The organism is Burkholderia sp. Bp8998, from assembly GCF_003854235.1.
Lineage (GTDB): Bacteria > Pseudomonadota > Gammaproteobacteria > Burkholderiales > Burkholderiaceae > Burkholderia.
This window is the reverse complement of the sequence record NZ_QTQF01000021.1, coordinates 1-111,499: the sequence shown is the minus strand read 5'-3', so window position 1 is coordinate 111,499 and position 111,499 is coordinate 1. Positions and strand designations below refer to the sequence as shown.

Below are 111,499 nucleotides of genomic sequence, written 5' to 3'. Positions count from 1 at the left end.
GACGCGAACCTGAAGGTCGTGCTGTCGCGGGTCGGCCGCGCGCTGCTCGTGTTCGCGGCGATCCTGATCGGGCTGTCGCTCGTCGGCATCGACGTGACGGTGCTCGGCGTGTTCGGCGGCGCGGTCGGTGTCGGCCTCGGCTTCGGGCTGCAGAAGATCGCCAGCAACTACGTATCGGGCTTCATCATCCTGCTCGATCGCTCGCTGCGGCTCGGCGACGCGATCAGCGTCGGCGGGCTGCAGGGCGTCGTCACCCAGATCCGCACGCGCTATACCGTCGTGCGCGGCCTCGACGGCAACGAGACGCTGATCCCGAACGAGAAGCTGATCACCGATGTCGTGCAGAACCAGTCGTCGTACCTGACGCGCGGCTACGCGAAGGTCGCCGTGCAGGTCGCCTACACGAGCGACGTCGAGCAGGCGCTCGCGGTGCTCGCGGAAGCCGCGAAAGGCGTGCCGCGCGTGCTCGCGGAGCCGGCGCCGACGTCGTACCTGGTCAGCTTCGGTGCGGACGGGATCGATCTGGAGCTCGGCTTCTGGATCGAGGACTCGGCGAAAGGCACGTCGGGTGTGCGTTCGGCCGTGAACCGCAACATCTGGCGGCTGTTCGGCGAGCACGGCATCTCGATCCCGTTCCCGCAGCGCGAAGTGCGCGTGGTCGGCCTGCCGGGCGGGTTTGCCGCGACCGGCGTGGTGGCCGAGGGCGTGTCCGTGGCCGGCGGCGGCTCGGCGGACGGGCGCGCGTCGGCAGCCTAGGCACGCTGCGCCGGCGCGGATCGGGTGTGAATCGGGCGCGTCCGGCGGCCAGAACCGGATCGCCGAGCGTTCCCGGTCCGTCGGTGGACTGTCCGCGTTGCGTCAAGACAAGAAAATATTCATTTTTTACAAAGACTTGGAACGGTTGAAGTAAAATTCCGGTCTACACGCGGTATGCTTTCATTTTTATGACGTCGGCCCGCGCCGGCATCGCTCTCACCACAGGTAACTGCCTTGTTGAATTCCCTGCTCGATTTTCTTTCCCACGGGCTCCTGCGCTTTTCGTGGTGGCAGGTCGCGCTGTTCGCGCTGGCCGTCACGCACGTCACGATCATCGGCGTGACGGTCTACCTGCACCGCTGCCAGGCGCACCGCGCGCTGGAGTTGCACCCGATCGCGAGTCACTTCTTCCGCGTCTGGCTGTGGATGACGACGGGCATGCTGACGGGCCAGTGGGCCGCGATCCATCGCAAGCACCACGCGAAGTGCGAAACCGAGGAAGATCCGCACAGCCCGCAGACGCGTGGCATCTGGAAGGTGTTCCTCGAAGGCGCCGAGCTGTATCGCGCGGAAGCGAAGAACGAGGAAACGATGCGCAAGTTCAGCCACGGCACGCCGAATGACTGGATCGAGCGCAATCTGTACTCGAAGTACCCGATCCTCGGCGTGAGCCTGATGATGGTGATCGACGTCGCGCTGTTCGGTGTGCTCGGCCTGACCGTGTGGGCCGTGCAGATGGTCTGGATCCCGTTCTGGGCCGCCGGTGTCGTGAACGGTTTCGGCCACTTCTGGGGCTACCGCAACTTCAACTCGGCCGATGCGAGCACGAACCTGTTCCCGTGGGGCATCGTGATCGGCGGCGAAGAACTGCACAACAACCACCACACGTTCGCGACGTCGGCCAAGCTGTCGAACAAGTGGTACGAGTTCGACATCGGCTGGATGTACATCCGCATCATGTCGGCATTCGGTCTCGCGAAGGTGAAGAAGGTCGCGCCGACGCCGCGCCTGAACAAGCCGAAGACGGTGCTCGATCAGGAAACGCTGCAGGCCGTGCTGTCGAACCGCTACGAAGTGATGGCGCGCTACGGCAAGGCCGTGAAGCGTGCGTATCGCCAGGAGCTCGCGCACCTGAAGGAAATCGGCGGCGAGAAGTACCAGCTGATGCGCGGCGCGCGCAAGTGGTTCCACAAGGACGCCGACGGCCTCGACGAGCCGCAGAAGAAGCTGCTGCCGGAGATCTTCGCGAACAGCCAGAAGCTGCATACGTACTTCCAGCTGCGCCAGGATCTGGCCGCGATCTGGGATCGCTCGACCGCCTCGCGCGAACAGCTGCTCGCGCAATTGCAGGATTGGTGCCATCGCGCGGAACAAAGCGGCATCAAGTCGCTGCAGGAATTCGCGACGCGCCTGCGTCGCTACGCCTGATTCGAAATCGATTAGAATCTCAGGACGTCACAAACCCCGCGTTGGCGGGGTTTTTTCATTTGGGTGGCCGGTTTTCGAAGGGCGGCCGGAAGCGGCGGAATTCGTTTGAGGCTTGGGGCGCGGCGACGTGGTGCCCCGGGTGATAGCGTAGAGGATGGGGCTGGAGTGCGCGCTAAAGCGCTAACTCGGGTCGACCGCGAAGCATGGGACCCGAGTAAGTGCTAAAGCACTAACTCGGGTCGACAGGAGATATGGAGATGCAATCGACGATCAAATCCGTCGAGTACGACCGGCCGGTCTCGGCAGGATCCGTCTGTGGCGTCGGGCAAGCGTGGGCCAAGGTGCCCGATGCACCGTCCGCCGAAGAACGCGCCGCCCTGAAGGCGCGCATCAAGGCGCTGCTCGCACGTGAAAAGGCCGTGCTCGTCGCTCACTACTACGTGGATGCCGAGCTGCAGGAACTGGCTGACGAAACCGGCGGCTGCGTCGCCGATTCACTTGAAATGGCCCGCTTCGGCCGCGACCACGACGCACAGACGCTCGTCGTCGCCGGCGTGCGCTTCATGGGCGAAACCGCCAAGATCCTGAGCCCCGGCAAACGCGTACTGATGCCCGATCTCGACGCGACCTGCTCGCTCGATCTCGGTTGCCCGGTCGACGAATTCTCCGCATTCTGCGACGCGCATCCCGATCGCACCGTTGTCGTCTACGCGAACACCAGCGCCGCCGTGAAGGCCCGCGCGGACTGGATGGTCACGTCGTCGATCGGCCTCGAGATCGTCGCCGACCTGCACGCGCGGGGCGAGAAGATCATCTGGGCACCCGATCGCCATCTCGGCAGCTACATCCAGAAGAAGACCGGCGCGGACATGTTGCTGTGGCAGGGCTCGTGCCTTGTCCACGACGAATTCAAGGGCATCGAGCTCGACCTGCTGCGCGCCGAATATCCGGACGCGAAGGTGCTCGTGCATCCCGAGTCGCCGGAAAACGTCGTCGCGCAGGCGGACGTCGTCGGCTCGACGACGCAGCTGATCGATGCAGCCGTGAAGTTCGACGCGACGCACTTCATCGTCGCAACCGACCTCGGGATCCTGCACAAGATGCAGCTCGCGGCCCCCGGCAAGACCTTCATCGCCGCGCCGACAGCCGGCAACAGCGCGACCTGCAAGAGCTGCGCGCATTGCCCGTGGATGGCGATGAACGGCCTCGCGAACCTCGCCAACGTGCTCGAACGCGGTCACAACGAGATTTTCGTCGATCCCGCGATCGGCGCCCGCGCGCGTCTGCCGATCGACCGGATGCTCGATTTCGCGGCGGCGCACAAGAAGCGCGTGCAGGCGAGCGGCGATCTGCAGCGCGACCAGCAACTGTTTGCAAACGTGGGGGCTGCATGACGACTGCAGTGTCTCCGCTGTTCGACGCGGTCCGCGCACAATACGGCGCGGCATTCGACGCGGCGATCGCGCGTAACGTCGCCGATGCGATCGCCGAGGATGTTGGTACCGGCGACCAGACCGGGCGGCTCGTGCCGGCCGGCGAGTGGCGCCGTGCGCGCATCATCGTGCGCGAGGAAGCGGTGTTGTGCGGCGTGCCGTGGTTCGAGGCCGTCATCGCGCGGATCGATCCGTCGATCGTCGTGCAGTGGCGCTATCGCGAAGGCGACCGGATGACGCCGGACTCGACGGTCTGCGAACTCGAAGGGCCGGCGCGCGCGCTGTTGACGGCCGAGCGCAACGGGCTGAACTTCCTGCAGCTGCTGTCGGGGGTCGCGAGCGCGACGCGTCGTTACGTCGATCGCGTCGAAGGCACGCGCGCGAAGATCCTCGATACGCGCAAGACGCTGCCGGGCCTGCGGCTCGCGCAGAAGTACGCGGTGCGGGTCGGCGGCGGCGAGAACCAGCGCCTCGCGCTGTACGACGGCATCCTGATCAAGGAAAACCATATCGCGGCAGCCGGCGGCGTCGGCGAAGCGCTCGACGCGGCGTTCGCGCTCGATTCGGGCGTGCCGGTGCAGGTCGAAGTCGAGACGCTCGCGCAACTCGACACGGCGCTCGCGCATGGCGCGCAATCGGTGCTGCTCGACAACTTCACGCTCGACATGATGCGCGAAGCGGTGCGCGTCGCGACCGGCAAGGCCGTGCTCGAAGTGTCGGGCGGTGTCAATTTCGATACGGTGCGCACGTTCGCGGAGACGGGCGTCGACCGCATCTCGATCGGCGCGCTGACGAAGGACGTGCGCGCGACCGACTATTCGATGCGGATCGTCGACTGACCGCGCGTCATACCGTCTGACGAAAAAAAGCCGCTGGCGTGCAGAACGCCAGCGGCTTTTTTTTTGTGCGGCGGCAGCCGGGAAGCGTGTACCGGTCAGCGGCGCGAGCGGGGCGTGAGCACGCTCGGCAGCGCTTTGGGCAGCGTGTGCGGCCAGTCGCGGCTGTAGTGCAGCCCGCGGCTTTCGCGGCGCGAGTACGCGCTCTTCACGATCAGCGTCGCGACGTCGACGAGATTGCGCAGTTCGAGCAGGTCGCGCGTCACGCGGAAGTTCGCGTAGTACTCGTGGATCTCGTCGCGCAGCAGCGACAACCGGTGCTTCGCGCGTTCGAGACGCTTGTCGGTGCGCACGATGCCGACGTAGTTCCACATCAGCCGGCGCAGCTCGTCCCAGTTGTGCGCGACGACGACTTCCTCGTCCGCATCCGACACGCGGCTTTCGTCCCATGCGGGCAGCGTGGCCGGTGTTTCGGCGTCGAAGCCGGCCGCCTCGATCGCCTCGGCCGCCGCGCGGCCGATCACGAGACATTCGAGCAGCGAATTGCTCGCGAGCCGGTTCGCGCCGTGCAGCCCCGTGTACGACGTCTCGCCGACCGCATACAGGCCCGCGAGATCGGTGCGCCCCGCGAGGTCGGTGACGACGCCGCCGCACGTATAGTGCGCGGCCGGCACGACCGGAATCGGCTGCTTCGCGATGTCGATGCCGAATTCGAGGCAGCGCGCGTGGATCGTCGGGAAGTGTTCGCGCAGGAAGGCTTCCGGCTGATGGCTGATGTCGAGATACACGCAGTCGATCCCGCGCTTCTTGATCTCGAAGTCGATCGCGCGCGCGACGATGTCGCGCGGCGCGAGTTCCGCGCGCGGATCGTGCGCAGGCATGAAGCGCGTGCCGTCCGGCAGCTTCAGCAGGCCCCCTTCGCCGCGCACGGCTTCCGAAATCAGGAACGACTTCGCATACGGATGGAACAGGCAGGTCGGGTGGAACTGGATGAATTCCATGTTCGACACGCGGCAGCCCGCGCGCCACGCCATCGCGATGCCGTCGCCGGTCGCGGTATCGGGGTTCGTCGTGTACAGGTAGACCTTGCCGGCGCCGCCGGTCGCGAGCACCGTGTGCGGCGCCTCGATCGTGATCGTGCGGTCGTTGTCGACGTCGAGCGCATACAGCCCGTGACAGCGGCGGCCGGGCAGCCCAAGCCGGTCCGACGTGATCAGGTCGATCGCATGGTGATTTTCGAAGAACGTGATGTTCGGGTGCTGGCGCGCGCGGTCGGACAGCGTCGCGAGTACTGCGTGGCCGGTCGCGTCGGCCGCATGGATGATCCGGCGGTGACTGTGGCCGCCTTCGCGCGTCAGGTGGAAACCGAGTTCGGCCGCATCGTCCTTCGTGAACGGCACGCCCTGCGAGATCAGCCATTCGATCGCCTCGCGGCCATGCTCGACGATGTAGCGCGTCGCACCTTCGTCGCACAGCCCGCCGCCGGCGACCAGCGTGTCGTCGACGTGGTTCTCGATGCTGTCCGCCGAATCGAGGACGGCCGCGATGCCGCCTTGCGCGTTATCGCTTGCCCCCTCCATCATCGAACGTTTCGCGATCAGCGCGACACGTCGCGTGCTGGCCAGGTTGAGTGCGACCGACAGCCCTGCCAGGCCGGTGCCGACGATCGCCACGTCGAATTTCATGCTGCATCTCCATCGTTACGCTTTAGATCTTGTGCGTTCCGTCGGCCGTGACCGCGGAAAGGGGAGAGCATACCGCGTCGGGCCCGCGCGTGCGCGCAAAACAAAAAGCCCCGCATGTGCGGGGCTTTTCGGTCGCCGTCAGGCTGGCAGAAACCGGAGATTACTTGATCTTGGTTTCTTTGTATTCTACATGCTTGCGGACGACGGGATCGAACTTCTTGATCGCCATCTTTTCCGGCATGTTGCGCTTGTTCTTCGTGGTCGTGTAGAAGTGACCCGTACCAGCGGTGGACTCGAGCTTGATCTTGTCGCGTGCGCCTTTTGCCATGATTGTGCTCCTTGGGCTTAGGCTTCGCCGCGTGCGCGCAGGTCAGCGAGCACGGAATCGATGCCGTTCTTGTCGATCAGGCGCAGGCCGGCGTTCGAGACGCGCAGGCGCACCCAGCGGTTTTCGCTCTCCACCCAGAACCGGCGGTTTTGCAGGTTCGGCAGGAAGCGGCGCTTCGTCTTGTTGTTTGCGTGGGAAACGTTGTTGCCGCTCATCGGCGCTTTCCCAGTTACTTGGCATACGCGTGCCATGAGAGCACTCCTAATACGCTAAATTCGGGGTTCGATCGCCGATGAAGGTTCCATCGCACCGCCACGTGATCCATGGCTGCACTCAGAACGCCGAAGCCTGTACAGACAAGGCCCTTCGATGGCTAGAACTGGTTGGAAAAAAGACAGACGACGATTCTAGCAGAAAAAGTTCAGAAAAATCAAACTCAATTTCGCTTCGTCGTTGCGGCGGCCCTGGGGCGGGTCGCCGGGCCACAGTCTACAGCCAACCGGCGCGCGCGAACGAAAATGTATCGGCGGTGCCGACGACGACGTGATCGAGCAGCTTCGCGTCGACGAGCGCGAGCGCTTCGCGCAGCACCCGCGTGAGCCTGCGGTCTTCCGCGCTCGGCTGCACGGCGCCCGACGGGTGATTGTGCGCGACGATCACCGATGCGGCATTGAGCATGAGCGCGCGCCGCACGATCTCGCGCGGATAGACCGCCATCCGCGTGAGCGAGCCGCGCGCGCTTTCCTCCACGTCGATGAGGCCGTGGCGGGCGTCCAGGTACAGCGTGACGAACACTTCGTACGGACGCGTGCCGATCCTGAGCCGCAGATAGTCCTCCACCGCGCCCGGCGAGTCGATCTGCATCCGTTCGCGCGCTTTCTCGACCAGCGCGCGCCGCGCGATCTCGGTCACGGCGATCAGCACCGCCGAGCGCGCGGTGCCGATGCCGGGGTGCGTGGCGAATACGCCGGGCTCCGCGTCGAGCATGTCGCGCAGCGAGTCGCCGAACCGCGCGAGCAGCGCGCGGGCGCTCTCGAACACATCGCGGCCGCCGCCGCCGGTGCCGAGCAGCAGCGCGATCAGCTCCGCGTCGGTCAGGGCGCCCGGCCCGCGTTCCAGCAGCCGCTCGCGTGGCAGATGCGGCTTCCAGTTTCTCGGGCGCCGCTTGTGCGGCCGGCCGGTGGCGCGCCGGCGTGCGTGGGCGGCCGGGTTGTCCGCGGTATCGCGACATTCGGTCGCCGGGGCGGCGGGGCAGGATGACAGCATGATCGAAACTCCATTGGGGGCGGGCGTGGGCGCGACGTCGTCGCACTTTCAGCCTTGCGCGCTCAGGTGACTTACAATATTGGCTTTGCGCCGGGCCTTTCGGCCAGTTCGGGCGCCGACGAACACGAGTCATTCATGAGCATCATCGATCTATCCGAAGTGAAGCCCGGTTCCCATGTCACGCTGCATTACCGGCTTGCACTGGCCGACGGCGCCGACATCGTCAACACCTTCTCCGACAAGCCCGCCACGCTGCTGCTCGGCGCGGGGCAACTGGCACCCTCGCTGGAACAGATTCTGATCGGGCTCAGGGTCGGCGACCATTCGACTTTTCAGCTAACGCCCGAGCAGGGGTTCGGTCCCCGCAATCCCGACATGCTCCAGCGCGTGACGCTGTCGACGCTGCGCGAGAACGGGATGGTCGGCGACGATTTCACGCCGGGCGACCTGATCGAGTTCAACGCGCCGGACGGCGGCCGCTATGCAGGGGTGCTGAAGGAAGTCAGCGAAACCTCGGCGCTGTTCGACTTCAATCATCCGCTCGCGGGCCAAGCGCTCACGTTCGAAGTGAAAATCATCGGAATCCTGTAATCATGAGCACCACCGATACGCTGTCCGGGCAGACCGTCGCCGCCGATGCCGAAATCCTGCTGGCCCAGCCGCGCGGTTTCTGCGCGGGGGTCGATCGCGCAATCGAGATCGTCGAGCGCGCGATCGCGATGCACGGTGCGCCGATCTACGTCCGTCACGAGATCGTCCACAACAAGTACGTGGTCGAGGATCTGAGGAAGAAAGGCGCGATCTTCATCGAGGAACTCGAGGAAGTGCCGGCCGGCAACACCGTGATCTTCAGCGCGCACGGCGTGTCGAAGGCCGTGCGCGACGAGGCGGACGTGCGCGGGTTGCGCATTTACGACGCAACCTGCCCGCTCGTCACGAAGGTGCACGTCGAAGTGGCGAAGATGCGCCAGGACGGCGTCGACATCGTGATGATCGGCCACAAGGGCCATCCGGAAGTCGAGGGCACGATGGGGCAGGTCGAGCGCGGCATGCATCTCGTCGAAAGCGTCGAGGACGTGCAGAAGCTCGAGCTTGCCGATCCGGAGCGCATCGCGCTCGTCACGCAGACGACGCTGTCCGTCGACGACGCGGCCGAGATCATCGGCGCGCTGAAGGCGAAGTATCCGAAGATCCGCGAGCCGAAGAAGCAGGACATCTGCTACGCAACGCAGAACCGCCAGGATGCGGTGAAGTTCATGGCGCCGCAGTGCGACGTCGTGATCGTCGTCGGCAGCCCGAACAGTTCGAATTCGAGCCGCCTGCGCGAAGTGGCCGAGAAGCGCGGCGTGGCCGCGTACATGGTCGACGCCCCCGAACAGATCGATCCGGCCTGGGTCGCAGGCAAGCGCCGCATTGGCGTGACGGCCGGCGCATCGGCGCCGGAAGTGCTCGCCCAGGCCGTGATCGCGCGGTTGCGCGAACTCGGCGTGCGCAACGTCCGCGCACTCGACGGCATCGAGGAAAACGTGTCGTTTCCGCTGCCGCGCGGCCTGAACCTGCCGCCCGCCGCCTGATTGCCGCATCGCACCCGCGGTACCCCGAAGCGCGCCTCCCGGCGCGCTTTTTTTCGCGCCGCGAAAACGAGATCGCAACCATTGTTCACATTAATGGTGCAACCGGGTTGCTATCGCGGTGCTTAACCGTCTCTCAAAATTGGTTGCAATGCAGGAAAACCCCATCGAATCAGGATTATTGGCGTCCTATAAATGGAGTTACAATGCGCCCGTTTTCAGGCCGGAATGGCTTTGAAATCGGGTTTTGGCAAGGCGCGGGAGACCACTCGATGCATGTGAAGTTGGCTTACGCCATGTCCGTCGCCGCACCGGTTGCAATGCTTGCCGGCTGCAGCAAAAAGAGCGACGACGGGGCGGGCAGGGAGACTGCGGCGAGCGCAGTACCGGCGGCCAGCGACGTGCGCGCTGCCGGAACCGGTCATGCGGCGGCGTCGGTGTGCCGCATCGCGCAATCGGACAGACACAAGGACCACGGGGCACGTTTGGCGATCGAGGAATTCAACGCGCAGGGCCCGAAGATCGGCATGCATGCGGCACGGCGGGCAGCACGCGCCGGCGGCGCTGCCATCGACCGGGCGACGGGCAGGCTGGTTGCCCGGCAACGAGCCGCCGGCGGTGATCCGGCAGCAGGGCGCGTCGAACGACGGGCGCCCGGGTTTCGGGGCAACGCAGGCGACGTGCAGATGTCACTGATCCCCTTTCATTTCGATTCGACCAAACGGCGTGTCGCCGCGACCCATCGCGTCGCGGCACGCTGCCCTACGACTTCAAGGAGGCCAAGTACACCGTCCTCGATGTCGTGACGATTTAGCGACGGGACTCATGATGGCACCGGAACAGTGCGGTGCCGTTTCTGTATCCGCTCCGGCGGCAGGTCCGGCCGTACAGGCCGGGCGGCGCGCGCCGGGACGATCCACCCTTACCGGTATCGACTAGTACCCGCAGTGTCGCCGAGAAGGCGCGATTCCTCGCTTACCCGCGGGGCGCAACGTCCTCCGGCAGCATGGGCCAAGGAGCTTTAAATGGATATTTTCGTCCAGCAGATCCTCAACGGGCTGGTGCTCGGCAGTGTGTACGCCATCATCGCGTTGGGCTACACGATGGTGTACGGCATTCTCGGCATCATCAACTTCGCGCACGGCGACGTGCTGATGATCGGCGCGATGGTCGCCCTGTCGGCGATCACCGTGCTGCAGAACCACTTTCCTGGACTCGGCAACGTCGCGACGCTGACGATCGGCCTTGGCATCGCTGCGATCGTCTGCGCGTGCGTGGGCTATACGATCGAGCGGGTCGCGTACCGGCCGCTGCGCCGCGCACCGCGTCTCGCCCCGCTGATCACCGCGATCGGCGTGTCGATCCTGCTGCAGACGGCCGCGATGATCATCTGGTCGCGCAACCCGCTGCCGTTCCCGCAATTGCTGCCGACCGACCCGATCAACGTGATCAAGGCGACCGACACGACGCCCGGCGCCGTGATCTCGGTGACCGAAATCGTGATCATCGCGGTGGCGTTCATCGTGATGGGCGGCCTGCTGCTGCTGGTGCACAAGACCAAGCTCGGCCGCGCGATGCGTGCGATCGCCGAAAGCCCGAACACCGCGAGCCTGATGGGCGTGAACCCGAACTTCGTGATCTCGGCGACGTTCATGATCGGCTCCGCGCTTGCCGCGCTGGCCGGCGTGATGATCGCGTCCGAATACGGCAACGTGCACTTCTACATGGGCTTCATCCCCGGCATGAAGGCGTTCACGGCGGCGGTGCTCGGCGGGATCGGCAACCTCGGCGGTGCGATGGTCGGCGGCGTCGTGCTCGGACTGATCGAGCAGCTCGGCGCGGGCTACATCGGCAACCTCACGGGCGGCGTATTCGGCAGTAACTACCAGGACGTGTTCGCATTCATCGTGCTGATCATCGTGCTGGTGTTCCGTCCGTCGGGCCTGCTGGGCGAACGTGTCGCGGACCGCGCGTAACGGAAGGGGAGCAAACAACATGACATCCATTCAACCGATCGAATCCTCGACGTCGCTCGTCGAAGAGCGCAACACCGCCAAGACCGTCACCATCGGCCTCCTGACCGCGGCCTTCGTGATCGCGGCGCCGATCATCATCGGCTCGGCCGGCGGCAACTACTGGGTCCGCGTGCTCGACTTCGCGATGCTGTACGTGATGCTCGCGCTGGGCCTGAACGTGGTGGTCGGCTTCGCCGGCCTGCTCGACCTCGGCTACATCGCGTTCTACGCGGTGGGCGCGTACACGGCGGCACTGCTGAGCTCGCCGCACCTGGCCTCGCAGTTCGAGTGGATCGCGGCGCTCGCGCCGAACGGGCTGCACGTGCCGTTCCTGCTCATCGTGCCGATCGCGATGGCGCTCGCGGCGACCTTCGGGATCCTGCTCGGCGCGCCGACGCTGCGCCTGCGCGGCGACTACCTGGCGATCGTCACGCTCGGCTTCGGTGAAATCGTCCGGATCTTCATGAACAACCTCGACCGTCCGGTGAACATCACCAACGGCCCGAAGGGGATCACGGGCATCGATCCGGTGCACGTCGGCGGCTTCAACCTGTCGCAGACGCACTCGATCTTCGGCTTCCAGCTGCCGTCGGTCTACATGTACTACTACCTGTTCGTGCTCTGCGCGCTGCTGGTGATCTGGACGTGTACGCGCCTGCAGCACTCGCGTATCGGCCGCGCATGGGCGGCGATCCGCGAGGACGAGATCGCGGCGAAGGCGATGGGCATCAACACCCGTAACGTGAAGCTGCTCGCGTTCGCGATGGGCGCATCGTTCGGCGGCCTGTCGGGCGCGATGTTCGGTTCGTTCCAGGGCTTCGTGTCGCCGGAATCGTTCACGTTCTGGGAATCGATCGTGGTGCTGGCCTGCGTGGTGCTCGGCGGCATGGGCCACATCCCGGGCGTGATCCTGGGTGCGGTGCTGCTCGCGATCTTCCCGGAATTCCTGCGCTCGACGATGAGCCCGCTGCAGCACGCGATCTTCGGCCACGACATCGTCGATACCGAAGTGATCCGTCAGGCGCTGTACGGCCTCGCGATGGTGATCATCATGCTGTATCGCTCGGAAGGCCTGTGGCCCGCGCCGAAGCATGAGGACAAGATCGCGAAACTGGCGAAGCGCAGCGCCAAGTCGGTGCGCGCCTAACCGACGGACAAGGGGATATCACACATGAGCGACAAACAAATCCGACTGTCCGTCAAGGGCGTGAACAAGCGCTTCGGCGGGCTGCAGGCGCTGTCCGACGTCGGCCTCGAGATCAAGGAAGGCGAGATCTACGGGCTGATCGGCCCGAACGGCGCCGGCAAGACGACGTTCTTCAACGTGATCACGGGCCTCTACACGCCGGACTCCGGCGAGTTCAAGCTCGACGGCACGGAATACAAGCCGACCGCGGTGCACCAGGTTGCGAAGACGGGCATCGCGCGCACGTTCCAGAACATTCGCCTGTTCGGCGGGATGACCGCACTGGAGAACGTGATGGTGGGCCGCCACGTGCGCACCAAGCACGGGCTGCTGGGCGCGGTGTTCCAGACGCCGGCCGAGCGCCAGGAAGAGCGCGAGATCAAGGAACGCGCGATCGAGCTGCTCGAATACGTCGGCGTGCTGCAGTACGCGGACTACACGTCGCGCAACCTGTCGTACGGCCACCAGCGCCGTCTCGAGATTGCGCGTGCGCTGGCGACCGACCCGAAGCTGCTCGCGCTCGACGAGCCGGCGGCCGGGATGAACGCGACCGAGAAGGTCGAACTCACGCGCCTGCTCGACAAGATCCGTTCGGACGGCCGCACGATCCTGCTGATCGAGCACGACGTGAAGCTCGTGATGGGACTGTGCAACCGGATGACGGTGCTCGATTACGGCAAGGTGATCGCCGAGGGTCTGCCGCAGGACGTGCAGAAGAATCCGAAGGTGATTGAGGCATATCTCGGCGCAGGGGTGCACTGATGGCAGCGGCAATGTTGAAAATCAAGGGCTTGCAGGTCAACTACGGCGGTATCCAGGCCGTCAAGGGCGTTGACATGGAGGTCCGCCAGGGCGAGCTCGTGACGCTGATCGGCGCGAACGGCGCAGGCAAGACCACGACGATGAAGGCGATCACGGGTCTCAAGCCGTATTCGGCGGGCGACATCGAGTACGACGGCAAGTCGATCAAGGGCGTGCCGTCGCACGAGCTGCTCAAGCGCGGCCTCGCGATGGTGCCGGAAGGCCGCGGGATCTTCGCGCGGATGTCGATCATCGAGAACATGCAGATGGGCGCGTACCTGCGCAACGACAACGAGCAGATCAAGAAGGACGTCGACCGGATGTTCGGCTTCTTCCCGCGCCTGAAGGAACGTGCGACGCAGCTCGCGGGCACGCTGTCGGGCGGCGAGCAGCAGATGCTGGCGATGTCGCGCGCGATTCTCTCCAAGCCGAAGCTGCTGCTGCTCGACGAGCCGTCGATGGGGCTGTCGCCGATCATGGTCGAGAAGATCTTCGAAGTGGTGCGCGAGATCTCGAAGGAGGGCATCACGGTGCTGCTGGTCGAGCAGAACGCGCGTCTCGCGCTGCAGGCGGCCGACCGCGGTTACGTGATGGACTCGGGTACGGTCACGATGGAAGGCGACGCGAAGCAGATGCTCGACGATCCGAAGGTTCGGGCCGCGTATCTGGGCGAATGAACGAGCGGGCCCGGTGCGACGCGGCGGCGGATGCCGGCGTGCCGCGCAAGGGCTTTCGAAAGGCTGTCACGGGATACCGTGGCAGCTTTTTTTTTGCGCGCGGCGCGCCCGGCGACGAACTGTGCGTGCGGATGCGACTCCATTCATTCGACAGTGACACCGACCATACGGCGCGGGACAGGGTAGCGCGAAGGCCGTCCGATACCGGCCGTCCGATACCGGCCCTCCGCAACCGGCCCTCCGCAACCGGCCCTCCGCAAACCGACACGCGGACTGCGTAGCATGGTCGTTCCATCGGGACACGGAGAGCACGCATGAGTCTGGACTACGGTTTCGTGAAGGCGAAGGTGACGTCGGTGGCGCGGCTGAAGGGCTCGCCGCACGGCAGCGAGATTCAGTATCACATCCACCTGACGCTCGCGTTGCCGACGGGCGACTGGGACGTCGCGATCAACGTCGGCACCAACGACGCGGACGACCTGCTGAACTACAAGCTCGTCTACGATTTCCATCATCCGGTCACGGCGACGCTCGCGGACGCGGCCGAAGGCTACACCGATCTCACCGGGCAAGCCGCGCTGCCGGCGCTCGACTATCTGCGCAGCGACATCCTGAATGAAACGGGTGCATGGCGTGCCAGCGCGGTGATGGACGGCACCGAGAACGCGGAGCCGATCCCGTCGCTGCTGCGGCTCGTCAACGCGGCGCAGTCGCAGGGGCTCGACGTGGTCGTGTTCGGCCGCACGTATTCGGAAGGCAACGGCATTCACGACACGCACATGAACCAGGGTTCGACGGGCTCGAACTACCTGCACCGCGCGGGCGACGACCACAACGATCACAACGACGTGTGGCAGGACGGCGCGCTGCTCGTGCGCGTGAGCGAGTCGCAGTGGGCCGCGTATTTCGCGGCGTTCGAGCAGCAGGCCGTGCCGACCGACGCGCTCGGCAATCCGCTGCCGGGCGCGGGGCCGATCACGCGCTGAAAGTGGCGAATGCCGGCCGCGTCAGGCGGCCGGCAGCGTCTTGCCGAACGAGATGCGTTCCTCGACGCGATAGCCGAGCGCCGCATAGAAGCGGCACGCGTCGTCGTTGCCGGGCAGCACCTGCAGGTTGATCTTCAGGCAGCCGCGTGCGGCGAGCGCGCGTTCCGCATGCGCGATCAGCGCGCGGCCGATGCCGAGCCGCCGCGCGTCGTTCGACACGCCGAACGAATAGAGCCAGCCGCGATGTCCGTCGAAACCCGCCATCAGCGTGCCGACGACCCGCGCGCCGCTGGTCGCGACGAAGAACAGTTCCGGCTGCGTCGCGAGCTTCAGCTCGATCGATCGCAGCGGATCGCGGTGCGGCGGCGCGCCGGCTTCGTCATACTGCGGGAACGCGTCGCGCCATACCGCGAGCACGGCATCGGTGTCGGCGCGTTCGAACGGGCGGATAGCGACAGCGTCGGCGGCGGCGTCCATCGCGGCGGTCTCCTTACAGCGAGTCGAGGATCGACCGCAGCATCGCCATCATCTGGTCGATTTCCTCGGTCGTGACGTTCAGCGCGGGCATGAAGCGCAGCAGGTTCGGGCGCGCCGCGTTCAGCAGCAGGCCGTCGGGTTGCATGTCGCGCGCCTTCTCGACGATCTGCGGACCGATGTCCTTGCCGAGCAACAGCGCACGCAGCAGGCCTTCGCCGCGTTCACCCTCGAAGCCGCGCTCCGCCGACAGCTCGAGCAGCTTGCGCTTCAGGTATTCGCTGCGCGCGCGCACGCCTTCGAGGAAGCCCGGCGCGACGAGCTGCGAGATCACCGAATAGCCGGCCGCCGTCATCAGCGGGTTGCCGTTGTACGTGCCGCCCTGGTCGCCGGCCTCGAACACCGCGACGTCGGCCTTCGACAGCAGCGCGCCGAGCGGCACGCCGCCACCGATGCCTTTCGCGAGCGTCATGATGTCCGGCTCGATGCCGGACAGCTCGTAGGCGAACAGCGTGCCGGCGCGCCCGCATCCGCTCTGCACCTCATCGACGATCAGCAGCAGGTCGTGCTGCTTCGTCAGCGCGCGCAGCGCCTGCATGAATTCACGCGTCGCCGGAATCACGCCGCCTTCGCCCTGGATCGGCTCGAGCATCACCGCGACGGTCTTGTCGGTGATCAGCTTCTCGACCGAGTTGATGTCGTTCAGCTCGGCCTTCGGGAAGCCCGGCACCTGCGGTGCGTAGATCGTGTCCCAGCCCGGCTTGCCGCTGGCCGACATCGTCGCGAGCGTGCGGCCGTGGAAGCTGTGGTCGAACGTGATGATCTCGTATGCGCCGTTCTTGAACTTGCGGCCCCACTTGCGCGCGAGCTTGATCGCGCCTTCGTTCGCTTCCGCGCCGCTGTTCGTGAAGAACACCTTGTCGAACACGCTGTGCTGCGTGAGCAGCCCCGCGAGCTTCGCCATCGGTTCGTTGTAGAACGCGGGCGACGGGTTCAACAGCTTCTCGGCCTGCGTCTTCAGTGCCTCGACGATGCCGTCGTTGCAGTGGCCGAGACTGTTGACGGCCCAGCCCTGAATGAAGTCCAGATAGCGCTTGCCCGTGTGATCGTAGAGCCACGAACCCTTGCCGTGCGTAAACACGATGTCGGGGCGGTTCGTGATGTACATCAGCGAGTCGATCGGGTAGTCGTTCAGGGGCATGACAGCAGACTCCAGCGGGCGTTGAAAGGTAAACGGGCAATAAAAAAGCCACGGAAGGCCGTGGCTGGTGGGTCGAACAGCTTGTGCGTAACCGGTGAAGCGGAGGGGGTTACGCGCGAGTCCGTGACGAGCCGGCGGCATCCGGGCGGAGCGGCGAGCGGCGACGTCGGAGAGCGGACAGGAAGCGGTTCATGTGCGCAAGCATAAGGCATCCCGCGCCCCACTGTAAACCGCCGCGATGCCACGGATGTGACACGGCGGCGCGCAGCGGGAACGCGGGCGCGCCCGGTGCTCAGACCGGATGCGCGAGATCGGCGGCGCTCGTGAACGAGTCCGCGTAGAACTCGTCGGCCGGCAGCGCGTGGTGCTGCGTGAAATCGCGCTGCGCGGATTCGACCATTACCGGCGCGCCGCAGGCGTATACCTGGTGGCCCGACAGATCGGGCAGGTCCTCGATCACCGCGCGGTGGACGAAGCCGGTGCGGCCGGTCCACTGGTCGGCGTCGTCCGGCTCGGACAGCACCGGCACGTACTTGAAGTTCGGGATCTCGCGCGCCCATTGCTCGGCGAGTTCGCCGAGGTAGATGTCCTTCTTGCGGCGCGCGCCCCAGTAGAGCGTCATCGGGCGCGTGATGCCCGAATGCTTGATGTGCTCGATGATCGCCTTGATCGGCGCGAAGCCGGTGCCCGATGCGAGCAGCACGATCGGCTTGTCGGAATCCTCGCGCAGGAAGAACGTGCCGAGCGGGCCTTCGAAGCGCAGGATGTCGCGCTCCTTCATCGCGCCGAACACGTGGTCGGTGAACTTGCCGCCCGGCATGTGGCGGATGTGCAGCTCGATCGGGCCTTCCTCGTGCGGCGCATTCGCCATCGAGTAGCTGCGGCGCGAGCCGTCCTTCAGGATGAATTCAACGTACTGGCCCGCGAGGTATTGCAGGCGCTCGTTGGCCGGCAACTGCAGCTTCACGATCATCACGTCGTCGGCGCGGCGCTCGAGCGCGGCGATCCGGCACGGCAGCTTCTTCACCTGCACGCCGTCGACGCCGGCGATTTCACGCACGTCGATCTCGAGGTCGCATTGCGCCTTCGAGCAGCACAGCAGCGCGAGGCCGCGCGTGCGTTCGTCGTTGGACAGTGCCGACGCGGCGTGCGGGCCCTGTTCGATCTGGCCCGACACGATCTGGCCCTTGCAGGAGCCGCACGCGCCGTTCTTGCACCCGTACGGCAGATGGACGTTCTGGCGCAGCGCCGCCGCCAGCACGGTTTCGTCCGACTCGACCTGGAACTGCCGGCCGCTTTGCTTGAGAGTAACGTTGAATGCCATAGAACCAAATAGAACAAAATGTGGGGACCGTGCGTGTCGCGCACGGCAGCTACAATGCAAACCCGTTGCGCGCCGCGCAACGGTGGCTACTAGACTTCGCAACCAACATGATCGCGACTCGAATCCTGCGCCGGCCGCGCGCATTGATCGTCGGCTGCGGCGACGTCGGCCTGCGCTGCGTCGCGCAATGGCTCGCCGCGCGCCGCAACCTGCGCATCGTCGCGCTGACGAGCCATCCGGGCCGCTGCGACGAACTGCGCGCGGCAGGCGCGACGCCGATTGTCGGCGACCTCGATCGCCGGGCGACGCTCGCCCGTATCGCGGGGCTCGCCCGCACGATCCTGCATCTCGCGCCGCCGCAATCCGACGGCCTCGACGATCGCCGCACCCGTGCGCTGATCGCCGCATTGTCCGTGCCCGCACGGCGGCCGTCCGCGCCGCCGGTGTCGTCGGTCGGCCGGCTCCGCACGCAGCGTGCCGCGACCCGACAGGCCGGCGTGCCGGGGCGGGCAGCGCGTATTGTACCCGACGCCCTTCGCGCCCCGACGCTCGTCTATGCCAGCACGACAGGTGTTTACGGCGATTGCGACGGGGCGCGAATCGACGAAACGCAGCCGCTGCGCCCCGCGAATCCGCGCGCGTTCCGGCGCGTGTCGGCCGAGCGTCAGCTGCGGGCGGCGACGGTGCGCGGCGTGCTGTCCGCGCGCATCGTGCGCATTCCCGGCATCTACGCGGCGAACCGGCTGCCGCTCGCGCGGCTCGAGCGCGGCACGCCGGCGCTCGACGCGGCCGACGACGTCTACACGAACCACATCCATGCGGACGATCTCGCGGCGATCCTGCGCCGCGCGGCCGTGCGCGGCAAGCCGGCGCGCGCCGTGCACGCGTCGGACGACAGCGAACTGCGGATGGGAGAGTATTTCGACCGGGTCGCGCAGGTGTTCGGCCTGCCGCCGCCCCCGCGGATCAGCCGCGCGGACGCCGAGCATCAGCTCGAGCCGACGCTCCTGTCGTTCATGCGCGAGTCGCGACGCCTGTCCAATGCCAGGCTGAAGGCCGAATTGTGCGTGACGTTGCGCTATCCGACCGTAGACGAATTCCTTCAAACGCTCGCGCCGCGCGGCGCGTCAGGTCAGCGCCGGTAGCGCCTCGATCAGCAGGAAGCACAGCAACGCGCCGATCAGCGCGCCGATCAGGTTCGGATGATATTTGTGCTTCATGTGCATCGTGGCCAGCAGGCCGCCGATCACGATGGCGCCCACGACCGCGAACGCGATCGTCACGTACGACAGCTCGAAAGAATGGTTGATGTTCATGATGTCTCCCCTGCATCGCTGCTCGTACAGCTTGTGATTTCAGTATAGCGGGGGATCGTGCGGCCGCGACGCGGCCGGACACCGAACGGTCGTGCGGATTTTCCCTTACAGGGTTTTGACGGTATTGCGCAGGGCTGAAAGGTCGCTTTCCCCGAGCCAGCGCCACGCGCCCGGCGCCAGGTCGGCCGGCAGCGTGAAACCGCCGATGCTTTCGCGGTGCAGCGCCTCGACGCGGTTGCTTGCAGCGGCGACCATGCGTTTCACCTGATGATATTTGCCTTCGAGGACGGTCAGCGCGAGCGCGTGCGTGTCGCGCGCGTCGGCGGCGACCGCCGCGATCGGCTTCGGCTCGCCGTGGAGCTGCACGCCGGCGCGCAGCGCGTCCAGCTGGGCGTCGTCGAGCGGGTGGCGCACGGTCGCGACGTAGGTCTTCGGCACCTTGCGCTTCGGCGACGTGTATGCGTGGACGAACTGGCCGTCGTCGGACAGCAGCAGCAGGCCCGTCGTGTCCTGGTCGAGGCGGCCGACGCATTGCACGCCGCGTGCCACGAGCGGCGCGGGTAGCAGGCTGAACACGCTCGCGTGGTGTTGCGGCTCGCGCGAACACTCGTAGCCGGCCGGCTTGTTGAGCGCGAGATACGCGCGGGCGTGGAACGGCCAGGCGGTGTCGTCGACCGTGAACACGAGGCCTTCGGTGTCGAACGACGCGTCGGGGTCGGTCGCGCTCGTGCCCGAGACGGTGACGCGGCCCGTTTCGATCAGGCCGCGGCACTGCCGGCGCGAGCCGAAGCCCTGCGTGTAGAGAATGCTTTCGAGATCCATAGCGCGCGCATTCTATCAAGCGGCGCGCCGGCACCGGCACGAATCCGCCTGCACTGGTAAGCTGCCGCAGCGCCGTGCATGTTCATCCTTCGCGACCGACGGACATCGCACGCAACGCACGTACGGCTTCAGCGTGAAGTCGTGCCACGGCGACGGCCGGCCCGTGCCAGGGCGGCCACCGTCTTCACCCGACACGGAGTTTGCCGCATGAATCCGACGACGCTCGATGCACTCGCCGATTTCCCCCGCCAGCTCGAAGCCCATTTCGCCGCCGTGCCGGACGGCTATGCACGCTGGGTTCCCGACGACTGGAGCGGCATCCCGAGCGAGCATTTTTCGCCGCTCGGGCAGCTCTGCCACGTGCGCGACATCGAGATCGACGGCTACCACGTGCGGCTGCGGCGGATGCTCGATGAGGATCATCCGCTGCTCGTGTCGGTCGACGGCGACGCGCTCGCGATCGAGCGCCGCTACGACGCCGCGTACGCGTCCGACGTGCTCGCCGCGATTCGCGACGCGCGGCGCGACACGCTCGACCTCCTGTCGCGCCTCACGCCCGAGCAGTATGCTCGCACCGGCGAGTTCGAAGGCTACGGCGCGCTGACCGTGCGCGGCCTCGTTCATTACCTGTGCAGCCACGATCAGCAGCATCTGGCCGGGATGGAGTGGCTGCTCGGCAAGATCGACGCAGCGCTATACGCACGCTGACTCGCGCCCCCGGCGGCCCGTGCATCGTGTCGCATCGAGCGGATTTTGCGGCCGTTGCCGGTGGGGCAGCCGACCCTTCCCGATGCTTGATTGGATCGCTTTTCTGGATAATCCATCCAGCCATGCCCGGCTGACCGGCGCGTCGTGCGTGCCTACACTCCTAGCTTCATTCAACGCAAAAAGGAGTCAACCGTGGCTACTCACACGCTCGCAGACAAGGTCGTCCTGATTGCAGGCGGCGCCAAGAATCTCGGTGGCCTGATCGCCCGGGACCTGGCCGGCCACGGCGCGAAGGCGGTGGCGATTCACTACAACAGCGCGGCATCGCAGGCGCAGGCCGAAGAGACGGCCGCCGCCGTGCGCGCGGCCGGCGCGCAAGCCGCGACGTTCCAGGCCGACCTGACGACGGCCGCCGCGGTCGAGAAGCTGTTCGACGACGCGAAGCAGCGCTTCGGCAAGATCGACATCGCGATCAACACCGTCGGCAAGGTGCTGAAGAAGCCGATCACCGATATCTCCGAGGCCGAGTACGACGAGATGTTCGCGGTGAACAGCAAGTCGGCGTTCTTCTTCATCAAGGAAGCTGGCCGGCACCTCGAGGATCACGGCAAGCTCGTCACGCTCGTGACGTCGCTGCTCGGCGCGTTCACGCCGTTCTATGCGGCCTACGAAGGGTCGAAGGCGCCGGTCGAGCACTTCACGCGCGCGGCGTCGAAGGAATACGGCGCGCGCGGCATCTCGGTGACGGCGGTCGGGCCGGGCCCGATGGACACGCCGTTCTTCTATCCGGCCGAAGGCGCCGACGCGGTCGCGTATCACAAGACGGCGGCCGCGCTGTCGCCGTTCAGCAAGACGGGTCTCACCGACATCGAGGACGTCGTGCCGTTCATCCGTCATCTCGTGACCGACGGCTGGTGGATCACTGGCCAGACGATCCTGATCAACGGCGGCTATACGACCAAGTAACGGGCCGCGCCGGCGGTCGCCGCATGCGCGCGGCGACCCGCAATGGACCGTTTGCATGGACAATGGACGGGCGCGCGGGCACAGGGCCGCGCGCCCGTTTCATCGGTGCCGCCGGGATCGGCGGCGGCGCGCGGCGCTTGCCGGTGACGGTCGTCCGACCCCACGTTTTCCGCCCGCAGATGGACAAGCTGGACCAGGTCAGAATCTTTCTTCAGGTTGCCGAGATGGGCAGCTTCATCAAGGCAGCGCATGCGCTCGACGTGCCGCGTGCGACGGTGTCGGCTGCCGTCCAGCAGCTCGAGACCGGGCTCGGCACGCGCCTGTTGCACCGCACGACGCGGCAGGTCCAGGTGACTGCCGACGGCGCGTTGCTGCTCGAGCGCGGCCGGCGCCTGCTCGCGGAAGCCGACGAGCTCGACCGGCTGTTCCGGCGCCGCGATCGCGACGTGATCGGGCGGCTGAATGTCGATGCGCCGAGCCGGATCGCGCGCCGCGTGATCGCGCCCGCGCTGCCGTCGCTGTTTCGCCGCTACCCGAAGCTGCAACTGTCGCTCGGCTCGACGGACCGCTCGATCGATCTCGTGCAGGAGGGTGTCGACTGCGCGATCCGGGTCGGGCGGCTCGCGGAGAGCAGCCTCGTCGTGCGGCCGCTCGGGCAGTTCGCGCTGATCAACTGCGCGAGCCCCGACTACCTGCGCGAATGCGGCGTGCCCGAGCATCCCGATGCGCTCGCGCACGGGCACTGGGCGATCGGCTATGCGTCGCCGACGACCGGCCGCGAGCTCGGCTGGGAATACTGCGTGGACGGTGGCCGGCACACACTGGCGCTACCGAGCCGCGTGATCGTCAACAACGCCGAAACCTATATCGCGAGTTGCATCGCCGGAATGGGGCTGATCCAGATTCCGCGCTTCGACGTCGTGCATCTGCTCGACAGCGGCGCGCTGGTCGAGGTGATGCCCGGCCATCGGGCCGCGCCGCTGGACGTATCGGCCGTCTATCCGCATCGCCGGCACCGGTCGAGGCGGCTCAACGCGTTCATCGAATGGTTCGGCGAGTTGATGGCGGATGCGCTGAACGACACGGGTGCGAGCGCGAGCGGCGACTGAAAAGGGGGCTGCTCCCGAACGCGCCGACCGCGATCGGCGGGTGCCTGCGGCACGCGATCGGTATGGCGATCGGCGCGCGTGTTCAGCCCGCGTGTGCCGAGAACTGCCGCGTACGCCCGGTGGCCCGCACCGCGTCGATCAGCACGGCGCAGGCGCTGTCGCGCTTCGACACGAGCGCGTAAAAGCGCGCGGCTGGCAGCGCCGGCAGGCACGGCCCGCGGACGGGGCTCAATGGCCGACGCCGGGCGCGAGCAGGTCGGCGAGTCCGATGTTGCGGAACATCTCGCGGCGGATGCGATCGCCGACACGGAACACTTCCTCGGCGCCGTCCTGCGACGGATCGACGAACACGCGGTACGGCCGCTTGCCGGCCGGTGCGGCGACGAGCTCGGCAATCGCCGTCGCGACCGCGCCGGCATCGGCGTCCGCCGGTTCAAGCGCGGCGAGGCCCCGCAACGCCTGATCGGCGACGCCCGCGTACGGCCCGCTGTCGTAGGCCGCCTGCACGGCGGTATCGGCCGGCTTGCCCGCATGGAGGAAGTGATTCGTGCCTCGGGTGAATGCGCCCGGCACGACGATCGACGTTTCGATGCCCCAGCGAGCGAGTTCGGCCGCATAGGACACCGCGAGCGAATCCATCGCGGCTTTCGCGGCGAAGTAGGGGGCGAGGAACGGCGGGGTGCCGCCGCGTGCCGACGAGGACGATACCCACACGAGCAGACCGCGGCCCTGGCGGCGCAGGTGCGGCAGCGCCGCCCGGTTCACGCGCTGGGTCGACACGACGTTGACGTCGTAGAGTTGCGCGATTTGCTCGGGCGTGAACGCTTCGGCCGGACCGAACACCATATGGCCGGCGTTGTGGACCACGACGTCGAGGCGAGCGTTGTCCGCGATCACGCGGTCGATCGCGGTGTCGACGGACGCGTCGTCGCCGACGTCGAGTTCGACGGTGCGCAGGTCGACGCGGTGTTCCTGCGCATAGGCCCCGATTTCGGCGACGCGCGGTGCATTGCGGCCGGCGCTTTCGCGCATCGATGCGTAGACCGTGTGGCCGGCGCGGGCGAGGGCCTGGGCCGTCAGCAGGCCGAAGCCGCTGGACGCGCCCGTGACGAGAATGACTTCCTTCATGATCGATCTCCGGTAAGAGGGCGCCGGCGCGGTGCGCGGGCCGTCAGCACATGCCGCCGTTGGCGCGCAGGACCTGGCCGTTGACCCACGTGCCGTCCGGCCCGGCGAGGAAGGCGACGACACCGGCGATGTCGTCGGGCTGGCCGAGCCGTTCCAGCGGGTTCAGCTTCGCCATCCGGTCGACGCTTTCGGAACTCTTGCCCTGCAGGAACAGCTCGGTCGCGACCGGCCCGGGCGCGACGGCGTTCACGCGGACGCCGCGGCCGCGCATCTCTTGCGCGAGCACCTGCGTCAGGCCCTCGACGGCCGCCTTGGTCGCGATGTACACGCCGTAGGTCGGCAGCCGCATGCCGATCACGCTCGACGACAGATTGACGATGCGGCCGCCGTTGCGCACGCGCTTCGCCGCCTCGCGGCTCACGTTGAACGCGCCCTTAAGGTTGATCGCGACGGTCTGGTCGAACGCCGCGTCGTCGAAGTCGGTCACGGCGGCCAGCTTCATCACGCCCGCGCTGTTGACGACCACGTCGATGCGGCCGAACGCGTGCTCGGCCGCGTCGAACAGCGCGGTCACCGCTGCGGGGTCGGCGACGTCAGCCTGCACCGCGACGGCTTCACCGCCGCCGGCGACGATCGCGTCGACCACTTCCCGCGCGGGGCCGGCGCCGCCGGCGTAGTTCACGACGACCCGGAAGCCGTCCCGGGCGAGACGGCGGGCGATTTCCGCGCCGATGCCGCGCGATGAACCCGTGACGAGGGCGACCTTTTCCGATGTGCTCATGTCCTGCTCCTTGGTTGGCGAGTACCGGTCGAGCCGGCGACAGGACTAATGTAGGCTTCCTCGATAAATAAAAATAATGAATAATGATCAGATCAAGAATGACCGAAAGTATGTCTAATGGCATTTGACAGCAGGCTCCTGAGCGGTATCGGCGTGCTTTCGGCGGTGATCGAGGCAGGCACCTTCGCGCGCGCGGGCGAGGCGATGGGGCTGACGCAGCCGGCCGTGAGCCGCGCCGTTGCTCGGCTGGAGGAGCGCGTCGGCATCCGGATCTTCAACCGGACGGCGCGCGCGATCACGTTGACCGACGAAGGGCGGCGCTTCTACGAGGCGGTCGCGCCGCTGCTGGCCGGCATCGAGGAGGCGGCGGTCGACGCCGGCCGGTCGACGGCGCGCGTCAGGGGGCGGCTGCGGGTGAATGTGGATGGCACGTTCGGCCACTACGTGCTGGCGCCCCGGATGGCGGAATTCCTCGACCGCTTCCCCGAACTCGCTGTCGAAATCAGCGTGCGCGACCGGATGGGCGATCTCGTCGCCGACGGGTTCGACGTGGCCGTGCGCTTCGGCATTCCGGAGCCGTCGTCGTACCGTGCGCGGCTGCTGCTCGAGACGCGCGTGCTGACCTGCGCGTCGGCGGCCTATGTCGCGCGTCATGGCGAACCGCGGCACCCTCGGGATCTCGCGGACGGTCACTGTTGCGTGCTGATCCGCGATCCCGTGACCGGACGGCCGTACGAATGGGAATTTCACCGCGGCAACGAGGTCGTGCCGGTCGACGCCGCCGGCAGGCTGACGGTCAACGACACGGGCGGCCTGCTCGGCGCCTGCCTCGGCGGCGTCGGCATTGCGCAACTGCTGGAACTCTATGCGCGGGATATCCTCGCCGACGGGCGGCTGGTCCTGCTGCTGCCGGAATGGACGGACGAGACTTTCCCGCTTTATGCGTATCACCACGCGTCGAACCTCGTCGCCGCGAAGGTGAGGGTGTTTCTCGACTTCGTCCGCGAGTTGATGGCCTGAGCCGTGACGAGCGGCACGCCGCGGCCGGATCACTCGGTGCGGTGCGGAATGTTGTCCGGGAACGGGTAGGGCGCGTGCGGCCCCGGCCACTCGGGCACGGGCGGCTCGCGCAGCAGGTCGCATCCGCCCAGCGTGATCGACAGCAGCGCGGCAAGCACGCCGCGACAAATCCGGCTTGAAATGACGCGCGTGGACATGGGCCGCCTCCGTGCTTGCGTGTCCTGATGCTTGGACCACCCGGGGGAGGTGCGCGTTGCGGTGTGCCCGGCGCGCTGCAAAAACAAAAAAACCGCGAAGCGGCGAGCTTGCGCGGGTTTCGACAGGCGCAGCGCATGACGCTGCGAAATACTGGTGCCCAGGGCCGGAATCGAACCGGCACGCCTTGCGGCGGGGGATTTTGAGTCCCCTGCGTCTACCAATTTCACCACCTGGGCTTTGATCGTGGCCGCGCATGCGATTGTGCGCGGCGAAACGCGAATTATGGCGGAAAACGGGGCACCGGGCAAGCTGTCCGGCGACCGCTCGTGCTTTATTGGCTCAGGTAGACGAACTGGCCGTGCTTCACGATCCCCATCACGCTCGCGCGCTGATCGAGCCCCACGTGATCCTTGTCGCTGGTGTTGACGACGCCGTTCGGCACGACGAGCTCGTGCGCGCGTTCGAGTTCGCGCCGCAGCGCCGCGCGGAAGGCCGGCGTACCGGGCTGCGCGGCCTTGAGCGCGCGGCCGACCGCGTCGGCGAGGCGCGGGTACACGCCCGCCGCGTCGCCCGCGAACTGCGTGACGGTGCCGGCGCCGTATCGCGCTTCATACGCATTGCCGAACGCGAGCGCGGCCTTGCGGGCCGGATGGTCGGCGGGCAGCGTGCGCGCGACGACGACCGGCTGGGTCGGGAACAGCGTTCCGTCGACGTCCTTGCCGCCGAGCTTGATGAATTCCGGCGTTGCGATCCCGTGCGTCTGGTAGATCGCGCCCTTGTAGCCGCGCTCGATCAGCGTGCGCTGCGGCAGCACGGCCGGCGTGCCCGAGCCCGCGATCAGGATCGCGTCGGGTTTCGCCGCGATCAGCTTCAGCGCCTGGCCGGTGACGCTCGCGTCGGTGCGGTTGAAGCGCTCCGTCGCGATCACGCGGATCTTGCGGACGTCCGCGAAGCGCGTGAATTCATTCAGCCAGCTGTCGCCATAGCTGTCCGCGAAGCCGATGAAGCCGACCGTCTTCACGCCGTGGTTCGCCATGTAGCGCGTCATCACGTCGGCCATCGCGCTGTCGCTCTGCGCCATCTTGAATGCCCAGGTCCGCGCGCCTTCCTGCGGCTCGACGATCGCGCCGGAGCCGACCAGCGTGATCATCGGCGTCTGGGCGGCCGCCACCGCGTCGAGCGCCGCGAGCGCGGCCGGCGTGATGTTCGGCCCGACCACGACGTCGACGTGGTCCTCGTCGACCAGCTTGCGGATGTTGCGCACGGCGGCGCCCGGGTCGGACGCGTCGTCGAGGATCGTCACCTGCACCGGCTGCCCGGCGATCGTCTTCGGCCACATCAGGATCGCGTTCTTGCTGGTGATGCCGATCACGGCGGCCGGGCCGGTCGACGACAGGTCGACGCCGACCTTCAGGTCGGCATGCGCGGCCGCGCAGGCGAGCACGAGGGCGGCGCCGGCGGCGCGGCGCAACAGGGCGGGAAGCGTCATGCGGGAATCTCCGTCGGGCAACAAAAAGGGGCGCGATATGCGCCCCTGTATTTATACCGGTCCGTCAAAGCTCGTACGATTCGGATTCGCCCTTGAGCGCCTGCTCGATCAGCTTGCGGTTCAGTGTCGGCGACAGCAACTCGACGAGCGTATACACATAGCTGCGCAGGTAGGCGCCCTGCTTGAGCGCGACGCGCGTCACGTTGCTGCCGAACAGGTGGCCGACCGGAATCAGCCGCAGGTTGCGGTCGCGCTCCGGGTTGAATGCGATGTCCGCCATGATCCCGACGCCAAGCCCGAGCTCGACGTAGGTCTTGATCACGTCTGCATCGATCGCCTCGAGCACGATGTCCGGCGACAGCCCGCGCAGCGCGAACGCATGGTTGATCTTCTTGCGGCCCGCGAACGCGTCGTCGTACGTGATCAGCGGGTACTGCGCGAGATCGTCCAGCGTGACCGGCTTGCGTTCGAGCAGCGGATGGTCGGCGGGCACCACGGCCGCGTGATGCCACTGGAAGCAGGGCAGCGACACGAGTTCCTTGTAGTCGGCGATCGCCTCGGTCGCGATCGCGAGATCGGCCTGGTCGTGGATCACCATCTCGGCGACCTGCGTCGGGCTGCCCTGCAGGATCGACAGGTGCACCTTCGGGAAGCGCTTCTTGAACTCGGCGATCGCGGCCGGCAGCGAGTAGCGGGCCTGCGTGTGGGTGGCGGCGATCGTCAGGTTGCCCTGATCCTGCGCCGCATAATCTTTTCCGACCCTTTTAAGGCTTTCAACTTCCTGGAGGATCCGCTCGACCGATGCGAGGATGATCCTGCCCGGCTCGGTGAGCGAGCGTACGCGCTTGCCGTGCCGCGTGAAGATCTCCACGCCGAGCTCGTCCTCGAGCTCGATGATCGCCTTCGATACCCCCGGTTGCGACGTGTAGAGCGCCTTCGCGGCCTCGGTGAGGTTGAAATTCTGCCGGACGGCCTCGCGCACGAAGCGAAATTGGTGCAGGTTCATTTATAACCCTTCCGCATATCAACAGAATTTTTTAGTCGTTTGAAATATAAGGCGAGTTTATTACGATTCACCGGAGTTTTTCAAATATGGATATCTGTTTTCGTCATTAGCAATCCAGCCGGGCAGCGGAAGGCCGGCGGTGGCGGCGGAACGGAGATTCGGGCGCGACGTGGCTAGGACGTCGCGCGGTCACCACGAAAACCCTGGGGTCCCCGAATGTATCAGTACGACCAATACGACCAGACGATCGTCGACGAGCGTGTCGCGCAGTACCGCGATCAGGTGCGCCGCCGGCTGTCGGGCGAGTTGAGCGAAGAGGAGTTCCGTCCGCTGCGCCTGCAGAACGGCCTCTACATGCAGCGCCACGCGTACATGCACCGCATCGCGATTCCGTACGGCAACCTGCGCAGCGACCAGCTCCGGATGCTGGCGCGCATCGCCCGCGAGCACGACCGCGGCTACGGCCACTTCTCGACCCGCTCGAACATCCAGTTCAACTGGATCGAGCTGGAAGACACGCCCGAGATCCTCGCGAAGCTCGCGTCGGTGCAGATGCACGGCATCCAGACGTCGGGCAACTGCATCCGCAACATCACGGCCGACCAGTTCGCGGGCGTCGCCCAGGACGAAGAGATCGATCCGCGTCCGTGGTCGGAAATCCTGCGTCAGTGGTCGACGTTCCATCCCGAATTCGCGTGGCTGCCGCGCAAGTTCAAGATCGCGGTGTCGGGCTCGAAGGACGACCGCGCGGCCGTGCAGATCCACGACCTCGGCGTGTACCTGAAGAAGAACGCGCAGGGCGAAGTGGTCGCGAGCATCCTCGCGGGCGGCGGCCTCGGCCGTACGCCGATCATCGGTGCGGTGATCAAGGAAGACCTGCCGTGGCAGCACCTGCTCACCTACTGCGAAGCCGTGCTGCGCGTGTACAACCGCTACGGCCGCCGCGACAACCTGTACAAGGCGCGTATCAAGATCCTCGTGAAGGCGCTGTCGCCCGCGAAGTTCGCGCAGCAGGTCGAGGAAGAGTGGCAGCACCTGAAGGACGGCCCGTCGACGCTCACGCAGGCGGAAGTCGATCGCGTGTCGCAGTACTTCCAGCCGCCCGTCTACGAGAAGCTGGCCGACACCGACGCATCGTTCGAACAGAACCTGCTCGAGAACAAGGCGTTCGCGCGCTGGGTCGAGCGTAACGTCGCGCCGCACAAGGTGGCAGGCTATGCAGCCGTCACGCTGTCGCTGAAGGATCACCGCGTTGCGCCGGGCGATGCGACCGACCAGCAGATGGAGCTGGTGGCCGACTGGGCCGACGCGTACTCGTTCGGCGAGCTGCGCGTGTCGCACGAGCAGAACCTGATTCTCGCGAACGTGAAGAAGCGCGACCTGTTCGCGGTGTGGGAAAAGGCGAAGGCAGCCGGTTTCGCGACGCCGAACATCGGCCTCCTGACCGACATCATCGCGTGCCCGGGCGGCGACTTCTGCTCGCTCGCGAACGCGAAGTCGATCCCGATCGCGCTGGCGATCCAGCAGCGTTTCGACGATCTCGACTACGTGTACGACCTCGGCGACCTGTCGCTGAACATTTCCGGTTGCATGAACTCGTGCGGTCACCACCACGTCGGCAACATCGGCATCCTCGGCGTCGACAAGGACGGCGCGGAGTGGTACCAGGTGTCGCTCGGCGGCGAGCAGGGCACGGGCCACAACGGTGCGCGCCTCGGCCGCGTGATCGGGCCGTCGTTCTCGGCGGAAGAAGTGCCCGACGTGATCGCGAAGCTGATCGACACGTTCGTCGAATCGCGCGTGGACGGCGAGCGCTTCGTCGACACGTACGACCGCATCGGCATCGCGCCGTTCAAGGAGCGCGTGTATGCGTCGCGCCAGGCAGTGAACGCGTAACCAACCGGGTAGAGGGAATTAGCAGATGGCTTCGATTATCAAGAACCGCGCAGTGATCGACGATGCATGGCAGGTCGTGCGCGCGGCGGAAGACGGCGCACTGCCCGCGGTCGACGCGTTGCCGGCCGGCAAGGTGCTGGTGCCGTTCGTGTTGTGGCAGGCCGAGCGCGCCGCGCTCGTCGCCGCGAAGACGAAGGACGAGCTCGGCGTGTGGCTCGCACCGGACAGCGAGCCGGCCGATCTCGTGGCCGACTTCGGTGCGATCTCGCTGATCGCCGTCGATTTCCCGCGCTTCGCGGACGGCCGCGGCTACAGCATCGCGCGCCTGCTGCGCGAGCGCCACGGCTGGACCGGCGAGCTGCGCGCGATCGGCGACGTGCTGCGCGACCAGCTGCTGTACATGTCGCGTTGCGGCTTCGACGCGTTCGCGGTGCGTGCCGACAAGGACATCCACGACGCGCTGAACGCGTTCGGCGAATTCACGCAGCGTTACCAGGGCGCGTTCGACGAGCCGGCGCCGCTGTTCCGCCGCCGCGACGCCGCGGCCGACGCCAAGGTGAGCGCATGAGCACCGCGACCGCACTGACGCCGGAACTGGCCGCGAAGGTCGAGCGCCTCGACGCGCTGCTCGCGCAGATCGGCGCGCGCCACGAGAAGGTGAAGTTCGCGAGCAGTCTCGCCGCGGAAGACATGCTGCTCACGCATGCGATCCTGTCGAAGGGCGTGTCGATCGGCATCTTCTCGCTGAACACCGGCCGCCTGCACGCGGAAACGCTGGGCATGATCGATCGCGTGCGCGAGCGCTACGGCTACGAGATCGAGCAGTTTCACCCGCGGCAGGACGCGGTCGACCAGTACGTCGCCGAGCACGGCCTTAATGCGTTCTACGAAAGCGTCGAGCTGCGCAAGTCGTGCTGCCACATCCGCAAGGTCGAGCCGCTGAACCGCGCGCTGGCCGACGTCGGCGCGTGGGTCACGGGCCAGCGCCGCGAGCAGTCGGTCACGCGTGCGGAGCTGCACGAGGCAGAACAGGACGAAGCGCGCGGGATCGCGAAGTACAACCCGCTCGCCGACTGGACGGAAGCCGACGTGTGGGCGTACCTTAAGGCGTTCGACGTGCCGGTCAACCCGCTGCACGCGCGCGGCTACCCGAGCATCGGCTGCGAGCCCTGCACGCGCGCGATCCGCCCCGGCGAGGACAGCCGGGCGGGCCGTTGGTGGTGGGAGTCGCGCGACACGAAGGAATGCGGGCTGCACATCACGATCACGCCGATTCCCGCAGCTGCCGACGCCGGCGCCGCGCACTGAAAGCCGACAAGAAACCGAATCTTGCGCCGCCTGCGACAGCGGGCGGCACGAACCCAGAAGAGAAGGACTGAAATCATGAGCACGACGCTCGAGCAATCCGCCTTTGCCCCGCCCACCGGTGCCGACGACCGCATGGGCCACCTCGACTGGCTTGAAGCCGAGTCGATCCACATCCTGCGCGAACTCGTTGCCGAGTGCAGCAAGCCGGCGCTGTTGTTCTCGGGCGGCAAGGACTCGGTCGTCGTGCTGCACCTCGCGCTGAAGGCGTTCGGCCTCGGCGCGAACCGCAAGACGACGCTGCCGTTCCCGCTCGTGCACATCGACACGGGCCACAACTACGAGGAAGTGATCGACTTCCGCGACCGCCGTGCGCAAGAGCTCGGCGCCGAGCTGGTGGTCGGCCACGTCGAGGATTCGATCAAGCGCGGCACGGTCGTGCTGCGCCGCGAGACCGATTCGCGCAACGCCGCGCAGGCCGTCACGCTGCTCGAGACGATCGAGCAGCACGGCTACACGGCGCTGATCGGCGGCGCGCGCCGCGACGAAGAGAAGGCGCGTGCGAAGGAACGCATCTTCTCGTTCCGCGACGAATTCGGCCAGTGGGATCCGAAGGCGCAGCGCCCGGAACTGTGGAGCCTGTACAACGCACGCCTGCACAAGGGCGAGCACCTGCGCGTGTTCCCGATCTCGAACTGGACCGAACTCGACGTATGGCAGTACATCGCGCGCGAGAACCTCGAACTGCCGTCGATCTACTACGCGCACCAGCGCGAGATCGTGCGCCGCAACGGGCTGCTCGTGCCGGTCACGCCGCTCACGCCGATGCGTGACGGCGAGACGAGCGAACTCGCGCAGGTGCGCTTCCGCACGGTCGGCGACATCAGCTGCACGTGCCCGGTCGCGAGCGATGCGGACGACGTCGAGAAGATCATCGCCGAGACGGCGGTGACCGAGATCACCGAACGCGGCGCGACCCGGATGGACGACCAGGCATCCGAAGCCGCGATGGAACAGCGCAAGAAGCAAGGTTATTTCTGAAGCACACGAGGACATTCACATCATGAGCATCATCGAGAACAACGAAGACCTCGGCGTGTTGCGCTTCATCACCGCGGGCAGCGTCGACGACGGCAAGAGCACGCTGATCGGCCGCCTGCTGTACGACAGCAAGGCCGTGCTGTCCGACCAGCTGTCCGCGCTGTCGCGCGCGAAGAACAAGCGCACGGTCGGCGACGAGATCGACCTCGCGCTGCTGACGGACGGGCTCGAGGCCGAGCGCGAGCAGGGCATCACGATCGACGTCGCCTACCGCTATTTCGCGACCGCGAAGCGCAAGTTCATCATCGCCGACACGCCGGGGCACGAACAGTACACGCGCAACATGGTGACGGGCGCATCGACCGCGCATGCGGCGATCATCCTGGTCGACGCGACGCGCGTGACGATCGAGAACGGCGTCGCGGAACTGCTGCCGCAAACGAAGCGCCACAGCGCGATCGTGAAGCTGCTCGCGCTGCAGCACGTGATCGTCGCGATCAACAAGATGGACCTCGTCGACTACAGCGAAGCACGCTTCAACGAGATCCGCGACGCGTACGTCGCGCTCGCGAAGCAGCTCGGCCTGAAAGACGTGCGTTTCGTGCCGGTGTCGGCGCTGAAGGGCGACAACATCGTCGGCGCGAGCGAGCGCATGCCGTGGTACGCGGGCGAGCCGCTGCTCGACGTGCTCGAATCGCTGCCGGTCGAGACGCAGGCGCATGACGCGCTGCGCTTCCCGGTGCAATGGGTCGCACGTCAGGACGGCAGCTCGGCGGACGATTTCCGCGGCTACATGGGCCGGATCGAATCGGGCGAGGTGAAGGTCGGCGACGCAATCGTCGTGCTGCCGTCGAACCGCACCGCGACGATCGCCGAGATCGTCGCACCGGTGCCGGGCGGCACCGCGTCCGTCGCGCACGCGTTCGCGGGCCAGACGGTGACGATTCGTCTCGAGGAGGATGTCGACGTGTCGCGCGGCGACATGTTCGTCACGACCGCCGAGCCGGTCGAGCCGGCGAAGAAGCTCGAGGCCGACCTGTGCTGGTTCGACGAGACACCGCTGTCGCCGCAGCGCAAGTACCTGCTGAAGCAGACCACGAGCACGGTGTTCGCGAAGATCGGCGCGGTCAAGGAAGTGCTCGACGTGCATACGCTGTCGCACGCGACCGACCGCCAGGAACTGAAGATGAACGACATCGGCCGCGTCGCGCTGACGCTGCAGAAGCCGATCGTCTGCGACACCTACGACGCGCACCCGGGTACCGGCGCGTTCGTGCTGATCGACGAGGCGACGCACCACACGGTCGCCGCCGGCATGATTCGGGCGTTCTCGGCGTAACCGGCATTCAGCGCCGCCCTCGTGGCGGCGCGAGGCCGGCCGCCGTCCGCACGAGCAGGACAAGCGAAGCGACAAACATGGGCAAGGTGTATCTGATCGGAGCAGGGCCGGGCGCCGCGGACCTCATCACGGTGCGTGGCGCGCGGCTGCTCGAGCAAGCCGACGTCGTGCTGCACGACGCGCTCGTCGAGCCGGCGATGCTCGACTACGCGCCGAACGCGCGGAAGATCGCGGTCGGCAAGCGCTGCGGGCAGCGTTCGACCGCGCAGCACTTCATCAACAAGCAGATCGTCGACGCGGCGCGCGAGCATGCGTGCGTCGTGCGCCTGAAGGGCGGCGACCCGATGCTGTTCGGTCGCGCCGAAGAGGAAATGCGCGCGCTCGAGGCGGCCGGCATCGACTACGAGGTCGTGCCGGGCATCACCGCGGCGCTGGCCGGCGCGGCGACGCTGAAGCGCTCGCTGACGTTGCGTGGCGTAGCGCGCAGCGTCGCGTTCGCGACGCACAGCCGCGCACCGGGCAGCGACGAGATTCGCGAGGCCGCGCGTGCCGATTCGATCGTCTACTACATGGGCCGCGACAGCGCGCCGGGCATCGCGCAGGAACTGATCGACGCGGGCCGTGCGCCCGCGACGCCGGTGGCGATCGTCGAGGCCTGCAGCACGGCGCGCGAGCGCACGCTGACGCTGACGCTCGCGCAGATGGCGGCGGGTGGTGCGCAGGCGTGGCTCGATCCGGTGGAGCCGAGCCTGTTGATGATCGGCGATGCGTTCGCCGAACGCGCGCAGCTCGTGAAAGAGGGCGATACGTTGCGCAGTGCCGCTTGAGTCTCGGTAGCGGTTCTGGCGGCAAGAGAGGCGTCGATTGCCGTCGGTCCGCGGGCCAAATGAAAAGCGCCGGCTTCTTCCGAAGCCGGCGCTTTTTTGTTCGGGGCTGCGGATTCGCTTACGCGTCGCGGCTGACCTGATCGATGCAGTAGCGCGCGATTGCATCGAGCACGCCGTCGTCTTCCCCGACGGCCGTCGCACAACGGATCTCGATACCCGGATGCGCGGCGCGGCACGCGTCGACGAGTTGCGGCAGGTCGCGACGGACATGGCCGCCCTGGCCGAAGAACACGGGCACCACGGTGATGCGCGTGCAGCCGGCCGCGACCTGTGCGGCGACGGCCGTATCGAGCGACGGCGTCATCAGTTCGAGAAACGCGAGCGACACGTGCGGGGCAGGGGAGCCGACCCCGCGCAGCCGCGCGGCGAGCCGCTCGAACGGCTCGGCCCAGCGCGGATCGCGTGCGCCGTGGCCGAACAGGACAATGCCGTGCGAACTCATGTCGAAGCCTCCGTCGTGACGGCGCTCAGTGTCGGTCGACCCATTTGAGCGCGAACAGGCCGAGCGCGAGATAGATGAGGCCCGGCGTCGCCGCGGTCAGCGGCGCGGGCCACGTGTTCAGCGTGCCGATGTGCGAGAACAGCGTGTTGAGCAGCTGGAAGCTCATGCCGAGCATGATGCCGCCGAACACCTTCACGCCGACCACGCCGGCACGCGTGTGCAGGTACGCGAACGGCAGCGACAGCACGAGCATCACGAACACCGCGAACGGGTAGAGCAGCTTGCGCCACAGCGCGATGTCGTAGCGCTGCGTGTCCTGCTGGTTCTCGCGCAAGTGCTGGATGTAGCGGAACAGGTTGATGAGCGACATCCGTTCCGGCGACACGAGCAGCACCGACAGGATCTGCGGCGTCAGGTCCGAGCGCAGCCGGTATTCGGGCAGCGTCACCTGCTGCGACCGGTACACGGGGTTCAGCGCGTCGGCCGGTGCGCCGCTGATCGGCTTGATCGGCGTCAGTTCGGTTTCCGTGACACCCGTGAGCAGCCAGTGGCCGGGCGGCTCGTAGCGGCCCGTCTGTGCAATCCGCACATTCTGCAGCTGGAATGTCGAGTCGAACTCGTAGATGCGCACGTTGCTGATCGTCGAGTCGGGCGACAGGCTGCCGACGTTGACGAAGCGCGTGACCTGATCGCCGTTCTCGCGGGCCGCGAGCGTGTCCTTCACCCACACGCCCGACTGGAAGTTCGACGACACCGACGCGCCGAGCGCCTGCAGCCGCACGCGTTCGGACAGCTGGTCGGCGTACGGGCCGACGAACTCGCCGATCAGGTAGGTGAGGATCACGAGCGGAATGCCGATCTTCAGCAGCGAGCGCAGCGCCTGGTTGGTCGCGAGGCCCGACACGCGGAAGATCGTGAATTCCGAGTTCGCGGCCATCTGCGCGAACACGTAGATCGCACTGATCAGCGCGGCGACCGGGATGATCTCGTAGAAGCGCGACGGCGCTTGCAGCGCGACGCGCAGCACCGCGTAGCCGAACTTGTAGTTGCCATGCCCGACCGAGTTCAGTTCGCTGATCAGGTCGAAGAAGAAGAACAGGCCCGAGAACGCGAACAGGATGAAGACGAACGTGACGTAGATCTGCCGCGCGAAGTATTTTTCATAGAGCCGCATCGATCATGCTCCCGAGCGGCCGAACAGCGCGCGTGTAAACAGCGGACGATTGCGCACGCGCAACCAGAAGATGAATGCGACGATCACCGCGACGACCAGGTGCAGGCCGACGAGGCCGACGCCGAACGACATCTTGCCCTGCTCGATCTGCGCCTGCACGACGTTCAGCAGGTTCGAGTACGTCAGGTAGATCAGCACGGCCATCACGAGGTTGATCGTGCGGCTGCGGCGCGGGTTCTGGTACGACAGCGGAATGCCGAGCACCATCAGGTTGATCGCGATCAGCGGCAGCCCCGCGCGCCACGCGAATTCCGCGAGGTTGTCGCGCGTCGGGTTGCGCAGCAGCTCCGGTGTCGGCGTGCTGTTGGTGGTCGGCACGTTGGTGACCGGGGTGCTCGTGATCTTCACGCCGTAGCGCTGGAACTCCATGATCTTGAAGTTCGGCTGGCCGGGCGTGCCGTCGTAGCGGCGGCCGTCTTCCAGTACGACGAAGCGATCGCCGTCCCGGGTTTCGGTATGGCCCGTGTGCGACACGACGACGTTGACCTTGCCGTTCTCGGTCGACGTGACGAACACGTTCTGCACCTTGCTCTGGTCCGGCGACATCTTCTCGATGAAGAACACGCGATGGTTCGACGCCGATTCGCGGAACTGGCCCGGCGCGAGCAGCGAGATCTCGTCGCGCTGCTGGAAGCGCGCCTTGATCATCTTGCTCTGCTGGTTCGACCACGGCCAGCCGACGAACGCGAAGAACGCGATCAGCAGGACGATCGGCGTGGCGAACACGCCGATCGGCTTGATCAGGCGCGTGAGGCTCACGCCGGATGCCAGCCAGACCACCATTTCGGAGTCCCGGTACCACCGGGTCAGCACGAACAGGATCGACACGAACAGCGTGACGACGAGCATCACGGCGAGATAGCCGATCACGGTCAGGCCGATCAGCACGAGCACGTCTCGCGGATCGATTTCACCGGACGCGGCATAGCCGACGATGCGGATCATCATCGTCGTGAGCATGATCGTGAGCAGCACCATGAACACGGCGCCAGCCGTATACGCAAGCTCGCGCTGGAGGGAGCGTTCGAAGATCATTCTTGATGAGAAGAGGGCGGGAGGCTGCGCACGCGTGGTGGAGCGCTCGCGCCGCCACGGGAAAAATAGCGGATAATTGCGGCTTTCATCCTTAGCCCAGATTTTATCCGAGGACAAGCGCGATGGACTTTAGCATAAAAGGCTGTGATTGGAGCAAAGGCGAGGCCAAGGGGTTCCTGACCGGGAAGTCCGACTGCATCGTGCTCGGCATCTTCGAGGCGCAGACCCTCTCGGGTGCGGCGCTCGACATCGACACGGCCACCAAGGGACTGATCTCGCGCGTGGTGAAGGCTGGCGACATGGACGGCAAGCGCGGCAAGACGCTGTTCCTGCACGAAGTATCGGGCATCGGCGCGTCGCGCGTGCTGCTCGTCGGCCTCGGCAAGCAGGATGCTTTCAATCAGAAAGCCTACAGCGACGCCGTGACCGCCGCGTGGCGCGCGCTGCTGGCGACCAAGGTCGTCCAGGTCACGTTCTCGCTCGCGCAGCTGCCGGTCGACGAGCGCGGCTCCGACTGGGGCGTGCGTGCGGCAATTCTCGCGCTGCGCAACGAGACCTACCGCTTCACGCAGATGAAGAGCAAGCCGGAGCCGGCGTCGCACACGCTCAAGCGCGTCGTGTTCAGCGTCGATCCGGCCGATGAAAAGGCGGCGAGGCTGGCGATCAAGCAGGCCGTCGCGCTGGCGAACGGGATGGACCTCACGCGTGACCTGGGCAACCTGCCCGGCAACGTGTGCACGCCGACCTATCTCGGCAACACCGCGAAGAAGATCGCGAAGGATTGGGGTCTGAAGGCCGAGGTGCTCGGCCTGAAGCAGATCCAGGCGCTCAAGATGGGTTCGTTCCTGTCGGTCGCGCGCGCGTCCGTCGAGCCGCCGCAGTTCATCGTGCTGCACTACCAGGGCGCCGCCGCGAAGGCCGCGCCGGTCGTGCTGGTCGGCAAGGGCATCACGTTCGACACGGGCGGCATCTCGCTGAAGCCGGGCGAGGGCATGGACGAGATGAAGTACGACATGTGCGGTGCGGGTTCGGTGCTCGGCACGATGCGTGCGGTCGCCGAAATGGGCCTGAAGATCAACGTCGTCGCGATCGTGCCGACCTGCGAGAACATGCCGGGCGGCAACGCGACGAAGCCGGGCGACATCGTCACCAGCATGAAGGGGCTGACGATCGAGGTGCTCAACACCGACGCCGAGGGGCGCCTGATCCTGTGCGATGCGCTCACTTATGCGGAGCGCTTCAAGCCGGCCGCCGTGATCGATGTGGCGACGCTGACGGGCGCGTGCGTGATCGCGCTCGGCGCCCACAACAGCGGCCTGTTCTCGAAGGACGACGCACTCGCGGGCGAACTGCTCGACGCATCGCGCGAAGCGAACGATCCGGCGTGGCGCATGCCGCTCGACGACGAGTACCAGGATCAGCTGAAGTCGAATTTCGCGGACATCGCGAACATCGGCGGGCGTCCGGCCGGTGCGGTGACGGCGGCCTGCTTCCTGTCGCGCTTCACGGAAAGCTATCCGTGGGCGCACCTGGACATCGCCGGCACCGCGTGGAAGGGCGGCTCGGCGAAGGGCGCGACCGGCCGTCCGGTGCCGCTGCTCGCGCAGTTCCTGATCGACCGCGCCGGCCAGTGATGGCAGGTCTCCCGACGATGCGGGTACGCGGGCAATGACGCGAATCGATTTCCATTCGAACGTCGGCGATTCGCTCGCGTACGCATGCCGGCTGCTGCGCAAGGCCTACCAGGCCGGGCAGCCGGTCGTCGTGCTCGCGGAACCCGCGCGCCTGCGCGCACTCGACGAGCAGCTGTGGACGTTCTCGCCGCTCGATTTCATCCCGCACTGCGGCGTCGACAGCGCGCACGCGGCCGGCACGCCGATCGTGCTGACCGCCGATCTCGACCAGGCGCCGCATCACCATGTGCTGCTGAACCTGGGCGCGGCCGTGCCCGCGCAGTTCGCCCGCTTCGAGCGCCTGCTCGAGGTGGTCGGCAATGCGCCGGACGAACTGGCCGCGGGCCGCGACCGCTACCGCTTCTACCGCGATCGCGGATACGCGCTGAACAACTACAAGCAGGGCAGCTAGCCGAAACCGTCGACGGAGCATTCCCGTGACACAAGCCGAATCCTCTTCGATCCCGACGCTGACCGACGTGCTGGTGCCGGGCAAGCCGGTGCCGGCGCGTTCGTCCGCGGCCGATGCGCCGCCGCATGACGATGCCGCCGTGCCGGTGCTGACCGACGTGGTCGCGCCGGGCCATCCGGCCATGGCATCAGCCCCATCGGAACCCACGGGAACCGACCCCGAATCCGTGGTGGTCGAGCCGGTGCCGACGCCGGAGGTTCCGAGCGTCGAACTGCCGGCCGACAGCGATGCGCCGGCCGAACCCGGTGCCGCCGGGCACGTCGTCGCCGAAGAGTCGGTTGCGACGCAGGCGCCGCTGCGCTCCGCGCTGGCCGCGGACGACGCGCGGCAGGCCGGCGTTGCCGCGACGCCGCGCGACGCCGGCGCAGCGATGCTGTCTCCCGTTGTTGCACCGGCTGCCGGTGGGCTGGCTACCGATCATCTCGCCGGCGCATCGCATCCGGACGTGCATGCGGCCGCCGGACTGACGGCGGAGGACACGCAGCATATCGCCGAGCGTTTGCGCAATCGGCTGACGAATTATCTGATCGGGGAAGGGCGCGAGGCCATCGAGGCACGCTGTCGCGACGCGCTGCACGACCATACTGCCTGGTTCGTCGGCCAGATCACGCGCGAAGTGGCGCTGGCGCTCGAAACGGAAATGATGGAGTGGGTTCGCGACGCGGTCGACGCAGAGATCGCCCGCCGCCGGACCGGTCATTCAGGCTGAGCGCGCGGTCGTTGCGTCCGCAGGAACCGCGGGCGCGGCTCCGGTCATCATCGCTGACGAACGCCGCCCGGTTGCAACGACGACAAGCGTGGAACGGTGCCCGACGCAATGCGCAGCGCGCGTGCACGCGTGCCGTCATCCGCTTCAGTGCAGCGACAGCACCCACTGCGCGAGCGTGTGCGCTTCGACGCTCGTCAGTTGCGTATTGGCGGGCATCGGCACGCTGCCCCACACCCCGACGCTGCCCTTCACGATCGATTGCGCGAGGTAGTCGGCCGCGTCGGCGCGCGCCGCATACTTGCCGGCGATGTCGTGGAACGACGGGCCCATCAGCGGCTTGCTGACCGCATGGCAGGCCACGCAGTTCTTGCGCTGCGCGAGCACGAGCCCGTCGCCGGCCTGGTCGGCGTGTGCCGCCGCCGTGCTGCCGGTCAGCAGCGCCACGAGCAGTGCGCGCAATATCGTCTGTTTCATGCGGTTCTCCGCCGGCGGGACGGCCAGCTTCACGGTCCGCGCATTATAAGAGCAAAGGGGAAGCGCGTTTTGCGCGTTTCCCCGGCGGCCGCCGGCAATGGGGTCGCATGCCCCGCGCGGCGCGTCAGCCGGTGACGGCACCCTGGTTCGCCGGGCGGGCGAGGGCCGCATACTTGGCGAGCACGCCGCGCGTGTAGCGCGGCGCCGGCTGCTTCCATGCGGCGCGGCGGCGCGCGAGCTCCGCATCGTCGACGTTCAACTGCAGCACCAGCCGGTGCGCATCGATCGTGATCGAGTCGCCTTCCTGCACGAGCGCGATCGTGCCGCCGACGAATGCCTCGGGTGCGACGTGGCCGACCACCATTCCCCAGGTGCCGCCCGAGAAGCGGCCGTCCGTGATGAAGCCGACCGATTCGCCGAGCCCCTTGCCGATGATCGCCGACGTCGGCGCGAGCATCTCCGGCATGCCGGGGCCGCCCTGCGGGCCGAGATAGCGCAGCACCAGCACGTCGCCGGCGCGGATCCGGTCGCCGAGGATCGCATCCATCGCGCTTTGCTCGTCGTCGAACACGCGCGCCGGGCCCGTGATCACCGGGTTCTTCAGGCCGGTGATCTTCGCGACCGCGCCGTCTTCCGCGAGGTTGCCCTTCAGGATCGCGAGATGGCCTGCCTTGTACAGCGCGCGATCGATCGGGAAGATCACCTTCTGGTCCGCGCGCGGCACGCCCGGCACGTCCTTCAGCTCCTCGGCAATCGTGCGGCCGGTGATCGTCATGCAGTCGCCGTGCAGCAGCCCCGCATCGAGCAGGATCCGCAGCACCTGCGGGATGCCGCCGGCCTGGTGCAGGTCGGTCGCGACATACTGGCCCGACGGTTTCAGGTCGCAGATCACCGGCACGCGCTTGCGGATGCGCTCGAAGTCGTCGATCGTCCAGTCGACCTCGGCCGCGTGCGCAATCGCGAGATAGTGCAGCACCGCGTTGGTCGAGCCGCCGGTCGCCATGATCAGCGACACCGCATTCTCGATCGATGCCTTGGTGATGATGTCGCGCGGCTTCAGGTCGCGCTTCACGGCCTCGACCAGCACGCGCGCCGATTCGGCGGCCGAATCGACCTTCTCCTGATCGGGGTTCGCCATCGTCGACGAGTACATCAGCGACATGCCGAGCGCCTCGAACGACGAGCTCATCGTGTTCGCCGTGTACATCCCGCCACACGACCCCGACGTCGGGCACGCGTTCTGCTCGACGCCCTCGAAATCCTCCTGTGACATCCGGCCCGCGGTGAACTCGCCGACCGCCTCGAACGACGACACGATCGTCAGGTCGCGGCCCTTCCAGTGGCCGGGGCGGATCGTGCCGCCGTACACGTAGATGCCCGGCACGTTCAGGCGCGCGAGCGCGATCATCCCGCCCGGCATGTTCTTGTCGCAGCCGCCGACCACTACCACGCCGTCCATCCACTGGCCCTGTACGCAGGTCTCGATGCAGTCGGCGATCACCTCGCGCGACACCAGCGAGTACTTCATCCCCTCGGTGCCCATCGACATGCCGTCCGAGATCGTCGGCGTGCCGAAGATCTGCGGGTTCGCATCCGCCGCCTTCACCGCCGCGACGGCCGCGTCCGACAGCCGCTGCAGGCCGGAGTTGCAGGGTGTGATCGTCGAATGACCGTTCGCGATGCCGATCATCGGCTTGTCGAAATCGTCCTTCTGGTAGCCGAGGGCGTAATACATCGAGCGGTTCGGCGAACGGGCCACGCCTTGCGTGATGTGCTTCGAGCGACGGTTGTACGGCATGGGGGACTCCATCGTTGTATTGGCGACGCCCGCGAACGGCGTGCCGGTTCGGATCCATCAAGAATGGCGTTTCCGATTTGGGATGTCCAATATATTATTTGTCGCTTATTAAGTCGTTTTGCGAATGAGTAAGGGATGGCCGACCCGACACCCGACCTGCGCCAGTGGCGCTATTTCGTGACCGTTGCCGACGAGCGCCATTTCGGCCGCGCGGCCGAGCGCCTGTCGATGACGCAGCCGCCGCTGTCGCAGGCGATCCGGGCGCTCGAGGACGCGCTCGGTGTCGCGCTGTTCGCGCGGACCAAGCGCTCGGTCGCGCTGACGGCGGTGGGCGCGGCGCTGCTGCCCGACGTACGCCGGCTGCTCGCGTCGGCCGATGCGCTAGCGCCGCTCGCGCGGCGCCTCGCGCGCGGCGAAGCCGGTTCGCTGTCGCTCGCGTTCGTGTCGACCGCCGATTACGGGCTGCTGCCGTCGTTGCTGCGCGCGTTCGGCGCGCGCTATCCGCAGGTGCGGCTGCAACTCACGGAGGCGACGAGCGACGTGCAGATCGACGAACTCGTCGCGGGCCGCATCGATGCGGGGCTCGTGATTCCGCCGGTGCCGCCGCGCCACGCGGCCGGGTTGTCGTACCTGCCGGTCGTGCGCGAGCCGCTGGTGGTCGCGATGCCGGCGGACGCGGCGCCTGGCGTGCCCGAAGGCGAACCCGTGCATCTGGCCGATCTGGCTGCGCTGCCGCTCGTGATCTTCCCGCGTCGTTTGGCGCCCGGCTTTTATGACATCATTACGGGCTGCTACGGCGCGGCGGGGGAAACCCCGCGCATCGGCCAGGAGGCGATCCAGATGCAGACGATCGTCAGCCTCGTGTCGGCCGGCATGGGCGTCGCACTGGTGCCGCAGTCGTTGCGTAACCTGCGGCGCACCGGTGTGGTCTACCGGCCGCTCGCCGGCGACGCGCCGGTCGTCGAGACGGGCCTCGTGTGGCGCACGGGCGATGTCAGCCCCGTGCTCGCCGGCTTCATCGATGTCGTGCGCGCGCAGGGGTTCGCCACGTGATGCGAACGATGGCGCGCCGGCGCCGTCCAATGCGCGGTGCGACGCCGGTGCGAGCGCCGTACCGCATTCGAAAACTTCTTCGCTAACCCATGATCATTCACCCGAATTTCGACCCCGTTGCGATCCATCTCGGGCCGCTGGCCGTGCGCTGGTACGGCCTCATGTATCTCGTCGGCTTCATCGCGGCGATCGTCGTCGGCCGGATCCGCCTGAAGCTGCCGCACGTCGCGGCGCAGGGCTGGACCGCGAAGGACATCGACGACATGATGTTCTACGGCGTGCTCGGCACCGTGCTCGGCGGCCGGCTCGGCTACGTGCTGTTCTACAAGGCCGACTTCTACTTCTCGCATCCGCTCGACGTGTTCAAGGTGTGGGAAGGCGGGATGTCGTTCCACGGCGGCTTCCTCGGCGTGACCCTCGCGATGGCGCTGTTCGCGTGGCAGCGCAAGCGTCACTGGCTGCAGGTCACCGATTTCGTCGCGCCGATGGTGCCGACGGGGCTCGCGGCCGGGCGACTCGGCAACTTCATCAACGGCGAGCTGTGGGGCCGCGTGACCGATCCGGGTGCGCCGTGGGCGATGCTGTTCCCGGGCGCGATGCGCGACGACGCGGCGTGGCTGCCGAAGCATCCGGCGCTCGTCGAGAAATGGCATCTGGCCGACGTGTTCATGCAGTACCAGATGCTGCCGCGCCATCCTTCGCAGCTGTATGAAATCGCGCTCGAAGGCATTGCGCTGTTCTTCGTGCTGTTCTTCTTTTCGCGCAAGCCGCGGCCGATGGGCGCGATATCCGCACTGTTCCTGATCGGCTACGGGCTCGCACGCTTCACGGTCGAATTCGCGCGCGAACCGGACGACTTCCTCGGCCTGCTCGCGCTCGGCCTGTCGATGGGGCAGTGGCTGTCGCTGCCGATGATTCTCGCGGGCATCGCGCTGCTGGTGTGGGCGTATCGCCGCCGCACGGCGAATGCGGCTGCGTGATGTTGCTGCGTCATGCGGTTGCGTGATGCACGCGCCGTGTGACGCATGATGCGATGCGGGCGCGCACGATCGGCGTGCGCATCGATCGCTGGATCTCAAACGAGAAACGCCGGCCCGAGGGCCGGCGTTTTCGCATCTGCCGCGCGTTGCGCGATGCGCGTTACTTCATCTGCACCGAGCCGTTGACTGTGACCGACACGGTCGCCTTGCCGCCTTCGACCGAGATCGGCGCGCTCATCTTCGCGCTGTCCATCGGTGCGGCGGCCATCGCCATCATGCGCGGATACGGCTGCACGTTGCGGCTGCCGCCGACGTTCACGTCGCGGATCGAGTAGCTGCTGTAGCCGAAGGCCTTCGCGGCTTCATCCGCACGGGCACGGAACGACTTGATTGCATCGGTCGTGAGCTTCTGCTCGGCCTCGCGCTGCGCTTCGGGCGACAGCGAGAACTCGACGTTCGCGACCTGCATCTGGTTCGACAGCTGGCCCGCGAGCTTCGACGCCGCCGCGAAATCGCGCGATTCGAGCACGACTTCGGTACGGCCGCGCCATGCGGAGATCCTGCCGTCGCGATCGGTGCTCGGATACACGGAGAAGGCACCGGTGTGCGCGGTGACGCCCGACACGCCCTTCGCCTGCGCGAGCGCCGCGTCGGCGCGCTGGTTCAGCGCGGACGTCAGGCTGCCCGGATCCTTCGCCTGCTGTTCGTAGAACAGCGTGATATGGATGATGTCCTGCGGCACGTCGGCGCTGGCCTGCGACGACAGCGACAGCACGCCCGCCGGCTCCGGAAAATGCGGGTTTGCGACCTGCGCGTGCGCGGCCGGCGACGCGAGCGTCAGCGCGACGGGCACGGCGGCGGCGAGCGCGAGGGCGGATTTCTTGGTCATTGTTGGACTCCTTGTGCGAGGGCGCGCATGCGGATCACGCGTGCGCGACGCGGGCGTACCGCGCGACGAAAAAACGGCCGTCGGCCCGATCGGGCGACAGCGGTTGCTTAGGCTGCACGAACGCGCCGCGAGTTCCGTTGCGGTGGCGCGTGTTGACCGGATTTGACCTTTGGCGTGTGCTTGCCGTGCGCCTGCTGCGCGCGCCTACTTCATCAGCTTTTCGGTGATGAAGCGCCACTCGGCACGCGTGACGGGCGTGATCGACAACCGATTGCCGCGTGCGAGCACGCGCATGTCGGCGAGTTCGTCGTGTTCGCGCAGCGCGGCGAGCGGCACGAGTGCCGACTTCTTCACGAAGCGCACGTCGACGAGCAGCCAGCGCGGTGCTTCCTGCGTCGACTTCGGATCGTAATACGGGCTTTTCGGATCGAACTGGGTGGGGTCGGGGTAGGGCGTGGACGAGACTTCGGCGAGGCCCGCGATGCCCGGCTCGGGGCAGCTCGAGTGATAGAACAGCACGCCGTCGCCGATCTTCATCGTGTCGCGCATGAAATTGCGCGCCTGATAGTTGCGCACACCGGTCCAGGGCAGCGAGTGCTGCGGCGCGTGCGCGAGATCGTCGATGCTTGCTTCGTCCGGTTCGGACTTCATCAGCCAGTATTGCATGGATCGTGATCGACGCAGAAAGGGCATGAGGATCTGTTTGCATGCGCGTTCCGCATGCAAACAGACCCTGGAAAAGGAAACGGCATCGGGACTTCCCGATGCCGTTGAATAGGCCCCCGCCTTGGCCGCTAGGCCGGCATCCTGAACCTGGGGTTCAGAATTGGTCGCAGTTAGCAGCACTTCGGGTACATCAGACAGAGTGACGCGCGCGCCCGTGCTACAAATTTCCGCAACCGTGCACATGGCATTGGTTCAAGGAATATATGACCTTGGCGAACCAGGCAGGGAAGCTGACTGAACTGTGTTTCGTTGCGCCAATTTGACCACCGTTGATCGCCGAGATCAAGGGGAATCGACGCATCGATCAAACGTTACTGCGTCTCGTGCTGTGCGAGCACCGCGCCGAGCTGTTCGTTCATCTGGTGCATTGTACGACGGATTTCCTCCGCCGGAAATGCTTCACCGTGCCGCACGCTCGTTTGCAGCCGCAGCAATTCGGATGCGAGCGACAGCGCCGCCATTACCGCGATGCGATCGGTGCCGCGCACCGAGCTGTTCGCGCGGATCTTCGACATTTCGGCGTCGACGCGCGCGACGGCCTCGAGCAGCGCCGCTTCGGTTTCGGCCGAACAGGCGAGCCGATAGGGCTGACCGAGAATCGAGACTTCGATCTGCTTGGTGCTCATGCATGTTCTCCGTGGCTGGCCGCATCGTCGCTATCCGTGCGCGCCTGCGCATCCAGCAGGTCGAGCTGGTTGTCGGCTTGCTCCGCACTCTTCGTGCGCGGCAGCTTTTCGAGAATCGCGTTCAGTTTGACCTGGGCGTCGTCGATCTTTGCCGACAGCGTGTCGCGCTCGGCCGCGAGCGCATTGCGTTCGTCGCGCAGTTGCGCGAGTTCCGCACGGACCGTGTCCGCTTCCGCGCGCATTTGCGCGACCTGCTCCTCGAGCGCGAGCCGTTCCGAGTGATAGCGCTTGTTCAGCGAGATCAGACGGCCAATATTTTGAGATAAAGTTTCGAGTTCGTTGAGCATTTGCTGCGTCCTCTAAAGACCCAGCATTTTAGCGCGGAATAACGCGCATTCCGACATCTGTAACGTTTCCAGTCGTAACACCCCGGCTTCTTGCCGTGAATACGCGGGTCCAGTCGCTTTCTTGACGCTCGCGTGGCCCGCTCCTAAACTGGCGCCGCCTCGGTGCTCGCGCGTGTGTCGCGCGGTTAAACGGGAAGCAGGGCGCGCGCTCCGCCCGGAGATCGCCAACCTGCGCTGCCCCCGCAACGGTAAGCGGCCGCGTCGCATGACGCAGGCCGGCTCGGGCGCGTTTCGCGTACAGGTCGCACGCGGGCGCGGGCCACTGCGCACGACATGCGCGGGAAGGCGAGCCGGTACGCCGCCAGCCCGGATACCGGCCGAGGCGAGGAGCCTGTACGGCTTCATGACGCGTGGCCTGCGGGGAAGCGGGGCGCGCAGTGCTTCACGGGACTTGTTCGATGCTGACCCCAATCGTCCGCGCGGTGTTCGGCACACGCCGTGGCGTACCGCTTGCCGTCCTCGCGCAGACTGCGGCGGACGCCGATTCGTCCGGATCGGCGCCCACGCTCGCCGTCACGATGCCGATCGACCCGATGCGGCGCCTTCCACTATATTGCGCAGAACGCCGGCCGCACGGAGGGTGTGGCGCGATGGATCGCGGCCGCCACATGCCGGTATGGCCGGCGTACGGCGCAACGACACGTTCGACAAGGATAACGAGCTTGCATATGCCCATAACACGCCGGAGCGCGACACCTGTGCCGCGCTCGGCCGGCAACGACGGTCAGCGGAAGCGTCGCGCGTCATGCGCGATGCCGTGCGTCGCATGAGCGCCGCGCGTGCCATCGCGATCTGGACCGTGCTCGCGGCCGTGGTCGCGTTGCTGTTCGTCGCGTCGCTGTCGATCGGCAGCGTGCCGATGTCGCCGTGGCAGGCGCTCGCGTCGCTCGTGCCGCACGGCGGCGACGCGCTGTTCGCCGACATCGTGCGCACGCTGCGGCTGCCGCGTGCACTCGCGGGCTTCGCGTGCGGCGCGCTGCTCGCGCTGGCCGGTGCGCTGCTGCAGGTGCTGTTGCGCAATCCGCTCGCGGAGCCGTACGTGCTCGGCGTGTCCGGCGGCGCGGCCGGCATCGCGCTCGTCGCGATGATCGCGGGCGCCGCATGGTGGCTCGTCGATGCGGCCGCGTTCGCCGGCGCGCTCGTGTCGGTCGCGCTCGTGCTCGGGCTGGCTCGCCGCGAGCTGTGGCGCGGCGACTCACGCGATGCATCGCCGCGGCTGCTGCTCACGGGCGTCGTGATCGCGGCCGGGTGGGGCGCGCTCGTCACGCTGCTGCTGTCGCTCGCGCCCGATGCACGGCTGCGCGGCATCATCTTCTGGCTGACGGGCGACCTGAACGGCGTGACGGCGCCGTGGTTCGCATGGGGCGCGCTGCTGCTGGCCGCATGCGTCGCGCTGCCGGCCGCGCCGCAGCTCAACGTGCTGCTGCGTGGCGACGCGACCGCGCTCGCGCTCGGCGTGCCGGTCGCGCGGCTGCGCATGCGGATCTATCTCGTCGCGTCGCTGGCCGCCGCGGCCGCGGTGACGACGGCCGGCACGATCGGTTTCGTCGGCCTCGTCGTGCCGCACGCGCTGCGGCTCGCATTCGGCAACGACCAGCGCATGCTGCTGCCCGCCGCGATGCTCGCGGGCGGCGGCGGCGTGATGGCGGCCGACCTGCTCGCGCGCACCGCGATCGCGCCTGCGCAATTGCCGGTCGGCGTGATGACCGCGTTGATCGGCGTGCCGGTGTTCCTGTGGATGTTGCTGAGGAGACCGATGCGATGACGCATGCCGCTCTGCACTCCGCCGGCGACATGACCTGCGCGGTGGTCGACCTTACGCTGAAGGCTGGCGAACGGACGCTGCTCGATCGCTTCACGCAGGTGTTCCGGCCCGGCGAGATCTGGTGCGTCGCGGGACCGAACGGCGCAGGCAAGACGACGCTGCTCGCGACGCTCGCGGGCCTGCAGCGGCCGGCCGGCGGCGAGGTCGAGATCGACGGCCGGCCGCTCGCCGCGTGGCCGCCCGAACGGCTCGCACGGCGCCGCGCACTGATGCCGCAACAATTGCACGACGCGTTCAGTGCGACGGTATTCGACACGGTGCTGCTCAACCGCTTTCCGTATCTCGGCGGCTGGGGCTGGGAGCGCGATGGAGACCGCGCGGCCGCGCGTGACGCGCTCGCGACGTTCGGGCTGAGCGCGCTCGCGTCGCGCGACGTGCTGTCGCTGTCGGGCGGCGAGCGGCAGCGCGTCGCGCTGGCCGCGACGCTGTGTCAGGACGCGCCGCTGATGCTGCTCGACGAACCGCTCGCCCATCTCGACCTGCACCACCAGATCGATGGCCTGACCGCGCTGAGCGCGTGGCTCGACGCGGGCCCGCGCACGGTGCTGTTCTCGTGTCACGACCTGAACCTCGCGCGGCGTTTCGCGACGCACGCGCTGTTGCTCGACGGCTGCGGCCGTGCGTGGGCGGGCCCCGTGCACGATGTGCTGACGCCGGTGCGCGCAAGCGACGCGTTCGGCTATCCGCTCGTGCTGATCCGCGAGAACGGTCGTGACGCGCTGCTGCCCGCGTGGCCCGAGCGACGATGAACTTCCTTCTTTCGATGCGCGGCACCGGCCGCGCCAACGAGGCAACCTTCCGATGACGAACCCGACCGACTTCCCGCCCGCGATCGCGCCGCTCGACGACGCATTGCGCACGCGCCTGCAGCATGTGATCGATCACAAGACCAAGCCGCCCGGCAGTCTCGGCCAGCTCGAGACGATCGCGCTGCAGATCGGCCTGATCCAGCGCACCGAGCGGCCGCACGTGCAGCGTCCCGTGACGATCGTGTTTGCCGGCGACCACGGGATCGCGGCCGAGGGCGTGAGCCCGTATCCGCAGGCGGTCACCGCGCAGATGGTCGCGAACTTCCTGGCCGGCGGCGCGGCGATCAATGCGTTCTCGGGTGTCGCGCAGAGTGTGCTCGAGATCGTCGATGCGGGCGTCGCGACGCCGCTGCCGGTGTCCGACCGACTCGTGTCGCTGCCGGTCGCGCGCGGCACGCGCAACTTCGCGGTCGAAGCCGCGATGACGAGCGACGAAGTGATGACGGCGCTCGCCGCTGGTGCCGCGCGCGTGCGTCTGCACGCATCGCTCGGCACGAATGTGATCGGCTTCGGCGAAATGGGGATCGCGAACACGTCGTCGGCCGCGTGCCTGATGAGCCGTCTGCTCGACGTGCCGATCGACGCGTGCGTCGGGCGCGGCACGGGCCTCGACGACCAGGGGCTCGCGCACAAGCGCGCGGTGCTCGGCCGTGCGCTCGTCCGGCATTCGCATGCGATCGCGCCGCTCGACGTGCTCGCGACGTTCGGCGGCTTCGAGATCGCGATGATGACCGGCGCGTATCTCGCGGCCGCGAGCGAGCGGATGACGATCCTCGTCGACGGCTTCATCGCGACGGCCGCACTGCTCGTCGCCGAGCGCATCGCGCCCGGCGTGCGCGACTACTGCGTGTTCTCGCATACGTCGCACGAGGCCGGGCACCGGCGCATGCTCGAGCATTTCGGCGCGAAGCCGCTGCTCGCGCTCGACCTGCGGCTCGGCGAAGGCACGGGCGCCGCGCTCGCGCTGCCGCTGGTGCGCGCGGCGGCCGCGTTCCTCACCGAGATGGCGAGCTTCGAATCCGCGGGCGTCGACAATCGTGACGCCTGAGCGCGCGCGCGGCGTAGTGGCCGAACTGCGCTACTTCTTCGTCGCGCTCGGCTATTTCACGCGCGTGCCGGTACCGCGTGCGATCGGCTACGCGGCCGGCGATCTCGACCAGGCCGCGCGTTACTTCCCGCTGGTCGGCGCATGCGTCGGCGCGTGGGGCGCGCTCGTCTATCTCGCGGCGCTGCGCGTGCTGCCCGCGTCGATCGCGGTCGGGCTGTCGATGGCCGCGACGCTGCTCGCGACCGGCGCGTTCCACGAGGACGGTCTCGCCGACAGCTGCGACGCGTTCGGCGGCGGCTATGCGCGCGACGATGTGCTGCGCATCATGCGCGATTCGCGAATCGGCACGTTCGGCGCGGTCGCACTGGTGATCGCGCTGGGGCTGAAATGGCAGGCGCTCGCGGCCATGCCGCCGCTGCGCGCCGCGTGGACGATGATCGCCGCGCATGCGGCGAGCCGCGCGGGGGCCGTGAGCCTGCTGATGTCGCTTGACTACGTCCGGCCGGAAGGCAAGGCGAAACCGGTCGCGCAGCGCATGGGCGCACGCACGGCCGGGGTCGCGGCCGTATTCGGGCTGCCGTGGCTGTTCTGGCCGGACTGGCGCGCGGGCGTCGCGGTCTGCGTCGCGCTCGTGCTCGTGCGCGCATGGGCGGCCCGCTATTTCGTGAGGCGGATCGGCGGTTATACGGGCGACTGTCTCGGCTTCGCGCAGCAGTTGAGCGAGCTGGCGATCTATCTCGTGGTGCTCGGATGGACCTCGTCCTGATTCGCCATCCGGCCGTCGATGTCGAGCCGGGCATTTGCTACGGACGCAGCGACGTGCCGCTCGCCGCATCGGCCGACGCGGGCGCGCAGGCCGCGCGCGAGCGTCTGGCGGTGCTCGGGGCGCCGCTGCCCGAGCAGGTCTGGACGAGCCCACTGACGCGTTGCGCGTCGGTCGCCGAACGGCTCGCGCAGGCGTTCGACGTGCCGCTGCGCGGCGACGCGGGCTGGCAGGAAATGGACTTCGGCGCGTGGGAACTGCAGCGCTGGGACGATATCGATCGCGCCGCGCTCGATGCGTGGGCGGCCGACCTGATGCATGCGTGCGCGCATGGCGGCGAAAGCGTCGCACGGTTCGCCGCGCGTGTCGCGCGCATCGCGGATGCGGTCGCGCGAATCGACGCACCGCAATGGGCGCTCACGCACGCGGGCGTGATTCGCGCATTCGCTTCGCATGCGTTGCGCGTGCCGCTCGATACGCTGCTGTCACGACCGGTGCCGACGGGCGGCGTCGTCTGGTTGCGCACGGAGGATGCCGCCCGCACGTGGGAAGTCGTCCACTGGGACGGGTAGGCGAGCGCGCACGCGTCTGACGTGCGGAAGGGCGTCGCAGCCCGACATCAGCGCGCCGGCCGCCGCGCCCGCGCGGCGTCGAGATCCTCGCACAGCGCGGCCGCGCCTTGCGCGATCCGCGGCGACGGCCGCGTCAGCAGATCGCCGTCGATCGCGAACAGGTTGTCATGCGCCACGGCCGTCAGCGCGGGCCACGCACGCCAGCGTGCGAGGCTCGGCAGTGGCGCGTCCGAACGCGTCGCGCCGGCACGCGTCGTCACGATCGCTTCCGGATTCGCCGCGAGCACGGCCTCGTCGGTGACGGTCGGCGCGAGCGGCTTGAGCGCCGCGAATACGTTGCGACCGCCGCACAGCGTGATGACGTCGTTGAACAGATGCGCGCCGTTGAGCGTCGTCAGCGGCCGGTCCCATACCTGGAAGAACATCGTGACGGGCGGGCGCGCCGCGTAACGCGCGCGCAGCGCCGCGATATCACGCGAGAACGATGCCGCGGCCGTGTCGGCGACCGGCTCCGTGCCGAGCAGCATGCCGAGCCGGCGCAGCGACGTCGCGACGTCGTCGAGATGCTTTGGTTCACTGAAGAACAGCGGAATGCGCAGCGCGCGCAGCGCGTCGGTTTGCCGCTCGGCGTTGCCGTGACGCCAGACGACGATCAGGTCGGGCTTCAGCGCGGCGATCCGCTCGAGGTCGAGCGCCTTGTTGTCGCCGACGCGCGGCACGGCCTGCGCGGCGGGCGGATAGTCGCTGTACGTGACCGTGCCGACCAGCTTCGCGCCGCCGCCGGCCGCGTAGACCAGCTCGGTCGCATGCGGCGCGAGGCTGATCACGCGTTGCGCCGGTGCGGGCAGCGTGACGATATTGCCGGCATCGTCGCGGGTCGTGACGTCGGCGTGAGCGAAGGGCGCGAGCGCGGCCAGCATCGCGAGCGCCGGCAGCCGGCGCAACAGGCGGGCGTTCATGCGGATGCCCGTTGCAGCGTCGGGACGCATTGCGCGAGCGCATCGGTGACGCGCCGCCATTCGGCTTCGTTGCCCGGCAGGCCGACGCGCACGCTCGCCGGTCGCGCGAAGTACCGCGTCCAGATCCCGTGCGCGGCGAGCACCGCGTGCAGCGCGGCGGCGCGCGGGTCGTCGGTCCAGCTGAACAGCGGTGTCGCGTGCACCGCGAAGCCGTGCGTGCGCAAGAGCGCGGCGAGGCGTTCGCCGTCGGCCGCGAGCCGCGCGCGCGCGGCGGCCTGCCATGCGTGGTCGGCGAACGCGGCGGCGACCGCATGACGCGCGGGGCCGCTGACGGTCCACGCGCCGAGCATGTCGCGCAGCGCGGCGATCCGCTCGGGATGCGCGAGCGCGAAGCCCGCGCGAATGCCGGCGAGTCCGAAGAACTTGCCGACCGAGCGCAGCACGACGAGATCCGGGCGATCGGTGTACTGCGCGAGCGATGGCGTGGCGCCGGTATCCGCGAAGGCCTCGTCGACGATCAACGTGCCGCCGCGTGCCGACAGCTGCGCATGCCAGCCGAGCAGCCGTTCGGTCGGAACGAATTCGGCAGTCGGGTTGTTCGGATTCCCGACGATGACGTGACGAAGCGTTGCAGGCAACACGTCCGCGTCGATGTCGAGCAGGACGACGCGATGCCCGTGACGCGCGAAGGCCGGCGCGTATTCGCCATACGCGAGCGCCGCGACACCGGCGTCGCCGATGGGCAGCAGCGCGGGCAACGCGCGGATCGCGGCCTGGCTGCCGGCAACCGGCAGCACGTGTGCGGCACCGGGCGCGTCGTAGTAGTCGGCCGCGCACGCGGCGAGCGCGTCGCCGTCGTCGGGCAGCCGGCGCCATGCGTCGGCCGGGACCGGCGGCACCGGATAGCCGACCGGATTGATGCCGGTCGACAGGTCGAGCCAGGCGTCGTACGGAATGCCGTGGCGGCGCGCGGCTTCGTGCAGGTTGCCGCCGTGCGGGATGCGTGCGTCAGACATGATGGGTAGCGAGGATGAGTGCGCCGCTCGCGACGAGCAGCGCGAGCCACAGCGCGAGCGCGCGCGTGACGAGCGACAGCGCGGCGACGACGTGCACGGCCGTCGCGGGCGCGCCGGTGCCGAGCGCGGGACGGTCTTCGATTTCGCCGTGATAGACGGCCGGGCCGCCGAGCTGCACGTTCAGGCTGCCGGCGCCCGCGGCCATCACGGGGCCCGCGTTCGGGCTGTCCCAGTGGCGCGCCTGCGTGCGCCAGCAGCGCCACGCGGCGGCCGTGTCGCCGAGCAGTGCATAGCTCGCGGCGGTGAGGCGCGCGGGAATCCAGTTGAGCGCATCGTCGAGGCGCGCGGCGGCCCAGCCGAAGGTCAGGAAGCGCGGCGTGCGGTAGCCCCACATCGCGTCGAGCGTGTTCGCGAGCCGGAACAGCAGCGCGCCGGGGCCGCCCGCGACGACGAACCAGAAGAGCGCGCCGAAGATCGCGTCGTTGCCGTTCTCGAGCGCCGATTCGACGGCCGCGCGCGACAGCGCGCCTTCGTCGGCTTCGCTCGTGTCGCGCGACACGATCCGCGCGGTCAGCGCACGTGCGGCGTCGAGGTCGTGCCGCAACAATGCGGCGGCGATTGGCGCGACGTGGTCGGCGAGGCTCTTCGCGCCGAGCGCGAACCACAGCAGCGCGACGTGCAGCGCGGCCGCGACCGGCCAGGGCAGCACGGCCGCGAGCCACGCGGCGACGGCCACCGGCGGCAGTACCGCCGCGAGCCACGCGACGACGCCGGCCACGCGGCCGTGCCGGCCCGTGTTCAGCGCGCCTTCGATGCGCGCGGCGAGCCGGCCGAACGCGACGAGCGGATGCCAGCCGGCCGGTTCGCCGACGATGCGATCGACGATCGCGGCCGCGACCGCGAGCATCGCGACGACCGGCAGCGACAGCATCAGCATGACGGCGCTCCGGCCTTGAGCTCGAGCGGCAGCCCGGCGACCAGCAGCGTCACGCGCGTCGCGAGCGCGGCGATGCGCTGGTTCAGGCGCCCGAGTTCGTCGACGTAGCGGCGCGTGACCGACCCGAGCGGCACGACGCCGAGCCCGATTTCGTTGCTGACGACGATCACCTTCGCGCGCGCGCCGCGCAATGCCTGCTCGAGCCGCTCGACCTGCGCCGCGTACTGCGCATCGTCGAGCGGTTCGCCGTCGAGCGGGCACAGCAGGTTCGTGAGCCACAGCGTCAGGCAGTCGACGAGCAGGCACGCGTGCGGATCGTCGAGCCGCGCGAGCGTGCCGGGGAGGTCGACGGGCGCGCCGGCGAAGCCCCAGTCGGCCGGCCGGCGCGCGCGGTGATGCGCGATGCGCTGTGCGAATTCGGCATCGGCGGCCGTCGCGGCCGCGGTCGCGATATAGGTGACGGGGCGGCCGCTATCGGCGGCGAGCCGCTCGGCGTGCGCGCTCTTGCCCGAGCGCGCGCCGCCGAGGACGAAGGTGAGGTCGTGCGGAATCATCGCGTGATTGTAACGGCGCGGGCGACCGCACGCGGGCGATAATGCGGCCTTTGCCTCGCCACGACTTTGCATACGATGAACGCACCCGAACCGCAGCCGCGCGGCACCTTGATGATCCAGGGCACGACGTCCGACGCGGGCAAGAGCACGCTCGTCGCGGGCCTGTGCCGCCTCGCGCGTCGCGCGGGCGCGCGCGTCGCGCCGTTCAAGCCGCAGAACATGGCGCTGAACAGCGCGGTGACGGCGGACGGCGGCGAGATCGGCCGCGCGCAGGCGCTGCAGGCGCTCGCCGCGGGTGTCGCGCCGCATACCGATTTCAATCCGGTGCTGCTGAAGCCGACGAGCGATCGCGGCGCGCAGGTGATCATTCACGGCAAGGCGCGCGTGAACCTCGATGCGCGTGCGTACCACGACTACAAGCCGGTCGCGTTCGACGCGGTGCTCGAGTCGTACGCGCGGCTGCGTGCCGGCTACGACACGGTGCTCGTCGAAGGCGCGGGCAGTCCGGCCGAGATCAACCTGCGCGAAGGCGACATCGCGAACATGGGCTTCGCCGAACGCGTCGACTGTCCGGTCGTGCTGGTGGCCGACATCGACCGCGGCGGCGTGTTCGCGCATCTCGTCGGCACGCTCGCGTGCCTGTCGGACAGCGAGCGCGCGCGCGTGCGCGGCTTCGTCATCAACCGCTTTCGCGGCGACATCAGGCTGCTCGAACCGGGCCTCGACTGGCTGCGCGCGCAGACGGGCAAGCCGGTGTTCGGCGTGCTGCCGTACCTGCACGGGCTGATGCTCGACGCCGAGGACATGCTGCCGTCGCAGGCGCGCAGCGCCGCCGCGCGCGGCGACGCCGGCGTGCTGCGCGTGGTGGTGCCCGCGCTGCCGCGGATCAGCAACCATACCGATTTCGACCCGCTGCGCGCGCATCCGCAGGTCGAGTTCACGTACTGGAAGAGCGGCCCGGTGCCGGACGCCGACCTGCTGATCCTGCCCGGCTCGAAGAGCGTGCAGCGCGATCTCGCGTGGCTGCGGGACGCGGGCTGGGACGCGGTGATCCGCCGGCACCTGCGCTACGGCGGCAAGGTGATCGGCATCTGCGGCGGGATGCAGATGCTCGGCCGCACGCTGGACGATCCGCTCGGCCTCGAAGGCGCGCCCGGCAGCGTGCCGGGGCTCGGGCTGCTCGATTTCGACACGACGCTGCAACCGGACAAGACGCTGAAGAACGTGACCGGCCATCTCGCGCTGCCCGGCGCGGCCGCGGTGCACGGCTACGAGATCCACATGGGCGACACGCGCGGGCCCGCGCTTGCGGCGCCCGCACTGGAACTGGCGGCGGGCGACGCACCGGGCGGCGTGCGTACGGACGGCGCACTGTCGGCCGATGGGCAAATTCTCGCGACCTACGTGCACGGGCTGTTCGACGCGCCCGACGCGTGCGCGGCACTGCTCGCGTGGGCCGGCCTCGACGGCGCGGAGCGCATCGACTATCCGGCGCTGCGCGAGGCGTCGCTGGAGCGGCTGGCCGATTCGTTCGCCGAGCACCTCGACCTGCGCGCGCTGTACGCCGAGTTCCGCTGACGCACGGCGTGCCGGCCTGGCATTTTGCTGAGGATCGCGTACAACTCAGATGGGCGGAGGTCCGCCCGAAGGAGCGCGACGATGAAGGCTCGATGGTGGTTGAGCGTGCTGCTCGCGGCGCTGCTGGGCGCGTCGGCGGTTGCGCACGCGTGCGATTCGTACGCACCGGGCGGCGGCCCGGCCGGCTCGGGCGACGCCGCCCAAGGCAAGAGCGGCGGCTGAGGTTCGCCGCGGGTACGGGTATCGGGGCATGATCGGTCATGCCCTTTTTTACGGCTCAATTCGTTCCTGGCGGGAATCAATTAAAGCCTGATAGCGCATTTATTGGTCGAATCGATTCGAATAGAGTGCGATCCATCCTCATTCACTCACGAAGGAATTCGCCATGAACCCCAATCGCCTGAACGATCTCGGCGCGACGTTGCTGCGCGTCGCACTCGGCGTGCTGTACCTCGCGCACGTCGCGCAGAAGGTGTTCGTCTTCACGCTGCCCGGCACCGCGCAGTTCTTCGCGTCGATCGGCCTGCCGGGCTGGCTCGCGTATGCGACGACCATCGTCGAGCTGGCCGGCGGCCTCGCGCTGCTCGCGGGCTTCCGCGTGCGGATCGCCGCGCTCGTGCTGCTGCCGTTCATGCTCGGCGCGGTGTCCGCGCATTTGCCGAACGGCTGGAGCTTCGCGTCGCCGCACGGCGGCTGGGAATACCCGGCGTTCTGGGCCGTCACGCTGGCCGTGCAGGCGCTGCTGGGCGGCGGCGCGTTCGCGCTCGGCGCACCGCGCGCCGCGACGCGAACCGCATAAACGGGGCGGCCATCGGCGCAACCCGTTCCGGTGACACCCCGTTTGCCGATATCATCGCTCCCTGTATCCGCAATCGAGCGGCGCCTGCCAGGGCGGCAGGCGCCGCACGGCTTTTTCGGGGGAATTCATGACGGTCATCGTGGTGGCGAATCCGAAGGGCGGCGTGGGGAAAAGCACGCTGTCCACCAATCTTGCCGGCTATTTCGCGGCGCAGGGCGCATGGGTCGCGCTCGCCGATCTGGACCGGCAGCAGTCCGCGCATGCGTGGCTCGACCTGCGGCCGGCCGGCCTGCCGGCGATCGAGGCGTGGGATCTCGATCCGGACGCGCCGTCGAAGCCGCCGCGCGGCCTCGAATATGCGGTGATCGACACGCCGGCCGGCCTGCACGGCAACCGGCTGAACGTCGCGCTGCAGCTCGCCGACAAGGTGATCGTGCCGCTGCAGCCGTCGATGTTCGATATTCTCGCGACCCAGCAGTTTCTGGAGCGCCTCGCTGGCGAGAAGGCCGTGCGCAAGGGCAGCGTCGAGGTCGGGATCGTCGGGATGCGGGTCGACGCGCGCACGCGCTCGTCCGACCAGTTGCACCGTTTCGTCGAAGGGCTCGGGCTGCCGGTGCTCGGCTACGTGCGCGACACGCAGAACTACGTGCAGATCGCCGCGCACGGCCTGACGCTGTGGGACGTCGCGAAGAGCCGTGTCGAGAAGGATCTCGAGCAGTGGCGGCCGATCGTCGAATGGGCCGAACGCCGTGCGCCGAAAGCGGAGAAGGTCGCGAAGGCGTCTTGACCGCCGGTGGCCGGACACCGGCGAGGCCGGGCACGGTCCGGCAAGGCAGGGTGAATGAAGAAGGGCCTGATCCGGTATCGTGCCGGATCAGGCCCTTCGTACGTGTGCGGCTGCGCGGCGTCGGTCGACACTGCGCACGAGGCGCCGCCGCAGCGATCCGGCGTGCTGCGACACGCCGGTCGCCGCGTGGATCAGGTCCAGTTCTGCGTCGGCACGTGATCGCGGTGGCCCTTGATCTTGTTGCCTTCGTCGATGAACACGAGCTTCGGCTTCCAGCCGGCCTGCAGTTCGGCTTCGTCGACCATCGCGAACGCCGCGATGATCACGAGGTCGCCGAGTTGCGCGCGGCGCGCGGCCGAGCCGTTCAGCGAAATCATCCCGCTGCCGCGCTCGCCCTTGATCGCGTACGTCGAGAAGCGCTCGCCGTTGTTGATGTTCCAGATGTCGATCCGTTCGTTTTCGATGAGGCCCGCCGCTTCGAGCAGGTCTTCGTCGATCGCGCACGAGCCTTCGTAGTGCAGCTCGCAGTGCGTGACGGCCGCGCGGTGGATCTTCGATTTGAGCATGTGGCGCTGCATGGTATCTCCGTGATGCGTGAGAGGCGAGGGCGGGCGGCCCGTCAGATTTCCAGGTTGTCGATCAGGCGCGTGGCACCGAGCTTCGCGGCCGCGAGCACGACGAGCGGCTCGCCGGCCTCGAGTTCGGCGGCGCTCGGCGCGATCAGGTTTGCGCGGCGGCGGATCGCAATATAGTCGGGCGCCCAGCCGCGCTCGGCCAGATGCGCGCGCGCGCGCTGCTCGAGCTTGCCAAGGTCGCGTTCGCCGCCGAGCACGCTGTCGCGCACGCGCTGCAGCGTTTTCGCGAGTTCGGGCGCTTCCTTGCGCTCGTCGGTCGTCAGGTAGCGGTTGCGCGACGACAGCGCGAGGCCGTCCTCGTCACGCACGGTCTCGGCCGCGATGATCTCGACCGGCAGCGCGAGCTGCTGGCACATGCGGCGCACGATCATCAGCTGCTGGTAATCCTTCTTGCCGAACACCGCGACGCGCGGCTGCACGCAGGACATCAGCTTCGTGACGACCGTGCATACGCCGGCGAAGAAGCCGGGGCGGAATTCGCCCTCGAGGATCCCGCCGAGGTCGTCGGGCGGCAGCACGCGATACTCCTGCGGCTCCGGGTACATGTCGCGCTCGGTCGGCGCGAACAGCACGTAGACGTTTTCCTTCTGCAGCTTCTCGATATCGTCCTGCAGCGTGCGCGGATATTTGTCGAAATCCTCGTTCGGGCCGAACTGCAGCCGGTTGACGAAGATGCTCGCCACGACCGGGTCGCCGTGCTGGCGCGCGAGGCGCATCAGCGACAGGTGACCTTCGTGCAGGTTGCCCATCGTCGGCACGAACGCCGTGCGGTTCTGTCCGCGCAACTGGTCGCGCAGTTCCTGGATCGAGCTGATGACTTTCATGATCGGGTAGCGGGTTCCTCGCGCATGCGCGCGTTGGCGCCGCAGCAGCGGCGTCGGGGTCGAAGCGGAGAACGCCGGCGCGCGGGCGGCGCATCGGGCGTCGGCGGATTGTAGAGGATTTGGCCGCCGGACGCATCGAAAAAAGAACGATCGTTCAATTTTTAATCGGGCGCGCCGCCGGCAGCCCGCGCGGGCGGGCGGCGGCGCAATGCGGTGTGTTCCGGTGTGAGGCGGTGACGCAGGCGCGGCGGGGGCGCGTTACGCGGGCAGGTAGGCGAGGCGCACGTAGATCGGCGCGAACGGCTCGGCCTGCGTGATCTCGACGAGCGATTCGCGCGCGAGTTCGAGCATCGCGATGAAGTTCACGACGACGACCGGCACGCCGCGCGACGTGTCGAACAGGTCGGCGAACTCCATGAAGCGTGCGTTCTGCAGCCGGCGCAGGATCAGGCTCATGTGTTCGCGCACCGACAACTCCTCGCGGGAGATCTTGTGGTGCTGGACGAGCTTCGCGCGCTTGAGCACGTCGGCCCACGCGGCGCGCAGGTCGTCCGAATCGACGTCCGGAAAGCGCGGCGTGATGCTCTGCTCGATATAGACCTCGGCGCGCAGGAAGTCGCGGCCGAGCTGCGGCAACTGGTCGAGGCGCTGCGCGGCGAGCTTCATCTGCTCGTATTCGAGCAGGCGGCGCACGAGTTCCGCGCGCGGATCCTCGGCTTCCTCGCCGGTGTCGGCCTTCTTGACCGGCAGCAGCATCCGCGACTTGATCTCGATCAGCATCGCGGCCATCAGCAGGTATTCGGCCGCCAGCTCGAGGTTCGACGAGCGGATCTGGTCGACGTAACCCAGATATTGCGCGGTGACCTGCGCCATCGGGATGTCGAGCACGTTGAAGTTCTGCTTGCGGATCAGATACAGCAGCAGGTCGAGCGGGCCCTCGAACGTCTCGAGGAACACCTCGAGCGCATCGGGCGGGATGTAGAGGTCCTGCGGCAGCTTGAAGAGCGGCTCGCCGTACAGGCGAGCGAACGCCGCGACACCGTCGACCGTGTCGGGCGTCGAATCGGCGCCCGCGGGCGCGGCGATCGCGTCGTCCTGCCGGGCGGCGCTGGCCTCGTCGGCGGCGCTCACGTCGTCAGAAGTTCTGGTAGTAGACGTAGGACGTTTGCTTCACGCGCGATTCCTGCTGCTCGGCGCGCTCGTCGAGGTCGATCGGCTGCTTGTCCCACAGCAGGGAGCGGCCCTTGCGCTGCTCTTCTTCGAGCGTCGGCTTCTGTTGCTTGAGCTGGTTCAGGAATTGCGTGACGTCGGACTGGTACGGCATGGCTTGGCTTTCCGTTTCGGGCGGCGCACGATGCGCCGGATTCGCGATGGCGGGATTTTACCGCATCGCGGGGAACAGCCGGCGGCAATCGCGCGTCGAATCCGCAGGCCGGCGCCTGCGGTGCGACCGGCCGGGCCCGTGCGCGCGTCGTTGCGTGCAAGCGTCAAAGCGGCGCCCGTGCGGGCAGGCCCGCCGCCCTGTGGTCAAATACAGGGTTTTCCACACAACCACGACAACCGAGGGCGAGGTCATATTTGGCGGGTCAGGCGAACCAGCAGGCACATACGGCGCATGAGGCGAGCCCGCGCGCGGCCCGTGACCCCGGTCGCCGCGCACGGCGCGGCGTCGGTGCGGCGGCCCGGGCAGCCCTCGTGGGCTGTCTCGCCGCGTTCATCGTGTTGCCGGCCTACGCGAAGTACGACGTCGACATCGACGCACCGCGTTCGATCCGCAAGCTCCTCAAGGCCCATCTCGACATCGCGCGCTTCGCGAAGCGCGACGACATCAGCGACGACCAGTTCGACTTCCTCGTGACCGCCACCCCGCAGCAGGTGCGCGACCTGACCGCGACGGCCGGCTACTTCTCGCCGGTCGTGCGCACCGACGTACGCACGCGCGACGGCAAGCGCGATGTGCGCGTCGCCGTCGACCCGGGGCCGCAGACCGTCGTGTCGACGGTCGATCTGACGTTCAAGGGCCCGGTCGGCACCGAGGATCCGAAGCAGGAGGCCGCGACCCGCTTCGCGTTCTCGCTGAAGCCGGGCGATCCGTTCACGCAGTCCGACTGGGACGGCGCGAAGGGGGCCGCGCTCAAGCAACTGCAGTCGCGCCGCTACCTGGGTGCGAAGATCGCGTCGTCGGAGGCGCGCATCGACCCGCGCACGCAGCGCGCGACGCTGGCCGTCACGTTCGACAGCGGCCCGACGTTTACGATCGGCAAGGTCGACGTCGACGGCGTGCGCCGCTATCCGGAGCGGATCGTCACGAACGTCAATCCGCTGTCGGAAGGCGAGATCTACGCCGTGCAGCGGATCACCGAGCTGCAGCGGCAGCTGCAGAACACGCCGTACTACGCGAGCGTCGCGATCGACGTCGGCGACGATACGGCGAAGCCCGAGCGCACGCCCGTGCACGTGAAGGTCAGCGAGTTCCCGTACAACAGCATTCGCGGCGGCGTCGGCTACGCAACCGACACGGGCCCGCACGTGCAGGGCTCCTACACGTACCTCGACACGTTCGGCGCAGCGTGGCCGCTCACCGTGTCGGGCCGGCTCGACCAGATCCAGCAGTATGGCCAGGTCCAGCTGTCGATGCCGCCCGGCGCGAAAGGATGGACCAACAGCGTGCTCGCGTCGTACACGAACACCAACGTGTCGGACACGCGCATCTACAGCGCGCGGGTCGGCGTGCAGCGCACGCGCACCGGTCAGTTCATCGACTACGCGTACTCGCTGATGTTCTACCAGGACCGGCTCGACCAGAACGGCGCGGGGCCCACCACGAGCCGCGCACTGGTGCCGCAGTGGGCATGGACGCGCCGCAACGTCGACGATCCGCTGTTCCCGCGCTCGGGCAACCTGATCCACGCGGAGGCCGGTTTCGCGATCAAGGGCGTGCTGACCGACCAGACCTTCATCCGCGGTTACGCGCGTGGCCAGCAGTACGTGCCGGTCGGCCGGCGCGACCTGTTCGTGTTCCGCGCGGAGCTCGGCGGCGTGTTCACGAGCGGCAGCTCGACCGGCGTGCCGGCGTCGCTGCTGTTCCGTGCGGGCGGCTCGAACTCGGTGCGCGGCTACGGTTACCAGAGCATCGGCAACAGCGTCGACGGCTCCGTGCTGCCGACCAAGTACCTGATGACGGGCACGGCCGAATACCAGCACTGGTTCAACCGCGACTGGGGTGCCGCGACCTTCTTCGATATCGGCACCGCGACCGATGCGTGGGGCGAGCGCGTGTTCTACCCGGGCGTCGGCATCGGCGCGCGCTGGCGCAGCCCCGTCGGCCCGATCAACGTCGACGTCGCGTACGGACTGCGCAACCACAGCGTGCGCCCGTACCTGACGCTCGGCATCGCTTTCTGACCTTATTGCCCGAGCCACGACGAACCGCATGACGAAGGACCCGAACGACACGCCGCCGCCTCACGATCCGGACTCGCCCGAGCGCGCGCCCGACGCGCCGCCGCGCGCGCCGCGTCGCGGGCGTGCGGGCCGGATCGTCGCGTGGACGCTCGCGACGGTCGTGCTGCTCGTCGTGCTGGCGGCCGCGCTCGTGCTGGCCGCGGCGACGACCGAGCGCGGCACGCGGCTCGCGTGGCAGACGGCCGTGCGCGTGCTGGGCGGCCGGCTGACGGGCACGCTGGACGGCGGCGCGCTCGCGACGGGCGTGCGGCTGCGCGGCTTCGCATGGACGAGCCCCGGCGGCGCCGGCACCGAAGTGCGGATCGACCGGCTCGACGGCCGCTGGGCGCTGAGCCGCGCGCCGTGGCGGCTGTCGGTCGCTTACCTGCGTGCCGGCACGATCGACGTGCGGATCGCGCCGGGTCCGTCGACGCCGGCCAGGACGCCGCAGGACCTGAGCCTGCCGCTGCAGTTGCGGATCGACGACCTGCGCGTCGATCACCTGGCGATTCACGAAGGCGGCTCGACGACGCGGCTCGACCATCTCGCGCTGAACGGCCGCAGCGACGGCCGCCACCATGAACTCGCGCTCGACGGCGTCGACACGCCGTACGGCGCGCTGACCGCGCGCGCGAAGCTCGACGGCGTGAAGCCGTTCGCGCTGACGGGCAACGCGACCTACGTGGGCAAGCTCGCCGACGAACCGGTCAACGCGAGCGCGAACGTATCGGGTTCGCTCGAGGCGCTCGTCGCCGACGTCGCCGCGAGCGGGATGAAGCTGAATGGCCGCGCGCACGTCGAGGCCGCGCCGTTCGGCGCGGTGCCGCTCACGCGCGCGTCGCTCGCGTTCGATCACGTGAACCCGCAGGCGATCGCACCGGGCGCGCCGGCCGCCGACCTCGCGGTGCGCGCGGAGCTCGCACCCGTGACCGCGCCGGCCGGCGCCGCACCGGCGAAGGGATTTGCCGTGACCGGCCCGGTATCGATCGTCAACGCGAAACCCGGCACGCTCGGCGAGCACCTGCTGCCGGTCGTCGACGCGCGTGCGACCGTCAATCTCGACGCGCACGCGCAACGGATCGACGGCCTCGCGCTGAAACTGATCCGGGACGGCAGCGTGACCGGCAACGGCACGCTGACGGGCGGCAAGGGCCGCTTCGACCTGAAGGTCGCGAATCTCGACCTCAATGCATTCGTCGCCGAGTTGCGGCCGATGCGCCTCGGCGGCCCGCTCGGCGTGACGCTCGCCGGCGACGTGACGACCGTCGACTTCGACCTGAACGATCCGAAGCTCGCGCTCGGCGCGCGTGCGAAGGTCGCGCTGACGCCGCAGCAGACGGTGCTGACCGATGCGCGCGTGACGGCGGGCAAGGGCCGCATCGACCTGACCGGCGTGTTCCGTCACGACGCGCATTCGAGCTACGACGCGAAGGCGACGCTGACCGCGTTTGATCCGCTGCTGCTCGCCGCGATGAAGGCGCCGAGCGCGGGCGGCGGCAAGCCGGCCGCAAAAACCGCGCAGGCAGCGGCCAAGGCGCCGGCCAGGCGCGGCGAGACGCGCGTGTCGGGCACGCTGACGGCATCCGGCGCGTTCGCGCCGCAGGTGTCGACGAAGGCGACCTTCAAGCTCGGCGACAGCCTGTACGACGGCGTGCCGCTGACCGGCGCCGGCGTCGTGCAGCTCGCCGGCACGCGAATCCTGCCGAGCAACGCGACCCTGTCGATCGCGGGCAACCACGTCGACCTGCGCGGCAGTTTCGGCGCGCTGGGCGACCGGCTGCGCTTCGTCGTCGACGCGCCGGAGCTCGACCGGCTCGGCTTCGGCGTGCAGGGGCTCGTGCAGGCGCAGGGCGAGCTGACTGGCAGCTTCGCGCATCCGAACGTGGCGGCCACCTACAAGGCCCAGCACGTCGTGGTCGGCTCGAACCGGATCGGTGCCGCGCAGGGCCGCGCCGACATCCGCGACGGCGCGCACGGCGCACTCGTGCTCACGGCCGACGCAACCGATATCGCACTCGGCTCGCTGCAACTGAAATCGCTGCGCGCGAACCTCGACGGCACGCGCGCGAAGCACACGCTCGACGCATCGGCGATCGGGACGGCCGGCGGCCGCGTGATCGACCTCACGCTCGCGGCGAACGGCGGCGTGATCGAGAACCGCGACGGGATGCGCTGGGACGGCACCGTCACGCGCCTCGCGAACCGCGGCACGCCGGCGGTGGCGCTGCAGGCGCCGCTCGCCGTGTCGGCCGGCGCCGGCCGCTTGACGCTCGGCGCGACGCGGCTCACGCTCGAAGGCGCGGCGATCGACCTGAAGTCGTTCGTGTTCGATCACGGCCAGATGCGCTCGGCAGGCTCCGTGCGCAACGCATCGGTCGCGCGCTTCCTCGAGATCCGCCAGGAACTGACCGGCCAGCGGCCGCCGGTGCGCACCGACGTCGTGCTCGATGCCGACTGGGATTTCTCGCTCGGCGCGAACGCGACGGGCTACGTGCAGGTGAAGCGGCGCGGTGGCGACGTGACGATCGAGACCGCGCGCGGCATCGCCTCGCTCGGGCTGACCGACCTGTCCGCGCGCGCGAGCTTTGCACCCGGCAACCGGCTCAACGTGGTGGCGCTCGCGAAGGCGAACCGGGTCGGCACGCTCGACGCGAACGTCACCGTGCCGTTCGCGCTGCGCGACAGCGTGTTCGGCGTTGTCGACGACGGCCCGCTGTCGGGCCGCATCGACGCCGACATTCCGTCGCTGAAGGCGACCGGCAACCTGTTCGGGCCGAGCTACCTGCTCGGCGGGCGCGCCGCGCTGCACCTGACGATCGCGGGCACGCCGGTGAAGCCGAACGTGTCGGGGATGCTGACGGGCGACGATCTGTCCGCGACGCTCGTCGACCAGGGCGTTCAGCTGAAGGACGGCATCGTGCGCGTGAAGCTCGCGGAGAACCTCGTCGAATTCCAGCAGGTCGAGTTCCACGGCGGCGACGGCACGCTGCGCGCGATCGGCCGCGTGCGTCTCGACGGCGAGGCGCCGGACCTGACCGCGAGCATCGTCGCGGACAAGCTCGAGCTGTTCGCGGCCCCGGACCGCAAGCTGTCGCTGTCGGGCAAGGCGACCGTCGCGAACGACGGGCCGCGCGGCGCGCTGTCGATCGACGGCAAGTTTGTCGTCGATCGCGCGCTGTTCGACCTGCCGGAGGAATCGGCGCCGCATCTGTCGGACGACGTCGTGATCGTGCGCCCGGACGGCACGGTGCGCGGCGACGTGCAGACGGGTACCGCGGCCGCGAAGCCGCAGAAGGTCACCGACAAGCCGGCGCCGTCGCTCGCGCCGCGCGCGAACATCGACATCGACCTCGGCAACAACTTCCGGTTCAGGGGCCACGGCGCGGACCTCGGGCTGCGCGGCACGATCACCGTGATGAGCGCGCCGGGGGTGCCGCTGCGCGCGGTCGGCAACGTGCGCGTGACGGAAGGGTCGACCTACACGTCGTTCGGCCGCAAGCTCGCGGTCGAGAACGGTTTCTTCACGTTCAACGGCCCGGTGTCGAATCCGGGCATCAACATCCTCGCGATGCGGCGCAACCAGGAGGTCGAGGCCGGCGTGCAGGTCATCGGCACGATCCAGTCGCCGACGGTCAAGCTCGTGTCCGAGCCGAACGTCACGGACAACGAGAAGCTGTCGTGGCTGCTGTTCGGTCACGGCACCGACCAGGGCAACAACGTCGGCCAGCAGAACGCGATGACCGCCGCGCTCGGGCTGCTCGGCAGCGCGACCGGCAAGCGTGTCGCGCAGAGCATCGGCCTCGATGAATTCTCGATCGGCCGCAGCGACGTCGGCCTGACCGATGCGCAGGTCGTGCAGATCTCGAAGGCGATCAACGAGCGCTTCGTGCTCGGCTACGAGCAAGGGCTGCAATCGGCGAGCAACGCGTTCAAGGCGACGATCAACCTGACGCGCTTCTGGTCGGTGTCCGCATATGGCGGCACCTTCCAGGGCGTCGACCTGAACTACACGCGGCGCTTCGATCGGTGGTTCGGGCAGCGGTGATGGCGGCGCGTAACCCGCGCGTATCGAACGCGTTGCCCGGCCTGCATGGCCGGTCGCCTGGCCGGTGGCGCAAATACAAAAAAAGCCCCGCACGCATCGTGCGGGGCTTTCATGCTCGAGCGGCGGCGTGCGCTGCTTACTTCACGCGCATGCCGGGCTTCGCGCCGCTGTGCGGCTCGAGGATGTAGAGGCCCGGCTCGGCCTTCTCGTCGGCAGCCGACGCGGCGAGCACCATCCCTTCGGACAGCCCGAACTTCATCTTGCGCGGCGCGAGGTTTGCGACCATCACCGTCAGCTTGCCGACGAGCTGCTCGGGCTGGTACGCGGACTTGATGCCCGAGAACACGTTGCGGGTCTTTTCCTCGCCGATGTCGAGCGTGAGCTGCAGCAGCTTGTCCGAGCCTTCGACGGCCTGGCACGCGACGATCTTCGCGATACGCAGGTCGACCTTCGCGAAATCGTCGATCGAGATCGGACCGTCGTCGGCACCGTTCGCGGCGGCCGCCTTCGCGTTCGCCTTGGCGTTCTTCCCTTCCTTCGCGGCGTTGGCGGCGGTCGCTCCCGCGGCAGCGGCGCCGGCGGCCTCGGCCTGCAGCGAATCGCGGTTCGCGGCGAGCAGCGCGTCGATCTGCTTCGGATCGACCCGCGTCATCAGGTGCTGGTACGCCTTGATCGGCTGCGCGGACGACAGCGGCTTCGCGGCGTCGGCCCACGTGAGCGGCGCGATCCCGAAGAAGGCCTCGACGGCTTCGGCCACGCGCGGCATCACCGGCTTCAGCGCGAGCGACAGCAGGCGGAACGCCTCGAGGCTCACGCTGCAGGTTTCGTGCAGCGCGACCGCATTGGCCGGATCCTTCGCGAGTTCCCACGGCTTCGCGCCGTCGACGTACGCATTCACTTCGTCCGCGAGTTCCATCGTCTGGCGCAGCGCGCGGCTGTATTCGCGGGCTTCGTAGTGCGCGGCGATCGTGGGAATCGCATCGCGCAGCGTCGCGACGAGCGGATGGTTCATCGCGCTGTCCTGCACGCGGCCGTCGAAACGCTTGATCAGGAAGCCGGCCGCGCGGCTCGCGATGTTCACGTACTTGCCGACGAGGTCGCTGTTCACGCGCGCCTGGAAGTCGTCGAGGTTCAGGTCGATGTCTTCCATCGTCGCGTTCAGCTTCGCGGCGAAGTAGTAGCGCAGCCATTCGGGGTTCAGGCCCGTGTCGATGTAGCTCTGCGCGGTGATGAACGTGCCGCGCGACTTCGACATCTTCGCGCCGTCGACCGTCAGGAAGCCGTGCGCGAACACGTTGGTCGGCGTGCGATGGCCCGAGAACTCGAGCATCGCAGGCCAGAACAGCGTATGGAAATACAGGATGTCCTTGCCGATGAAGTGGTACTGCTCGGCGGTCGAGCCCGCGCGGATCCACGCGTCGAAGTCGATGCCCTGGCGGTCGCACAGGTTCTTGAAGCTCGCGTAGTAGCCGACCGGCGCGTCGAGCCACACGTAGAAGTACTTGCCGGGCGCGCCCGGGATCTCGAAGCCGAAGTACGGCGCGTCGCGCGAGATGTCCCAGTCGGCGAGCCGGGCTTCACCGGCGTCGCCGAGCCATTCGCGCATCTTGTTGGTGGCTTCGGGCTGCGCGAGGCCGCTGACCCATTCGCGCAGGAACGACTCGCAGCGCGGGTCCGACAGACGGAAGAAGTAGTGCGTCGACGTCTTGCGCACCGGGGTCGCACCGGACACGACCGAGTACGGGTTCAGCAGCTCGGTCGGCAGGTAGGTCGAACCGCACACTTCGCAGTTGTCGCCGTACTGGTCCTTCGCGTGGCACTTCGGGCATTCGCCCTTGATGAAGCGGTCCGGCAGGAACATTTCCTTGACGGGGTCGTACGCCTGCTCGATCTCGCGCTCGGCGATCAGGTCGTTTTCCTTCAGCGCGAGGTAGATCTTCTCGCTCAGCACGCGGTTCTCGTCCGAGTCGGTCGAGTAGAAATTGTCGAACGACACGCCGAAGCTGTCGAAGTCGCGCTTGTGCTCGGTCCACACGCGGTCGATCAGCTGCTTCGGCGTGAGGCCTTCCTTCTCGGCGCGCAGCATGACCGGCGTGCCGTGCGTATCGTCGGCACCGATGTAGTAGACCTCGTGACCGTGCATTCGCAGCGTCCGCACCCAGATGTCGGTCTGGATGTACTCGACCAGGTGGCCGATGTGGATCTGGCCATTGGCATAGGGCAGTGCGGACGTAACGAGGATCTGGCGGCTGCCTTGCGGCGCCGCGGCCTGCACGGAAGTGAGGTCGGATGCGGACATAGGATCTGTAGAAGAACGGCGGAAACGACGGAAACTGCGATTCTAGCAGGGGCGCGGGCAGCTCAGTCGGGGCGGGCGCCGTGGATCGGGCGCCGGGAGGGGCGGGACCGCCGGAGCGGCGTGCCCGGCGGTATGCTGCTGCGGCGCAGCATGCGAATTCCGGGCAAAAAAAACCGGGGCGGATACGGCCCCGGAGCAACAACGACAAGAGGAGAATGGTGACGCGCCGGCAGCGCCAGCCGCGTACCGTAAAGACAGACCGCGGGTCGCGACAGAAGTTCGAAAATTTTTTCGATTTGTTACGGATCCCGCTGGAAGCCTTGTACGGCGGGGTCGTGCGCCGGGCGCGCGGCCCCGTCTCCTCTCGTGGCGATGCTTACTGCTGTGCTGCGCGCAGGTAGATCTCGACGCGGCGGTTTTGCGCGCGGCCGGCTTCGGTCGCGTTGTCCGCGATCGGGTTCGACGGCCCCATGCCCTGTGCCGACAGGCGGCCGCCGGCGACGCCGCGCTGCACGAGCGCGTTCACGACGCTCTGCGCACGGTTCTGCGACAGCGTCTGGTTCAGCTGTGCCGAGCCCGTGCTGTCCGTGTAGCCGACGATCGATGCCGTCACCTGCGGGTTCTGGTTCAGGGTCGTCGCCAGGTCGTTCAGCAGCGGCGTGAAGGCCGGCGTGATCGCGTACTGGTTCGTCGCGAACGTCACCGAGCTCGGCACGTTCAGCTTCAGCGAGCCGTCCGGCTGCTCGGTCACTTGCGTACCCGTCTTGGCTGCCGACGGCGCGAGCTTGTTCTTGATCGCTTGCCAGTTGTAACCCGTTACACCGCCGACCAGTGCGCCGACGCCCGCGCCGATCGCCGCGCCCTTGCCGCCGCCCGCCAGCGCGCCGATGCCTGCGCCGAGCGCTGCGCCCGTGCCGGTACCGACGGCCGTGTTGCTGCCTTGCTGCGTTGCGCAGCCTGCCAGCAGTGCGCCGGCCAATGCGAAGACGGACAAGCGGGTCGCGATTTTCATGTTCATCTTGGATTCCTCTCTTGGTTGAACGAGTCGACAACGACGACAAACAACAGTTACGGCTCCCTGCACGGACGCCCGAAAAAGGAGGGCAGGCCCGTGCCCGCGGCAGCCGCCGAGGCGACCGCATGCCCTGTTCGCCAGCGTGGCTGTTCCGGACAGGGTGACGCGTCAGCCTCTACAATATAGGCGGTTGGTGGCCGATTTGGCCCCATAGCATGCCGCACGCGAAGATTGCTCCGCCGCGCGCGTTCGCGCAATGGCGTGCAACAGATTCTTTCACTTTTCCCGATTTTCGCAGCGTTATTTGATATTTTTTGACGTTCGTGCGCGAAAAAAACGTTTTCACGGAGTTTCGATGAGCATTGACCGGGCACAAGTCGACGCCGCACTGGCGGCTGTCGTCGACCCCAATACCGGCCGTCCGTACGCGGCGAACAAGGGCGTGCGCAATGTCGCGATCGACGGCGACGCCGTGGCGGTCGACGTGGTGCTCGGCTATCCCGCGCGCAGCCAGCACGACGACGTGCGGGCGCGTATCGCCGATGCGCTGAAGGCCGTGCCGGGCGTGCGCGATGCACGCGTCGCCGTTTCGCAGGAGATCGTCGCGCACACGGTGCAGCGCGGCGTGAAGCTGCTGCCGAACGTGAAGAACATCGTCGCGGTCGCGTCGGGCAAGGGCGGCGTCGGCAAGAGCACGACGGCCGTCAACCTCGCGCTCGCGCTCGCCGCGGAAGGCGCGTCGGTCGGCATTCTCGACGCCGACATCTACGGTCCGTCGCTGCCGACCATGCTCGGCATCCATGGCCAGCGGCCCGAGTCGCCCGACAACCAGTCGATGAACCCGCTGGTCGGCCACGGGCTGCAGGCGAATTCGATCGGCTTCCTGATCGAGGAAGACAACCCGATGGTGTGGCGCGGCCCGATGGCGACGTCGGCGCTCGAGCAGCTGCTGCGCCAGACCAACTGGCGCGAGCTCGACTACCTGATCGTCGACATGCCGCCGGGCACGGGCGACATCCAGCTCACGCTCGCGCAGCGCGTGCCGGTGACGGGTGCCGTGATCGTGACGACGCCGCAGGACATCGCGCTGCTCGACGCGAAGAAGGGCCTGAAGATGTTCGAGAAGGTCGGGATTCCGATCCTCGGCATCGTCGAGAACATGAGCATCCACGTCTGCTCGAACTGCGGCCACGAAGAACACATCTTCGGCGCGGGCGGCGCCGAGCGGATGGCGCAGGATTACGGCGTGAACGTGCTCGGCAGCCTGCCGCTCGACATCGCGATCCGCGAGCGCGCCGACAGCGGCATGCCGACGGTCGCGGCCGAACCGGACGGCGCGCTGGCGCGGCGTTACCGCGACATCGCGCGCGGGGTCGCGCTGGCGATCGCCGAGCGCGCGCGCGACATGACGTCGAAGTTCCCGTCGATCGTTGTTCAAAATACGTAAAACCCTTGCGGGGCGGGGCCTCACGCTGTTTACGGCGCCGCGAGGCGCGGTATCATGGCGACTTTTCCCGGGTCCCTTTACCCGCCCGGCATGGCCGCCGTGTCAACGGCCGCCAGCCGGCATGAGGATCGAATGAACCAACGACATCACGGCGTGCGCGCCGGCCGCGCGCGGCGCGCGCTGCTGGCCGCCGCCGCGCTGGGCCTTCTGGCCGGCTGTACCTCCTTTTCCTCGTCGCACGAAAAGCGCGCCGACGCCCAACTGCAGCCGACCGTCGGCGCGCAGGCACGCGGCGCGGTGACGTTCGTCGAACGCCCGGACGGCGTCCAGGTCACGTACAACCTGGCCGGCCTGCCGCCGAACAGCGATCACGCGCTGCAGGTGCATGAGCGTGGCGACTGCAACGCGGGCGACGGCTCGAGCGCCGGCCAGGTGTTCGCGCCGGCCGCCGACCGGCTGCGCGCGGGCGCGCGCGTCGCCGGCGATCTCGGCAACATCCATGCGGATGCGAACGGCGTCGCGGCCGGTTTCATCGTCGCGCCCGATCTGGCCCTCGACGGCGTGCGTTCCGCGCTGAACCGCTCGGCGCTGGTGCACCGCGATCCGGGCGATCCCGCGTTTCCGCAGCATGGCGCGGGGCCCGCGCTCGCCTGCGGCGTGATCCGTTGACGGCCGCCGCGTGCGCGAGCCGATGATCGCGTAAAATGTCCGCCTTTCCGGGTCGTCGCGTCGCGAGCGGCCCTTCCTGATTGTCACGCAGCGTTTCCTGGCGCCCCGATATGAAACGACCCCAACGCTCACTTTGTTCGCTGTCCCCCGCGGGGACGGCCAGCCGCCCTGGGACGGCCCGGCGGAGGCAGGCATGAGCATCAAGTCCGACAAGTGGATTCGGCGCATGGCCGAAGAACACAAGATGATCGAGCCGTTCGTGCCCGATCAGGTTCGCGCGTCCGAGGACGGTCGCAGGATCGTCAGCTACGGCACGTCGAGCTACGGCTACGACATCCGCTGCGCGGACGAATTCAAGATCTTCACGAACATCAACTCGACGATCGTCGATCCGAAGAACTTCGACGAGGGTTCGTTTGTCGATTTCAAGGGTGACGTGTGCATCATCCCGCCGAACTCGTTCGCGCTGGCCCGCACCGTCGAATATTTCCGCATCCCGCGCACCGTGCTGACCGTCTGCCTCGGCAAGTCGACGTACGCGCGCTGCGGGATCATCGTCAACGTGACGCCGTTCGAACCCGAGTGGGAAGGCTACGTCACGCTGGAATTCTCGAATACCACGCCGCTGCCCGCGAAGATCTACGCGAACGAAGGTGTCGCGCAGGTGCTGTTCTTCGAAAGCGACGAAGTGTGCGACGTGTCGTACGCCGATCGCGGCGGCAAGTATCAGGGTCAGCGCGGTGTCACGCTGCCGAAAACCTGATCTGGTTGCATAACGTCTCACCGGTTTCCGGGTGACCGCTGCGCGTGACGCGCCGCGGTCGTTCTTTTTGGAGAATCGCCCATGAAGTTTCGTTTCCCCGTCGTCATCATCGACGAAGATTTCCGCTCCGAGAACATCTCGGGCTCCGGCATCCGGGCGTTGGCCGAAGCGATCGAGAAGGAGGGCGTCGAAGTCCTCGGCCTCACGAGCTACGGCGATCTGACGTCGTTCGCGCAGCAATCGAGCCGCGCGTCGTGCTTCATCCTGTCGATCGACGACGACGAACTCATGCTCGGCGAAACGGGCCCGGACGGCGAACTGCCCGAGCTCGCGACCGCGATCATCGAGCTGCGCGCGTTCGTCACCGAAGTGCGTCGCCGCAACGCGGACATCCCGATCTTCCTGTACGGCGAGACGCGTACGTCGCGGCACCTGCCGAACGACATCCTGCGCGAACTGCACGGCTTCATCCACATGTTCGAGGACACGCCGGAGTTCGTCGCGCGCCACATCATCCGCGAGGCGAAGGTCTATCTCGACTCGCTCGCGCCGCCGTTCTTCAAGGAACTGGTGAAGTACGCGGACGAAGGCTCGTACTCGTGGCACTGCCCGGGCCATTCGGGCGGCGTCGCGTTCCTGAAGAACCCGCTCGGCCAGATGTTCCACCAGTTCTTCGGCGAGAACATGCTGCGCGCCGACGTCTGCAACGCGGTCGACGAACTCGGCCAGCTGCTCGATCACACGGGCCCGGTCGCGGCATCCGAGCGCAATGCGGCGCGCATCTTCAGCGCGGACCACCTGTTCTTCGTGACCAACGGCACGTCGACGTCGAACAAGATCGTCTGGCACGCGACGGTCGCGCCCGGCGACATCGTGCTGGTCGACCGCAACTGCCACAAGTCGATCCTGCACGCGATCACGATGACGGGCGCGATTCCGGTGTTCCTCACGCCGACGCGCAACCACTTCGGCATCATCGGCCCGATTCCGCGCGACGAATTCAAGCCGGAGAACATCCGCAAGAAGATCGAGGCGAACCCGTTCGCGCGCGAGGCGATGCGCCAGAACCCGGAGATGAAGCCGCGGATCCTGACGATCACGCAGAGCACGTACGACGGCGTCGTCTACAACGTCGAGATGATCAAGGACCTGCTCGGCGACCTGCTCGACACGCTGCACTTCGACGAAGCGTGGCTGCCGCACGCGACGTTCCACGATTTCTACCGCGACATGCACGCGATCGGCGACGGCCGTCCGCGCACGGGCGCGCTCGTGTTCGCGACGCACTCGACGCACAAGCTGCTCGCGGGCATCTCGCAGGCGTCGCAGATCGTCGTGCAGGATTCGGAGAACCGCACGTTCGACAAGCATCGCTTCAACGAGGCGTACCTGATGCACACGTCGACGAGCCCGCAGTACGCGATCATCGCGTCGTGCGACGTCGCGGCCGCGATGATGGAGCCGCCGGGCGGCACCGCGCTCGTCGAGGAATCGATCGCCGAGGCGATCGATTTCCGCCGCGCGATGCGCAAGGTCGACGCCGAGTACGGCGACGACTGGTTCTTCAGCGTGTGGGGCCCGGACGACCTGTCGGAAGAAGGCATCGGCTCGCGCGACGACTGGATGCTGAAGCCGAACGACCACTGGCACGGCTTCGGTCCGCTGGCGGAAGGCTTCAACATGCTCGACCCGATCAAGGCGACGATCATCACGCCGGGGCTCGACGTCGACGGCGAGTTCGGCGAGACGGGCATCCCGGCCGCGATCGTCACGAAGTACCTGGCCGAGCACGGGATCATCGTCGAGAAGACCGGCCTGTACTCGTTCTTCATCATGTTCACGATCGGCATCACGAAGGGCCGCTGGAACTCGATGGTGACCGAGTTGCAGCAGTTCAAGGACGACTACGACAACAACCAGCCGCTGTGGCGCGTGCTGCCGGAATTCGTCGCGCAGCATCCGCGCTACGAGCGCGTCGGCCTGCGCGACCTGTGCACGCAGATCCACGACGTGTACCGTGCGAACGACATCGCGCGCCTGACGACGGAGATGTACCTGTCGGACATGGAGCCGGCGATGAAGCCGTCGGACGCGTTCGCGAAGCTCGCGCACCGCAAGATCGACCGCGTGCCGCTCGACGAGCTCGAAGGCCGCGTGACGAGCATCCTGCTGACGCCGTACCCGCCGGGCATTCCGCTGCTGATCCCGGGCGAGCGCTTCAACAAGACGATCGTGAACTACCTGCGGTTCGCGCGCGACTTCAACGAGCGCTTCCCGGGCTTCCACACCGACATCCACGGCCTCGTCGCGGAAGAGGTGAACGGCCGCGTCGAGTACTTCGTCGACTGCGTGCGCGACTGATGGCGACGCAGGGACGAATCCGGACGATGCGCGCGGCGCTGGCCGCGCTCGTCGCCTGGGCGAGCTGGTCGGCAGGGCCGGCGGGGCAGAACGTCGCGCATGCGGAAGTGGCGGCGGCCGACCCGATCGACGTCGCGATGCGGCAGTGTCTCGCGCGGCGCGACCGGTCGTCGACGGCCGGCCAGATCCAGTGCATGGGCGAAGCGCAGCAGCAGTGGCAGGCGGTGGTGGACGGCGCGTACCAGCGCCTGTCGAACGACGCGCCGGCCGACGCGAAGCGCGGCTGGCAGGACAGCCAGCGCCGCTGGGTCACGTGGCGCAAGGATGAAATTCATCTGCTGAAGGCCGTGTACGACACGACGCGCGGCACGTCGTACGCGATGTCGAGCGCCGACATGCAGCTGCAGCCGGTGCGCGATCGCGCGTTGGCGCTGCGCGCGGCGGCCGACCGCTATGCGCCGCCGCCCGCCGCCGTGCCGGTGGCGGCCACGAGTGGTGCGCAGGGTGGTGCGATGGCGGCACCGGGCGCTGCCGCGGCAGCCGGCGGCAAGCCGCCGGCGAACGCGCCGCGCGATCCGGCGATCCGCCGCGTGCGGCCGTGCGCGCAGGATGCCGCGTGCGAGCACGCGCTGTTCGATTTGAATCGCTATTATCAGAAGCTGCGTCGCAAGATGCCCGCGCATTCGGCCGCGACGCTGGTGCGCGCGCAACGCGCGTGGGTGGCGTTCAGCGATGCGACGGCGCCGCTCGTCGGCGAGGACGGCCGCGTCGACCTGATCGGCGCGCGCATCGCGACGATGAAGCGGCTGTCGGAAACCGCCGGCAACAACTGAGGATCGCCGCGACGCCGGGGAACCGGCGCGGCAACGCAAAACGGGCACCCTCGGGTGCCCGTTTGCATGTGGAGTGCCGCGTGGCGCTTACGCGGGCTGGTGCGTGTCCAGACGGCCGAACCACGACGGCACGAGCGCAACCGCGTCGTCGAGCGACGCGAGCACGTGCAGGCTCAGCGCGACGATCTCGGGCGTCGGCGCCTTCAGGTCGGGCACGGTGACGACCGATGCGCCGGCGCCGGCGGCCGACTGCGCGCCGAAGTCGCTGTCCTCGAACGCGACGCACGCGTGCGCCGGCACGCCGAGGCGTTCGGCCGCGAGCCGGTACACGGCCGGGTCGGGCTTGCCACGCGCGACTTCATCGCCGCCCGCGATCGCGCGGAAGAACGGCAGCACGCCGACCGCGTCGAGCCGCGCACGGATCACGTCGCGCGCGGACGACGACGCGACCGCGCACGGAATGCCGGCTTGCGCGAGCGCCTCGAGCAGCGTCAGTGCGCCGGACTTCAGCGGAAACTTCGGATGGGGTTCGGGCGCGGCGAGCTGCTCGCGCACGCGGATGCGCACGGCGTCGAACGTGTCGGGGTTGCCGATCAGGCGCGCGAGGATCACCTGGCCTTCGGCGAACGAGCGGCCGACGATCTGCAGGTAGTCGATCTCGGTCAGCACGACGCCGTGCGCGTTCGACACGTCGATCCACGCGTTCATGATGGTCCGCTCGGAATCGACGAGCAGGCCGTCCATGTCGAAGAGCGCGGCGGAGAAGGTCATCGGCGGGTCCGGAAAGCGGTGAAGCGGTGAAGCGGGGCGGGCGGCGCGATGGCTGCCCGAATGAATAACGGACGCCCCGTGGCGTCCGCTCGTGACAGCGTGCTTACTTGCCGAGCGCGGCGCGCGCGGCCTCGACCGCCGCACGCACCTGATCGGGCGCGGTGCCGCCCGGGTGGTTGCGGCTCGCGACCGACCCTTCGAGCGTCAGGTAGTCGAACACGTCGTCGCCGATCAGGTGCGCGACGTTCGGCAGTTCCTGCTTCATTTCGTCGAGCGTCAGGTCGGCGAGGTCGATCCCGCGGTCGTCGCAGATCTTCACCGCGTGCGCGACGGCTTCGTGCGCGTCGCGGAACGGCAGCCCGCGCTTCACGAGGTAGTCGGCGAGGTCGGTGGCGGTCGAGAAGCCCTGCAGCGCGGCCGCGCGCATCGCGTCAGGCTTCACGGTGATGCCCGCGACCATCTCCGCGAAGATCCGCAGCGTGTCGGCGACGGTGTCGACCGTGTCGAACAGCGGTTCCTTGTCTTCCTGGTTGTCCTTGTTGTACGCGAGCGGCTGGCCCTTCATCAGCGTGAGGAGCGCCATCAGGTGGCCGTTCACGCGGCCCGTCTTGCCGCGCGCGAGCTCGGGCACGTCCGGGTTCTTCTTCTGCGGCATGATCGAGCTGCCGGTGCAGAAGCGGTCGGCGATGTCGATGAAGCCGACGCGCGGGCTCATCCACAGCACGAGTTCTTCCGAGAAACGCGACACGTGCGTCATCACGAGCGCGGATGCCGCCGTGAATTCGATCGCGAAGTCGCGATCCGACACCGCATCGAGCGAGTTCGCGCAGATGCCGTCGAAGCCGAGCGTCTTCGCCACCGCGTGACGGTCGATCGGGTAGCTGGTGCCGGCGAGCGCGGCCGCGCCGAGCGGCAGGCGGTTCACGCGGGTGCGGCAGTCGCGCATGCGCTCGGCGTCGCGCGTGAACATCTCGACGTACGCAAGCAGATGGTGGCCGAACGTGACCGGCTGCGCGACCTGCAGGTGCGTGAAGCCGGGCATGATCGTGTCCGCGTTCTGCTCCGCGAGGTCGATCAGCGCGCCGCGCAGGTCGTTCAGCAGGCCGCCGATGCGGTCGATCTCGCCGCGCAGCCACAGACGGATGTCGGTCGCGACCTGGTCGTTGCGCGAGCGGCCCGTGTGCAGGCGCTTGCCGGCGTCACCGATCAGCGCGGTCAGGCGCGCCTCGATGTTCAGGTGGACGTCCTCGAGATCCAGCTGCCATTCGAATTCGCCGCGCTCGATCTCGCCCTTGATCTGCGTCATCCCGCGTTCGATCGCGGCGAGGTCGTCGGCGCTGATGATCTTCTGCGCCGCGAGCATGCTGGCGTGCGCGAGCGAGCCGGCGATGTCGACGAGCGCGAGGCGCTTGTCGAAAAACACCGACGACGTGTAGCGCTTGACCAGCTCCGACATCGGTTCCGAGAAGCGGGCCGACCAGGCCTCGCCCTTTTTGTGCAGTTGGGACGTCATGGCGATTCTTCGAAGGGGAGTTGGGCGGCGTGCGCCGCCGAGGGAATCCCGCAATTCTAGCATTCGCGGGGCCGGCGGCCGGCCTTCGCCGGCGCGGGCCGTCGGCGGCGCCTGTTCCCGTCGTTGGCGGGAGCGGGCCCTAGTCGCGCACGAGGACGACCAGCTTCAGGTCCTCGCGGTGCGCGGGCTTCAGCGTGATCTGCTGGTACACGAGACGGCCGTCGGCCGGATGGTCGAATTCGCGCAGGCCGCCTTCGCGCTCGAACACGTCCTGCGACGCCCAGTACTGCGCGAATGCATCGCTGCCGGCCATCAGCGCGTCGATCAGCGCGCGGGTCGGCGCGTCGGCGAGGTGGCGGATCGAGTCCGCACGGAATTCCGCCGCGAGCCGGCGCGCGCGGGTTTCCCAGTCGACGATCAGCGTGCGCGCGGCCGGCGCCATGAACGTGAAGCGCAGCAGGTTGCGGTCGTGCTCGCCGTCGAGCCAGCCCGTGAACAGCGCGGCGGCCGGCGCGTTCCATGCGAGGGCGTTCCATTGCCGGTCGAGCACGTACGCCGGCGTGGCGATCGCGGCGACGGTTGCGGCGAGCGTCGGCGGCAAGTCGCCGGCCGCGACGTCGGGCTCGGCCGGATCGCGCTGCGCGGCCAGCTCGAACAGGTATGCGCGCTCGGCCTTCGACAACTGCAGCGCGACGGCGATCCGCGCGAGCGCATCGGCCGACGCGGACACCGGGCGGCCCTGCTCGATCCACGTGTACCAGGTCGGGCTGACGCCGCACAGCTGCGCGACTTCCTCGCGCCGCAGGCCCGGCGTGCGGCGGCGCGGGCCGGGCGGCTGGCCGACGGCCTGCGGCGACAGCCGTTCGCGGTGCGCGCGGATGAATTCGCCGAGTGCGCGGGCGGGCGTCGCGTCGAGGGGCGGGGTCGGGGCGGAGGACGGCTGGTTCATGCGGAAACGGCTGAAACGACTGAATCGACGGAAAGGGGCGCCGGGGGCGCGACGAAGATCGTGGCAGGGATCAGGCAGGTGTAACAAATACCAGAATAACTGCTTAACTTGTACTGGTACAAGCGCGGCCCTATTGTAGCGATTCGCGCGCTGGCAGGCAGCGCGCGCCCCACCCAAGGAAGGAGCGAACGATGAAACACCACGACCAGGTCGCCGACGCATTCGGCACGACGGCAGCCGCCTACCTGACGAGCACGGTCCACGCGACGGGTGCCGATCTGCAGGCGCTGGCCGACGCCGTGCGCGCGACGCCCGAGGCCGCGGTGCTCGATCTCGGTTGCGGCGCGGGCCACGCGAGCTTCGCGGTCGCACCGCATGTGCGCGACGTGGTCGCGTACGATCTCGCCGCGCCGATGCTTGCGACCGTCGACGCCGCCGCGCGCGAGCGCGGGCTCGCGAACATCCGCACGCAGCAGGGGCCGGCCGAGCGGCTGCCGTTCGCCGCGGGCACCTTCGACTGGGTGATCAGCCGGATGAGCGCGCATCACTGGCACGACGTGCGCGCGGCGCTCGCCGAGGTCCGCCGCGTGCTGAAGCCGGGCGGCCGCGTGTTGATGATCGACATCGCGGGCAACGACCATCCGCTGCTCGACACGTATCTGCAGGCCGCGGAAGTGTTGCGCGACGCGTCGCACGTGCGCGACTACCGCGCCGACGAATGGCTCGCGATGTTCCGCGGCGCCGGGTTCGACGCGCACGTGCAGAGCCGCTGGCGCCTGCCGATCGATTTCGATACGTGGGTCGAGCGGATCCGCACGCCGGCCGACAGCGTCGCGGGCATCCGTGCGCTGTGGGTGCATGCGCCCGACGAGGTGCGCGGCTACTACGCGGTGCAGCTGGATGGATCGTTCGAGCACGATGCGTTGCTGATCGACGCGCAGTAAGCACGCGGCGCGTCGGCCGTTGCGTTCGCGCCTCTCGATGAAAAAAGCCGCGATACGCGTGCATTGCGTATCGCGGCTTTCGTTTCGCGATGCCGGCGCGGCGCGGGGCAGGCCCGTGCCGCGCGCGGATCAGCCCGTGTTGCGCAGGCCGGCCGCGATCCCGTTGATGGTCAGGTGAATCCCGCGGCGCAGCCGCGCGTTCGTGTCGCCCGCGCGGTGACGCTTGATCAGCTCGACCTGCAGGTGGTTCAACGGATCGAGATACGGGAAGCGGTTCTTGATCGAGCGCGCGAGCAGCGGGTTGGTCGCGAGGCGGCCTTCGTGCCCGGTGATTTCCTCGAGTGCCTGCGACGTGCGCTCCCATTCCGCGACGATCCGCTCGAACACGTGCTTGCGCAGCTTGCGGTCGGCGACCAGCTGCGCGTAGCGCGACGCGACCGCGAGATCGGTCTTCGCGAGCACCATGTCCATGTTCGACAGCAGGTTCGCGAAGAACGGCCAGGTCTTGTTCATCTTCTTGAGCAGCGCGACGCGCTTCGTGCGCTCGACCGCGTCCTGCGCGCCGTCGAGATACGCGCTCACCGCGCTGCCGAAGCCGTACCAGCCCGTCAGCAGCAGCCGGCACTGGCCCCACGAGAAGCCCCACGGAATCGCGCGGAGATCCTCGATCTTGCGGTGCTTCGGATCCTGCAGCTTGCGCGAGGCCGGGCGGCTGCCGATGTTCAGCTCGGCGATCTCGGTGATCGGCGTCGACGAGAAGAAGTAGTCGGTGAAGCCGGGCGTTTCATAGACGAGCGCGCGATACGCCGCCATCGCGGCGTCGGACAGCGTCTGCATCGTGGCTTCGAACGCGGGCAACTGCGCGGGCGCGTTCGATTGCGGCAGCAGCGACGCCTCGAGCGTCGCGGCGACCACCGTCTCGAGGTTGCGCCGGCCGATCTCGGGGTTCGCGAACTTGCTCGCGATCACCTCGCCCTGTTCGGTCAGGCGGATCTGGCCGTTCACGGTGCCCGGCGGCTGCGACAGGATCGCCTGGTAGGTCGGGCCGCCCCCGCGGCCGACCGTGCCGCCGCGGCCGTGGAACAGGCGCAGCGTGATCTTGCGGTCGCGGAACAGGTCGACGAGCGCGAGTTCCGCACGATACAGCTCCCAGTTCGACGTCAGGAAGCCGCCGTCCTTGTTGCTGTCCGAGTAGCCGAGCATCACTTCCTGCTCGGCACCCTGGTGCGCGATCACCGCGTCGACGCCCGGCAGTGCGAAGTATTCGCGCATGATGCGCGCGGCGTCGCGCAGGTCGGGGATCGTCTCGAACAGCGGAATCACCATCAGGCCGTTCTTCGCATGGCCGCCGAGCACGCCGTCGAGCAGGCCCGTTTCCTTCTGCAGCAGCAGCACCTCGACGAGGTCGCTGACGGTTTCCGTGTGCGAGATGATGTAGTTGCGCACAGCACGCGCGCCGAACTGCGCGCGCACCTCGCGGGCCTTCTCGAACACGCCGAGCTCGCTCTGCGCGAGCGCCGAGTATTCGAGGTACGGCGAGCGCAGCGGGCGCGGATCGGCGAGCGCGGCCAGCAGCACGCGCAGCTTGTCCTCCTCGGCGAGCGCCGCGTAGTCGGCTTCGACACTAGCGCGCGCGAACAGCTCGGCGACCACGGCTTCGTGGATGTCCGAGCTCTGGCGCAGGTCGATGCTCGCGAGGTGGAAGCCGAACACCTCGGCCGCGCGCACGAGCGGCGTGAGGCGCGGTGCGGCGAGCGACGCGCCGTGGTGTTCGTCGAGCGACGCGGTCAGCACCTTCAGGTCGGCGACGAACGCTTCGGAATCCGCATACGGAATCGCGCGCACGGGCGGTGCGCCGCGGCCCGCGCTGCGCACCGGCACCGTGCCTTCGCCGAGCCGCACGCGCGCGCTCGCGGCGAGCCGCGTATAGATGCCGATCAGCGCGCGGCGATACGGTTCGTCGACGCGGTGCGGCGACTGGTCGGGCGATGCGGCGGCGAGCGCCTTCACGGCGTCGTTCGCGCCGACCAGCAGGTTCGACACCGACAGCTCGGCGCCGAGCTTGTGCACCTGTTCCAGATAGTGTTCGAAGATCACCGCGGCCTGGCGGTTGATCGCTTCGTCGAGCGTCGGGGCGGTCACGTTCGGGTTGCCGTCGCGATCGCCGCCGATCCAGCTGCCCATCTGGAAGAACGCCGGCACGCGCGCGGACAGGCCGTGCTCGGCGAGCGCGGCCTCGATGTCGCCGTACAGCGCGGGCAGTTCGTCGAGGAACGTCGCGCGGTAGTACGACAGCGCGTTCTCGATCTCGTCGCCGACCGTCAGGCGCGAGTCGCGCAACATGCGGGTCTGCCACAGCGCGGTCACGCGCGCGCGCAGCATCGATTCGTTGTACGCGCGTTCGCGCGCCGTCAGCGGCTGGTCGCGCTCGGCGAGCAGGCGCGCGATGTCGTGCTGCGCGTCGAGGATGCTCTTGCGCTGCACTTCGGTCGGGTGCGCGGTCAGCACCGGCACGATCAGCGCATCGTCGAAGAAGCGCTGCAGCAGGCGCTTCGACGCGTTGCCGGTCGTCTTCAGCTGCTCGAGCGCGTATGCGACGGTGCCGGGCTGCGGCGCGGAGCCGGCCAGCGCGTGGATGCGGCGGCGGCGGTTGTGGTGGCGGTCTTCCGCGATGTTCGCGAGGTGCGAGAAATAGCTGAACGCGCGCACGACGCTCACCGTCTGCTCCGGCGTCAGCTTGCGCAGCTTCTTCTCGAGCGTCTGCGCGGCCTCGCTGTCGTCCTCGCGGCGAAACTTCACCGCGGTCTGGCGAATCGTCTCGACGACGTCGAACACGGTGTCGCCTTCCTGTTCGCGCACCACGTCGCCGAGCAGGCGGCCGAGGTAGCGGATGTCCTCGAACAGCGGACCGTCCTTGTCCTCGCGCGTGCGGGTGCCGGGCTTCGCCGCGCCGGTCTTGCGGGCAGCCGGGCCGGCGGGCTTGATCGCGCGTTTTGTCTGACGTATCGGGTCTTTCGGTTTCGTTGCCGTTTTCGCACGGCCGTTCGCGGCGGTGGCGAGGGTGCCCGTCGGGGCGTCGGGGGAGGGCAAGGCAGCATTGCGGCGCACGGTACGCGCCGATCCGGAAGACTTCACGATGGGTTTCCTTGCGAAAGCTCGAGTCAAAAGGGACTGCGGGGACTGCGGAAACTACGGGAACTGCGGTCAAGCAACCAGCTGGGTGCGGCACATCCGCGCATCGGTGTCGCCGCTCGCGCCGAAGCACGGCGGGCGCAGGCTCCGGGCCCGGGCGGGCCGAAGCGTGCGTGCTACCATTGTTCGATCTTCAATCCCGTCCTTCGATGTTCCAGCAATGAATTCCGAGACTCTTTCGGCATCCGCCCCCGCGACGCTGACGATTGCTTCGCGCGAGAGCCGCCTGGCGATGTGGCAAGCCGAACACGTGCGTGATGCGCTGCGCAAATTATATCCAGCTTGTGACGTGAAAATCCTCGGGATGACGACCCGTGGCGATCAGATTCTCGATCGGACGCTGTCGAAGGTCGGCGGCAAGGGCCTGTTCGTGAAGGAGCTGGAGAATGCGCTTGCCGACGGCCGCGCCGACCTGGCCGTGCATTCGCTGAAGGACGTGCCGATGGCGCTGCCCGACGGCTTCGCGCTCACCGCGATCATGGCGCGCGAGGATCCGCGCGACGCATTCGTGTCGAACGACTACGCGTCGCTCGACGCGCTGCCGGCCGGCGCGGTCGTCGGCACGTCGAGCCTGCGCCGCGAGGCGATGCTGCGTGCGCGTTATCCGCACTTGAACGTGCTGCCGCTGCGCGGCAACCTCGACACGCGCCTGTCGAAGCTCGATCGCGGCGATTACGCGGCGATCATTCTTGCGGCCGCTGGCCTGAAGCGTCTTGGCCTCGAAACGCGGATCCGTGCACTGATCGACGTCGAGGACAGCCCGCCGGCCGCCGGCCAGGGCGCGCTCGGCATCGAGATCGCCGCGCACCGCACGGACGTCGCCGGATGGCTCGCGCCGCTGCACGACCCGCAGACCGCGCTCGCGGTCGAGGCCGAGCGGATGGTGTCGCGCGCGCTCGGCGGCAGCTGCGAGGTGCCGCTTGCCGCGCACGCGGTGTGGCGCGCGGGCGAGTTGTACCTGACGGGCCGCGTGTCGACGACCGACGGCCAGCGCGTGCTGACCGCCGAGGAGTGCGGCGCCGTCATGACCGTCGCCGACGCGCTCGCGCTCGGCCGCGCGGTGTCCGACGAGCTCGAGGCGCAGGGCGCGCTCGACATCGTCAAGGCACTGCTCGCCGGCTCGCAGGCCGGCAAGGGCGACGCCTGATGGCGGGCGGCGCGCGCGTGTTCACCGCCGTCCTGACGCGCCCGGACGGCCAGTCGGCCGCGCTCGCGGCCCAGCTGGCCGACGCCGGTTGCGACGTGCTCGAATTCCCGCTGATCGACATCGCGCCGGTCGACGATCCGGCGCCGCTCGACGCCGCGTTCGCGGCGCTCGCCGACTACGCGCTCGTGATCTTCGTGTCGCCGAACGCGATCGACCGCGCGCTCGCGCAGTACGGTGCGATCTGGCCGAATGCGCTGCCGGTCGGCGTCGTCGGCCCCGGCAGCGTCGCGGCGCTCGAGCGCCACGGCATCGCGGCGCCCGCGCATCGCGTGATCGCGCCGCAGGCGCCCGCCGACGGCGGCGTCCCGCATTACGATTCGGAAAGCCTGTTCGCGAGCATCGAGACCGCGTTCGGCGGCACGCCGGCGCTGGCGGGCAAGCGCGTGCTGATCGTGCGCGGCGACGGCGGGCGCGAATGGCTCGCCGAGCGGCTGCGCGAAGCCGGCGCGGACGTCACGCTCGCCGCCGCGTATCGACGCGTCGTGCCCGAGCCACGCATCGGCGCGTGGGAGCGCGTGCATGCGCTGCTCGCCGGCGCGCCGCACGCGTGGCTCGTCACGAGCTCGGAGGGCGTGCGCAACCTGCACGAACTCGCGCGCACGCACCTGAACGACGCCGAGATCGACGCGCTGAAGCATGCGCCGCTCGTGACGCCGCACCCGCGCATCGAGCAGACCGCGCGCGCACTGGGTTTTGATAGGATTACGCTGACCGGCGCGGGCGATGAGCGCATCGTCCGCGCGTTTCGAACGATGGCCGACGAGGCCGTCCAACCGGCGACAGCCGCACCGGTGACTAAACGCATGACAGATACCAACGATTCCAAAAGCGTCGCTTCCCAGCCGGCCGCTGCATCCGCACCGCCGTCCCGTCCTGCCTATATGGGCGCCGAACCGCCCGCGCGCCGCGGCGGCAGCGCGGCGCTGTGGTTCGTCGTCGTCGTGCTCGGCTGCGCGGCGGGCGTCGGCGGCTATGCGCTGAACCGCAAGGTCGACCGGCTCGACGATTCGTTCGTCGCACGCCAGAAGGCGCTCGATGCGCAGACGGCCGAAACCCGCATGAAGACCGAGCAGGCGCTCGCGGGCACGCACCAGGTCGACACGCAACTCGCGCAGCTCGACGGCAAGCTCGCCGACGCGCAGAGCGCGCAGCAGGCGCTGCAGCAGCAATACCAGGATCTGTCGCGCAACCGCGATGCGTGGATGCTCGAGGAAGTCGACCAGATGCTGTCGAGCGCGAGCCAGCAGCTGCAGCTCACCGGCAACACGCAGCTCGCGCTGATCGCGCTGCAGAATGCCGATGCGCGCCTCGCGACGTCGCAGAGCGCGCAGGCCGTCACGGTGCGCAAGGCGCTCGCGCAGGACATCGAGACGCTGAAGGCCGCGCCGTCGGCCGACCTCACGGGCCTCGCGATCAAGCTCGACGACGCGATCGCGAAGATCGACGCGCTGCCGCTGTCGGGTGAGGCGATCGTCCCGCACGCGGCGCCGAAGGCCGCGCCGGCCGACGCCGCGTCGCCGGTGGCAGCCGACACGCCGCGCTGGAAGGTGTGGTGGCATGACTTCTCGGCCGGGCTCGGCGAGCAGCTGAAGGGCCTCGTGCAGGTGCGCCGGATCGACAATGCCGACGCGATGCTCGCGTCGCCCGACCAGGGCTACTTCGTGCGTGAGAACGTGAAGCTGCGCCTGCTCACCGCGCGGCTGTCGCTGCTCGCACGTAACGACGGCGCGATGAGGGCCGACCTGCACGCCGCGCAGGCGTCGCTCGGCAAGTATTTCGACCAGGCATCGAAGGATACGCAATCCGTCGAGGACTTGCTCAAGCAGGTCGACGGCGCATCGCTGACGGTCGCGGTGCCGAATCTGAACACGAGCCTGAACGCCGTTCAGCAGTTCAAGAGCCGGGGGTAACGATGACGCTTCGAGGAATCGTCTGGCTCGCGATCCTGTTCGCGATCGCTGCGGCACTCGCCACCGTCGGCCATTTCGACGCGGGGCAGGTGCTGCTCGTCTATCCGCCGTACCGGATCGACGTGTCGCTGAACCTGTTCGTGATCGCCATCGTCGTGCTGTTCATCGTCGTGTACGCGCTGCTGCGCATCGTGCGCAACATCTGGCGCATGCCGCAGCGGGTCGCCGCCTATCGTGCGCGTTCGCGCAACGAGAAGGCGCAGGCGTCGCTGCGCGATGCGATCGCGAACCTGTACGCGGGCCGCTTCTCGCGTGCCGAGAAGGCCGCGCGCGACGCGCTCGCGGTCGACGCGAACCAGGGTGCCGCGAGTCTCGTCGCGGCCACCGCCGCGCACCGGATGCACGAGTACACGCGCCGCGACGACTGGCTGTCGAAGGTCGACGCGCCCGAGTGGCAGGATGCACGGCTGCTCGCCGCGGCCGACATGCGCGCGGATGCGCGCGATGCCGACGGCGCGCTCGCCGCGCTGGCCGACCTGCAGGCGGGCGGCAAGCGCATCCACGCGCAGCAGGTCGCGCTGCGCGCGCAGCAGCAGTTGAAGAACTGGGCCGAGGTGCTGAAGCTCGCGAAGGCGCTCGAGAAGCGCGAGGCGCTGCATCCGGCCGCGGCTGTCCGGTTGCGCCAGCAAGCGGCGGAGAATCTGCTGCGCGAACGCCGGCACGACCCGGACGCGCTGCTCGAGGTGTGGCAGTCGTTGTCGCCGCTCGAACGCCAGTCGCCGCGCCTGGCCGATCTCGCGGCCGACCTGCTGGTGGCGCTCGAGCGTCGCACCGAAGCGCGTCGCATCGTCGAGGACGCGCTCGCGCACAACTGGGATGCGCGCCTGCTGCGCCGCTATCCGGACACGGCCGGCGGCGATGCGCTGCCGCTGATCCAGAAGGCCGAAGGGTGGAAGAAGGATCACCCGGACGATGCCGACCTGCTGTTCGCGCTCGGCCGTCTCTGCCAGCAGCAGCAGCTGTGGGGCAAGGCGCAGTCGTTCCTCGAAGCCGCGCTGAAGCAGGCCGACAACGAGGCGCTGAAGGTGCGTGCGCACCGTGCGCTCGCCCGCCTGTTCGAGCATCTCGGCGAAACCGACAAGGCGGCGAAGCACTACCGCGAAAGCGCGCTCGCGATCACCGTGGTCTGACGCGGCGGCGCTTGCCCGCCGCGCGTAAAAAAGCCCCGAACGCCGGATGGCCTTCGGGGCTTTTCTCATTGGGTCCCGGCTTGCCGGGCCGGACGCGCTGCGTGCGGAGCCGGCGCGGCAGGCCGTCCTCGTTCGCGACGAACCCCACCGCTGCGCGTCGCGTCACTTGTCGACGAGCCGCTTCGGCACCGACAGCGCGAGCAGCCCGCCGAGCACGAGAAACCCGGCGAGCATGTACATGCCCGCGTCGTTGGCGCCCGTCGCCTGCTTGAGCCAGCCCATCAGGTACGGGCTCAGGAAGCCCGCGAGGTTGCCGATCGAGTTGATCATCGCGATGCCCGCCGCGGCAGCCGTGCCGCCGAGAAACGCGGTCGGCAGGCTCCAGAACAGCGGCAGCGTCGTCAGGATGCCCATCGTCGCGAGCGTGAGCCCGAGCATCGCGAGCGCCGTCTGGTGCGCCCAGATCACCGACAGCACGAGTCCGAGCGCACCGAACGCGGCCGGAATCGCAAGGTGCCAGCGTCGTTCGCGGCGCTTGTCCGCGCTGCGCGCGATCAGGATCATCGCGACCACCGCCGCCGCATACGGAATCGCCGACAGCAGGCCGATCATGAACGTGTCGGTCACGCCGGTCGCCTTGATGATCGTCGGCAGCCAGAAGCCGACGCCGTACAGCCCCATCACGAACGAGAAGTAGATGAGCGCCATCAGCCACACGCGCGGGCTCGCCATCACCGCGCCTAGCGGCAGGTCTTCCTTGGTCGCTTCCTCCGCGTCGACGTTGCGCGCGAGCAGCGCCTTTTCGTCGTCGGTGAGCCATTTGGCCTTCGCGATCCGGTCGTCGAGCGCGAAGAACACCAGCACGCCGGCCAGCACCGACGGGATCCCTTCGAGCAGGAACAGCCATTGCCAGCCGTGCCAGCCGCTCACACCGTTGAACGCCTTCAGGATGAAGCCGGAGATCGGGCCGCCGATCACGCCGGACAGCGCGACGGCCGTCATGAAGAACGTCGTCATCCGGCCGCGCCGGTGCGCGGGATACCAGTAGGTGAGGTACAGGATCACGCCGGGGAAGAAGCCGGCTTCGGCGACGCCGAGCAGGAAGCGCATCACGTAGAACATCGCGGGCGTCGTGACGAACATCGTCAGGATCGAGATCACGCCCCACGTCGCCATGATGCGCGCGATCCAGACGCGCGCGCCGACCTTGTGCAGGATGATGTTGCTCGGGACTTCGAACAGGAAGTACCCGAAGAAGAAGATCCCGGCGCCGAGCCCGTAGACCGTGTCGCTGAGATTCAGGTCGCTCGCCATCTGCAGCTTCGCGAAGCCGACGTTCACGCGGTCGAGATACGCGACCACGTAGCACAGCAGCAGGAGCGGCGTGAGCCGCCAGGACACCTTGCGGTAGGTTGCTTCCTCGAATGCGCCGGACGAGCCCGGCAGCGACTGCGTCGATGTTGCCATGTTGTCTCCTGTCATTTCTTGTCTTGTCTTGTCATGGACCGGATCGGGCGCGCAGGCGACCGATCCGGTGTCGTACGAGCAATGCCGATGCGTGGATGCGGCGCCGGCCGGCGAAGCCGGCGCGGCGCAAATCACGGCCGTGCGGTTAGATGCAGCGCCCGCCGTCGACTTCGAGACAGACGCCGGTGATGAACTCGGCTTCGTCGGATGCGAGGTACAGCGCTGCGTTCGCGATGTCCTGCGGCGTCGAGAAGCGGCCGAGCGGAATCGTCGCCAGGAACCGGCGGCGATTCTCCGGCGTGTCCTCGCAGCCCATGAACTCGGTCATCAGGCCCGTCTCGCCGAGCACCGGGTTGATGCAGTTCACGCGGATCCGGTCGGCGCCGAGCTCGGCCGCGAGCGACTTGCTCGCGGTGATCATCGCGCCCTTCGTGCTGTTGTACCAGACGAGGCCCGGGCGCGGCCGCACGCCGGCCGTCGACGCGACGTTCACGAACACGCCGCCGCCCTGCGTGCGGAAATACGGAACGAAGATCTGCACGCTCCAGAACAGGCTCTTCATGTTGACGGCGTACACGCGGTCGAACTCGGCTTCGGTCACGTCGAGCACCGGCTTGTTGCGGTGCGTGGTGCCGGCGTTGTTCACGACGATCTGCACCGAATGGAAATCGTCGAGCGAGGCCTGCAGCAGCGCGCGCCAGTCGTCGTCTTTCGATACGTCGCCCGCGACCGCGATCGCCTTGCCGCCCGCCAGCGCGATCTCGCTCGCGACGCGCTCGGCCGCCGCACCGTTCAGGTCGTTGACGACGACGTTCGCGCCTTCGCGCGCATAGGTCTTCGCGATGCCTTCGCCGAAGCCCGAACCGCCGCCCGTGACGATGGCCGTCTTGCCGCTCAACCGCATGGTGTGTCTCCTGTGTTGGAAGAATGCCGGGTGTTTCGCCGCGCGGCCGGTCGGGTTCGTCTGGTTCAGCCGTGCCGGATCGCGATCGTCTTCAGCGTCGTGAAGCCGTACAGCGCCTCGAAGCCTTTCTCGCGGCCGTGACCCGAGTGGCCGACGCCGCCGAACGGCAGCTCGACGCCGCCGCCCGCGCCGTAGTTGTTGATGAACACCTGTCCTGCACGCAGGCGGCGCGCGAGACGCAGCTGGCGCGCGCCGTCGCGGGTCCAGATGCCCGCGACGAGGCCGTACGGCGTGCCGTTCGCGAGTGCGACCGCTTCGTCTTCGTCGACGAACCGCATCGCGGCAAGCACCGGGCCGAACACTTCCTCCTGCGCGAGCCGGTGCGACGGCGGCACGTCGCGCAGCAGCGCGGGCGCCTGGTAGAAGCCGCTTTCGGGCGCATCGGCGACGACCTGGCCGTGCCCGGCCATCGGAATGCCGTCGTGCTGCGCGTCGGACAGGAAATCCCACACGCGCTGTTGCTGCTTCGCATTGATCAGCGGGCCGCAATCGAGATCCGCGCGGCTCGGGCCGACCCGCAGCCCGTTGAAGGCGGTGGCGAGCCGTTCGACGAGCGGCTCGTAGACCGCCCGCTCGATCAGCACGCGGCTGCCGGCCGAACAGGTCTGCCCGCCGTTCTGCACGATCGCCGACACGAGCACCGGCAGCGCCGCCTCGAGATCGGCATCGGCGAACACGATCTGCGGCGACTTGCCGCCGAGCTCGAGCGTGACGGGCACGTGGTTCTCCGCGGCCATCTGCGTGACCAGCTTGCCGGTCGCGGGCGAACCCGTAAACGAGATGTGGTCGATGCCGGGATGGCGCGCGAGCGCGGCGCCGGCTTCATGGCCGTAGCCGGTGACGACGTTGAGCGCACCGGCCGGCAGCCCGGCTTCGGCGGCCAGTTCGGCCACGCGCAGCACCGACAGGCACGCATCCTCGGCCGGTTTCACGACGCATGCATTGCCGGCCGCAAGCGCCGCGCCGACGCTGCGCCCGAAGATCTGCATCGGGTAGTTCCACGGCACGATGTGGCCGGTGACGCCGTGCGGCTCGCGCACCGTCAGCACCGTGTAGCCGGCCTGATAGGGAAGGGTTTCGCCGTGCAGTTTGTCGGCGGCGCCTGCGTAGAACTCGAAGTAGCGCGCGAGCGCGGCGGCGTCGGCGCGAGCCTGTTTCAGCGGCTTGCCGGTGTCGCGCGCCTCGATCGCGGCGAGTTCCTCGAGATGGTCGGCGACGCGCGCCGACAGCCGCATCAGCACGCGGCCGCGCTCCGCGGCGCTCGCCGCGCCCCACGGGCCCGCGAACGCGTCGCGGGCCGCGGCGACCGCGCGCTCGATGTCGGGCGCCGTGCCGCGCGCGATCGACGCGAACGCCTGGCCGTCGGACGGATCGACGACCGGAATCGTCTCCAGTTGCGCCGGCAACGTCCATTCGCCCGCGATGAAGTGCTTCGCTTCTTCCATGCCTGCTCCTGTCTTCGCGTTCGCGGCATCGTGCCTGCGCACCGCTGCCGGATCACGCTGCGTCGGGTTCGGTGGCCGGACATCCGGAACGATTATCGCGCCGATCGTCATCCGGACGCCACCGGTCGATTGGCTATAATGGCGCATTCCCTGCGGGGACGCCCGCGGCGGTGCATCGGCCGCGGCGCCCTGTCCCGAATTCCCATCGACCAACAGAGAGCGCTATGAGCTTCAATCATGTTCCGGCCGGCAAGGACCTGCCGCACGATTTCAACGTGATCATCGAGATCCCCGCGCAAAGCGATCCGGTGAAGTACGAGGCGGACAAGGAGCTGGGTCTCCTCGTCGTCGACCGTTTCATCGGTACCGGCATGCGCTACCCGGTGAACTACGGCTACATCCCGCAGACGCTGTCGGGCGACGGCGATCCGGTCGACGTGCTGGTGATCACGCCGTTCCCGCTGCTGGCCGGCTCGATCGTGCGTTCGCGCGTGCTCGGCATGCTGCAGATGACCGACGAGTCGGGCGTCGACGCGAAGCTGGTCGCCGTGCCGCACGACAAGGTCTGCCCGATGACGGCGAACCTGAAGTCGATCGACGACGTGCCCGAGTACCTGAAGGACCAGATCAAGCACTTCTTCGAGCAATACAAGGCGCTCGAGAAGGGCAAGTGGGTGAAGGTCGAAGGCTGGGCCGGCATCGACGCCGCGCACAAGGAAATCGCCGACGGCGCCGCGAACTACAAGAAGTAAGCCGGCGGACCGGCCTCACGGCCGGTTCGATCGGAACACCAACCGCGCGTGTCTCCTCAGGAGGCCGCGCGGTTTTGTTTTGTGCGCTGCGTGGCGCGGGTGGTGGCTTTCTTGCGGGAGGGAGCGGGCAGGGTGTTCGCACTCGGTGCGGCCTTCGCGCGTTTCGCACCCGTTGCGCGGCGCGCGGGGGCAGCGACGGCCTGGATGAGTTTGGCCGCGGCCTTTGCCGGCTTTGGCGCCGTTGCGGCGCGTCCGGGCTTCTCGGTTTTCGTGGCCTTGGACCTTGTTCCGGCAGTTCCCGTCTTCGCGGCTTTCCCGACGGCCTTTTCCGTGTCGGCCGGCTGCGTCGCCATGTCGGCACGCTTCGCCTTCACCTTCACGTTCTTCTTTTCGCGTGTGCCGTCCTGCAGCCCGGCGTCATCGACGTTTCCGTCGATCGACATCCCGGCCGGCAACACCGATTCGAGCGTCCGGATCCCGGCCGCCAGTTCTCGCTTTTGCGCGGCCGTGAGCCGCTTCACCCAGTACTCGGCGCGCGACGCGATCGACCGGTCGGGCAGCGGGAACGACGCGAGCACCGTGCGCGGCTTGCGCGAGCGTGTGTAGCGCGCGCCCTTGCCGGATGCATGCTCGTCGAAGCGCGCGGCGACGTCGGTCGTGATGCCCGTGTAGACGCTGTCGTCGGCGCACTCGATCAGATACAGAAACCAGGACATGGGAAGGCGGCGGGATGCGAAGCCGCCAGTGTCTCAGAAATGGCGGCGGCCGCCGCGAAAGACGCGATGCGCGCGAGCCGTCACGTGCCGCGCCGGAACGGATCGTGTTCGCGCAACTCGTCGACGTACGCGTGGATATGCTCGGTCTCGCGTTCGAGAAAGCGCGCGACCGCATCGGCAAACGCCGGGTGCGCGAGCCAGTGCGCGGAATGCGTGACGGTCGGCAGGAAGCCGCGCGCGAGCTTGTGCTCGCCTTGCGCACCGCCCTCGAACGTGTCGAGTCCGGCCTCGATGCAGAACTCGAGCAACTGGTAGTAGGCCGTTTCGAAATGCAGGCAGGGCACGTGTTCGAGCGCGCCCCAGTAGCGGCCGTACAGCGTGCCGCCGCTGCCGTTCGCACCGCGACGGTAGACCGCGAGCGAGCTCGCGATCGGCTGTCCGTCGGCTTCGGCGATCACGAGCAGCAGGTTCTCCGGCATCGTCGCGCCGATCGTGCGGAAGAAGTCGAGATTCAGGTACGGGCTCGAATAGTGCTCGCGGTAGGTCTGCCGGTAGCAGCGCGAGAAGAAGCGCCAGTCTGCGTCGGTGATCTGCTCACCGGCGAGGCGCCGGAACGTGACGCCGGCATCGCGCACCTTGCGCCGTTCCGCGCGGATGTTCTTGCGCTTCTTCTGTTCGAGCGTGCCGAGGAAGTCGTCGAAGTCGCGGTAGCCGTCGTTGAGCCAGTGGAACTGCACGCCTTCGCGCAACATCATTCCCATCGACTCGAGCAGTCGCGCTTCGTCGCCGGTCGGGAACAGCACGTGCAGCGACGACACGTCGCTCTGCTCGGCGAACGCGAGCAGCGTGGCCGCGAGCTGGCGGCGCGCGTCATCGTTGGCCGCGAGCAGGCGCGTGCCCTGCACGGGCGTGAACGGCACCGCGCACAGCAGCTTCGGGTAGTAGGGCAGGTTGTTGCGCTGGTACGCGTCGGCCCACGCCCAGTCGAACACGTATTCGCCGTACGAATGCTGCTTCGCGTAGACGGGCGCGGCGGCCGCGAGCCGGCCCGTGCGCGCGTCGGTCAGCGTGACGAAGTGCGGCGACCAGCCGGTGTCGTCGACCGCGCAGCGCGCGACGTGCAGCGCGTCGAGGAATTCGTGGCGCAGGAACGGCGTCGGCTGCGCGTCGCGTTCGAGCAGCGCGTTCCATTCGTCGGCCGGTACCTCCGCGGGGGACGACAGGATGCCCGTGCGATAATCGATGCGTTCGTGTTTCAAGCGTGAATCCGTACTGTTGGATGCCGCCGGATGCGTGCCGCCGTGGCCCGCGTCCGGGACGATTTCGTCAGCCGTTCAGGGCGCGCCGCCGGGCTGCGCCGATCCCGTCATGAAGACCCGACTCGCTCTCGCCCAGATCAACGTCACCGTCGGCGATTTCGCCGGCAACGTCGCGCGAATCGTCGCGGCCGCCCGCGCCGCGCACGACGATGGTGCGCACCTGATGATCGCGCCCGAACTCGCGCTGTCCGGCTATCCGCCGGAAGACCTGCTGCTGCGGCCCGCGTTCTACTCGGCGGCGGCCGCCGCGCTCGACGCGCTCGCCGATGCGCTGCGTGCGTTCGACGGGCTCGCGGTGCTGGTCGGTCATCCGCTGCGGAGCGCGGGCGCCGATGCGCCGGGCGGCGATCCGCACGCGCCAGCCGTCGATGGTAATGCAAACCGCCCGATCGAGCGCGGCGTGCCGCCGAGCGACACCTACAACGCGGTGTCGCTGATCGTCGGCGGCGAGATCGTCGGCACCTACCGCAAGCAGGACCTGCCGAACGCCGACGTGTTCGACGAGAAGCGCTACTTCGCGACGGACACCGAGCCGCTCGTGTTCGAGCTGAACGGCGTCAAATACGGCGTGATCATCTGCGAGGACGCATGGCATGCGTCGGCCGCGCAGATCGCGAAGGCCGCCGGCGCACAGGTGCTGCTGATCCCGAACGGTTCGCCGTACCACATGAACAAGGAAGCGCTGCGCATCGACATCCTGCGCGCGCGGATCCGCGAAACCGGGCTGCCGATGGTCTACGTGAACCTCGTCGGCGGCCAGGACGAGCTCGTGTTCGACGGCGGCTCGTTCGTGCTCGACGCGCAGGGCACGCTCGTCGCGAAGATGCCGCAGTTCGACGAAGGGCACGCGATCGTCGAGTTCGACGGGGCACGCCCGCTGCCCGGCGCGATCGCGCCCGAACTGCCGGTCGACGCGCAAGTCTATCGCGCGCTCGTGACCGGTGTGCGCGACTACATCGGCAAGAACGGCTTTCCCGGCGTGCTGATCGGGCTGTCGGGGGGTGTCGACTCGGCGCTGGTGCTCGCGGTCGCCTGCGACGCGCTCGGGCCCGAGCGCGTCCGCGCGGTGATGATGCCGTCGCGCTACACGGCCGACATCTCGACCACCGACGCGGCGGAAATGGCGCGGCGCGTCGGCGTGCGCTACGACGAGATCGCGATCGCGCCAATGTTCGACGCGTTCCGGGAGGCGCTCGCGGGCGAATTCGCGGGCCGCGCGGAGGACGCGACGGAAGAGAACATCCAGGCGCGCATCCGCGGCACGCTGCTGATGGCGCTGTCGAACAAGTTCGGCTCGATCGTGCTGACGACCGGCAACAAGAGCGAGATGGCGGTCGGCTACTGCACGCTGTACGGCGACATGGCCGGCGGCTTCGCGGTGATCAAGGACATTGCGAAGACGCTGGTCTACCGGCTGTGCCGCTATCGCAATGCCACTGCAGACTACGGGCTGCGCGACGTGATCCCCGAGCGGATCCTGACGCGTGCGCCGTCGGCCGAGCTGCGCGAGAACCAGACGGACCAGGACAGTCTGCCGCCGTACGACGTGCTCGACGCGATCATGCGGATGTACATGGAGGAGGACCGGCCGCTCGCGGAGATCGTCGCGGCCGGTTATGCGGAGGCCGACGTCGCGCGCGTGACGCGGCTCATCAAGATCAACGAGTACAAGCGCCGCCAGGCGCCGATCGGCATTCGCGTCACGCATCGCGCATTCGGGCGCGACTGGCGCTATCCGATCACGTCACGCTTTACCGAACGTCTCGACTGAGCCGTGCCGGGCCGCACGCGGCTGGCCGGCTTACGGCTTACAATCGGGATCGCGATTTTGCATCCAAACGAGCATCGAGGGACAACCATCATGAAACGCATCACCGCCATCATCAAGCCGTTCAAGCTGGACGAAGTCCGCGAAGCGCTCGCCGAAGTCGGCCTCACCGGCCTGACGGTGACGGAAGTGAAGGGCTTCGGCCGCCAGAAAGGGCACACCGAGCTGTATCGCGGCGCCGAATACGTGGTCGACTTCCTGCCGAAGATGAAGATCGAGGTGGTCGTCGCGGAAGCGCAGGTCGACCAGGTGATCGACGCGGTGATCGGCGCGGCGCGCACGGGCAAGATCGGCGACGGCAAGATCTTCGTGTCGGACGTCGAGCGCGTGATCCGCATCCGCACCGGCGAAGAGAACGAAGCGGCGGTCTGAGCGCCGCATTCGGCCGATGCGGTCGATCGGGCCGATTGGGTCGATCGGGCCGCGGATCGCACGATCCCGGCCCGCCAATAAAAAACGGTGCGGATACCCGGGTGGGTACCGCACCGATACGCGCCTCTCGCAGCAGCGTGGAAAGTGTTGTCGAATCGTTCTCTGGACGGCGCCTGATCAGAACAGGTGCTGGATGCCGGCGTAGACGCCGGTCTGGCTGCCGCCCGGATGCGGGTTGCCGGTCGACACGGCGGTGCCTGCACCGTTCGCGTTCAGGCCGAAGTTCGCGGTCTTGCTGTTGCGCACCGTCGCGACCTGCATGTCGAACAGCGTGCGCTTCGAGATGTTGTACGAACCGCCGACCGTGTAGATGTTCGCGTTGCCGCCGCCGTGGTTGGCGTTCACGTGGTACACGGCCGCGATCAGCGCTGCCGCCGGCGTTGCCTGCCACGTCACGCCGCCCCAGACCTGCTGGGTGCCGGTGATGCCGTTGTTGACGGCCGGGCCGCCGCTGCCGTCCGCGTGCGACGCCTGGTAGGCGGCTTGCAGCTTGAACTGGCCGAGGAACACGTTCGCGCCCGCGAAGTATTCACGCGAGTAGTTGAACACGTCGGAGAAGCGGCCGTTGCTGTCGCGCGTTTCGTCGTAGATGCCGCGCAACTGGAACAGCGAGTTCGTGTACGTGATTTGCGCGCCGGCTGCACGGCCCGGCTGGCCGGCCGTCGTGTTGCCGTTGAAGCTGGTCGAGTTCGAGAACGCGAACTGGCCGTAGAAGTCGAGGCCGTAGAACTGCGGCGACTGGTACGACACGTTGTTGCTGGTCTTGTTCCAGTTGCGGCCGCGCACCAGCGATGCCGACGACCAGCTCGACTGGCCCAGCGGATCGAAGTCCCACACGCCGTTCGCGATCGCGAGTTCGCGACCCAGCAGCAGCGTACCGTAGCGGTCGTTCGAAATGCCGACGGTCGCGAAACGATCCCAGATCGAGCCGCTCGTGCCGAGCCCGCCGGTCATCGTGTTGAACGCGCCTTCCAGGTGGAACAGGACCTTGTTGCCGTCACCGATGTCCTCGCTGCCCTTCAAGCCCCACAGGCTCGTGCCCCAGTCGCCGCTTTCCGCGCGCACTTGGTGGCCGTTCTGCAGGCCGTTCAGGTACTCGAGGCCGGCATCCAGGCGACCATACAGCGTAACGCTGCTCTGCGCGTGCGCCGTAACCACCCCAGCAGCCATCAGCGCGGCCGCGACCAAAGCTTTCTTCATCATCTCCTCCATACCCTGTCAAAAAGTCAACCCAGACTGCACGAGATGCCCGGCACAGCGAGCGCCGGGCAAAAGCGAAAAGCGGGATAACCAGGGAGACCTCGTGCAGGGCCGGTAGGCGTGGCACGCGGGCAAGCGGACGGAACACCGTTGAGCGGTCCCGCGCTGCCGGGTCGGCTTGCGGGTCTCCTTGTTATATCGTGAAGCTAAACTACATTTCACGAACTTCGTTTTGCTACTTTGGTTACTAATTTAGCAAAAATACAATTTTGTGGCGACGGAAATCGTTGTTTGACTAACACGTGTCGCCAAATTGCCATGCAACACAGTGCGCCGCGGGTGCCAAAGGGGCCGTCGGTTCCCGGAAACCCCTTGTCAGACAAGGGAGACATGGATTCAGCGCTGATGGGTCAAGGATTGCCACTATTGACGTCCCCGGGGGCGTGAGCGTAGGCGCCGGAGAAGCGGAATTGGTAAGTATTTCGTAATGAATTGGCGGCGGTCCGCCGTTGCCGGGCGGTGTCGGAAACGCGTGTCCGACAGGGGGAGGGCGCCGCCCGCCGTGCAGGCGCGCCCGGCTTAACCGGGTACCGGCCGGGCGTCGAGCAGTTGCGAGCGAAGCCACCGGTGCGCGTCGGTGCGAGCGTGCTTCGCGTGCGAGTAGACCTTCACCGTGTAACGCGGGATCTCGAACGGCGCGGGGAAGATGCGGATCGGCGCCGCGTGGCGCAGCGCCTGCGCGGCCCGGTTCGGCACCGTCATCAGGAGTGCCGATTCGGCGATCACGAACGGTGCGGCCAGCACGCTCGGCAACTGCATGGCGACCTGCCGTGCGAGGCCGAGCCGGTCGAGCACGTAGTCGACGACGCCGCGCGACTCGTTCCACGGCGTGACGACCACGTGGCGTGCCGCGAGGTACTGGACGAGCGTCAGCCGCCGGCGGATGTCCGGATGCGTGGCGCTCGCGATCACCACGTAGTCGTCCGAGAACCAGTCGAAATCCTCGATGCCTTGCGCGTCGGCGGCCGACTCCTCGTGATAGCCGAGCGCGAAGTCGATGCGGCCGGCCGCGAGTTCGTCGATCGAGATCTTCCGGTCGGAGTGGACGACGCGGATCCGCAGCCGCGGCGCGACCTGCTCGATGCGCGCGAGCAACGCCGGCAGCACGGCGAACGCCGTGTAGTCGCTCGCGGCGAACACGAACGTGCGGTCGCTTTGCGCCGGATCGAAGCGGCGCGCGCGGGCGAGCCCCTTCGACATCGTGTCGAGCGCGTGGCCGGCCCAGGTGGCGATGTCGTCGGCGCGCACGGTCGGCTGCATCTCGTTGCCGAGCCGCACGAACAGCGCGTCGCCGATCGCTTCGCGCAGCCGCGCGAGCGCATGGCTCAGCGCGGACGGGCTCATCGCCAGCTCGTGCGCGGCCGCGGCGACCGACCGGTGGCGGTACAGCGCGTCGAACGCGAGCAGCAGGTTCAGGTCGAGACGGCGCAGGTCAGGATGCATCATGTTCATGTCTGGATGAAGGAACTGCACTTCCTGCAGTTGAGCCGTGAACGTAGCATGTCGATCTGTCCGACGCCAGACGCTTGCGCGGGCGCCGCATTCCGTTTTCAGTCCGGGCCGAAGGAGGGCTCCCTACCGTGCAAATCGACATTCGTTCCGCCACCGTCGCCGACGTGCCGCACATCCTGCGTTTCATCACCGAGCTGGCCATCTACGAGAAGGCGGAGCATGAAGTGGTCGCGACGCCTGCGTCGCTCGAGCGCAGCCTGTTCGGCGAAGGTTCGCCCGCCCGCGCGCTGATCTGCGAGGTCGACGGCGAGCCAGCCGGCTTCGCCGTGTATTTCTTCTCGTATTCGACGTGGCTTGGCCGCCAGGGCCTGTATCTCGAGGATCTGTACGTATCGCCGCGCTTTCGCGGCGCGGGTGCCGGGCTGCGGCTGCTGAAGGCGCTCGCGCGTGTCGCCGTGGATACCGGCTGCGGGCGCTTCGAATGGAGCGTGCTCGACTGGAACGAGCCGGCGATCCGCTTCTATGAAAGCGTCGGCGCGGCGCCGCAGAGCGAATGGGTGCGCTACCGGCTCGCGGGCGATGCGCTGCGCGCGTTCGCCGACGGCGCGCCGGTGGACGCCGCGTAAACGCAAAACGGGCGCCGCATGGCGCCCGTTCGCGTGTCGTCACGCGTCGCGCGCGTTACTTGAGGCTGCCCGACAGGAAGCCGCGCAGGCGTTCGCTCTTCGGGTTCGCGAACACCTCGGACGGCACGCCTTCTTCCTCCACGCGCCCCTGGTGCAGGAACATCACGTGATTCGACACGTTGCGCGCGAAGCCCATCTCGTGCGTGACGACGATCATCGTGCGGCCTTCCTCGGCGAGCTTCTGCATCACCTTCAGCACTTCGCCGACCAGTTCCGGGTCGAGCGCCGACGTCGGCTCGTCGAACAGCATCACGTCCGGATGCATCGCGAGCGCGCGTGCGATCGCGACGCGCTGCTGCTGGCCACCCGACAGATGCGACGGATACTGCTTCTCGACGCGCGGCGCGAGGCCGACCTTCTCGAGATATTCGCGCGCGCGCTCCTCGGCTTCCTTCTTCGGGATGCCGAGCACGTTGACGGGCGCTTCCATCACGTTCTCGATCACGTTCATGTGCGACCAGAGATTGAAGTGCTGGAACACCATCGACAGCTTGGTGCGCACGCGCTGCAGCTGCTTCGAATCGGCCGCGCGCAGCGCGCCCGTCTTGTCCGGCGTGGTGCGCACTTCCTCGCCGTCGACGACGATGCGGCCCGCGTTCGGCTGCTCGAGGAAGTTGATACAACGCAGCATCGTGCTCTTGCCGGAACCGGACGAGCCGATCACGCTGATCACGTCGCCCGAGTTCGCCTTCAGCGACACGCCCTTGAGCACCTCGTTGTCGCCGTACCGCTTGTGCAGATCGTCGACGAAAAGCTTCTGAGTCTGGGAATTCATCAATAGTCCTGCGAAAACTTACTTGCCTTGCGGGCGCAGATACGCGAGCCAGCGACGCTCGGCTTGGCGGAACAGCCACACGAGCGTGAACGAGATCACGAGATAGAGCAGGGCGGCGATCCCGAATGCGTGGAACGACATGTAGGTCGCCGAGTTCACGTCGCGCGCGATCTTCAGGATATCCGGCACGGTCGCGGTGAACGCGACGGTGGTCGCGTGCAGCATCAGGATCACTTCGTTGCTGTAGAGCGGCAGCGAGCGGCGCAGCGCCGACGGCAGGATCACGCGGCGATACATCGTGAAGGTGGACATCCCGTACGCGCGCGCGGCCTCGATCTCGCCGTACGACGTCGACTTGATCGCGCCCGCGAAGATCTCGGTGGTGTACGCGCAGGTGTTCAGCGTGAACGCGAGCAGCGTGCAGTGCATCCCGTCGCGGAAGAACGCGTCGAGCATCGGCGTGCCGCGCACGAACTGCAGGCTGTAGAGGCCGGTGTAGCAGAGCAGCAGCTGCACGTAGAGCGGCGTGCCGCGGAACACGTACGTGTAGAGCCACACGGCACCCGACAGCCACTTTTTCTTCGACACGCGGGCCACCGCGAGCGGCACCGACAGGCAGAAGCCGAGGCCGATCGACACGACCAGCAGCCACAGCGTGATCGCGACGCCGGTGGTCCGGAAACCGTCGGTGTAGAGGTAGTTGCGCCAGTATTCTTGGATGAGTTCGATCATAGGTCAGCCTTGCGGACACCGGTCGAGTAGCGCTTTTCGAGCCACATCAGCACGAAGTTCGAGATCGTCGTGATGGCGAGGTAGACCGCACCGGCGATCAGCGTGAAGAAGAAGAACCGCAGCGTGCCCTTGCCGGCGTCCTGCGACGCCTTCACGACGTCCGCGAGGCCGATGATCGACACCAGCGCGGTCGACTTCACGAGCACCTGCCAGTTGTTGCCGATGCCCGGCAGCGCGAAGCGCATCATCTGCGGGAACATGATCCGCGTGAACACTTGCCAGTTGGTCATCCCGTACGCGCTGCCGGCCTCGAGCTGGCCGCGCGGCACCGACAGGAAGGCGCCGCGGAAGGTCTCGGTGAAGTACGCGCCGTAAATGAAGCCGAGCACGAGCACGCCGGCGAGGAACGGGTCGATGTCGATCTGGTCCCAGCCGAGGGCGTCGGTTGCCGCGTTCAGCCAGATCTGCAGGCTGTAGAACAGCAGCAGCATCAGCACGAGGTCGGGCACGCCGCGGATCAGCGTCGTATAGACGGTGCCGGCGCCGTTCGTGAAGCGGTTGCGCGACAGCTTCGCGCCCGCGCCGAGCAGGCCCAGCAGGAACGACAGCGCGAGCGAAAGCACCGCCAGTTTGACGGTTTGCCAGGTGCCTGCGAGGATCAGCGGGCCGTAGCCTTGTAGAAACATATGTGGTCCCTGGTGTGGTCCCGGAGGGCGCACGCGGTGCGCCGCGAAAGACGCGCCCGCCAAGCTGCGCGGAACACCCCGTGCGTATCATGACCGTCCGCCCCGGCACCGGTGCCGGGCCAGGGGGCGGGCGGCGCGTGGTTGACTGCCTGTACTGCCGGACGCGGGGCCGCCCCCGCATCCGCTGCCCGTCATTGTCGGCGCTCAGCGCGCCGAGTAGACGCTGAACGAGAAATACTTGTGCGACAGCCGGTCGTACGTGCCGTCCTTGTGCATGTCGGCCAGCGCCTTGTTGATCTTGAGCTTCAGGTCCGTGTCTTCCTTGCGCAGGCCGATCGCGGTGCCGTCGCCGATCGTTTTCGGATCCTTCACTTCCGGGCCGGCGAACGCGAATCCCTTGCCGCGCGGCGTGCGCAGGAAGCCGTAGTCGGCCTGGAGTTCATCCTGCAGCGTCGCGTCGAGGCGGCCCGAGCCGAGATCGGCATAGACCTGGTCCTGGTTCTGGTAAGGAATGATCGTCACGCCTTGCGGTTCCCAGTACGCCTTCGCGTAGGATTCCTGCGTCGAGCCCTGTTCGACGCCGACGCGCTTGCCCTTGAGCGACGCGACCGTCGGCAGCAGCGGCGAGCCGGCCTTCGCGATCATCCGCGCGGGGGCGTCGTACACCTTGTCGGAGAAGTCGATCTGCTCGCGGCGCTTGTCCGTCACGGTCAGCGACGACACGATGACGTCGTACTTCTTCGCCTTCAGCGCGGGGATGATTCCGTCGAGATCCTGCGCGACCCACACGCACTTCAGGTTGATTCGCTTGCAGATTTCCTTGGTGAGATCGACGTCGAAACCGACGATCTCGCCGCTCGGCGCGGTCGACTCGAACGGCGGGTAGCTGGCATCGACACCGATCCGCACGGTCTTCCACTCTTTCGCGAAGGCGCTGCCCGCCACGAGGGCGAGGGCGGCGCACAGGGCGGCCTTCTTCATTTCCATCCTTTTGTCGCTCACTTCCGGGGGGCGCTCGCGGCCGGTCGGGCCGGGCGCCGCGGCGTATTCTAGACGGCCAAAATTCGTGTTTCGGCGCGCAGGCAACGGCGCTCGCCGGACGGGCGAACGCCAAAAGGGCGGTATTTTACCCGAACGCGATACCCGGAAAACGGCAATCCGGCGCGACCGATCGATTCTTCGATTCGGGCGTTGCGGTAATCGAGATATTCGCAACGAGCACTGCGTCGATTGGATTCGTGGGTGCAACGATGCGGTGCGCGGGTGGCGGATTGTGGCGCGCACGGCGCGCCCCTACAGTGCAGGTAAACCCGAAGAAAGACCATCTGCCTGCCGGAGTGCCCGCCCCATGTTCCAGATCCGCCGCGCCGCCGACCGTTGTCACACGCGCCAAGGCTGGCTCGAATCGAGCCACAGCTTTCCGCTTGCCGGCGACGCCGGAGCCACGCATCCGCCGTTCGGCGCGTTGCGTGTGTTGAGCGAGGACCGGATCGCGCCGACGCGAGGCTTCGGGATGCAGCCGCGCCGCGACCTCGAAATCGTCACCTGCGTGCTCGACGGCGTGCTCGCGCATCGCGACAGCCTCGGCAACGGCGCCATCGTGCGGGCCGGCGGCGTCCAGCGGATGAGCGCCGGCACGGGGCTGATGCACAGTGAAACCAATGCGTCGCGCGACCGGGTGCTGCATCTGCTGCAGATCTGGCTGCAGCCGGCCGAGCTCGGCGGACGGCCCGGCTACGCGGAGCGGCATTTTTCCGACGACGAGAAGCGCGGCCGCCTGCGGCTCGTCGCGTCGCCGGACGGCGACGACGGCGCGCTGTCGATCCGGTCGGATGCGCGGATCTTCGCGGGGCTGATCGATGGCGACGAGGCGCCGGCGTTCGGCGTGCCGGCCGGACGCAGCACCTATGTGCACGTGGCACGCGGCGACGTGGAGGTCAACGGCCACGCGCTGGCCGCGGGCGACGGCGCGCGGATCGCCGGGGTGGACGCGGTCGCGTTCGCACGCGGCCGGGCGGCCGAGGTGCTGCTGTTCGACGTCGTCTGAAATGAAACAGGGGACGCGGGCCGGGTGCCCGCGTCCCCTGCGATGCCGCCCGGGGAGGCGGCCCGCCGGCTTACTGCGCCGGTGCCGACGCGCCCTTGGCCGCGCGGTGCTGCTCCCAGCGTTCCTTCATCTTCTCGTGACGCTGCTCCATCCGCGCGAACTGCTGCTTCAGCGCGGTGCTGACCGTCGTCTTCTGCCGATCGTTCAGCCCGTTGTAGAACGCGAGCCAGGCGGCCGAGCTCTGTTCGCGCAGCTGCGCATTCTGCTGCTCGGCCTGCTGGCGGGCGGCGTGCATCGCGTTCAGGTCGAGGATCGGCTGGTTCTGCTGCGCCTTGAACTGCTCGCGCATCTGCTCGTGGCTCTTGCGCATCGCTTCATGGTTCTGCTTCATCGTATTGACGGCCGTCTGCCATTGCTGCTCCTGCGATGCGTTGAGCTTCAGCTGGTCGTGCAGTTTCATGATCACGCCGAACGGGCCGCCGTCATGGCCGCCGTGCATCTGGTGCATGCCGGGGCCGCCCGGCGGCGGCATGTCGTCGGGCTGCGCGGCATGCGCGGTGCCGAATGCGAGAGCGAGCACGGTGGCGGCCGCAATGGCCACGCGGGAAGTCTTCTTATACATTTCAGAAACTCCAGTATCCAAAGGGTCCGGCGATGCGGTGCGCGGGGTGACCCGTGTGCCGCATCCGGTAAGACGCAGGTTAGCGGCGCGTGCCCCGGCCGGTGTTACGCGGGGCGGCTGCCGGGTTACGGCGCATTACAGTTCCCTTGCGCCGTAACCCGCAGTAACCCTTTCGTTCCTTTGTATCGTTCTTCGACTCCGCGCTCGCGCGGTAAACTTCGAGCCATGACTACCCAGATCCTCATCGTCGACGACGACCAAGAACTCCGAGACCTGCTGCGCGACTATCTCGTGCGCCAGGGGATGGAAGTGTCCGTGCTGCACGATGCGGCAACGCTCGAGAAGCGCCTCGAGCGCGAGCGGCCCGACCTGATCGTGCTGGACCTGATGATGCCGGGCGTGGACGGCCTGACCGCGCTGCGCCAGCTGCGCGCGGCCGGCGACGACATCCCCGTGATCATGCTGACCGCGCGCGCGGACGACGTCGATCGCATCGTCGGGCTCGAACTCGGCGCGGACGACTACCTCGGCAAGCCGTTCAACCCGCGCGAACTGCTCGCCCGCGTGCAGGCCGTGCTGCGCCGCCGCCGCGCAACGCCGTCGGCGGCGGCACCCGAGCAGCGCGAGCCATTCGCGTTCGGCCGCTTCGTGCTCGACTTCCAGGCGCGCACGCTGTCGGTCGACGGCAAGCCGGCGACGCTGTCGAGCAGCGAATTCGCGCTGCTGAAGATCTTCGTGAACCACGCGCTGCGCACGCTCACGCGCGAGCGGCTGCTCGAGCTGCTGCACGGGCCCGAGTACGACGGCACCGACCGCGGCATCGACGTCCAGGTGTGGCGCCTGCGCCGCATCCTGGAAACGGATCCGTCGACGCCGCGCTTCATCCAGACGGTCCGCGGGCGCGGCTACGTGTTCGTGCCCGACGGCGAGGCCCATGCGCAAACCCATTGATTCACTGTTCGGGCGGCTGGCGCTGCTGGTCATCGGCGTGCTGCTCCTGTCGCACTTCGCGTGGTTCTTCGCGATGCGCCTCGAGCGCAGCCAGATGCAGACGCGTTATGCCGTCGAGGAGGCCGCGTTCCTCGTCGACGCCGTGCGCCAGCACGTCGAGCGCACGCCCGACCAGCCGCTGCCGTCGCGGGTGCGGCTGGTGTCGCCCGACAGTCCTGATGTACCGAAGGACGGTGAGTCGAGCCTGCCGGCGCCGCTCAAGCGTTTCCGCGACGACGTGAGCGAGCGGATGCCGCCCGGCACCCTGGTCGAGGTCGGCGCGCCGGGCCATCCGCCGGTGCTGTGGGTCAAGGAGCCGACCGATCGCAACTGGATCGTGGTGCCGGTGCAGCCGCTGCGCCCGCCGCGCTCGCTCGACCGGATGCTGCTGTGGCTCGGCACGATCTTCTCGGCCGGCGTGATCGCCGCGCTGTTCGCGGCCTGGCAGCTGCAGCAGCCGCTGCGCTCGCTGGCGCGCGCGGTCGCGCGCTTCGGCCGCGGCCAGCCGGTGCCGCCGTTGCGCGAGCGCGGCCCGCGCGAGCTGCGCCAGCTCACGCACGGCTTCAACCAGATGGTGGAACAGGTGTCGCAGGCCGAGAGCGACCGTGCGGTGATGCTGGCCGGCGTCGCGCACGACCTGCGTACGCCGCTCGCGCGGATGCGCCTGCGCGCGGAAATGATGGACGACGCGCGGCTGCGCGACGGGGTGGTGCGCGATGTCGACTCGATGTCGCACATCGTCGACCAGTTCCTCGTGTTCGCGCACGGCGGGGCGGACCGCAGCGAGCCCGTGCCGGTCGACCAGACCTGCGAGCGCATCGCGCGCAGCTATCGCGCGGTCGCACCGAACGCGCCGGCGGTCCAGACGCATCTGGCGACCGACGATGGCTTCCGGCTGCCGACCGCGACGCTCGACCGGATCCTGTCGAACCTGCTGGACAATGCGCATGCGTATGGCGCGCCGCCCGTGCTCGTCGAGACGGCGCGTACGCCGGCAGGTTACGTGCTGTCGGTCAGCGACAGCGGCGGCGGGATTGCGCCGCGCGACCTGGCGGCCGCGACGCGGCCGTTCGTGCGGCTCGACCCGGCGCGCGGCGGGAACGGCCACAGCGGGCTCGGGCTCGCGATCGTCGAGCGGCTGGTACTGAGGCTGGGCGGGGCGTGCGAAATCGGCAATCGTCCCGAGGGCGGCCTGCGCGTGGCGATGACGTTCCCGTTCGACGTGGTGCCGAAGGACGAACTTCACGCACAGGCCGCGTAAGCGGCGCCTGCCGGGCAGGCGCCGCGCGGCATCATTCGCCGAACAGCGTGCCGAGCGTCTCGGCGGCGTTGCTGTCGATCGTGTTGTAGGTCACGCTCGTGGCCTCGAAGATATAGACGGTCGTGTAGCGGCCGAGGCGCTCCAGGATCTCCTCCTGCAGCGATTCCGGCACGACGTTCATGTTCAGGTACCACGCCGTCGACGACAGCCGGGTCTGGAACGACCCGTACTCCTGCATCAGCTCATAGAACGCATCGGCGTCCTGATCGCGGCAGACGATCACCAAGTTTCCTGCCATTCCCTTCCTCCCGCTGGTCGGTCGATCCCTGGCGGCTATGGGGCAAGCGACGTCAGGGGCTAGCCCCGATCATACCTGCTTCGCCGCCATCGTCCGCTGATGTCCGGCATGGTTTGCGTCCGTATACGGCTGGCGGGTTCCCGGCCGGCCCGGATCACGGCATAATTCGGGGCCTGCATGCCGGCCGGAGGACCGCGGCCGGGCTGCTCCGCGCCGCACGCCAGCCGTTCGCCCCGGGTGCCGGGCACGATCCGTGCACCGCCCGCGCGTCGCCGCGCCGGCCCCGGACGGTTGAACCTGAAATACAGGTTGGTGTAGTGTCGTGCCGTCGCGGCCCGACTCGCCGCGACGGGGGCGCAGCTTGCACGTACGGCGCCTCGCGCCGGCGTGAGATCGTGAATCAATCGAATTACCGCGTCGAATTACCGCGCCCGTGCGCTTTGCCATGAATCAACATCGTCTGCCGGCTTTGTTCGGCCTTACCGGGGAGGGCGCCTGATGGACGTCGGATTCTTCAATCCGAACCGGACCGCCAACGCGTCCGCGTGGCGCGTCCTGCCGAACCGGTGGGACTTCATCGCGTTCCCGCTGATCATCTGCCTGATCGCGATGGCGGTCGTCGGCTTTCATGAAACGATGGCGCCGATCGGGACCCTTCAGACCCAGAAGATCTCGCTCGATCCGTCGAACCTGCCCGAATACGCGCTGCGCACCACGCTGCGGATGCTCGCCGCGATGGTCGCGTCGCTCGTGTTCACGCTGGTGTACGGCACGCTCGCCGCGAAAAGCCGCCGCGCCGGCATGGTGCTGATCCCGATCCTCGACATCCTGCAGTCGGTGCCGGTGCTCGGGTTCATCTCGTTTACGGTCACGTTCTTCCTCGCACTGTTCCCGAGCCGCGTGCTCGGCGCCGAACTGGCGGCGATCTTCGCGATCTTCACGAGCCAGGCGTGGAACATGACGTTCAGCTTCTACCAGTCGCTGCGCACGGTGCCGCGCGATCTGGACGAAGTGTCGCGCGGCTTCCACCTGACGTCGTGGCAGCGCTTCTGGAAGCTCGAGGTGCCGTTCTCGATGCCGGGGCTGATCTGGAACATGATGATGTCGATGTCGGGCGGGTGGTTCTTCGTCGTCGCATCGGAAGCCATTACCGTCGGCAACCAGACCATTACGCTGCCGGGCATTGGCGCGTATCTCGCACAGGCGATCTCGGACAAGAACCACGGCGCGATCGGCTGGGTGATCCTGACGATGACGGTCGTGATCCTCGCATACGACCAGTTCCTGTTCCGTCCGCTGATCGCGTGGGCCGACAAGTTCCGGATGGAGAACACCGCGTCGGGCGATGCGCCGCAATCCTGGCTGCTCGATCTCGTGCGCCGCACGCGCCTGATCCATCAGCTGCTCGTGCCGGCCGGCTGGTTCTTCGCGAAGGCCGCGCGGATTCCGCTGCGCCTGCCGCTGTCGGGCGCGATGCGCTTCACGCTGCCGAAAGTCGAGAAGAAGGCGTCGCGCACCGTCGACATCGCGTGGGCGGTGCTCGTGCTGCTCGGCACGGCCTATATCGTGTGGCGCGTCGTCAGTTTCGTGTCGACCGGCGTGACGATGGCCGAGGTCGGCCACGTCGTCGTGCTCGGGCTCATCACGCTGCTGCGCGTGGTCGTGCTGATCTCGATCGCGTCCGTGATCTGGGTGCCGATCGGCGTGTGGGTCGGGCTGCGCCCGAGGCTGGCCGAGAAGCTGCAGCCGCTCGCGCAATTCCTCGCCGCATTCCCGGCGAACCTGCTGTTCCCGGTGTTCGTGATCGTGATCGCGCGCTTCCACCTGAACCCCGACATCTGGCTGTCGCCGCTGATCGTGCTCGGCACGCAGTGGTATATCCTGTTCAACGTGATCGCGGGCGCGACGTCCTATCCGAACGACTATCGCGAAGCCGCGACGAACTTCCGGATCCGCGGCTGGCAGTGGTGGCGCCAGGCGATCCTGCCCGGCATCTTCCCGTACTACGTGACCGGTGCGATCACCGCATCGGGCGGCGCGTGGAACGCGAGCATCGTGTCGGAAGCGGTGCAATGGGGCACGACCAAGATCGAGGCGCACGGCATCGGCGCATATATCGCGCAGACCACCGCCGCCGGCGACTTTCCGAAGATCATTTTGGGCATCGCCGTGATGTCCCTGTTCGTCACCCTGTTCAACCGCCTGCTGTGGCGCCCGCTGTATGCCTTCGCCGAAGCGAAGCTGCGGCTCGACTGAGACCGATTGAGAGCGAAACGCGATGCACAATCCGAATGCTGTAAACGCCCCCGTCCAGACGTCCCAGCCGCCGCGCCTCGGTGAGGAAATCCTGCGCGTCGATCACGTCTGCCGCGGCTTCAACAAGACGCAGGGCGAACTGCTCGTGCTCGATGATGCGAACCTGTCGCTGCGCGAGGGCGAGATCGTCGGGCTGCTCGGCCGCTCCGGGTCGGGCAAGTCGACGCTGCTGCGGATCATCGCGGGGCTGATCGAGCCGACCGGCGGTGACGTAACCTACCTCGGCAAGCCGCTGCGCGGCCCGGCCGAAGGCGTCGCGATGGTGTTCCAGACCTTCGCGCTGTTCCCGTGGCTGAC

At 68.0% G+C, this 111,499-nt stretch carries 106 protein-coding genes, 1 tRNA gene, 1 other RNA gene, 2 pseudogenes and 1 riboswitch (1 of these 111 cut by a window edge); of the genes and pseudogenes, 57 read left to right on the top strand and 53 right to left on the bottom strand.

Annotation, left to right across the window (positions count from 1 at the left end):
* From DIE06_RS21405 to nadC, 4 genes are all read left to right on the top strand, one after another.
* On the top strand, positions 1-756 hold the 3' portion of the coding sequence (locus DIE06_RS21405) for a mechanosensitive ion channel family protein (protein ID WP_124663071.1). 618 nt of this gene lie to the left of the window's left edge; only the last 756 of its 1,374 coding nucleotides appear in the window; its start codon lies beyond the left edge, outside the window; it ends in the stop codon at positions 754-756.
* Between the two features lie 234 nt (positions 757-990).
* The gene (locus DIE06_RS21400; RefSeq protein WP_124663054.1) at positions 991-2,184 is read left to right on the top strand and encodes an acyl-CoA desaturase; all 1,194 of its coding nucleotides are present in this window, start codon (positions 991-993) and stop codon (positions 2,182-2,184) included.
* A 257-nt stretch (positions 2,185-2,441) separates the two neighbouring features.
* Positions 2,442-3,578, top strand: a complete 1,137-nt coding sequence (gene nadA, locus DIE06_RS21395; protein WP_124663053.1) for a quinolinate synthase NadA — start codon at positions 2,442-2,444, stop codon at positions 3,576-3,578.
* Complete coding sequence (gene nadC / locus DIE06_RS21390; RefSeq protein ID WP_124663052.1) at positions 3,575-4,456, top strand: carboxylating nicotinate-nucleotide diphosphorylase; 882 nt, start codon at positions 3,575-3,577, stop codon at positions 4,454-4,456. Before nadA ends, nadC begins: the two co-directional genes overlap by 4 nt.
* A gap of 95 nt (positions 4,457-4,551) precedes the next feature.
* Here nadC and nadB read toward each other — a convergent pair whose 3' ends face one another.
* From nadB to radC, 4 genes are all read right to left on the bottom strand, one after another.
* Positions 4,552-6,138, bottom strand: coding sequence for an L-aspartate oxidase (gene nadB / locus DIE06_RS21385; RefSeq protein ID WP_124663051.1), 1,587 nt, complete (start codon positions 6,136-6,138; stop codon positions 4,552-4,554).
* Positions 6,139-6,298: 160 nt separating this feature from the next.
* Entirely contained in the window at positions 6,299-6,466 is a 168-nt protein-coding gene (gene rpmG, locus DIE06_RS21380; RefSeq protein WP_006478046.1) for a 50S ribosomal protein L33, read from the bottom strand.
* A 17-nt stretch (positions 6,467-6,483) separates the two neighbouring features.
* Positions 6,484-6,717, bottom strand: a complete 234-nt coding sequence (rpmB, locus tag DIE06_RS21375; RefSeq protein WP_004186391.1) for a 50S ribosomal protein L28 — start codon at positions 6,715-6,717, stop codon at positions 6,484-6,486.
* 238 nt (positions 6,718-6,955) lie between these two features.
* Positions 6,956-7,732, bottom strand: a complete 777-nt coding sequence (gene radC / locus DIE06_RS21370; protein WP_124663050.1) for a RadC family protein — start codon at positions 7,730-7,732, stop codon at positions 6,956-6,958.
* Positions 7,733-7,867: 135 nt separating this feature from the next.
* Here radC and DIE06_RS21360 point away from each other — a divergent pair, with 135 nt between their 5' ends.
* From DIE06_RS21360 to DIE06_RS21325, 8 genes and pseudogenes are all read left to right on the top strand, one after another.
* A complete protein-coding gene (locus DIE06_RS21360) occupies positions 7,868-8,323 on the top strand; it encodes a peptidylprolyl isomerase (RefSeq protein ID WP_057926067.1) in 456 nt (151 codons plus the stop codon).
* Positions 8,324-8,325: 2 nt separating this feature from the next.
* Positions 8,326-9,306 (top strand): 4-hydroxy-3-methylbut-2-enyl diphosphate reductase, encoded by a 981-nt coding sequence (ispH, locus tag DIE06_RS21355; protein WP_124663049.1) that lies wholly within the window; start codon positions 8,326-8,328, stop codon positions 9,304-9,306.
* A gap of 269 nt (positions 9,307-9,575) precedes the next feature.
* A pseudogene (locus DIE06_RS21350) lies at positions 9,576-10,061 on the top strand (branched-chain amino acid ABC transporter); the annotation flags it as partial.
* Positions 10,062-10,328: 267 nt separating this feature from the next.
* On the top strand, positions 10,329-11,279 hold the full coding sequence (locus DIE06_RS21345) for a branched-chain amino acid ABC transporter permease (protein WP_124663048.1): 951 nt from the start codon (positions 10,329-10,331) through the stop codon (positions 11,277-11,279).
* 19 nt (positions 11,280-11,298) lie between these two features.
* Positions 11,299-12,465, top strand: a complete 1,167-nt coding sequence (locus DIE06_RS21340) for an ABC transporter permease subunit (RefSeq protein WP_124663047.1) — start codon at positions 11,299-11,301, stop codon at positions 12,463-12,465.
* A 24-nt stretch (positions 12,466-12,489) separates the two neighbouring features.
* The gene (locus DIE06_RS21335) at positions 12,490-13,266 is read left to right on the top strand and encodes an ABC transporter ATP-binding protein (protein ID WP_011352945.1); all 777 of its coding nucleotides are present in this window, start codon (positions 12,490-12,492) and stop codon (positions 13,264-13,266) included.
* Positions 13,266-13,982: an ABC transporter ATP-binding protein gene (locus DIE06_RS21330; protein WP_006750046.1), complete on the top strand. Its 717-nt coding sequence runs from the start codon at positions 13,266-13,268 to the stop codon at positions 13,980-13,982. The genes DIE06_RS21335 and DIE06_RS21330 overlap by 1 nt, the downstream gene beginning before the upstream one ends.
* A gap of 314 nt (positions 13,983-14,296) precedes the next feature.
* Positions 14,297-14,968, top strand: coding sequence for a DUF2278 family protein (locus DIE06_RS21325; RefSeq protein WP_124663046.1), 672 nt, complete (start codon positions 14,297-14,299; stop codon positions 14,966-14,968).
* 21 nt (positions 14,969-14,989) lie between these two features.
* Here the strand turns inward: DIE06_RS21325 and DIE06_RS21320 are convergent, their stop codons facing one another.
* The 3 genes from DIE06_RS21320 to DIE06_RS21305 all read right to left on the bottom strand — a co-directional run bounded on the left by DIE06_RS21320 (position 14,990) and on the right by DIE06_RS21305 (position 17,967).
* The gene (locus DIE06_RS21320; protein ID WP_021160763.1) at positions 14,990-15,445 is read right to left on the bottom strand and encodes a GNAT family acetyltransferase; all 456 of its coding nucleotides are present in this window, start codon (positions 15,443-15,445) and stop codon (positions 14,990-14,992) included.
* Positions 15,446-15,458: 13 nt separating this feature from the next.
* A complete protein-coding gene (locus DIE06_RS21315) occupies positions 15,459-16,643 on the bottom strand; it encodes an acetylornithine transaminase (protein ID WP_124663045.1) in 1,185 nt (394 codons plus the stop codon).
* Positions 16,644-16,935: 292 nt separating this feature from the next.
* Positions 16,936-17,967, bottom strand: coding sequence for a CDP-6-deoxy-delta-3,4-glucoseen reductase (locus DIE06_RS21305; protein ID WP_124663043.1), 1,032 nt, complete (start codon positions 17,965-17,967; stop codon positions 16,936-16,938).
* A gap of 107 nt (positions 17,968-18,074) precedes the next feature.
* On the opposite strand from DIE06_RS21305, the gene DIE06_RS21300 reads away from it, so the two are divergent.
* Positions 18,075-19,112, top strand: coding sequence for an NAD-dependent epimerase/dehydratase family protein (locus DIE06_RS21300; protein ID WP_124663042.1), 1,038 nt, complete (start codon positions 18,075-18,077; stop codon positions 19,110-19,112).
* Here DIE06_RS21300 and DIE06_RS21295 read toward each other — a convergent pair.
* Entirely contained in the window at positions 19,095-19,283 is a 189-nt protein-coding gene (locus tag DIE06_RS21295; RefSeq protein WP_059527680.1) for a hypothetical protein, read from the bottom strand. The genes DIE06_RS21300 and DIE06_RS21295 overlap by 18 nt on opposite strands.
* Positions 19,284-19,388: 105 nt before the next feature.
* Complete coding sequence (locus DIE06_RS21290; protein WP_124663041.1) at positions 19,389-20,105, bottom strand: pseudouridine synthase; 717 nt, start codon at positions 20,103-20,105, stop codon at positions 19,389-19,391.
* Positions 20,106-20,312: 207 nt separating this feature from the next.
* Between DIE06_RS21290 and DIE06_RS21285 the strand changes: the two genes are divergently transcribed.
* The 3 genes from DIE06_RS21285 (at position 20,313) to DIE06_RS21275 (ending at position 22,888) form a co-directional block, all read left to right on the top strand.
* A complete protein-coding gene (locus DIE06_RS21285; protein WP_124663040.1) occupies positions 20,313-20,813 on the top strand; it encodes a DinB family protein in 501 nt (166 codons plus the stop codon).
* A gap of 192 nt (positions 20,814-21,005) precedes the next feature.
* Positions 21,006-21,779, top strand: a complete 774-nt coding sequence (locus tag DIE06_RS21280; RefSeq protein ID WP_124613546.1) for an SDR family oxidoreductase — start codon at positions 21,006-21,008, stop codon at positions 21,777-21,779.
* A gap of 179 nt (positions 21,780-21,958) precedes the next feature.
* The gene (locus tag DIE06_RS21275; protein ID WP_124663039.1) at positions 21,959-22,888 is read left to right on the top strand and encodes a LysR family transcriptional regulator; all 930 of its coding nucleotides are present in this window, start codon (positions 21,959-21,961) and stop codon (positions 22,886-22,888) included.
* 82 nt (positions 22,889-22,970) lie between these two features.
* Here the strand turns inward: DIE06_RS21275 and DIE06_RS21270 are convergent.
* The 3 genes and pseudogenes from DIE06_RS21270 to DIE06_RS21260 form a co-directional block, all read right to left on the bottom strand.
* Positions 22,971-23,096: pseudogene (locus tag DIE06_RS21270) on the bottom strand (LysR family transcriptional regulator); the annotation flags it as partial.
* A 20-nt stretch (positions 23,097-23,116) separates the two neighbouring features.
* Positions 23,117-24,016 (bottom strand): SDR family oxidoreductase, encoded by a 900-nt coding sequence (locus DIE06_RS21265; protein WP_124663038.1) that lies wholly within the window; start codon positions 24,014-24,016, stop codon positions 23,117-23,119.
* A 43-nt stretch (positions 24,017-24,059) separates the two neighbouring features.
* Positions 24,060-24,797 (bottom strand): SDR family oxidoreductase, encoded by a 738-nt coding sequence (locus DIE06_RS21260; protein ID WP_124663037.1) that lies wholly within the window; start codon positions 24,795-24,797, stop codon positions 24,060-24,062.
* Between the two features lie 117 nt (positions 24,798-24,914).
* On the opposite strand from DIE06_RS21260, the gene DIE06_RS21255 reads away from it, so the two are divergent.
* Positions 24,915-25,817, top strand: coding sequence for a LysR family transcriptional regulator (locus DIE06_RS21255; RefSeq protein ID WP_124663036.1), 903 nt, complete (start codon positions 24,915-24,917; stop codon positions 25,815-25,817).
* Positions 25,818-25,846: 29 nt separating this feature from the next.
* Here the strand turns inward: DIE06_RS21255 and DIE06_RS38375 are convergent, their stop codons facing one another.
* The 4 genes from DIE06_RS38375 to DIE06_RS21240 form a co-directional block, all read right to left on the bottom strand.
* Positions 25,847-26,014 carry a hypothetical protein gene (locus DIE06_RS38375; RefSeq protein WP_185646491.1) on the bottom strand — a complete coding sequence of 56 codons (168 nt, stop codon included), beginning with the start codon at positions 26,012-26,014 and terminating at the stop codon, positions 25,847-25,849.
* A 152-nt stretch (positions 26,015-26,166) separates the two neighbouring features.
* Positions 26,167-26,251 (bottom strand) — tRNA-Leu (locus tag DIE06_RS21250).
* Between the two features lie 95 nt (positions 26,252-26,346).
* The gene (locus tag DIE06_RS21245; protein ID WP_124663035.1) at positions 26,347-27,504 is read right to left on the bottom strand and encodes an ABC transporter substrate-binding protein; all 1,158 of its coding nucleotides are present in this window, start codon (positions 27,502-27,504) and stop codon (positions 26,347-26,349) included.
* Between the two features lie 64 nt (positions 27,505-27,568).
* On the bottom strand, positions 27,569-28,510 hold the full coding sequence (locus tag DIE06_RS21240; protein WP_009689198.1) for a CysB family HTH-type transcriptional regulator: 942 nt from the start codon (positions 28,508-28,510) through the stop codon (positions 27,569-27,571).
* A 216-nt stretch (positions 28,511-28,726) separates the two neighbouring features.
* On the opposite strand from DIE06_RS21240, the gene DIE06_RS21235 reads away from it, so the two are divergent.
* From DIE06_RS21235 to cobA, 6 genes are all read left to right on the top strand, one after another.
* Positions 28,727-30,406 carry a nitrite/sulfite reductase gene (locus tag DIE06_RS21235; RefSeq protein ID WP_124663034.1) on the top strand — a complete coding sequence of 560 codons (1,680 nt, stop codon included), beginning with the start codon at positions 28,727-28,729 and terminating at the stop codon, positions 30,404-30,406.
* A 25-nt stretch (positions 30,407-30,431) separates the two neighbouring features.
* Positions 30,432-30,974, top strand: coding sequence for a DUF934 domain-containing protein (locus DIE06_RS21230; protein ID WP_124663033.1), 543 nt, complete (start codon positions 30,432-30,434; stop codon positions 30,972-30,974).
* Positions 30,971-31,714: a phosphoadenylyl-sulfate reductase gene (locus tag DIE06_RS21225; RefSeq protein ID WP_124663032.1), complete on the top strand. Its 744-nt coding sequence runs from the start codon at positions 30,971-30,973 to the stop codon at positions 31,712-31,714. Before DIE06_RS21230 ends, DIE06_RS21225 begins: the two co-directional genes overlap by 4 nt.
* A gap of 75 nt (positions 31,715-31,789) precedes the next feature.
* Positions 31,790-32,752 (top strand): sulfate adenylyltransferase subunit CysD, encoded by a 963-nt coding sequence (cysD, locus tag DIE06_RS21220; RefSeq protein WP_124663031.1) that lies wholly within the window; start codon positions 31,790-31,792, stop codon positions 32,750-32,752.
* Between the two features lie 22 nt (positions 32,753-32,774).
* A complete protein-coding gene (locus DIE06_RS21215; protein ID WP_124663030.1) occupies positions 32,775-34,091 on the top strand; it encodes a sulfate adenylyltransferase subunit 1 in 1,317 nt (438 codons plus the stop codon).
* 77 nt (positions 34,092-34,168) lie between these two features.
* Positions 34,169-34,918: a uroporphyrinogen-III C-methyltransferase gene (gene cobA, locus DIE06_RS21210; RefSeq protein ID WP_124663029.1), complete on the top strand. Its 750-nt coding sequence runs from the start codon at positions 34,169-34,171 to the stop codon at positions 34,916-34,918.
* 118 nt (positions 34,919-35,036) lie between these two features.
* Here the strand turns inward: cobA and DIE06_RS21205 are convergent, their stop codons facing one another.
* From DIE06_RS21205 to lptF, 3 genes are read right to left on the bottom strand one after another with little or no spacing between them, the layout of a single operon-like run.
* Positions 35,037-35,420: a sirohydrochlorin chelatase gene (locus tag DIE06_RS21205; protein ID WP_124663028.1), complete on the bottom strand. Its 384-nt coding sequence runs from the start codon at positions 35,418-35,420 to the stop codon at positions 35,037-35,039.
* A 25-nt stretch (positions 35,421-35,445) separates the two neighbouring features.
* On the bottom strand, positions 35,446-36,594 hold the full coding sequence (gene lptG, locus DIE06_RS21200) for an LPS export ABC transporter permease LptG (protein WP_124663027.1): 1,149 nt from the start codon (positions 36,592-36,594) through the stop codon (positions 35,446-35,448).
* 3 nt (positions 36,595-36,597) lie between these two features.
* Positions 36,598-37,689, bottom strand: coding sequence for an LPS export ABC transporter permease LptF (lptF, locus tag DIE06_RS21195; RefSeq protein ID WP_124663026.1), 1,092 nt, complete (start codon positions 37,687-37,689; stop codon positions 36,598-36,600).
* Positions 37,690-37,811: 122 nt separating this feature from the next.
* On the opposite strand from lptF, the gene DIE06_RS21190 reads away from it, so the two are divergent.
* Genes DIE06_RS21190 through DIE06_RS21180 form a run of 3 tightly spaced genes read left to right on the top strand, consistent with a single transcriptional unit; the run spans position 37,812 to position 40,543 of the window.
* Positions 37,812-39,323: a leucyl aminopeptidase gene (locus tag DIE06_RS21190; protein ID WP_124663025.1), complete on the top strand. Its 1,512-nt coding sequence runs from the start codon at positions 37,812-37,814 to the stop codon at positions 39,321-39,323.
* Positions 39,324-39,357: 34 nt separating this feature from the next.
* Positions 39,358-39,774 carry a DNA polymerase III subunit chi gene (locus DIE06_RS21185; RefSeq protein ID WP_059603821.1) on the top strand — a complete coding sequence of 139 codons (417 nt, stop codon included), beginning with the start codon at positions 39,358-39,360 and terminating at the stop codon, positions 39,772-39,774.
* 25 nt (positions 39,775-39,799) lie between these two features.
* Positions 39,800-40,543: a DUF2486 family protein gene (locus DIE06_RS21180; RefSeq protein ID WP_124663024.1), complete on the top strand. Its 744-nt coding sequence runs from the start codon at positions 39,800-39,802 to the stop codon at positions 40,541-40,543.
* Between the two features lie 144 nt (positions 40,544-40,687).
* On the opposite strand, the gene DIE06_RS21175 is transcribed toward DIE06_RS21180, so the two are convergent.
* Both DIE06_RS21175 and ilvD read right to left on the bottom strand, forming a co-directional pair.
* Positions 40,688-41,017: a c-type cytochrome gene (locus tag DIE06_RS21175; protein ID WP_124663023.1), complete on the bottom strand. Its 330-nt coding sequence runs from the start codon at positions 41,015-41,017 to the stop codon at positions 40,688-40,690.
* A gap of 124 nt (positions 41,018-41,141) precedes the next feature.
* A complete protein-coding gene (gene ilvD, locus DIE06_RS21170; RefSeq protein WP_124663022.1) occupies positions 41,142-42,815 on the bottom strand; it encodes a dihydroxy-acid dehydratase in 1,674 nt (557 codons plus the stop codon).
* A 135-nt stretch (positions 42,816-42,950) separates the two neighbouring features.
* Between ilvD and DIE06_RS21165 the strand changes: the two genes are divergently transcribed.
* Together DIE06_RS21165 and lgt are read left to right on the top strand one after the other, a co-directional pair.
* Positions 42,951-43,868, top strand: a complete 918-nt coding sequence (locus DIE06_RS21165) for a LysR substrate-binding domain-containing protein (RefSeq protein WP_124663021.1) — start codon at positions 42,951-42,953, stop codon at positions 43,866-43,868.
* 89 nt (positions 43,869-43,957) lie between these two features.
* A complete protein-coding gene (gene lgt, locus DIE06_RS21160; RefSeq protein ID WP_124663020.1) occupies positions 43,958-44,848 on the top strand; it encodes a prolipoprotein diacylglyceryl transferase in 891 nt (296 codons plus the stop codon).
* Between the two features lie 160 nt (positions 44,849-45,008).
* Here the strand turns inward: lgt and DIE06_RS21155 are convergent, their stop codons facing one another.
* From DIE06_RS21155 to DIE06_RS21135, 5 genes are all read right to left on the bottom strand, one after another.
* Entirely contained in the window at positions 45,009-45,737 is a 729-nt protein-coding gene (locus DIE06_RS21155) for an SIMPL domain-containing protein (protein ID WP_124663019.1), read from the bottom strand.
* Between the two features lie 204 nt (positions 45,738-45,941).
* Positions 45,942-46,403, bottom strand: a complete 462-nt coding sequence (locus DIE06_RS21150; protein ID WP_124663018.1) for an EVE domain-containing protein — start codon at positions 46,401-46,403, stop codon at positions 45,942-45,944.
* A 109-nt stretch (positions 46,404-46,512) separates the two neighbouring features.
* A non-coding RNA gene (gene ssrS / locus DIE06_RS21145) (6S RNA) lies at positions 46,513-46,694 on the bottom strand.
* Positions 46,695-46,774: 80 nt separating this feature from the next.
* The gene (locus DIE06_RS21140; protein WP_011885730.1) at positions 46,775-47,089 is read right to left on the bottom strand and encodes a cell division protein ZapA; all 315 of its coding nucleotides are present in this window, start codon (positions 47,087-47,089) and stop codon (positions 46,775-46,777) included.
* Positions 47,086-47,436, bottom strand: coding sequence for an ATPase (locus DIE06_RS21135; protein ID WP_124663017.1), 351 nt, complete (start codon positions 47,434-47,436; stop codon positions 47,086-47,088). Before DIE06_RS21135 ends, DIE06_RS21140 begins: the two co-directional genes overlap by 4 nt.
* 143 nt (positions 47,437-47,579) lie before the next feature.
* Positions 47,580-47,833: riboswitch (cobalamin riboswitch) on the top strand.
* A 429-nt stretch (positions 47,834-48,262) separates the two neighbouring features.
* Here DIE06_RS21135 and DIE06_RS21130 point away from each other — a divergent pair.
* The 5 genes from DIE06_RS21130 to cobC are packed head-to-tail and all read left to right on the top strand — an operon-like array spanning position 48,263 to position 52,513.
* Positions 48,263-49,261 (top strand): iron ABC transporter permease, encoded by a 999-nt coding sequence (locus DIE06_RS21130; protein WP_124663016.1) that lies wholly within the window; start codon positions 48,263-48,265, stop codon positions 49,259-49,261.
* Positions 49,258-50,070, top strand: coding sequence for an ABC transporter ATP-binding protein (locus tag DIE06_RS21125; protein WP_124663015.1), 813 nt, complete (start codon positions 49,258-49,260; stop codon positions 50,068-50,070). Before DIE06_RS21130 ends, DIE06_RS21125 begins: the two co-directional genes overlap by 4 nt.
* A gap of 52 nt (positions 50,071-50,122) precedes the next feature.
* Positions 50,123-51,178: a nicotinate-nucleotide--dimethylbenzimidazole phosphoribosyltransferase gene (cobT, locus tag DIE06_RS21120; protein ID WP_124663014.1), complete on the top strand. Its 1,056-nt coding sequence runs from the start codon at positions 50,123-50,125 to the stop codon at positions 51,176-51,178.
* A complete protein-coding gene (locus DIE06_RS21115; protein ID WP_124663013.1) occupies positions 51,168-51,944 on the top strand; it encodes an adenosylcobinamide-GDP ribazoletransferase in 777 nt (258 codons plus the stop codon). Before cobT ends, DIE06_RS21115 begins: the two co-directional genes overlap by 11 nt.
* Complete coding sequence (cobC, locus tag DIE06_RS21110; RefSeq protein ID WP_124663012.1) at positions 51,929-52,513, top strand: alpha-ribazole phosphatase; 585 nt, start codon at positions 51,929-51,931, stop codon at positions 52,511-52,513. The genes DIE06_RS21115 and cobC overlap by 16 nt, the downstream gene beginning before the upstream one ends.
* A 47-nt stretch (positions 52,514-52,560) precedes the next feature.
* Here cobC and DIE06_RS21105 read toward each other — a convergent pair whose 3' ends face one another.
* Genes DIE06_RS21105 through cobU form a run of 4 tightly spaced genes read right to left on the bottom strand, consistent with a single transcriptional unit; the run spans position 52,561 to position 55,979 of the window.
* Complete coding sequence (locus tag DIE06_RS21105; protein ID WP_124663011.1) at positions 52,561-53,472, bottom strand: cobalamin-binding protein; 912 nt, start codon at positions 53,470-53,472, stop codon at positions 52,561-52,563.
* On the bottom strand, positions 53,469-54,488 hold the full coding sequence (gene cobD / locus DIE06_RS21100; RefSeq protein ID WP_124663010.1) for a threonine-phosphate decarboxylase CobD: 1,020 nt from the start codon (positions 54,486-54,488) through the stop codon (positions 53,469-53,471). Before cobD ends, DIE06_RS21105 begins: the two co-directional genes overlap by 4 nt.
* Entirely contained in the window at positions 54,481-55,425 is a 945-nt protein-coding gene (gene cbiB / locus DIE06_RS21095) for an adenosylcobinamide-phosphate synthase CbiB (RefSeq protein ID WP_124663009.1), read from the bottom strand. The genes cobD and cbiB overlap by 8 nt, the downstream gene beginning before the upstream one ends.
* Positions 55,419-55,979: a bifunctional adenosylcobinamide kinase/adenosylcobinamide-phosphate guanylyltransferase gene (gene cobU / locus DIE06_RS21090; protein WP_124663008.1), complete on the bottom strand. Its 561-nt coding sequence runs from the start codon at positions 55,977-55,979 to the stop codon at positions 55,419-55,421. Before cobU ends, cbiB begins: the two co-directional genes overlap by 7 nt.
* Positions 55,980-56,054: 75 nt before the next feature.
* Between cobU and DIE06_RS21085 the strand changes: the two genes are divergently transcribed.
* The 4 genes from DIE06_RS21085 to DIE06_RS21075 all read left to right on the top strand — a co-directional run bounded on the left by DIE06_RS21085 (position 56,055) and on the right by DIE06_RS21075 (position 59,143).
* Positions 56,055-57,557 carry a cobyric acid synthase gene (locus DIE06_RS21085; RefSeq protein ID WP_124663007.1) on the top strand — a complete coding sequence of 501 codons (1,503 nt, stop codon included), beginning with the start codon at positions 56,055-56,057 and terminating at the stop codon, positions 57,555-57,557.
* 81 nt (positions 57,558-57,638) lie between these two features.
* Positions 57,639-57,779: a hypothetical protein gene (locus DIE06_RS38370; protein ID WP_185733437.1), complete on the top strand. Its 141-nt coding sequence runs from the start codon at positions 57,639-57,641 to the stop codon at positions 57,777-57,779.
* 163 nt (positions 57,780-57,942) lie between these two features.
* On the top strand, positions 57,943-58,356 hold the full coding sequence (locus DIE06_RS21080) for a DoxX family protein (protein WP_124663006.1): 414 nt from the start codon (positions 57,943-57,945) through the stop codon (positions 58,354-58,356).
* A 127-nt stretch (positions 58,357-58,483) separates the two neighbouring features.
* Positions 58,484-59,143, top strand: coding sequence for a ParA family protein (locus DIE06_RS21075; RefSeq protein ID WP_059527575.1), 660 nt, complete (start codon positions 58,484-58,486; stop codon positions 59,141-59,143).
* Between the two features lie 191 nt (positions 59,144-59,334).
* Here DIE06_RS21075 and panD read toward each other — a convergent pair whose 3' ends face one another.
* The 4 genes from panD to DIE06_RS21055 form a co-directional block, all read right to left on the bottom strand.
* Positions 59,335-59,721 (bottom strand): aspartate 1-decarboxylase, encoded by a 387-nt coding sequence (gene panD, locus DIE06_RS21070; RefSeq protein WP_006484038.1) that lies wholly within the window; start codon positions 59,719-59,721, stop codon positions 59,335-59,337.
* 41 nt (positions 59,722-59,762) lie between these two features.
* Positions 59,763-60,602, bottom strand: a complete 840-nt coding sequence (gene panC / locus DIE06_RS21065; RefSeq protein WP_124663005.1) for a pantoate--beta-alanine ligase — start codon at positions 60,600-60,602, stop codon at positions 59,763-59,765.
* A gap of 258 nt (positions 60,603-60,860) precedes the next feature.
* A complete protein-coding gene (locus DIE06_RS21060; protein WP_124663004.1) occupies positions 60,861-61,733 on the bottom strand; it encodes a ScpA family protein in 873 nt (290 codons plus the stop codon).
* A 4-nt stretch (positions 61,734-61,737) separates the two neighbouring features.
* A complete protein-coding gene (locus tag DIE06_RS21055) occupies positions 61,738-61,926 on the bottom strand; it encodes a DUF3460 family protein (protein ID WP_044849219.1) in 189 nt (62 codons plus the stop codon).
* A 254-nt stretch (positions 61,927-62,180) separates the two neighbouring features.
* Here DIE06_RS21055 and DIE06_RS21050 point away from each other — a divergent pair, with 254 nt between their 5' ends.
* Together DIE06_RS21050 and DIE06_RS21045 are read left to right on the top strand one after the other, a co-directional pair.
* Positions 62,181-64,007 (top strand): autotransporter assembly complex family protein, encoded by a 1,827-nt coding sequence (locus DIE06_RS21050; protein ID WP_124663003.1) that lies wholly within the window; start codon positions 62,181-62,183, stop codon positions 64,005-64,007.
* A gap of 28 nt (positions 64,008-64,035) precedes the next feature.
* Complete coding sequence (locus DIE06_RS21045; protein ID WP_124663002.1) at positions 64,036-68,091, top strand: translocation/assembly module TamB domain-containing protein; 4,056 nt, start codon at positions 64,036-64,038, stop codon at positions 68,089-68,091.
* 136 nt (positions 68,092-68,227) lie between these two features.
* Here DIE06_RS21045 and metG read toward each other — a convergent pair whose 3' ends face one another.
* Both metG and DIE06_RS21030 read right to left on the bottom strand, forming a co-directional pair.
* A complete protein-coding gene (gene metG, locus DIE06_RS21040) occupies positions 68,228-70,390 on the bottom strand; it encodes a methionine--tRNA ligase (protein ID WP_124663001.1) in 2,163 nt (720 codons plus the stop codon).
* Positions 70,391-70,766: 376 nt separating this feature from the next.
* Complete coding sequence (locus DIE06_RS21030; protein WP_059603759.1) at positions 70,767-71,408, bottom strand: OmpA family protein; 642 nt, start codon at positions 71,406-71,408, stop codon at positions 70,767-70,769.
* Between the two features lie 352 nt (positions 71,409-71,760).
* Between DIE06_RS21030 and apbC the strand changes: the two genes are divergently transcribed.
* The 5 genes from apbC (at position 71,761) to DIE06_RS21005 (ending at position 77,478) form a co-directional block, all read left to right on the top strand.
* Positions 71,761-72,852 (top strand): iron-sulfur cluster carrier protein ApbC, encoded by a 1,092-nt coding sequence (gene apbC, locus DIE06_RS21025; RefSeq protein ID WP_124663000.1) that lies wholly within the window; start codon positions 71,761-71,763, stop codon positions 72,850-72,852.
* A gap of 132 nt (positions 72,853-72,984) precedes the next feature.
* A complete protein-coding gene (sodC, locus tag DIE06_RS21020; RefSeq protein ID WP_124662999.1) occupies positions 72,985-73,521 on the top strand; it encodes a superoxide dismutase [Cu-Zn] in 537 nt (178 codons plus the stop codon).
* 193 nt (positions 73,522-73,714) lie between these two features.
* The gene (gene dcd / locus DIE06_RS21015; RefSeq protein ID WP_006398615.1) at positions 73,715-74,284 is read left to right on the top strand and encodes a dCTP deaminase; all 570 of its coding nucleotides are present in this window, start codon (positions 73,715-73,717) and stop codon (positions 74,282-74,284) included.
* 81 nt (positions 74,285-74,365) lie between these two features.
* Positions 74,366-76,645: an arginine/lysine/ornithine decarboxylase gene (locus DIE06_RS21010; RefSeq protein ID WP_124613500.1), complete on the top strand. Its 2,280-nt coding sequence runs from the start codon at positions 74,366-74,368 to the stop codon at positions 76,643-76,645.
* On the top strand, positions 76,645-77,478 hold the full coding sequence (locus tag DIE06_RS21005; protein WP_124662998.1) for a lysozyme inhibitor LprI family protein: 834 nt from the start codon (positions 76,645-76,647) through the stop codon (positions 77,476-77,478). The genes DIE06_RS21010 and DIE06_RS21005 overlap by 1 nt, the downstream gene beginning before the upstream one ends.
* An 87-nt stretch (positions 77,479-77,565) precedes the next feature.
* On the opposite strand, the gene DIE06_RS21000 is transcribed toward DIE06_RS21005, so the two are convergent.
* From DIE06_RS21000 to DIE06_RS20990, 3 genes are all read right to left on the bottom strand, one after another.
* The gene (locus DIE06_RS21000) at positions 77,566-78,249 is read right to left on the bottom strand and encodes an HAD family phosphatase (protein ID WP_124662997.1); all 684 of its coding nucleotides are present in this window, start codon (positions 78,247-78,249) and stop codon (positions 77,566-77,568) included.
* Positions 78,250-78,352: 103 nt separating this feature from the next.
* Positions 78,353-79,762 carry an argininosuccinate lyase gene (gene argH / locus DIE06_RS20995; RefSeq protein ID WP_124662996.1) on the bottom strand — a complete coding sequence of 470 codons (1,410 nt, stop codon included), beginning with the start codon at positions 79,760-79,762 and terminating at the stop codon, positions 78,353-78,355.
* A gap of 139 nt (positions 79,763-79,901) precedes the next feature.
* Positions 79,902-80,711 (bottom strand): helix-turn-helix transcriptional regulator, encoded by an 810-nt coding sequence (locus DIE06_RS20990; protein WP_124662995.1) that lies wholly within the window; start codon positions 80,709-80,711, stop codon positions 79,902-79,904.
* Positions 80,712-80,902: 191 nt separating this feature from the next.
* On the opposite strand from DIE06_RS20990, the gene DIE06_RS20980 reads away from it, so the two are divergent.
* A complete protein-coding gene (locus tag DIE06_RS20980; RefSeq protein ID WP_124662994.1) occupies positions 80,903-81,655 on the top strand; it encodes a class I SAM-dependent methyltransferase in 753 nt (250 codons plus the stop codon).
* 129 nt (positions 81,656-81,784) lie between these two features.
* On the opposite strand, the gene ppc is transcribed toward DIE06_RS20980, so the two are convergent.
* Complete coding sequence (gene ppc, locus DIE06_RS20975; RefSeq protein ID WP_124662993.1) at positions 81,785-84,790, bottom strand: phosphoenolpyruvate carboxylase; 3,006 nt, start codon at positions 84,788-84,790, stop codon at positions 81,785-81,787.
* Positions 84,791-85,007: 217 nt separating this feature from the next.
* Between ppc and hemC the strand changes: the two genes are divergently transcribed.
* From hemC to DIE06_RS20960, 3 genes are read left to right on the top strand one after another with little or no spacing between them, the layout of a single operon-like run.
* Positions 85,008-85,994: a hydroxymethylbilane synthase gene (gene hemC / locus DIE06_RS20970; RefSeq protein ID WP_124662992.1), complete on the top strand. Its 987-nt coding sequence runs from the start codon at positions 85,008-85,010 to the stop codon at positions 85,992-85,994.
* The gene (gene hemDX / locus DIE06_RS20965) at positions 85,994-87,964 is read left to right on the top strand and encodes a fused uroporphyrinogen-III synthase HemD/membrane protein HemX (protein ID WP_124662991.1); all 1,971 of its coding nucleotides are present in this window, start codon (positions 85,994-85,996) and stop codon (positions 87,962-87,964) included. The genes hemC and hemDX overlap by 1 nt, the downstream gene beginning before the upstream one ends.
* 2 nt (positions 87,965-87,966) lie before the next feature.
* Positions 87,967-89,154: a heme biosynthesis protein HemY gene (locus DIE06_RS20960; RefSeq protein WP_124662990.1), complete on the top strand. Its 1,188-nt coding sequence runs from the start codon at positions 87,967-87,969 to the stop codon at positions 89,152-89,154.
* A gap of 162 nt (positions 89,155-89,316) precedes the next feature.
* On the opposite strand, the gene DIE06_RS20955 is transcribed toward DIE06_RS20960, so the two are convergent.
* The 3 genes from DIE06_RS20955 to DIE06_RS20945 all read right to left on the bottom strand — a co-directional run bounded on the left by DIE06_RS20955 (position 89,317) and on the right by DIE06_RS20945 (position 93,030).
* Complete coding sequence (locus tag DIE06_RS20955; RefSeq protein ID WP_124662989.1) at positions 89,317-90,621, bottom strand: MFS transporter; 1,305 nt, start codon at positions 90,619-90,621, stop codon at positions 89,317-89,319.
* Positions 90,622-90,766: 145 nt separating this feature from the next.
* Positions 90,767-91,525: an SDR family oxidoreductase gene (locus DIE06_RS20950; RefSeq protein WP_124662988.1), complete on the bottom strand. Its 759-nt coding sequence runs from the start codon at positions 91,523-91,525 to the stop codon at positions 90,767-90,769.
* 65 nt (positions 91,526-91,590) lie between these two features.
* Positions 91,591-93,030, bottom strand: a complete 1,440-nt coding sequence (locus DIE06_RS20945; protein WP_124662987.1) for an aldehyde dehydrogenase family protein — start codon at positions 93,028-93,030, stop codon at positions 91,591-91,593.
* A gap of 224 nt (positions 93,031-93,254) precedes the next feature.
* Here DIE06_RS20945 and ppa point away from each other — a divergent pair, with 224 nt between their 5' ends.
* Positions 93,255-93,782: an inorganic diphosphatase gene (ppa, locus tag DIE06_RS20940; protein WP_011885693.1), complete on the top strand. Its 528-nt coding sequence runs from the start codon at positions 93,255-93,257 to the stop codon at positions 93,780-93,782.
* Between the two features lie 56 nt (positions 93,783-93,838).
* Here the strand turns inward: ppa and DIE06_RS20935 are convergent, their stop codons facing one another.
* Together DIE06_RS20935 and DIE06_RS20930 are read right to left on the bottom strand one after the other, a co-directional pair.
* Positions 93,839-94,498 (bottom strand): GIY-YIG nuclease family protein, encoded by a 660-nt coding sequence (locus tag DIE06_RS20935; protein WP_124662986.1) that lies wholly within the window; start codon positions 94,496-94,498, stop codon positions 93,839-93,841.
* Between the two features lie 80 nt (positions 94,499-94,578).
* Positions 94,579-95,757: a GNAT family N-acetyltransferase gene (locus tag DIE06_RS20930; protein WP_124662985.1), complete on the bottom strand. Its 1,179-nt coding sequence runs from the start codon at positions 95,755-95,757 to the stop codon at positions 94,579-94,581.
* 109 nt (positions 95,758-95,866) lie between these two features.
* On the opposite strand from DIE06_RS20930, the gene DIE06_RS20925 reads away from it, so the two are divergent.
* Together DIE06_RS20925 and DIE06_RS20920 are read left to right on the top strand one after the other, a co-directional pair.
* A complete protein-coding gene (locus DIE06_RS20925; RefSeq protein WP_124662984.1) occupies positions 95,867-97,588 on the top strand; it encodes an NAD+ synthase in 1,722 nt (573 codons plus the stop codon).
* Positions 97,589-97,678: 90 nt separating this feature from the next.
* A complete protein-coding gene (locus DIE06_RS20920; protein WP_006398637.1) occupies positions 97,679-98,017 on the top strand; it encodes a P-II family nitrogen regulator in 339 nt (112 codons plus the stop codon).
* Between the two features lie 177 nt (positions 98,018-98,194).
* Here DIE06_RS20920 and DIE06_RS20915 read toward each other — a convergent pair whose 3' ends face one another.
* Together DIE06_RS20915 and DIE06_RS20910 are read right to left on the bottom strand one after the other, a co-directional pair.
* Positions 98,195-99,280, bottom strand: a complete 1,086-nt coding sequence (locus DIE06_RS20915) for a porin (protein ID WP_124662983.1) — start codon at positions 99,278-99,280, stop codon at positions 98,195-98,197.
* A 576-nt stretch (positions 99,281-99,856) separates the two neighbouring features.
* Positions 99,857-100,783 (bottom strand): LysR family transcriptional regulator, encoded by a 927-nt coding sequence (locus DIE06_RS20910; RefSeq protein ID WP_124662982.1) that lies wholly within the window; start codon positions 100,781-100,783, stop codon positions 99,857-99,859.
* A 134-nt stretch (positions 100,784-100,917) separates the two neighbouring features.
* Between DIE06_RS20910 and DIE06_RS20905 the strand changes: the two genes are divergently transcribed.
* Entirely contained in the window at positions 100,918-101,415 is a 498-nt protein-coding gene (locus DIE06_RS20905; protein WP_124662981.1) for a GNAT family N-acetyltransferase, read from the top strand.
* Between the two features lie 55 nt (positions 101,416-101,470).
* On the opposite strand, the gene DIE06_RS20900 is transcribed toward DIE06_RS20905, so the two are convergent.
* The 4 genes from DIE06_RS20900 to DIE06_RS20885 all read right to left on the bottom strand — a co-directional run bounded on the left by DIE06_RS20900 (position 101,471) and on the right by DIE06_RS20885 (position 104,649).
* A complete protein-coding gene (locus DIE06_RS20900) occupies positions 101,471-102,250 on the bottom strand; it encodes an ABC transporter ATP-binding protein (RefSeq protein ID WP_124662980.1) in 780 nt (259 codons plus the stop codon).
* Positions 102,251-102,268: 18 nt separating this feature from the next.
* Positions 102,269-102,982, bottom strand: a complete 714-nt coding sequence (locus DIE06_RS20895) for an ABC transporter permease (RefSeq protein ID WP_124662979.1) — start codon at positions 102,980-102,982, stop codon at positions 102,269-102,271.
* A complete protein-coding gene (locus DIE06_RS20890; protein WP_124613479.1) occupies positions 102,979-103,668 on the bottom strand; it encodes an ABC transporter permease in 690 nt (229 codons plus the stop codon). The genes DIE06_RS20895 and DIE06_RS20890 overlap by 4 nt, the downstream gene beginning before the upstream one ends.
* A 204-nt stretch (positions 103,669-103,872) precedes the next feature.
* Positions 103,873-104,649 (bottom strand): ABC transporter substrate-binding protein, encoded by a 777-nt coding sequence (locus DIE06_RS20885; protein ID WP_148093473.1) that lies wholly within the window; start codon positions 104,647-104,649, stop codon positions 103,873-103,875.
* A gap of 367 nt (positions 104,650-105,016) precedes the next feature.
* Here DIE06_RS20885 and DIE06_RS20880 point away from each other — a divergent pair, with 367 nt between their 5' ends.
* Positions 105,017-105,715 (top strand): pirin family protein, encoded by a 699-nt coding sequence (locus tag DIE06_RS20880; protein WP_124663069.1) that lies wholly within the window; start codon positions 105,017-105,019, stop codon positions 105,713-105,715.
* 70 nt (positions 105,716-105,785) lie between these two features.
* Here the strand turns inward: DIE06_RS20880 and DIE06_RS20875 are convergent, their stop codons facing one another.
* Positions 105,786-106,337, bottom strand: coding sequence for a periplasmic heavy metal sensor (locus DIE06_RS20875; protein WP_124662978.1), 552 nt, complete (start codon positions 106,335-106,337; stop codon positions 105,786-105,788).
* Between the two features lie 225 nt (positions 106,338-106,562).
* Between DIE06_RS20875 and DIE06_RS20870 the strand changes: the two genes are divergently transcribed.
* Complete coding sequence (locus DIE06_RS20870) at positions 106,563-107,288, top strand: response regulator (RefSeq protein WP_009693256.1); 726 nt, start codon at positions 106,563-106,565, stop codon at positions 107,286-107,288.
* Positions 107,272-108,588 (top strand): ATP-binding protein, encoded by a 1,317-nt coding sequence (locus DIE06_RS20865; protein ID WP_124662977.1) that lies wholly within the window; start codon positions 107,272-107,274, stop codon positions 108,586-108,588. Before DIE06_RS20870 ends, DIE06_RS20865 begins: the two co-directional genes overlap by 17 nt.
* 31 nt (positions 108,589-108,619) lie before the next feature.
* On the opposite strand, the gene DIE06_RS20860 is transcribed toward DIE06_RS20865, so the two are convergent.
* Positions 108,620-108,886, bottom strand: a complete 267-nt coding sequence (locus DIE06_RS20860; protein WP_027786765.1) for a hypothetical protein — start codon at positions 108,884-108,886, stop codon at positions 108,620-108,622.
* A 498-nt stretch (positions 108,887-109,384) separates the two neighbouring features.
* Between DIE06_RS20860 and DIE06_RS20855 the strand changes: the two genes are divergently transcribed.
* The gene (locus DIE06_RS20855; RefSeq protein WP_124662976.1) at positions 109,385-111,142 is read left to right on the top strand and encodes an ABC transporter permease subunit; all 1,758 of its coding nucleotides are present in this window, start codon (positions 109,385-109,387) and stop codon (positions 111,140-111,142) included.
* A 22-nt stretch (positions 111,143-111,164) separates the two neighbouring features.
* On the top strand, positions 111,165-111,499 hold a 335-nt coding region (locus DIE06_RS20850), incomplete at its 3' end, for an ATP-binding cassette domain-containing protein (RefSeq protein ID WP_124662975.1).

What these genes read in the sequence shown, in the direction of transcription:
- nadA (WP_124663053.1), top strand. Translation starts at nt 2,442, where the DNA reads ATGCAATCGACGATCAAATCCGTCGAGTACGACCGGCCGGTCTCGGCA.
- nadC (WP_124663052.1), top strand. Translation starts at nt 3,575, where the DNA reads ATGACGACTGCAGTGTCTCCGCTGTTCGACGCGGTCCGCGCACAATAC.
- nadB (WP_124663051.1), bottom strand. Translation starts at nt 6,138, where the DNA reads ATGAAATTCGACGTGGCGATCGTCGGCACCGGCCTGGCAGGGCTGTCG.
- rpmG (WP_006478046.1), bottom strand. Translation starts at nt 6,466, where the DNA reads ATGGCAAAAGGCGCACGCGACAAGATCAAGCTCGAGTCCACCGCTGGT.
- rpmB (WP_004186391.1), bottom strand. Translation starts at nt 6,717, where the DNA reads ATGGCACGCGTATGCCAAGTAACTGGGAAAGCGCCGATGAGCGGCAAC.
- radC (WP_124663050.1), bottom strand. Translation starts at nt 7,732, where the DNA reads ATGCTGTCATCCTGCCCCGCCGCCCCGGCGACCGAATGTCGCGATACC.
- DIE06_RS21360 (WP_057926067.1), top strand. Translation starts at nt 7,868, where the DNA reads ATGAGCATCATCGATCTATCCGAAGTGAAGCCCGGTTCCCATGTCACG.
- ispH (WP_124663049.1), top strand. Translation starts at nt 8,326, where the DNA reads ATGAGCACCACCGATACGCTGTCCGGGCAGACCGTCGCCGCCGATGCC.
- DIE06_RS21345 (WP_124663048.1), top strand. Translation starts at nt 10,329, where the DNA reads ATGGATATTTTCGTCCAGCAGATCCTCAACGGGCTGGTGCTCGGCAGT.
- DIE06_RS21340 (WP_124663047.1), top strand. Translation starts at nt 11,299, where the DNA reads ATGACATCCATTCAACCGATCGAATCCTCGACGTCGCTCGTCGAAGAG.
- DIE06_RS21335 (WP_011352945.1), top strand. Translation starts at nt 12,490, where the DNA reads ATGAGCGACAAACAAATCCGACTGTCCGTCAAGGGCGTGAACAAGCGC.
- DIE06_RS21330 (WP_006750046.1), top strand. Translation starts at nt 13,266, where the DNA reads ATGGCAGCGGCAATGTTGAAAATCAAGGGCTTGCAGGTCAACTACGGC.
- DIE06_RS21325 (WP_124663046.1), top strand. Translation starts at nt 14,297, where the DNA reads ATGAGTCTGGACTACGGTTTCGTGAAGGCGAAGGTGACGTCGGTGGCG.
- DIE06_RS21320 (WP_021160763.1), bottom strand. Translation starts at nt 15,445, where the DNA reads ATGGACGCCGCCGCCGACGCTGTCGCTATCCGCCCGTTCGAACGCGCC.
- DIE06_RS21315 (WP_124663045.1), bottom strand. Translation starts at nt 16,643, where the DNA reads ATGCCCCTGAACGACTACCCGATCGACTCGCTGATGTACATCACGAAC.
- DIE06_RS21305 (WP_124663043.1), bottom strand. Translation starts at nt 17,967, where the DNA reads ATGGCATTCAACGTTACTCTCAAGCAAAGCGGCCGGCAGTTCCAGGTC.
- DIE06_RS21300 (WP_124663042.1), top strand. Translation starts at nt 18,075, where the DNA reads ATGATCGCGACTCGAATCCTGCGCCGGCCGCGCGCATTGATCGTCGGC.
- DIE06_RS21295 (WP_059527680.1), bottom strand. Translation starts at nt 19,283, where the DNA reads ATGAACATCAACCATTCTTTCGAGCTGTCGTACGTGACGATCGCGTTC.
- DIE06_RS21290 (WP_124663041.1), bottom strand. Translation starts at nt 20,105, where the DNA reads ATGGATCTCGAAAGCATTCTCTACACGCAGGGCTTCGGCTCGCGCCGG.
- DIE06_RS21285 (WP_124663040.1), top strand. Translation starts at nt 20,313, where the DNA reads ATGAATCCGACGACGCTCGATGCACTCGCCGATTTCCCCCGCCAGCTC.
- DIE06_RS21275 (WP_124663039.1), top strand. Translation starts at nt 21,959, where the DNA reads ATGGACAAGCTGGACCAGGTCAGAATCTTTCTTCAGGTTGCCGAGATG.
- DIE06_RS21265 (WP_124663038.1), bottom strand. Translation starts at nt 24,016, where the DNA reads ATGAAGGAAGTCATTCTCGTCACGGGCGCGTCCAGCGGCTTCGGCCTG.
- DIE06_RS21260 (WP_124663037.1), bottom strand. Translation starts at nt 24,797, where the DNA reads ATGAGCACATCGGAAAAGGTCGCCCTCGTCACGGGTTCATCGCGCGGC.
- DIE06_RS21255 (WP_124663036.1), top strand. Translation starts at nt 24,915, where the DNA reads ATGGCATTTGACAGCAGGCTCCTGAGCGGTATCGGCGTGCTTTCGGCG.
- DIE06_RS38375 (WP_185646491.1), bottom strand. Translation starts at nt 26,014, where the DNA reads ATGTCCACGCGCGTCATTTCAAGCCGGATTTGTCGCGGCGTGCTTGCC.
- DIE06_RS21245 (WP_124663035.1), bottom strand. Translation starts at nt 27,504, where the DNA reads ATGACGCTTCCCGCCCTGTTGCGCCGCGCCGCCGGCGCCGCCCTCGTG.
- DIE06_RS21240 (WP_009689198.1), bottom strand. Translation starts at nt 28,510, where the DNA reads ATGAACCTGCACCAATTTCGCTTCGTGCGCGAGGCCGTCCGGCAGAAT.
- DIE06_RS21235 (WP_124663034.1), top strand. Translation starts at nt 28,727, where the DNA reads ATGTATCAGTACGACCAATACGACCAGACGATCGTCGACGAGCGTGTC.
- DIE06_RS21230 (WP_124663033.1), top strand. Translation starts at nt 30,432, where the DNA reads ATGGCTTCGATTATCAAGAACCGCGCAGTGATCGACGATGCATGGCAG.
- DIE06_RS21225 (WP_124663032.1), top strand. Translation starts at nt 30,971, where the DNA reads ATGAGCACCGCGACCGCACTGACGCCGGAACTGGCCGCGAAGGTCGAG.
- cysD (WP_124663031.1), top strand. Translation starts at nt 31,790, where the DNA reads ATGAGCACGACGCTCGAGCAATCCGCCTTTGCCCCGCCCACCGGTGCC.
- DIE06_RS21215 (WP_124663030.1), top strand. Translation starts at nt 32,775, where the DNA reads ATGAGCATCATCGAGAACAACGAAGACCTCGGCGTGTTGCGCTTCATC.
- cobA (WP_124663029.1), top strand. Translation starts at nt 34,169, where the DNA reads ATGGGCAAGGTGTATCTGATCGGAGCAGGGCCGGGCGCCGCGGACCTC.
- DIE06_RS21205 (WP_124663028.1), bottom strand. Translation starts at nt 35,420, where the DNA reads ATGAGTTCGCACGGCATTGTCCTGTTCGGCCACGGCGCACGCGATCCG.
- lptG (WP_124663027.1), bottom strand. Translation starts at nt 36,594, where the DNA reads ATGCGGCTCTATGAAAAATACTTCGCGCGGCAGATCTACGTCACGTTC.
- lptF (WP_124663026.1), bottom strand. Translation starts at nt 37,689, where the DNA reads ATGATCTTCGAACGCTCCCTCCAGCGCGAGCTTGCGTATACGGCTGGC.
- DIE06_RS21190 (WP_124663025.1), top strand. Translation starts at nt 37,812, where the DNA reads ATGGACTTTAGCATAAAAGGCTGTGATTGGAGCAAAGGCGAGGCCAAG.
- DIE06_RS21185 (WP_059603821.1), top strand. Translation starts at nt 39,358, where the DNA reads ATGACGCGAATCGATTTCCATTCGAACGTCGGCGATTCGCTCGCGTAC.
- DIE06_RS21175 (WP_124663023.1), bottom strand. Translation starts at nt 41,017, where the DNA reads ATGAAACAGACGATATTGCGCGCACTGCTCGTGGCGCTGCTGACCGGC.
- ilvD (WP_124663022.1), bottom strand. Translation starts at nt 42,815, where the DNA reads ATGCCGTACAACCGTCGCTCGAAGCACATCACGCAAGGCGTGGCCCGT.
- DIE06_RS21165 (WP_124663021.1), top strand. Translation starts at nt 42,951, where the DNA reads ATGGCCGACCCGACACCCGACCTGCGCCAGTGGCGCTATTTCGTGACC.
- lgt (WP_124663020.1), top strand. Translation starts at nt 43,958, where the DNA reads ATGATCATTCACCCGAATTTCGACCCCGTTGCGATCCATCTCGGGCCG.
- DIE06_RS21155 (WP_124663019.1), bottom strand. Translation starts at nt 45,737, where the DNA reads ATGACCAAGAAATCCGCCCTCGCGCTCGCCGCCGCCGTGCCCGTCGCG.
- DIE06_RS21150 (WP_124663018.1), bottom strand. Translation starts at nt 46,403, where the DNA reads ATGCAATACTGGCTGATGAAGTCCGAACCGGACGAAGCAAGCATCGAC.
- DIE06_RS21140 (WP_011885730.1), bottom strand. Translation starts at nt 47,089, where the DNA reads ATGAGCACCAAGCAGATCGAAGTCTCGATTCTCGGTCAGCCCTATCGG.
- DIE06_RS21135 (WP_124663017.1), bottom strand. Translation starts at nt 47,436, where the DNA reads ATGCTCAACGAACTCGAAACTTTATCTCAAAATATTGGCCGTCTGATC.
- DIE06_RS21130 (WP_124663016.1), top strand. Translation starts at nt 48,263, where the DNA reads ATGAGCGCCGCGCGTGCCATCGCGATCTGGACCGTGCTCGCGGCCGTG.
- DIE06_RS21125 (WP_124663015.1), top strand. Translation starts at nt 49,258, where the DNA reads ATGACGCATGCCGCTCTGCACTCCGCCGGCGACATGACCTGCGCGGTG.
- cobT (WP_124663014.1), top strand. Translation starts at nt 50,123, where the DNA reads ATGACGAACCCGACCGACTTCCCGCCCGCGATCGCGCCGCTCGACGAC.
- cobC (WP_124663012.1), top strand. Translation starts at nt 51,929, where the DNA reads ATGGACCTCGTCCTGATTCGCCATCCGGCCGTCGATGTCGAGCCGGGC.
- DIE06_RS21105 (WP_124663011.1), bottom strand. Translation starts at nt 53,472, where the DNA reads ATGAACGCCCGCCTGTTGCGCCGGCTGCCGGCGCTCGCGATGCTGGCC.
- cobD (WP_124663010.1), bottom strand. Translation starts at nt 54,488, where the DNA reads ATGTCTGACGCACGCATCCCGCACGGCGGCAACCTGCACGAAGCCGCG.
- cbiB (WP_124663009.1), bottom strand. Translation starts at nt 55,425, where the DNA reads ATGCTGATGCTGTCGCTGCCGGTCGTCGCGATGCTCGCGGTCGCGGCC.
- cobU (WP_124663008.1), bottom strand. Translation starts at nt 55,979, where the DNA reads ATGATTCCGCACGACCTCACCTTCGTCCTCGGCGGCGCGCGCTCGGGC.
- DIE06_RS21085 (WP_124663007.1), top strand. Translation starts at nt 56,055, where the DNA reads ATGAACGCACCCGAACCGCAGCCGCGCGGCACCTTGATGATCCAGGGC.
- DIE06_RS38370 (WP_185733437.1), top strand. Translation starts at nt 57,639, where the DNA reads ATGAAGGCTCGATGGTGGTTGAGCGTGCTGCTCGCGGCGCTGCTGGGC.
- DIE06_RS21080 (WP_124663006.1), top strand. Translation starts at nt 57,943, where the DNA reads ATGAACCCCAATCGCCTGAACGATCTCGGCGCGACGTTGCTGCGCGTC.
- DIE06_RS21075 (WP_059527575.1), top strand. Translation starts at nt 58,484, where the DNA reads ATGACGGTCATCGTGGTGGCGAATCCGAAGGGCGGCGTGGGGAAAAGC.
- panD (WP_006484038.1), bottom strand. Translation starts at nt 59,721, where the DNA reads ATGCAGCGCCACATGCTCAAATCGAAGATCCACCGCGCGGCCGTCACG.
- panC (WP_124663005.1), bottom strand. Translation starts at nt 60,602, where the DNA reads ATGAAAGTCATCAGCTCGATCCAGGAACTGCGCGACCAGTTGCGCGGA.
- DIE06_RS21055 (WP_044849219.1), bottom strand. Translation starts at nt 61,926, where the DNA reads ATGCCGTACCAGTCCGACGTCACGCAATTCCTGAACCAGCTCAAGCAA.
- DIE06_RS21045 (WP_124663002.1), top strand. Translation starts at nt 64,036, where the DNA reads ATGACGAAGGACCCGAACGACACGCCGCCGCCTCACGATCCGGACTCG.
- metG (WP_124663001.1), bottom strand. Translation starts at nt 70,390, where the DNA reads ATGTCCGCATCCGACCTCACTTCCGTGCAGGCCGCGGCGCCGCAAGGC.
- DIE06_RS21030 (WP_059603759.1), bottom strand. Translation starts at nt 71,408, where the DNA reads ATGAACATGAAAATCGCGACCCGCTTGTCCGTCTTCGCATTGGCCGGC.
- apbC (WP_124663000.1), top strand. Translation starts at nt 71,761, where the DNA reads ATGAGCATTGACCGGGCACAAGTCGACGCCGCACTGGCGGCTGTCGTC.
- sodC (WP_124662999.1), top strand. Translation starts at nt 72,985, where the DNA reads ATGAACCAACGACATCACGGCGTGCGCGCCGGCCGCGCGCGGCGCGCG.
- dcd (WP_006398615.1), top strand. Translation starts at nt 73,715, where the DNA reads ATGAGCATCAAGTCCGACAAGTGGATTCGGCGCATGGCCGAAGAACAC.
- DIE06_RS21010 (WP_124613500.1), top strand. Translation starts at nt 74,366, where the DNA reads ATGAAGTTTCGTTTCCCCGTCGTCATCATCGACGAAGATTTCCGCTCC.
- DIE06_RS21005 (WP_124662998.1), top strand. Translation starts at nt 76,645, where the DNA reads ATGGCGACGCAGGGACGAATCCGGACGATGCGCGCGGCGCTGGCCGCG.
- DIE06_RS21000 (WP_124662997.1), bottom strand. Translation starts at nt 78,249, where the DNA reads ATGACCTTCTCCGCCGCGCTCTTCGACATGGACGGCCTGCTCGTCGAT.
- argH (WP_124662996.1), bottom strand. Translation starts at nt 79,762, where the DNA reads ATGACGTCCCAACTGCACAAAAAGGGCGAGGCCTGGTCGGCCCGCTTC.
- DIE06_RS20990 (WP_124662995.1), bottom strand. Translation starts at nt 80,711, where the DNA reads ATGAACCAGCCGTCCTCCGCCCCGACCCCGCCCCTCGACGCGACGCCC.
- DIE06_RS20980 (WP_124662994.1), top strand. Translation starts at nt 80,903, where the DNA reads ATGAAACACCACGACCAGGTCGCCGACGCATTCGGCACGACGGCAGCC.
- hemC (WP_124662992.1), top strand. Translation starts at nt 85,008, where the DNA reads ATGAATTCCGAGACTCTTTCGGCATCCGCCCCCGCGACGCTGACGATT.
- hemDX (WP_124662991.1), top strand. Translation starts at nt 85,994, where the DNA reads ATGGCGGGCGGCGCGCGCGTGTTCACCGCCGTCCTGACGCGCCCGGAC.
- DIE06_RS20960 (WP_124662990.1), top strand. Translation starts at nt 87,967, where the DNA reads ATGACGCTTCGAGGAATCGTCTGGCTCGCGATCCTGTTCGCGATCGCT.
- DIE06_RS20955 (WP_124662989.1), bottom strand. Translation starts at nt 90,621, where the DNA reads ATGGCAACATCGACGCAGTCGCTGCCGGGCTCGTCCGGCGCATTCGAG.
- DIE06_RS20950 (WP_124662988.1), bottom strand. Translation starts at nt 91,525, where the DNA reads ATGCGGTTGAGCGGCAAGACGGCCATCGTCACGGGCGGCGGTTCGGGC.
- DIE06_RS20945 (WP_124662987.1), bottom strand. Translation starts at nt 93,030, where the DNA reads ATGGAAGAAGCGAAGCACTTCATCGCGGGCGAATGGACGTTGCCGGCG.
- ppa (WP_011885693.1), top strand. Translation starts at nt 93,255, where the DNA reads ATGAGCTTCAATCATGTTCCGGCCGGCAAGGACCTGCCGCACGATTTC.
- DIE06_RS20935 (WP_124662986.1), bottom strand. Translation starts at nt 94,498, where the DNA reads ATGTCCTGGTTTCTGTATCTGATCGAGTGCGCCGACGACAGCGTCTAC.
- DIE06_RS20925 (WP_124662984.1), top strand. Translation starts at nt 95,867, where the DNA reads ATGAAGACCCGACTCGCTCTCGCCCAGATCAACGTCACCGTCGGCGAT.
- DIE06_RS20920 (WP_006398637.1), top strand. Translation starts at nt 97,679, where the DNA reads ATGAAACGCATCACCGCCATCATCAAGCCGTTCAAGCTGGACGAAGTC.
- DIE06_RS20915 (WP_124662983.1), bottom strand. Translation starts at nt 99,280, where the DNA reads ATGATGAAGAAAGCTTTGGTCGCGGCCGCGCTGATGGCTGCTGGGGTG.
- DIE06_RS20910 (WP_124662982.1), bottom strand. Translation starts at nt 100,783, where the DNA reads ATGATGCATCCTGACCTGCGCCGTCTCGACCTGAACCTGCTGCTCGCG.
- DIE06_RS20900 (WP_124662980.1), bottom strand. Translation starts at nt 102,250, where the DNA reads ATGAATTCCCAGACTCAGAAGCTTTTCGTCGACGATCTGCACAAGCGG.
- DIE06_RS20895 (WP_124662979.1), bottom strand. Translation starts at nt 102,982, where the DNA reads ATGATCGAACTCATCCAAGAATACTGGCGCAACTACCTCTACACCGAC.
- DIE06_RS20890 (WP_124613479.1), bottom strand. Translation starts at nt 103,668, where the DNA reads ATGTTTCTACAAGGCTACGGCCCGCTGATCCTCGCAGGCACCTGGCAA.
- DIE06_RS20885 (WP_148093473.1), bottom strand. Translation starts at nt 104,649, where the DNA reads ATGAAGAAGGCCGCCCTGTGCGCCGCCCTCGCCCTCGTGGCGGGCAGC.
- DIE06_RS20880 (WP_124663069.1), top strand. Translation starts at nt 105,017, where the DNA reads ATGTTCCAGATCCGCCGCGCCGCCGACCGTTGTCACACGCGCCAAGGC.
- DIE06_RS20875 (WP_124662978.1), bottom strand. Translation starts at nt 106,337, where the DNA reads ATGTATAAGAAGACTTCCCGCGTGGCCATTGCGGCCGCCACCGTGCTC.
- DIE06_RS20870 (WP_009693256.1), top strand. Translation starts at nt 106,563, where the DNA reads ATGACTACCCAGATCCTCATCGTCGACGACGACCAAGAACTCCGAGAC.
- DIE06_RS20865 (WP_124662977.1), top strand. Translation starts at nt 107,272, where the DNA reads ATGCGCAAACCCATTGATTCACTGTTCGGGCGGCTGGCGCTGCTGGTC.
- DIE06_RS20860 (WP_027786765.1), bottom strand. Translation starts at nt 108,886, where the DNA reads ATGGCAGGAAACTTGGTGATCGTCTGCCGCGATCAGGACGCCGATGCG.
- DIE06_RS20855 (WP_124662976.1), top strand. Translation starts at nt 109,385, where the DNA reads ATGGACGTCGGATTCTTCAATCCGAACCGGACCGCCAACGCGTCCGCG.